The following is a 111,516-nucleotide window of genomic DNA, read 5'->3' as shown; positions in this document are numbered from 1 at the left end:
TCGGCGTGGTGACCAGCCCGACCGGGGCCGTCATCCGCGACATCCTGCACCGTCTGGCCGACCGCTTCCCGCGCCATGTCCTGCTCTGGCCCGTGGCGGTCCAGGGCGACGGCGCGGCACAACAGGTGGCCCGTGCCATTCAGGGTTTCAACAGTCTGGCGCCCGGCGGCCGTGTGCCGCGCCCCGACCTGATCATTGTGGCGCGCGGCGGCGGCAGCCTGGAAGATCTGATGGCCTTTAACGAGGAGATCGTGGTCCGCGCCGCCGCCGAAAGCCGCATCCCGCTCATCTCCGCCGTGGGGCATGAAACGGATACGACCCTGATCGATTTCGCGTCTGACCGCCGCGCGCCCACGCCCACGGCAGCGGCGGAGATGGCGGTGCCGGTGCGGGCGGATCTGCTGGGCCAGGTGCTGGATGATGAGCGCCGGCTGCACCGTGCCATGACCCGCACCCTGGATCAGCGCCGCACCTATGTGCAGGGGCTGGCGCGCGGCCTGGGCGATCCGCATAGCCTGCTGGAAGGGCTGACGCAGCGGCTGGATGACCGGGCAGAGCGCCTGATCCTGTCCATGCGCGGCGGGATCGAACGGCGGCGGACGGCGGTGCGGCAGCTGGACCTGAAGCTGCACCACCCGCGTGAGGTGTTGCGGCTGGCTGCCACCCGGCTGGACGGGGCGGGCCGGGCCCTGCGCACCGGCCTGGACAGCGCCATCCGCCTGTCTGAGGGACGCTATCACCGTATCGCCGACCGTCTGTCCGACCGGACCATCCGCCGTGCCTTCACCGATGGGGCCGCCCGCCTGTCCGACCTGCCCACCCGCATGGAACGCGCGCATTTGGCTGACCTGTCGGCCAAGGACGACCGGCTGGCCCAATTGGGCCGGCTGCTGGAAAGCGTGTCCTATCGCGGTGTGCTGTCGCGCGGCTTCGCCCTGGTTACCGATGGTGATGGGCAGCCCGTGACGCATGCCGCCGGTTTGACAGAGGGACAAAGGGTGACCATCGCCTTTCAGGATGGCAATGCCGGTGCGACCATCAGTCAGGGCGAGGGGACGCCGCCGGCCACACCCCCACGCCCGGCGCGACCAACCCGCAAAGCGGGCGATGCCGGGCCACAGGGCCGTCTGTTTTAATGGTTGACCGACCAGATCAATCCTATCCGCTTGGATAAGTGCCCGGTAATTTACCAATTCCCATACCGGTATATGCTGCCGGTATGAGCGATCTGTTCACATCGTCGAAACCTGCGGCTGCCCTGGCCGGTGCGCGCGCCTTGACGCGCAGCACGGGCTGGCTTGGCTTCGTCCTCGGTATGGTGATGGCCGCAGCACTCGCCGTGATCATCTCGGTGCAACTCTATCAGGACCGCGCCGCTGCGCGCGATCATGCCCAGGAAGCGGCGGTGAACCTGACCGGTGCCATCGCGCGCGACATATCCCGGCATATCGACCTGTTCCGCTTCGTCCTGTCATCCCTGCGCGACACGGTGACATCGCCGGATTTCCAGCAGGTGCCCGAACATCTGCGGGACATGGTCCTGTTCTCACACACCGCCGCACCAAAGGCGCTGGGCGTGCTGTTCGTGACGGATGCAAACGGGATCATTGAGGCAGAATCGGGCGGCAATGACGTCAGGGGGCAAAGCCGGGCCTGGCGACCCTATTTCGCCTATCACCGGGACCATGACGATCCCGCCATGCTGATCACCGGCCCGCTGATTTCGGCCACGACCAAGGACCCGGTGATCGTGCTGTCCATGCGGCTGAACCGCCCAGATGGATCGTTCCGGGGAGTGGTCGTCGCCTCCATGCTGCTGACCTATTTCGACGGGTTGCTGACCGACCTGCAACTGGATGAAGGATCGGCCCTGACCCTGTTTCTCGACCAGGGCATCATCCTGGCCCGGCAGCCGGCGGACCCGCTGGCCATTGGCCGCGACCTCCGCCAGGACCCCCACCTGCAGGCTATCGTCGGGGAACCACTGGCCGTCTATGAGGAACCAGGCGCGTTGGACGACACACGGCTCGTTGTCTCCACCGCCGTTGCCGGCTCCACCATGCGGGTCAGTCTGGCACAGTCTCTGGACCTTGTTTACGGACATTGGCGGCGCAAGGCCTGGACCATCGGGCTGACATCCGCCCTGTTGATCAGCGGTATCATCACCCTGATCAGCCTGCTGCACCGGGAAAGCCGGCAGCGGTTGCGTGTACAACTGGCGCTGGGCGATGCCAATGCCAGGCTGGAGCGGATGGCGACCACCGACCCCCTGACCGGTATTGCCAACCGCCGCATGTTCGATGACATGCTGCGGCGGGAGCAGGCGCGCGTCACCCGCATGCCGCATGATGCTGCGATCCTGATGATCGATATCGACCTGTTCAAAAGCTTCAACGACACCTATGGCCACGGCGCGGGCGACGCGACGCTGCGGTCGGTGGCGCTGGCCATCACCCGCGCCGTGGCCCGTGGCGGCGACCTTGCCGCCCGGATCGGGGGGGAGGAATTCGCGGTCCTTCTGACCCAGACCGATCTGACCGGCGCGCGCGCCGTGGCCGACCGTATCCGGGAAACGGTGGCCGCCCTGGGCATCCGCCACAGCGGCAGCCCGCATGGCCATGTCACGGTATCAATCGGTCTGGCCAGCACGGGCGTCGGGCCGGTACCCGCCAGTTTCGAGGTGATCCTGGACAGCGCGGATGAGGCGCTCTACACGGCCAAGAAAAATGGCCGTGACCGGGTGGAGATCGCCTCGCCCTCCATGGTCGCCGCCTGAATCAGCCCCGGTAGCGCAGGAAATGGATGCGCGCCTGACTATAGTCGCGCACATCCAGCGCATCGAACCCCGGCGGCAGCGCAAAGGCATCCTCTGCCCCGACCTCCACACAGACCAGGGCACCCGGCGCGATCCAGCCGGCACGTGACAGGCCCGTCAGGGCCGGCGGCGACAGGTCCTGACCATAGGGCGGGTCCAGAAATACCAGCCGCGCCGCAAAGGGAGCCGGCGGCGGCTTGGCCGCGTCGCCAAGGATGAAGCGGCACTGCGCCCCCTCCCCCAGCATCTCCGCATTGCGGCGCGCAATGTCCAGCGAGGAGCGCGCCTTGTCCAGCAGGGCCGCGCGTGAGGCACCATGCGACAGCGCCTCCAGCGCCAGGGCGCCGGTGCCGCAGAACGCGTCCAGCACATCAGCGCCGTCCAGCACGTCGCTGCCATCCTCCATCCAGTCACCATGCGACAGGATGTTGAACAGCGACTGGCGGGTGCGGTCGCTGGTCGGACGGACGTCACGGCCCGCCGGCGTTTCCAGCCGGCGGCCCCGATGCTTACCGGCGACGATCCGCACGCGGCGCTCCACCCTTCTGGGCCGGCTTTCCACCGCCGGCATTGCCGGGGGCAGGACCCTTGGCCGGGGGCTTGGCAGGCGCCGCGGCGGCGGCACGCTTGGGCGCCGGCTTCGGCCCGCGGCGGGCGGGGGCGTCGTCATCGGGGATGTCAGCACCGGCAAGCGCGCGGTCCAGCTTGGCGACGGCGCGGCGCGCGCTGTCACTCAACTGATCCCCGGCCCCACGGCGCGCAGCCTTGGGCACTTCGGCTTCCACGCGTGACGGCGGGGCCGTGCGCTTGGGCGCGGAGGATGAGGCCTTGCGCCCCCCGCCCATCAGGCGCTCCACACTGTCGCGGGCCTTGGCCGCCGACGGCTTGGCCCGGCCCTTGGTGGCGCTGGCCGGGGCGGCAGCTTCCATGGATTTGGGCAGCCGGTCATAGCGCATGCGCGGGGCAGCACCCGGCGCCGGCTTGGCCGCACCATCGGCAGGCGCCGGTTCTTCCTCCGCCGGGAAGAAGTCGGGCATCTGGTCGCGCAGGACGCGGCGCGGCACCTCTTCCACGGCGCCGGGGTCCAGCTTGCCCAGCTGGAATGGGCCATAGGCGATGCGGATCAGACGGCTGACCGGTAGGCCCAGCCATTCGAACACGCGGCGAACCTCCCGGTTCTTGCCCTCACGCAGGCCCACGGTCAGCCACGAATTATAGCCGACGGTGCGGTCGATCACCGTTTCGATGGGGCCATAGGCCAGCCCCTCGATAACCACACCCTCTTCCAGCTTGCGCATGGTTTCCGGTGTCGGCACGCCATGCACGCGGATACGGTAGCGGCGCAGCCAGCCGGTGGAGGGCAGCTCCAGATGCCGAGCCAGCGCCCCGTCATTGGTCAGCAGCAGCAACCCTTCCGACGCAAGATCCAGCCGCCCGACGGAGATGACGCGCGGCATGGTGTGCGGCAGATGGTCGAAGACGGTGGCCCGGCCCTTCTCGTCACGCGCCGTCGTCACCAGCCCTTCGGGCTTGTGATAGCGCCAGAGGCGGGTGGGTTCCGGCTCGCCCACGGTCTGACCATCGACCTGGATACGATCGCCATCGCGGACCAGGAAAGCCGGGCTTTCCAAGGTCACGCTGTTCACGCGGACGCGGCCTTCGGCGATCCAGCGTTCGGCATCGCGGCGGGAGCAGACGCCGGCACGGGCCAGGCGCTTGGCAATGCGTTCACCCCCGGCAAGCTCGGGCGCGGCATCAAGGTCGGTTTCGTCGGCGACGGCATCAACCGGCACCTGACGCAAGGGGTCATAGCTGTTCTGGGACATGGGCGCGGAGATTACGCGCGAAACAAGATTGCCGCAAGCCGCGCCCCGCCTTGACGGGCGCGACCGTCCCATGCAGCCTTGCGCGCATCATGACCGACCTTCCCAATGCCCCTACCCCCATGGACCTTGCCTTTGCCGAAGCCGAACAGGCGGCGGCGCGTGGGGAGGTGCCGGTGGGTGCCGTCGTGGTGGACCCGGCCACGGGCCGCGTGCTGGGTTCCGCCGGCAACCGGACAGAGGAACTGTCCGACCCCACGGCCCATGCCGAGGTGCTGGCCATCCGTCAGGCCGCATCCGCCCTGAACAGCCCGCGCCTGCCCGGCCTGGACCTGTATGTGACGCTGGAGCCGTGCGCCATGTGCGCCGGGGCCATCAGTTTCGCACGGCTGCGGCGCGTCTATTTCGCGGCCTATGATCCCAAGGGCGGGGCCGTCGATCATGGCCCCCGCTATTTCCAGCAGCCGACCTGTCACCACGCGCCCGACGCCTATGGCGGGTTCGGGGAGGCGCGGGCGGCCAACCTGCTGCGCGATTTCTTCAAGGACAGGCGATAGGAGTTTGATGATGACAAGCCAGTTCCCCGCCGTCACGGTGCTGAGTGATCCCGGCCCGGAGGCTGAGACCTACCGCCCCGCCGCCGACCGCATCCTGACCGGTAACCCGGTGCAGTCCGTCAGCAACCGGTTCAGCAGCGCCGATGGCCGCTTCAATTGCGGCATCTGGACCGGCGCCGTCGGTTCCTGGCGCGTGGTCTTCACAGAGAATGAGTTCTGCCAGTTGTTGGAAGGTGTGGTCGTGGTGCGGGGTGATGACGGCTCCGAACGGCGTTTTCAGGCGGGCGACGCCTTTGTCATGCCGGCGGGCTTCACCGGTGTGTGGGACATTCTGGAGCCTGCGAAGAAATATTACGCGGTCTATGAGTGAGGGTCACTCCGGCCAGCGCCGATGCTGCCACATCCATTGGCCGGGATCGTCGCGCACCCAGTCTTCCAGCAGCGCATTGACCTGTTTCATCGCCGACAGCGTGTCGGCCTTCACATCCCCGGTCCGGGCAAAATCCAGCGGCGGCAGGATGGTGACGCGGAACCGCGCAGCACCCGTCCGCACCACGCGGATGGGCACGGCGGGCGCGTCATAGCGCAGGGCGAGATCGGCCAGGACCGTTCCCGTCCGCGCCTCCCGCCCCAGGAACGGCACCAGCGGCCCCTCATTCAGTTTCTGATCGACCAGCAGGCCGACATGCCCGCCGGCCCGGATGGCCGCCATCAGGCCGCGCGCCGCCTCCCGCCCCTTGGGCACCATGGTGCCACCCAGGGGGGCGCGGGCGCGGGCCAGCATCTCGGCCACGAACGGATTGTTCGGCTTGCGGAACACATAGGTCAGGTGCAGACCCACCCGCGCCGACACCATGGCGCAGAGTTCCCAATTGGCGAAATGGCCGGTGAAGACGATACCGGGCCGGTCATCGCCCGCCAGCGCCTGCAGGTGCTCCAGCCCCGTCACCTGCACATGCCGGTCGAAATCCGCCGCGATACGGTCCAGATGCACATATTCGGCAAAGGTGCGGCCCAGATTGTCCCAGGCCTGGGTGATAATGGCATCGATGCACGCCGGTTCCAGCCCCGGCAGCGCGCGGGCGATATCGCGCCGCATGCGCCGCGACCGCGACAGGCGCGGGCCGATCCGGCGCAGCAGGCTGCCGGCCAGGTCCGATGCCTGTTCGGGCGACAGCAACCGCATGGTCGCTATGAACAGCCAGACGAAAGCGGCTTGCAGACGGTAGCCGACAACCCGGTCGAACCGGCGGCGCAGGCGGCTGTGGTCAGCCATGGCGCGTCTCCATCAACCGATCCAGCAGCCGCTCCACCGCAACGGGATCATCCCAGGAGAGGCGGACAGGCAGCACCGCCACACGGGGCCGCCAGATGGGCGATAGACGCGTCGCATCCTTCTCCGTCGTCACCAGCGTGGCGCCCAGCGCCTGTGCCTGTGCCAGCAGGGCGGACAGGTCCGCCGCACGGAACGGGTGATGGTCGGGAAACGCCCTTTCCGCCACCACCGACAGGCCGGCATCGCGCAGGGTCGCGAAGAATTTCGCAGGCCGCCCGATCCCGGCAAAGGCCAGCAGGGGCCGGCCCCGCAATGGCTCCAGCGCCGCCGGATCGGGCAGCAGCCGGGCCGTCAGCACGGGCAGCGGCCCCGCCATTGCCTTGGCCGCCGCCAGACCCGGCCCGTCGCCGATGACCACCAGCGCATCCGCCCGTTTCAGCCCGCCGGTCACACTCTCCCGCAGCGGTCCCGCCGGCATGACGTGGCCATTGCCGAACCCGGCCCCGGCATCAACGACGATCAGCGACAAATCCTTGTGCAGGGCGCGGTTCTGAAACCCATCATCCAGGATAATGGCGCCCAAACCCGTCTCGGCCATGGCCTTGGCCGCTGCCACCCGGTCCCGCCCGATCCAGGCGGCACCCGTGGCGGCCAGCAGCAGCGGCTCATCCCCCACATCCATTGCATGGTGAAGGGCCGGGTCAACGGCAAGCGGCCCCCGCATGCGCCCGCCATGCCCGCGCGACAGCGACGCCGCCGCCACGCCCCGCGCCCGCAGCCGCGCCGTCAGGTCCCGCACCACGGGCGTCTTGCCGGCCCCGCCAGCCACCAGATTGCCGACGCACAGTACCGGCACCGTCGCCTTCACCGGTACCCGCAACCGCAGCACGGCACCCGCCCGCCACAGCCATGACAGCGGCGTCAGCAGCGCCGACAGCAGGCCCGGCGGGGCGTACCAGAAGGCAGGCGCGCGCATTAGCCCACCCCCGCCCGGTGCAGTAGCGGTGCCAGCGCCGTCATCACGCGGTCAATGGCCGTGGCATTGCGCAGGGCCACCTCTCGTGCCGCCTCTGCCTGCGCCTGTCGCCGCTCAGGCTCGGACAGCAGGCCCGCAACGGCATCGGCGATCTGTTGCGGGCCGACCAGGGGCAGAAGCCCGCCCGCCGCCTGCATCGCCGCCGCAACTTCCGCGAAATTGAACATGTGCGGGCCATGGATGACGGCGCTGTGCAGCAGGGCGGGTTCAATGGGATTATGCCCGCCCACGGGCATGAAGGACCCGCCCATCACCGTGACAGGAGCCAGGCGAAAGACCAGCCCCATCTCCCCCAGCGTATCCATCAGGAAGACCGCATCCCCCGCCGCCGGCAGCCCACCTTCGCTTCGGCGGGAAAAAGACAGGCCGGCGGCGGACAGCATCCCCGCCACCTCCCCCCCCCGATCGGGATGGCGCGGCACCAGCAGGAGCAGCGCGTCGGGCAGGTGCCGGCGCAATTCCACCTGCGCCGCGATGGCCATCGCCTCCTCCCCCGCATGGCTGCTGGCAAAGGTCCAGACGGGGCGGGGCCCGATGGCAGCCGACAGGGTGTCCAGCACCGCCGGATCGGCGGGCAAGGGCGGGGCCGAATATTTCAGGTTGCCCACAGCCCGCACATCGGCAATGCCGAGCGCCGACAGCCGTTCCGCCTCCACCCCCGTCTGGGCCAGGGCCAATTGGAACACGGACAGAAGCCGCCGCGCGCTGCGCGGAAACCGCCGCCAATTGCCAAAACTTTTGGCCGACAGCCGCGCATTGACCAGGGCAGCGGGAATGGCGGCCTGCCGGATGGCGGACAGGAGATTGGGCCAGAATTCCGATTCCACCCATAGCACCAGATCGGGCCGCCAATGGGCCAGGAAGCCATCGACGGCACCGGGCAGGTCCACCGGCACATATTGGTGAAAGGCACGCGGCCCCGGCAACCGCCTTGCCATCAACGCGGCGGACGTCACCGTTCCCGTCGTCACCATCACCTGCACCTGCGGCCCCAGTGGCAACAGCCTTTCCACCAGCGGCAGAACCGCCAGCGCCTCCCCCACCGAGGCGGCATGGACCCAGACCAGCCGCCCCGCCGGACGGGGCAGCAGCGGACAGCCCAGCCGTTCATGCCGGCGGGCCGGATCTTCCTTGCCACGCGCGGCACGCCGGTCCAGCAGCCGGCCAATGGCCGGGCCGGCCAGATGCGTCAGGCCGCGATAAAGGCTGTACAACATGGGGGGATCGGGGTCTCTGGCATTGTCCCGGCAAGCTAGCACGGTGAAAACCCTGCCCGCCACCATGGCCGTTCCCCGGCAGCCATGCCGCCTATCGCCATAATTCAGCCTTGATCATTGTTCAATTTGGCATGGAGCCTTCTGCGGCAAAGGGGATTTCTGGGCAAGAAAGCGCTTAGCCCCCTTGACGTGGACGCCACGACGCATGACCTTAGAGACATGATGCGGGCGTCCGTGGGGCGGCCCGGTTCCCCCGATTGTGGCGCTGCCCCGGTCTTCAGGACAGGCACCGCCCCGGCAGTGGAGAGAATTGCGATGCGTAACGCTGTCACCCGTCACACCCGCGCCGCCGGTATTGCCGCCTTGCTGGTGGCCGTTCCGATGTCGGCACCGGTTCTGGCGGACGAGGCGGGCAAGCCCGTGAATACCTTCAAGCCGATCAGCCGCGACGTGACGCCCGGCGAACGCGCCGCTGCCCAATCCTATGCCCGCCCCGGTGCCGATGCCGCCGCTGCGGCCGCCCTGGCCCTGTCGGGGGAAAACAGCTCCCGCCTGCCGGACGGTTTCAGCCTGTCGGTCAGCGGCAACATGCCGTCTTTCAGCAGCGGATATGGCGCCCGCCGGTCGAACCAGCTGCTAGGCGACGGGCAGATCGGTTATGACGCCGAGCCGTTTTATTCCAACAATCGCGGCTACTACACACCCTATGGCTATTCCTATGGCACGCCGCGCCTGAACTATAATGAAAGCTTCCTGCGCCATAAGTATGGCGGCAATATCCTGGGCGCCCCGTCCGTGTCGGCGCCGCTGGAATTCTGGGACGGGCGCCGGTGACATCATGAAAGCGGGCGGCTTAGCGATCACGATCCTTAGCCTGCTGAGTTTTCAGCCCGCTTTCGCCGCCGATACCCCTGCCAACAGTTTCAAGCCCCTGCCCAGCACCGATCCGCTTCCAGGCGAGATCGTATCCCTGGATAATGCCGACCTGCGTGTGAGGGAGGCATTGCCGCCGCCCTGCACGGGACGCAGCCAGAAGGGTGCCCAGGCTGGGACCTGGATCGGGGCTGCTGTCGGTCTGATGGCCGGGATGGCACTGGGCGATGACAATGACAGCAGCGTGACCACCGCCGCCAAGGGACTGGCGGGGGCCGGCGTCGGGTCCACCATCGGCTATCTGGCGGGCCGTGCCTATGACGGGCCGCGGGATTGCCCCGGCATGAAGGCCGAACTGCCGCGCAGCCCGATTTCCCCCATCGTGGACGAGGTCAGCTGGGAAGAACGCCGCCGTGCCCTGGCCGGCGGACCATAACCCATACGCTTTCGTGTACGTGACGGATTCACCTTGGCGAATCGGTGTGCTAGATTCCGCGCCAGGTGTCTGGACCGGCCTTTCCTGCCGGCCTTTGTAGCGTTGGAGTGGCCGCCATGGCGATGCGCGTTCGTGAGGATTATCGTGGCCTGACCGGGCCTGAAAAGGCCTCCATCCTGATGCTTGCGCTGGGCGAGGAAATCGCATCGAAGCTGTTCGCCCTGATGGGCGATGACGAGATCAAGGAACTGTCCCAGACCATGGCCAACCTTGGCTCGGTCAGTTCCAATCTGGTGGAGCGTCTGTTCGTCGAGTTTGCGGAGCAGATCAGCTCCACCGGTTCGCTGGTCGGTTCGTTCGACAGTACTGAACGCCTGCTGACCAAGGTCCTGCCCAAGGACAAGGTCGACCAGATCATGGAGGAAATCCGTGGTCCTGCCGGTCGTACCATGTGGGACAAGCTGACCAACGTGAACGAGCAGGTGCTGGCCAATTACCTGAAGAACGAATATCCGCAGACCGTCGCCGTGATCATGTCCAAGATCAAGGGCGACCATGCGGGCCGCGTGCTCCAGCTGCTGCCCGAAAGCTTCGCGATGGAAGTCATCATGCGTATGCTGCGCATGGAGGCGGTGCAGAAGGAAGTTATCGACGATATCGAGCGCACGCTGCGTACCGAATTCATGTCGAACCTGGCCCGCACCAACCGCCGCGACGCGCACGAGATGATGGCGGAAATCTTCAACAGCTTTGACCGCAACACCGAAAGCCGCTTCATCGCGGCATTGGAAGAGCGCAACCGCGACAGCGCTGAACGTATCCGCGCCCTGATGTTCACGTTTGAGGATCTGTCGAAGCTGGACCCCAGCGGCATCCAGACCCTGCTGCGCAGCGTCGACAAGCAGAAGCTGGCCACCGCCCTGAAGGGTGCGTCGGACACGCTGAAGGACCTGTTCTTCACCAACATGTCCGAACGCGCCGCCAAGATCATGCGCGAGGATATGGGCGCCATGGGCCCCATCCGCCTGCGCGACGTGGACGAGGCGCAGATGTACATGGTGCAGTTGACGAAGGATATGGCCGCGCGCGGCGAAATCGTCATTGCCAGCGGCAAGGGCGAGGACGAGCTGGTTTATTGATCAAAGAGTTGTCGTAGGTCGCATAAGCGTAAGCGCATGCGACGTGACACAAGTTGTCGCATGCGCTTACGCTTATGCGACCTACGACTGGACATGGTGAATGCTAGACCATGGCCAATCATAGGCATCTTTGCACGGTCCCTGCTTAACCGGATTGCCGTGGATATAGGCAACGTGATGTTCCCAGTCGGCATCATCACGCAGCCTGTGTTCCCAAAATCTGTTTTGCCAGATCCCCAAACCGCCGCGTTCTCGTTGTGAGGCGGATGCGTGCAACGGTGGTAGACCACAACGCCTGCCGAACCTCGCCTTGATGCGCTGCCATCGCCGGGAATAATCGGCGTCTCCCTCTGGCAAACTCCAGATCATATGAAGATGGTCTGGCAGAATGACCGCCGCCCCGATCTCAAAAGGGCGATCCCGCCTTTCTTCTACAATGATGGCTCGCAGAAGAGACACCATCACAGGATCAGAGAAAATCGGTCGACGCCAAGCGGTAGCGACCGTGAAAAAGTACCTATGCCCGGGAATGAACTGGCGTCGATACTTCATGACGAAAATATCGCGACAAATTCTCCTATATGCAAGATCGTAGGTCGCATAAGCGTCAGCGCATGCGACCTACGACAAAAAAGGCCGGCGTTTCCGCCGGCCTTTTTTGTGTCTGGATCACGTATCCAGGAAGCTACGCAGCTTGCGCGACCGCGACGGGTGCTTCAGCTTGCGAAGCGCCTTGGCCTCGATCTGACGGATACGTTCGCGCGTCACGCTGAACTGCTGACCCACCTCTTCCAGGGTGTGGTCGGTGTTCATGCCGATGCCGAAACGCATGCGCAGCACACGCTCCTCGCGGGCCGTCAGCGTAGCGAGTATACGGGTCGTGGTCTCGCGCAGGTTAGCCTGGATGGCGGCATCGAGGGGCAGAACGGCGTTCTTGTCCTCGATGAAGTCGCCCAGATGCGAATCTTCCTCGTCGCCGATCGGCGTTTCCAGCGAGATCGGCTCCTTGGCGATCTTCAGGACCTTGCGGACCTTTTCCAGCGGCATCATCAGCCGCTCGGCCAGTTCTTCCGGCGTCGGCTCGCGTCCGATCTCGTGCAGCATCTGGCGGCTGGTGCGGACCAGCTTGTTGATCGTTTCGATCATGTGCACGGGGATACGGATGGTGCGGGCCTGGTCGGCGATCGAACGGGTGATCGCCTGCCGAATCCACCAAGTGGCATAGGTGGAGAACTTGTAACCGCGCCGATACTCGAACTTATCCACGGCCTTCATCAGGCCGATATTGCCTTCCTGGATCAGATCCAGGAACTGCAGGCCGCGGTTCGTGTACTTCTTGGCGATGGAGATCACGAGGCGCAGGTTGGCCTCCACCATCTCCTTCTTGGCGCGGCTCGCCTCCTTCTCGCCCTTCTGGACGGTGGAGACGATGCGGCGGAACTCACCGATGGGCAGACGCGCCTGGCTGGACACTTCCGCGATGCTCTCACGGACGCGGCCCACCTCATAGGACGAACGCTCGGCGAACTTGGCCCAGGCCTTGGAGATGCTCTTGCAGCGGTCCAGCCATTTCGGGTCCAGTTCCGACCCGTAATAGTGCTGCAGGAAGTCTTCGCGCTTCACCCGGCAATCGGTCGCCAGCCGCAGCAGACGGCCTTCAAAGCCCAGCAGCTTGCGGTTAAGCGCATAGAGCTGTTCGACCAGCTGTTCGATACGGCCATTGTTCAGGCGCACGGAATTGACCAGCTCGGTCAGTTCGGCCTTCACCTTGTCGTACTTCTTGTCGGAACCCTTGGGCAACTCCTGGCCGCTTTGCAGCAGGCCCAGGCGCTCTTCCTGCATCTTGTGCAGGCGCTCATAGGTTTCCTCGATCTTGCCGAACGTCTCCAGGACCTTGGGCTTCAGCTCGGCTTCCATGGCGGAGAGGGAGACATTGCCTTCCTCTTCCCCATCACCGGCGGGCGCACCTTCGCCCTCGCCCTCCGGACGCTCGCCTTCTTCCTCTTCACGCTCGGCGGCGGGGCCGTCCAGCGCTTCGGGCGGCAGTTCACCGGCTTCCGGGTCCACGCCATAGGACGCGTCCAGATCGATGATGTCGCGCAGCAGCATCTTGCCGTCCTGCAACGACTGATGCCACTCGATGATGGCCTGAATGGTCAGCGGCGATTCACAGATCGCGCCGATCATCATCTCACGACCGGCCTCGATGCGCTTGGCGATGGCAATTTCGCCCTCGCGGCTCAGCAGCTCCACCGACCCCATTTCGCGCAGATACATGCGCACAGGATCGTCGGTGCGGCCGATATCGTCATCGTCCAGGTTACCGGACTGACGGCCTTCGCCTTCACCTTCGTTGCCGCTGCTCTCATCGGCTTCTTCGGCCTCGACGACATTGATGCCCATTTCGGACAGCAAGGCCATCGTGTCTTCGATCTGTTCGGACGAGGAGCTGTCCGGCGGCAAAGCCGCGTTGAGTTCGTCATAAGTGACGTACCCACGCTCCTTGCCGCGCGCGATCATCTTCTTGACGGCAATGGCCATGCCGTCCATCAGAGGGCCATTGGCTTCCTCTTCCCGCTGCTCCGACACTTCTGCCGTCTGCGCCGCTTTCGTCGCCATTCGTTCGCTGCCCCCGCACTCTTAAGGCTGCCACCGGTAAACGCAAATGGACGACTCGGGCAAGGGCCCGGTCATCCGACGAAACTCTTCCTGGCTATAACTTTGGCAAGAGGCTGGAAACTGTGTTCGCCAAGACACAGTTTTGCAGGACAAATGCGTCGCACGACGCCCGATTGCTCGGCCGCCCGCCCATTATCCGTCCCTTTCCGTCAGGTCATCGGCATGGCCCCGGAGAATCAGCAGCTCCCGTTGCAGCGCGCGTAATCGTGCCAGATCATCCTCACTGAATGTCTCGGCAAACCGTCTCTCGGCATCGCGCAGCTCGCGTTGAAGCAAACCATCCTCGGAACTCAGCCAAACCTCCTGCCAGCCACTCTTCGCGGTTTCGAACGACGCTCCTGGTTGCGCGAATTTCGGCATGTCTGCACTCAGCAGACTATCCAGCGTCTCGGAAAAACCACGACCAGACAGGTGGCGTCTCAAAGCCTCGGCGTCAAGTGCTGATTCGGTGGTTAGGCATGCGACAAGCGCTTGGCGCAGCGCCTCCATCTCGCCATCCGCGAATTCCGCCCCGGCCAACGTCTCCCCCACATCCTGAAAAAGTTCGGGATGATGCACGATGGTCAGCACCAGATAGCGTTCGCGACGGCGCGGTTCGGTGCGCAAGGTGCCGGACCGGAAACGGCTGTCCCAAAGGCGGCTGACAGGCACATCGCCGGGCTGAAGCCGGCGCGGGCGCCCCCCGCCCCGATCTCCCCCTGCCCCACCGAACCCACCGCCAAACCCGCCCCCACTGGCCCGGATGGCGGCGCGCAGCTTCTCGCGCAGGACGGAGCGGTAACTGTACTGCACCGACTTGTCGGTGACCTTCTCCATCATCTGGTTGATGCCGGTCTCGATCCGCAGGCGGCCATCCGCCGTCTTCGGGTCCTCGCCCTGGCGCACCATCTCCCAGATGAAATCCTCCAGCGACAGAGCGCGGTCCAGGATGGCGGTGAACGCATCCGGCCCGCCCGACCGTATCAGGCTGTCAGGGTCTTCCTTGTCGGGCATGAAGGCGATGCGGACGGTGGCGTCGGGCACCAGGATGGGCAGCACCCGTTCCACGGCCCGCTGTGCCGCCCGCCGTCCGGCATTGTCGCCGTCAAAGCACAGGATGGGGTTGCGCTGCCCCTCCGGTGCCAGTTTCCACAGCACCTGGATCTGCGTCTCCGTCATGGCGGTGCCGAGGGGGGCCACCGCCCCCTCGAACCCTGCCTGCACGCAGGAGATGACGTCCATATAGCCTTCGGTGACGATCAGCCGCTGACCGTCCGCCGCCGCCTGCCGGGCGCGCGACATGCCGTAGAGAAGATTACCCTTATGGAACAAAGGATTCTCAGCGGAATTGATATATTTCGGCCCGTCACCTTCCAGGATGCGCCCGCCGAACGCCACCACCTGCCCCCGCCGGTCGGTGACGGGGAACATGACGCGGTTCCAGAAGAAATTGCGGATGGGCCGCCCAGCCTCCGCCCGCTTGAACAGGCCGACCTCCACCATGTCGGCCTCGCTGTACCCGGCCTCCAGCAGCAAGGCGCGCAGCGGCCCGCCCTCCTGCGGGGCATAGCCCAGACGGAAGCGGGCAATCCCCTCCTCATCCAGGCCGCGCCGGCGCAGATAATCAAGCGCATTACGCCCGCTGGGACTGAACAGCTCGCGCTCATAATATTTGGTGGCGCGTTCGACGAGATCGTAGAGCGACTTCTGCCGCTCATATTGCTGGCGTTCCTGCGGGCTGGCCTGCGGCACCTGAAGTCCGGCCTCGCCCGCCAGATGCTCCACAGCTTCCATGAAGGACAGGTTGTCATGGCGCATGACGAACCCGATCTGGTCGCCATGGGCGCCGCAGCCAAAGCAATGAAAGAAGTTCTTTTGGTCGTTAACGTAGAAACTGGGCGTCTTTTCATTGTGGAAGGGGCACGGGGCTTTGAACTCCCGACCGGCGCGCTGCAGGCGCATGCGTTTCATCACCACTTCCGACACGGAAAGGCGGGAACGCAACTCTTCCAGGAACTGCGGCGGCAAGGCCATCGGGGCTGATATCTCAAAGGCTTCGAATGCGGATCAGCCGGGGAGCATATCCCAGGCGGTGGCACGAACGCCACGCGCACCGGCACCCATCCCCAGATGGCCCCATGATTCACAGCCTGTGGATAAATCCAGTTTGGTTCGAAATTCGTCGGTACGGAGATTGCTTGCCCTTGGAAACAAAGTTTCCCGTATGAAGGGCATGCGCCATGAATATCAGCTCCATGTTCTCTTCCTCCGCGATCCTGTCGCGGCTGCAGGTGAAGTCACCAGCCAGTACGCAGACCCAGGCCCCCACCGCCAAGACGGGCACAGCACCGCCCGACCCGGCGGCCCAGCAGAAGGAGGAAATGGCGGCGCTGAAGAAGGAGCGCGAGGCCTATGACGCCGCGCGGAACAATGAAATCCGCCGCCGTCAGCAGGAATTTGAGATGACCCATGGCCGAAAATACGGCCAGGATGGCGACCCCCCGCTGGCCTTTCAGATGGCCCTGCCCGCCAATGAGCGCGGCTATCTGCCCTTCGTCCCCGCCGACACACAGAAGGCCATCGACGCCATAACCGACAAATACCGTAACGAGGAAAATCTTGCCCCCATGTGGGCAGAATTGACCGCCATGGGCCTCAACCCGGATCAGTTGACCAAGTCGGCAAAATATTTCATCTCGCTGGATGGCCGCATGGTCACGCGGGAGGACGCATCCAAGGGCGTAGACATCAAGGTGTGAGGGCGGCGTCGATCAACGGGTCATTGGCCGGATTGAATGGATTGACGAAGCGAACCCCATCCAGCACCCGCCCATCCTGAAAATCCTCGCTGAGCAGCATGCCGGCCCCAGCCCGGCGGGAAACGGACCAGATCATGGGATCCCAGATGGAGAGGCCATGGTCGCGATGGGCCTTGGTTGCAATGACCACATCTTCGAAAGAGGGAACGACCACAGTGAAAAGCTGCCCCCATAACTCGATCTGATCGATCAACTCCTGCGCAGTGCCGCGCCTCTTGCGAGTCACGACGGCGTGAAACTCGACAAGTGCCTGACTGGACAGAAAGCCGATACCAGCCTTGGACGCCCGATCCAGCAGAGCCTGCGCCTTTTCACGCCGTTCGATGGATGCCAGTTGGTCGACCGCGTAGACGAGAATGTTTGTGTCGAAGGCGAGAATACTCATCGCCGGTGCAGCGCCTCACGGTCAAGGGGCCCCTGGCAATCGATGGGAATGCCCTTCCGCATCATTTCCATCATCTTCTGACGAAGCATGTCGCGATTATTAGCCGCATCAGCCTCAACCGGCGTAACCATGGCCACGGGGCGGCCATCGCGGGTGATGGTCAGGGATTGTCCCGCCTCCACCTGCGCCAGCAGCCTGTCGAAATTCCGACCGGCCTCATCCGCACTGATCACGCCATCATCCATGGCCCTGCCTCGCCTGATCGGGACGGGCAATTATGGGCCGGAATGCCGCCCCGGGCAAAGGGAAAGGCCCTATCCCAGCAGGACGATCCCGTAATCACCGATGATACGAAAACCCAGCGACAGATAGGCCCGGCGCGCCGGCTCATTCTGCTTGCCGGTGAACAGGATCGCCGTTTCGGCCCCGTCATCCCGCGCCGCCAGCAGGGCACCTGTCACGGCGGCCCGTGCCAGCCCGCGCCCACGCAGAGCCACAGGCGTCCAGACCCCGCCGATCTGCACCGTATCCGGGACGCGGGCATTGTGGGTGGCCATGGATAGCGGCACCCCGTCGGCCCCCGTCACCACAAACGCTTCATCCGCCGCGACCCAAGCGGCAACATCGGCGGCGGCGCGGGCGTGCAGGTCCGCGCTGTCGGCCTCACCCAGGGTTTCCAGGCAATAACCCACACGCCAGACCGACAGCAGCGGGATATCGCCGGCGTCGGCCCGTCGCCAGGACAGCGTACCATCGGTCAGCGCTGCCGGTACCTTCAGATCGGACAAAGGCAGGTCGAACAGATCATCCGCCCCATCCTTCAACAAGGGCCGGTTGGGGAACAGGGTCTGAACCGCGCGCACCGCCGGCAGCGGCCCGATAATCCCGGCCACGGCCCGGTCGCCCGCCGCCAGATGAAAGCCCGCAAGCCCGATGGCGTCGTCCGGTTCCGCCTGGATCAGCAGATTGCCGTTCCAGGCATGGGACACCACGCCGTGGACGGCACCATCGCCATCCATCAGCGCCGCATAGCGGGCATGGTAGCGTTCGGCCCGATCTGCCAGCCCGACACGCCGGACATTGGAACGCAGGAACATGGATGTCGCCGGATGACGGGCCAGATAGGCATCCAGCCGGCCCTCATCACCCGGCAGCAGCAGCCGGATTGGCATCACAGGGTCAGTTGGCCAGCTTTTCGCGCACCAGGGCGCTGGCTTTGGTGAAGTCCATCTGGCCCGCGAAACGACCGCGCAGCTCGGCCATCACCTTGCCCATATCCTTGACGCCGGTGGCGCCCAACTCGGCGATCAGGGCGGCGATGGCTTCGCGGGTATCATCCTCGTTCAACTGGCGAGGCAGGAAGGCTTCGATCACGTCGATCTCTTCCCGCTCCTGCTGGGCCAGCTCAATGCGGCCACCCTGTTCATACATGATGATGCTTTCGCGGCGCTGCTTCACCATGGTCTGCAGCATCGACAGGACGGTGGCATCATCAATGCCATCCTGGTTGCCGCTGCTGCGCGCCGCGATATCGCGGTCCTTCAATGCCGCCAGGATCAGCCGGATGGTGGCGACGCCGCGGCTGTTCTTGGCGCGCATCGCATCCTTCAAGGCTTCGTTCAGCGTCTGGCGCAACATCGGACAACTCCAGGGGACAGGTGAAACAGCCGGCAACATTATCCAAACCGGCCATCGGATGCCAGCGAATAGGAATGGCTCGCGTCGCCGCCTGGAAACTCCCCTTTCAGGACCCGTCATGCGACACCCAATGATGGCGCGTGGCAGGGGCGCGCCCACGTTGGTTGACCACGCGCGCCCGAATGGCTAATTCACCTTCAGAACCGTACCGGCCCTGGCCGGCGCGCGGCATCGGCGCGGCCCTTCGCCCGGCGGGATTACCCGGCGGACGATCGGACCCGCGACGCGACTGCGGGCAGGCCGCCCCGCCTTTCGGGCGGGAAGGCACGGCCTTTTCACCGGCGCTCCGGCGCCGATCTCGCAGATAAAGGTGCCCGCCATGTCCGACACCCCGCCGATGGGTTCCCCCACCCGCGCGCCCGCTCCCAAGGGAGCCACGGGCGTTCTCGTCCTGGCCGATGGTTCGGTCTTCTGGGGACGCGGTGTGGGCGCCGTGAGCCACAGCGTGGGTGAGGTGTGCTTCAACACCTCCCTGACGGGCTATCAGGAAATCCTGACCGATCCGTCCTATGCCGGTCAGATCATCACCTTCACCTTCCCCCATATCGGGAATGTCGGGACCAACCCGGAAGATATCGAGACGGTGACGCCGGTGGCGCGCGGTCTGATCATCAAGGCCGACATCACCGAACCCGCCAACTGGCGCGCCACCCAGCATCTGGATGCCTGGCTGAAAAGCCATAATCTGGTCGGCCTGTCGGGCATCGACACGCGCCGCCTGACCCGCCGCATCCGCGACAATGGCGCCCCCAACGGCGTGATCGCCCATTCGCCCGATGGCGTGTTCGATATCGACGCCCTGGTGAAGATGGCCCAGGAATGGCCCGGCCTGGAAGGCATGGATCTGGCCAAGGACGTGACGACCCGCCAGACCTATAGCTGGGACGAATCGATCTGGTCGCTGAAGGACGGCTATGGCAAGCAGACCGATCCCAAGTATCATGTGGTCGCCATGGATTTCGGCGCCAAGCGCAACATCCTGCGCTGCCTCGCCGCGTCCGGCTGCAAGGTGACGGTGGTCCCGGCCACCACGACGGCAGAGGAAATCCTGGCGCTGAACCCCGACGGTATCTTCCTGTCCAACGGCCCCGGCGATCCGGCGGCAACGGGTGAATATGCCGTGCCGACCATTGCGCGGCTGGTGGATAGCGGCAAGGCCGTGTTCGGCATCTGCCTGGGTCACCAGATGCTGGCCCTGGCACTGGGCGGTCGTACCGTAAAGATGGAAAAGGGCCATCGCGGCGCCAACCATCCGGTGAAGGATATCGCGTCCGGCGTGGTGGAGATCACCAGCCAGAATCACGGCTTTGTGGTTCTGCGCGAAAGTCTGCCGGAAGAGGTGGAGGTCACCCACGTCTCCCTGTTTGACGGCACCAACGAAGGCATCCGCCTGTCGGGCCGTCCCGTCTTCTCGGTGCAGTACCATCCCGAAGCAAGCCCCGGCCCGGAGGACAGCCATTACCTGTTCGACCGGTTCGTGGCCGCCATCGAAGGGCGCTACTAAGGTGACAGTGGATTTGGGCCTTATCCGTCTTGGTGAATGGGACCGCCCCTCCGGCATGCCGGAGGGGTTGGCAGGGCTGGTTGCAAGCTGGCCGGTTATCAACCGCTCCCCCGGTGGGGAGGCGTTCCTGGATGGCAGCGGCCTGATCCGCGTCAGTGATGTCTGGAACCTGCCCAACGGCGCCTTCCCGACCGACCGGCCGCTTGATATCCATGCCGGCTGGGCCGTGGCCCGGCTGGTCGATACGGTGTGGAAGCTGATAGAGGTGGCGCCCGCGCACCCGCGCGATGTGGGCCGTGCGCTCTTGCGCGACCGCGCCGAACGGCTGCTCCATGGTCGCCGCTGGACCGGTGGCGATTTGGAAGCGCTGGACAGCCTGCTGAAAGCGGCACCCGTTTCGCAGGCCACGTTCCTGGCCGCCGATGCGGGCCGCGAACGCGCCCTGAAATCCTTGATCAAGCTGCGGCTGGCCTTTGTGGCCGAGGGGTTCCACCCTGCCCTGCCCGCCCCGGTGGCGGCGCTTCTGGCCGATGGTCCCATCTTGTGGCTGGATGCCGACGCACAGGAAGTCGCCGAGCAGGTGATGGCGCATAGCCGCCGCCGCATGGAGGTTTCGGCAAAGCGCGTGGCGCGCGATGACAAGCAGCGCGGCGCGGACCTGAAAGACAGCATCGCTGAGGCCGTGAGGGCCGTGTTCCCCGGCATGCCCGAGGATGTGTCCCTGTCCGTGGCGGCCCGCCTGGCGCCTGCCTCCATCAAGCTGGGCCGGCGTCCGGGCACCCAGGCCATTGTCGATTGCACCGCCGAAATCCGGCTGGATCGCTGGCGTCAGGTGATCATCGGTGATCCGCGCGTGTCGGCCCGTCTGGCCGCCATGCAGGCCAAGGGCGACAATAACCGCGCCCGCAAACGCTACCGCGACCAACGCGCCCTGGAACAGGTCGCAGAAGAAATCGCCCGGTGGCGCGGTGATCTGGAGCCGGTGACCTCGCGCTGGTTGGGCGACGCGGTGTGATCCTGTCGCATGCGCTACGCTTATGCGACCTACGGTGAATTCGTAGGTCGCATAAGCGTAGCGCATGCGACAACACACCACCTCAACGCCCCGTCACCTGCTTGCCTGTCACCGGATCATCGGTGATCAACCCATCCACGCCCCATTCGATCAGCCGCTTCATATCGGCGGGATCATTGACGGTCCAGGGGATGACCTTCAGACCCAGCCCCTGCGCTTCCCTCACCAGTTCCGGTGTCAGGTTCAGGTGATAGGGTGACCAGACCGTACCACCCGCCGCCTTGATCGCCACCGGCAGGCTGCCGCCATGACGGATGGGGTCAAAGCCGGCGGTCCAGAGACTTTCGCCCGTCAGGGACACGTTGCTTTCTTCGGGATCAATGATGGTCAGATAGGCGGTGGCGATCTCCGGCGCGATGCGTCGCACCACCTGCAAGGTTCGCCAGTCAAAGCTCTGGATCGTTACCCGGTCCGCCAAGCGTGCGTCGCGAACTTGGCGTACCAGCAGCGTGGCAAACGTTTCGGGATCGATACTATCACCGGGATTGGTCGGATCGATCTTCGTTTCGATATTAAAACGAACCTTGCCGTCACCACGCTTCTTCACCAGATCGAACAGGGCGGCCAAGGTAGGCACGCCCGTGCCGTCCAACGGCATCTGCCGGGCGAAGCGCTTGGCATAGGGGGTGTCGGGCCGGATGCGCCCGACATCAATGGCCTGCACCTCGGCCAGGGTCAGGCTGTGCCATGTGGGCTGCGGCCCTTCCACCCACTGGCCCTTGCGGCGGGCCAGGTTGGCATCGACATGCCGGTCATGGGCGATAATCAGGACGCCATCCTTGGTGACGCCCGTGTCCAGTTCCAGCGTATCGACACCCAGATCCAACGCCCGCTCAAAGGCCGGCAGGGTGTTTTCCGGCCACAAGGCACGGCCCCCGCGATGGGCCTGAAGATCAAGGGCGGCGGCCGGAATCGCGGCCAGAATCAAGGGGATCAGCAGGGCAAAAAGGCGCATATCGGCATCCGTTCTTTCGGTCTGCTACGGACCATAGGGCGGATGCGTTACGGTTTCATGGCAAAGAGTTCATGGCAGGGTGATCGACATTCCATGCCGTTCGCGCGCCATCAGGCAGGCCTCATCCCCGGCAACACAATCGTGACAGACGATGGGCCGGTCGGCATAGATGGTACAGGCCACATGCTCCCCCACCGTGCCAGACAGCGCCGCGCAACGCTCCCCGGTCCAGCGCATGCCCGACCCGTCGGGCGCCACCATCGCTTCCGGGATGCGGGCAATGTCGGCATCCTCCTCCAGCGAGAATCGCGGCCAGTCGGCGGCATAGGCGCAGCAGGCCCCGCATTCCTGGCAGGCAAAGGGGGGTGGCTCGGTTTGCTGTTCCAAGGGTGCCGCCATGAAAGGGGTGTCCCGGTTTGTGACCGACGCCGGCCCGCTTGGCAAGGGAACATGCTCTGCTATACAGGGCAGCAGCCCCAAGGAACATGCCCATGCTGGAAATCTATATCGATGCCGATGCCTGCCCCGTGAAGGAGGAGACGTTCCGCGTCGCCGAGCGCTATGGCATGCCGGTGCATCTGGTCGCCAATGGCCCGCTGCGCGTGCCGCCGGGCGGGCTGGTGCGGATGGTCGTCGTCTCCGACGGGTTCGATGCCGCCGACAACTGGATCGCCGAGAAGTGCGGGACCGGCGACATCGTGGTCACCGCCGATATCCAGCTGGCCAAACGCTGCCTGGATGCGGGCGCCAAGGTGCTGGGCAATAATGGACGGCCCTTCACGGTCGCCAATATCGGCTCCGCCCTGGCATCCCGCGCCTTGATGCAGGACCTGCGCGACATGGGCGTGGTCCAGGGCGGCAACGCCCCCATGACCAAGGCCGACAAGAGCAAGTTCCTTCAGGAACTGGACAAGATGGCCAATGAGGTCAAGCGGGGGCGGTGAGCCCGTCCATGTCGCATGCGCTTATGCTTATGCGACCTACGAAACCACCCGTAGGTCGCATAAGGGCGTCAGCCCGCATGCGACAAAGCCCGTCAAAGATACCGCGCCCGCAAATGCGCCTTGAAGATGCCGGCCTCCAGGGGCTTGCCGGTGGCGCGGATAAGGATGTCGCGGGCCGACAGGTACCGGCCCCAGCGATGGACATTATCGCCCAGCCACGCCACCAGATCGCGGAAATCCCCGCGCCCGATCTGATCGGCCAAGTCGGGGATGGCGGCTGATGCTGCCTGGAACAGCTGTGCCGCCATCATGGCGCCCAGCGTATATGTGGGGAAATAGCCCCAGGCCCCGCTGGGCCAATGGATATCCTGCAAACACCCGTGCGCCAGATCGGGCGGCGTGATGCCCAGCAGATCGCGCATCCCCTGGTTCCAGGCGTCGGGCAGGTCCACCAGTTCCATCCGCCCCTCGATCAGCGCCTGTTCCAGACGCCAGCGCAGGATGACATGGGCGGGATAAGTGATCTCGTCCGCATCAACCCGGATGAAGGTGCGGTCCACCCGGCGGAAGCGGCGGCGCAGGTTTTCCGCCGACCATGCATCCCCCTCCCGCCCGAAGGCCTCGGCCAGTTGCGGGGCCAGCCATTCCAGGAAGCGCGGATGGCGACCCACCTGCATGTCGAAAGTCAGGCTCTGGCTTTCATGCACGCCCAGACCGCGCGCCTGTCCCACGGGCTGCGCTGTCCAGGCCGCCGGGCGGCCCATCTCATAGAGCGCGTGCCCCGCCTCATGCAGGCCGGATTTCAGCGATTTGAAGAAATTATCTGGGTCCAGGCGGGTGGTGATACGCACATCGCCCGTGGCCCCGCCGCAGAAGGCGTGCAGCGACTGATCCACACGGCCCTGAAAGCCCAGGATGCCTGCCAGATGCTGCACCAATGCCCGCTGCGCCTCCACCGGGAACGGCCCTTCGAACGTCTCCGCCTTTGGCTCACCAGCCTGTACCGCCTCTACCTCGGCCAGGAAACCCGGCAGAAAGGCGGCGTAATCGTCGAAGACGGGGCCAAAGTCCGCCACGCGGCTGCCCGGCTCATAAAGCTCGTGCAGCGCGTCATAGAGGCCGCAATCCAGCACGGCGGCGTTGGCCGCCGCGATCTCCCGCTGATGGGTCAGCACCTTTTGCAGATGCGGCAGCAGCAGGGCGAAATCGTTCTCCGCCTTGGCCGTGCGCCAGACCATTTCGCACCGGGCCGCATCGCGGGCGTTGGCTTCCACCAGATCGGCGGGCACAGCGGTGGCCAGCAGATGTTCGCGCCGCATCTCCGCCAGATTGGCGCGCTGCCAGTCATCCAGATGGGCGGCGTCAGATTCGGCACGGTCCAGCCAGTCGGCGACGGCGGGGTCCATCAACGCGCCATGGATAGCCCCCTCCAATGCCGCCACCTGATCGGCGCGGGCCGGAGAGGCCGCCGCCGGCATCATGGTCCGGCTGTCCCAGTTCAAGATGCCCAGGGCCCCCTGCAACCCGGCACGGCGGGCAAAATGCTTTTCCAGGGCGGCATAGGCGGACAGGGTCATGGTTCTTCCCGGCGGCGGAAACTGGCGGCGATGAACACGCCGATCAGGGTCAGGGCAAGCCCGTACCAGGTCAGCGCGTAGGAGAGATGGTCATTCTTCAGGGCGACAATGGTACGCCCGCCGATGGGCAGACCGCCAGGATTGGCGGTGGCATCGGCCTGCAGGACCAGGGGTGCCAGCCGCTCCACCCCGGCGATGCCGGCCAGCGCCTGCATATCCAGCCAGAAGAAGGTGCGGGTGGCGGGGTCATTGTCGGGCTGCATGAAGGCCCGGTGCTGTGGCACGCGGGCGATGGCACTGACGGTGACGCTGCCCTCCACCTGGCCCGGCGTGCGGGTGGCGGGATCACGCTTGTCCAGCGGCACCCAGCCCCGGTCGATCAGGACGGTACCCGCCCCATCATCGCGGACCAGGGGGGTGAGGACATGCGCGCCCTGTTCCTGCCTTCCATCAGGCCGGGGATAAAGGCGGGGGCCGATATAGACCTCTTTGTCATGCAGGAAGCGCCCCGTGACCCGGACGCGGACATAGTCCCAATCAGCAGGCTTTTCGATGCTGGCCGGCAGATCAACCGGGTCGGCGGCCAACCCCGCCTCCACACGGCTGATCAGATCGGTTTTCCAGCCCAGCCGCTCCACCTGCCAGGTGCCCAGACCCAGCAGGATGGCGAGCGCGATGAAGGCGGCGATGGAGGGGATCAGGCGTGGCCGGAACTGACGGCGGGCGGCGGCGGACATGGGTTTCAGCCCTCCCCGCCCTCATCCTGATCCTCGCCGAACTGATCCCGGCGATACCGATACTGGGCGGCAATGGTCAGCGCCTTGGCCGGACGCATGAGGCCCAGCGTGGCGCCAATGATGATCGGCCCCCAGATCAGCAGCAGGACCCAAAGCGGCCAATCGACCTTCAAGGCGAAGATCAAGGCGGCGGGGACCAGCGTAAAGCCCAGGATGAAGATCAGAAAAACAGCCGGGCCGTCCCCGCTGTCGGCGGCGGCCACATCAAGGCCACATACCGGACAGCGATCGACGACCCGCATGAAGCCCTTGAACAGGGCACCCTGGCCGCAGCGTGGGCAGCGGCACCGCAAACCCACGCTGAGCAGGGAGGATGGCGTCTCCGTCACGGGGAAGCCCCGCCCCGGATCAGTGGGCGACCCAGGCCCCGCCGGCACCCCACCAGTAGATGGAGATGAACAGGAACAGCCAGACCACGTCCACGAAGTGCCAGTACCAGGCGGCGGCTTCAAAACCGAAATGGCTTTCGGCGGTGAAGTGGCCCTTCTTGGTGCGGAAGTAGCAGACGGCCAGGAAGATCGTGCCGATCAGCACGTGGAAACCGTGGAAGCCGGTCGCCATGAAGAAGGCCGAGGAGTAAACGTTAGCGCCAAAGCCGAAAGCGGCATGGCTGTACTCATAGACCTGAAAGCCGGAGAAGATCACGCCCAGCAGGACGGTGATGCCCAGGGCCTTGGCAGCCTCCTGCATCTTGCCTTCCACCATCGCATGGTGCGCCCAGGTCACGGTGGTACCGGACAGCAGCAGGATGACGGTCATCAGGAACGGCAGGTCGAACGGGTTGAAGGGAACGGTGCCCTTCGGCGGCCACACGCCGCCATTCGCCTCGACGCGGGCGAACTGGATGGCCTCGTTATGGAAGATCGAGGCATCGAAGAAGGCCCAGAAAAAGGCGGAGAAAAACATCACTTCCGAAGCGATGAACAGCGACATGCCATAGCGCAGGCCGATCTTCACGACGGGGGAATGGGCCTTCTCAACCACCGATTCCTTCACGATATCGCGCCACCAGCCATACATGCAGGCCAGCACGGCCAGCAGACCAGCAGCCAGCAGGTACCAGCCATGGCCGTGGAACTTCATCACCAGACCCGTTGCCAGCAGACCGGCAGAGAACGAGCTCAGCAGGGGCCACGGGCTCGGATTGACCAGGTGGTAGGGCTGCGGAATGCCATCCCCGGTATTGCCGCCACCGATATGGGCGTTGACGTCAGCCATCTCTCTTTTCCCTCAAACCAAGGAACTTTGGATCATAAGTGACTTATGGGCGCAGGCCTTACAACCTGCTCCCTGGGGCAGCACCGGGGGTCGGTTTGTCCACCGAACCTTGGGCATTCCCTTGGTAATCCTTCCCATCCGCGCCGTCCAGTGGTCCGGCTGCCGCACCCTTCCCCGGTGTCGGCAACGCAGCGCTCTGATCGGCGGCGCGGAAGAAGGTGTAGGACAGCGTGATGGTCTTCACATCGGCCATTTCCGGATCGTCGGCCATGGCCGGATCGACATAGAAATTGACCGGCATGTCGATCGACTGTCCGGGCTCCAGCTTCTGCTCGGTAAAGCAGAAGCACTGAATCTTGTTGAAATACTGCCCCGCCTTTTCCGGCGTGACATTGTAGGTCGCAGTGCCGATGACGGCGCGATCTTCCAGGTTCTTTGCCCGATAGGCGATGGTCATCGCCTCACCCACACGCACATCGACCGCATGGGTATCGGGCTTGAACTCCCAGTTGATGGAATTGTTCACGTCGGCATTGAACCGCACCGTGACCACCCGCTCCAGCGCCTTGTCCGGTGCCTTCTGAGCCACCATCGTCGTGCCGCCAAAGCCCGTGACCCGACAGAACAGGTCATAAAGCGGGACAGAGGCAAAGGACAGGCCGACCATACCGGCGACGACAACGCCGAGTTTCAGCGCCATGCGTGTATTGCGGCGGCCAAGCTCTGCCTGGTTGTTGGGCTCAGGCGTCATGGAAACGTCCCTCCGCTCATCCTCACCATGGCCACCACATAGATGATGGCAACAAAGGCAAACAGGGCCGCCAGAACGGCGAGGTTCTTGCCGCGCTGCCGGCGATGCAGCTCGGTATCTCCGCCATGCTTGCGGGCCGGGCCCGGGTTCTGTTGATCGGTCATTATCCTGCCTCTCCGCTTAAACCGCCAGATGTTCGCCGATCAGGATCGCGAACAGCAGGAACAGATAGAGGATGGAAAAGGCGAACATGCGCTTGGCCGGCTTGTGATCCTCGCTGCGCAGCACCTGGACCGCATAAGCGACGAAGGCCAGACCCAGAATGGTGGAGCCAGCCAGATAGGTCAGGCCACCGATACCCAGGAAATAGGGGCTGATCGCCAGCGGCAGCAGGATCAGCGTGTAGATCAGCATCTGCTTCTTCGTCTCGCGCTCACCGGCGACGACGGGCAGCATCGGCACACCGGCATGCTGGTAATCCAGCTTGCGGAAGATGGCCAGCGCCCAGAAATGCGGCGGGGTCCAGAAGAAGATCAGGGCGAACAGTACGATGGAGGCAAGCGACACATCACCGGTTACCGCGGCCCAACCGATCATCGGGGGGAAAGCCCCGGCGGCACCGCCGATGACGATGTTCTGCGGCGTCCGCCGCTTCAGCCACATCGTGTAGATGAAGATATAAAATCCGGATGCCAGGGCCAACAGGCCGGCGGCCACCCAGTTAAGCGCCAGCCCCATCAGGGTGATGGAGGCGATGGTCAGGATGATGCCGAAAGCAAGCGCCTCATCGGCGGGGACCAACCCTTGCGGGATCGGCCGCTTGGCCGTGCGATCCATCATCGCGTCGATATCGCGGTCATACCACATGTTGATGGCACCGGCAGCGCCGGAGGCCAGCGCGATGCAGAGCACAGCAACCAGCGCCAGCACGGGGTGCAGGTGACCCGGGGCCACCACCATGCCGGCGACGCCGGAAAAAACGACCAGCGACATGACGCGCGGTTTCAGCAGCGCAACATAGTCGCGCACCGTGCCGCTCGACACCGGACTGTCCATGATCTCGGGGGCGATCACGCTGTCGGTCATGATGATGGTCTCTTCACACGCTCAAAAGGAACTGAACTTGGGGGGTACTTGGCAAAACCGCGCGGCGGTCGCCCGCCGCGCGGTGTCTGCGAGGGATCAAGGCCGGTGAAGGCCCCGGTCCTGCTTACTTGATCTTCGGCAGGGTTTCGAACTGGTGGAACGGCGGCGGGGAGGACAGGGTCCATTCCAGCGTCGTGCCACCGGTATGCCAATAGTCACCTTCGGCCTTGCGACCAAACAACTGCGTGTAGATGGCCATCACGCAGAAGAAGATGGTCGAACCGAAGGAGATATAGGCGCCGTAGGACGAGATCATGTTCCAAAAGTGCAGCGCATCCGGATAGTCGGGCATACGACGAGCCATGCCAGCCAGGCCCAGGAAGTGCTGCGGGAAGAAGATCATGTTGACGCCGATGAAGGTCGTCCAGAAGTGCAGGTGACCCGCCCATTCCGGATGCAGGCGGCCGGACATCTTGCCAACCCAGTAATAGTAGCCGGCGAAGATCGCGAACACGGCACCCAGCGACAGCACATAGTGGAAGTGCGCAACCACATAGTAGGTGTCGTGCATGGCGATATCCATGCCGCCATTGGCCAGCACCACACCCGTGACGCCACCGATGGTGAACAGGAAGATGAAGCCGATCGCCCAGACCATCGGCACCTTGAACTCGATGGAGCCGCCCCACATGGTGGCGATCCAGGAGAAGATCTTCACGCCCGTCGGGACAGCGATGATCATGGTGGCGGCGGTGAAGTAGGCGCGGGTATCGACCGACAGGCCGACCGTGAACATGTGGTGAGCCCACACGATGAAGCCGACGACGCCGATGGCGACCATGGCATAGGCCATGCCCAGGTAACCGAACACCGGCTTCTTGGAGAAGGTCGAGATGATGTGGGAGATGATGCCAAAAGCCGGCAGGATCATGATGTACACTTCGGGGTGACCGAAGAACCAGAACAGGTGCTGGAACAGGATCGGGTCACCACCGCCGGCCGGATTGAAGAAATCCGTGCCGAAGTTACGGTCGGTCAGCAGCATGGTGATGGCGCCGCCCAGAACGGGCACAGCCAGCAGCAGCAGGAACGCGGTCACCAGCATGGCCCAGACGAACAGCGGCATCTTGTGCAGCGTCATGCCCGGAGCGCGCATGTTGAAGATCGTGGTGATGAAGTTCACCGCACCCAGGATCGACGACGCACCGGCCAGATGCAGGGCGAAGATCGCCATGTCGACCGACGGGCCGCTATGGCCGTACTCCGAAGAGGAGAGCGGCGGATACACGGTCCAGCCCGTACCGGCACCGGGACCGACAAAGGCGGAACCCAGCAGCAGCAGGAAGGCCGGAACCACCAGCCAGAAGCTGATATTGTTCAGGCGCGGGAAGGCCATGTCCGGCGCGCCGACCATCAGCGGCACGAACCAGTTGCCAAAGCCGCCGATCAGGGCGGGCATGACCACGAAGAACACCATGATAAGGCCGTGGGCCGTGATGAACACGTTCCACTGCTGACCGGTGTCGGCGCCAAACGCCATCATGTACTGGATGCCCGGATCTTGCAGCTCAAGGCGCATGATCACGGAGAACAGGCCGCCGATAAGGCCCGCCAGCACCGAGAAATACAGATAAAGCGTGCCGATATCCTTGTGGTTCGTCGAGAACAACCAGCGCTTCACAAAGCCAGGCTTGTGATCGTGGTGATCGTGGGCGTGCGCCCCGGTGACAGCACCCATGGTATTACCCTCTCTTCCGAACCGTTACTGCGCGGTCGCTTCAGCGACCTGACGCGGCGCGGAGCCATTGCTGTTGAAGGCCTGCTTCTGCTGGCCCAGCCATTCCTGGAAGCGCTCCTTGGACACGGCCTCGACGGCGATCGGCATATAGCCATGGCCGGTGCCGCAGATTTCGGAGCACTGTCCGTAATACACACCCTCGCGGGTGACGTTGAACCAGGTCTCGTTCAGGCGGCCCGGCATCGCGTCCTTCTTCACGCCCAGAGCGGGAATGGCGAAGGAGTGGATGACGTCGGCGCCCGTGACCAGGACCCGCACATCAACGCCGACCGGCACGATGATACGGTTGTCAACTTCCAGCAGGCGCAGCTGGCCCGGCTGGATTTCATTTTCGGGGATCATCCGCGACTCGAAGGCCAGGCCTTCATGGTCGGGATATTCGAAGCTCCAGTACCACTGATGGCCCGTGATCTTGACCGTCAGCTCCGGATTCGGTGCCTTGTCCATATAGTACAGGACGCGGAAGGACGGGATGGCGATCAGCAGCAGGATCAGAACGGGGATACCCGTCCAGGCCACTTCCAGCCAGGTGTGGTGCGTCGTGGTCGACGGCACCGGATTCGCCTTCTTGTTGAAGCGGATCATCACATAGAGCAGCAGCAGGGTGACGAACACGGCGATAGCGATGATCGTCCACAGCAGGATGTTGTGGAAATCATGCAGCCGCTCCATCACGGGCGAAGCCGCTTCCTGAAAGCCCAATTGCTTAGGCTGCGGCGCACCGACGGCCTTGGCCGCCTCCTGCGCCAAGGCCGAGCCCCCGACCATCGCGCTGAAATACAGGGCCGTCACAGCGGCGCCGATCTTGCTTACAGACATCCCTTACCACTCTCGTCGTTGCCGGAGGTTGTCCCCCGCTTGAGCCAGCCGGACCGCCCGCCCATCCCCTCCACCACCCGCCAATGGCGGTGGGCGGGAAAGTCGCGGCGTGACGCAGACCCGGAACGGATCAAACCGTTTCGGCGGGACACTACACGCGCGTGGGGCTCACGAACAACATATGCGCCACCAGGATGGGGCGCACATATCGTCGCAGACCATACAGGCAAGCACCCATAAACGGCAAGATCGTCCGCCATCCCCGCCCTGCAAGGCCGATGGGCATTGCGTCGCAGGGGGCAGGGCAATTGATCTGGCGCATGGCAGTGCCCGGCAGCCTTGCCAGCGGCGCAGCGCATCGCCATTCTCACAGAAGACCTTATATCCGTTGCCAAGGAAGGCCGCGCGCCATGTCGCTTCTGTCCCAGACCGATGAGATCTTCTTCAATCAGGCCGGCCTCGACCTGGGCCGCACGGGCGGGCTGGTCACCAACGCGCTGCGCGGCGCGGATGATGGCGAACTGTTCCTGGAATATGCGCAGAGCGAAAGCTTCGCCTGGGACGATGGCAAGCTGAAGAGTGCGTCCTTCGATACCAGCCAGGGATTCGGCCTGCGCGCCGTCGCGGATGAGGCCACCGGCTACGCGCATGCGTCGGTTCTGACCGAGGATGCCATCCGCCGCGCCGGCGACACCGTGCGCGCCGTCCATACTGGTCATAGCGGCATGATGGCCGAGGCGCCGATCGGCACCAATCGCCTGCTCTATGCCAGCGATAACCCGCTGGTCCTTGTGCCGTTTGAGGCCAAGGTGAAGCTGCTGGAACAGATCGACGCCTATGCCCGCGCCAAGGACGCCCGCGTGCGGCAGGTCTCCGCCTCCCTGTCGGGTGAATGGCAGGCCGTGCAGATCATCCGCGCCGATGGCAGCCGCGTCGCCGACATCCGTCCCCTGGTCCGCCTGAACGTCTCGGTCGTCGTGGCTGACGGTGATCGCATGGAATCGGGCAGCCACGGGGCCGGCGGGCGCCGCACCTATCAGCAGTTCCTGGAGCCAGAGGTGTGGCAGGGCTATGTCGATGAGGCGCTGCGTGGCGCCCTGATCAATCTCGGCTCCATCGAGGCTCCGGCTGGTGAGATGCCGGTCGTGCTGGGCCCCGGCTGGTGCGGTATCCTGCTGCACGAGGCGATCGGCCATGGGCTGGAGGGGGACTTCAATCGCAAGCAGACTTCCGCCTTCTCCGGCCTGCTGGGTCAGCGGGTGGCCGCCCCCGGTGTCACCGTCGTCGATGATGGTGCCATCGAGGGGCGCCGCGGGTCCATCACCGTGGATGATGAAGGCACGCCCAGCCAATGCACCGTCCTGATCGAGGATGGCATCCTGAAGGGCTACATGCAGGACCGGCTGAACGCCCGGCTGATGGGTGTGAAGCCCACGGGCAATGGCCGTCGCCAGGGCTATGCCCACATGCCCATGCCGCGCATGACCAACACCGTGATGCGCGGCGGCGACAAATCGCCCGACGAGATCATCGCCTCGGTCAAGCGCGGCATCTTTGCTGCCAATTTCTCTGGCGGTCAGGTCGATATCGTCTCTGGCAAGTTCGTGTTTTCCGCCAGCGAGGCCTATCTGATCGAAGATGGCAAGCTGGGTCCGGCGGTCAAGGGTGCCACCCTGATCGGCAATGGCCCCGACTCGCTGACCAAGGTCACGATGATCGGCAATGACAGTTCTATGGACCCCGGCATCGGCGTCTGCGGCAAGGCCGGCCAGGGCGTACCCGTCGGCGTCGGTCAGCCCACCCTGCGGATCGACGGCCTGACGGTCGGCGGCACGAAGGCGGCTTGAGGGTTAGTTTGGCAGAACGTCGCGATGACTGAAGGCAGAGCCCGTAGGTCAGGTCGAGCGCGGCGCGGGAGCCCTGACAGCCTTGGATTGAACGCTTTTTCTGTCAGGGCGGGGCCTTCGCCCCGACCTGACCTACGCCGACACGCCAAAACTAAAAAGCCCGCCGTGTGGCGGGCTTTCTCGTAACTTGGAACCGTTCAGCAGCTTAGTGCAGCTTGGCCGGCAGTTCGCTGATGGCGGCGTCGACCAGCACGCTGTTGCGGGCTTCATCGACATTCTGCACCAGCAGCTTTTCGGTCGCCTGAACGGCAATTTCGACGGCCAGATCGCGGACCTGCTGGAGGGCCAGCGCCTCGGCCTGGGCGATCTTGTCGACGGCCTGCTGCTCACGGCGCTTAAGGCCGGCCTCCAGATCGGATGCTGCCTGGGCGCGGATGCGGGACGCTTCCTCGCGGGCCTGGGCCACGATGGCCTCGGCTTCCTTCAGGGCGTCGCGCTGCTTGCGCTGGAACTGTGCCAAAGCCGCCTGCGCGTCTTCGCGCAGCTTCTGGGCCTGTTCCAGCTCATCGGCGATGCGCTTGCTGCGGGCATCCAAACTACCGAGGATGCCCTTGCCGGCAAGGCGGGCAACACCGACGATGAAGATGACGAACGCAACGGCGTACCAGAAAGTGCTGCTTGCAAACATCACGCACGCTCCTTCAGCACGGATTCAACCGCAGCGTTGGCGGCGTCAGCCGACAGGACGGCACCCGACAGACGTTCCGTCGCGGCCAGGGCGGCCTCGGCGGCGACGCTGCTGAGATTGGACAGCGCTTCCTGCTTGGCGGTCTGGATGCGGGCTTCGGCATCACGGGTCTTGGCAGACAGGCTGGTGCCCAGTTCCGTGTTGCGGCGCGCGGCATCGGCATCGGAAGCGGCCACCGAAGCGGCAATTTCCTTCTGCGCGTTGGCGCGGGCTTCCGACAGAGCCTTTTCATAGGCCTGCATCACACCCTCGGCTTCGGCCTTCAGCGCCGACGCCTTCTCCAGATCGTTGGAGATCTTTTCCTGGCGGGCTTCCAGCACCTCGGCGACGCGCGGCAGCGCCACCTTGGACATCAGCCAGAACAGCAGGCCGAACGTCAGCACCCACCAGAAGACCTGAGAGGCGAAGCTATCCGGGTTGAGCTGCGGCAGGCCCTTCTTGGCATGCTCGGCATGCTCGCCCTCGGCAGCGGCCAGGACAGGCGCCGCGAAGACGATGGCCGTGGCAAGCGCCGCCGAGGCGCCGGCATACAGCCGCGAAAAGCGTTGGACAGGCATAGAAGCACCCATTCACTGCTGACCGGTCCATGAAGGCCGATCACGCCAAATTCCCGTCAGCGCCTTTAAGGAAAAGCTCAAATAAAGGACCATAGGGCCCATAGAGCGACCGCCGCTGTCGGACCTGATACCCGGCAGCGGCGGCGATCCCGGCGCTGAAGCCCCGGCGCCCGAGGGCGCCGGTTCTAAGAAACTGTCCGCCGATTAAGCGAACAGGATCAGGAAGGCGATAACCAGCGCGAACAGACCGGTCGCTTCGGTCAGCGCGAAGCCGATGAAGACGAAGGTCTTGTAGGAGTTCAGAGCGGCCGGGTTACGCGAAGCAGCCTGGTACAGGCCGGAGAACAGGTTGCCCAGGCCGATACCGACGCCCAGCAGGGCGAACATGGCGAGACCGGCACCGATGAACTTTGCGGCTTCAGCTTCCATTTTGAAGTTCCTCTAGGTTGGAAGTGTCTCTTGGAAAAGACGGGTTGGACGTTGGAGATGCTTAGTGCATCTCCAGCGCGTCACGCAGATACACGCAGCTCAGCAGCGCGAAGATGTAGGCCTGAATGCCGGCGACCAGGAATTCCAGGGCGAACAGCGCGACGTTCAGGAGAACCGGGAGCATACCGACCGCAGCCATGCCACCACCAGCGGCGACCATCGACACCGTGAAGCCCGCGAAGACCTTCATCATGGTGTGGCCGGCCAGCATGTTGGCGAACAGACGGATGGACAGGCTGATGGGGCGCACGAAGTAGGAGATCAGTTCGATGGGAACGATCAGCGGCGCCAGCCACAGCGGCGTACCATGCGGCAGGAAGAAGTGGAAGAAGTGCAGGCCGTGCTTCACGAAAGCAACGACGGTGACCACCACGAACACGAACAGCGCCATCGCGAAGGTCACGATGATATGGCTGGTGAAGGTGAAGGAACCGGGGATCAGACCCAGGACGTTGCCGAACAGCACGAAGATGAACAGCGAGAAGATGAAGGGGAAGAACTTGCGGGCCTGCGGGCCGGCATTGTCCCGCACCATCTCTGCCACGAACTCATACAAAAGCTCGGCGATGGACTGCACGCGGCCCGGAACCAGGGCGCGACCGCGCATGCCATAGACCAGCAGGAAGGTCGAGGCCACAACGGCAATCACCATCCACAACGAGGAATTGGTGAAGGACAGATCAAGATTGCCAACCGGCAGGTTGACCAGGCGCTTGATCTCGAATTGCTCCAAAGGACCAGCCACGATGCCCTACTCCCCACCGTCCCGCTTTTGGGACTTGTCGAACCCCGCCGCATACCCCTGACCGGAGGTCAGGCGGTACACATTCATAAATCCGGCGATCGCGCCCAGGAAGATCATGATGATCATCCCCCAGGGTTTACTACCCAGCCACCAATCAATGCCGTAACCGAGCGCAAGCCCGAACAGCACACCAGCAACCAGTTCCACCCCGACACGCAGGCCCAGCGCCATATCACCGTTCGACACGTTCTTGCCACTGGCCCCCGGTTCGGGGTCGGGCAGGTCCATGCCGGCGTTGCGGCGGGCCTCACGCAGGCGTGTATCCAGTTCCTCCAGCGACGGGGGCGGACGCTCATCAGACATGAAGCGGGCTCCCTTCCGCCAGAAGTTGGATACCGTGCGAAAGCGGCGGCACCATACGGTTAGCCCCGGATACTGTCAAGGGTAAGGCACCCCACATTAAGTATTTGAAAATCCTTGATTTCCACCCCGCGCATAGGTCCGATGCCGCAGCGCATCATACCTTTTGCCCGTCAAACCCGCGATTTCGCCCCCGAATTGCCGGTAACGGCCCGCGTTTCGTTACACGAAAGCGCTGTTCATCGCCCCCGCGACCGGTAAGCGTTGATGGCGTCAACCATCTGTTCGGGCGTGCTGCCCTTGGCGAAAACGGTGACGAAGGACCCGTCCGGCGCCAGCAGATAGGCGAAGGTGGAATGGTCCATCAGATACTGTGTGGGGTCCGGTTCGCCTTGCGAACGGGCGTAATAGACGCGGTAAGCCTTGGCCACGGCGGCAATCTGCTCCGCCGTTCCGGTCAGGCCGATGATGGAGGGATGGAACAGCTTCACATAGTCGGCCAGCACGGGTGCGGTATCGCGCTCGGGATCGATGGTGATGAACAGCGGCTGCACGTCGGCGCCGGAGTCGCCCATCAGGTCCATGGCCTGGGCGATGGTCTGCAACTCCGTCGGGCAGATATCGGGGCAGAAAGTGTAGCCGAAGAAGACCAGCTTGAACTTGCCCGCGAAATCCTGATCCGTCACGACGCGGCCATCATGGGTGGTCAGGGTGAACGGCCCGCCGATGCTGGCCGGTGCCACATTGGTGGCCACGCCCCCCGCCTGCCGCTGATCATGGCGGATGGTCATCCAGGCGATGACAGCAGCCATGATCAATCCGACCAGGCACGCCAGCGCCATCCGCACCAACCGATCCCGATTCATCAGCCCTCTCCCGCAAACCATCGGCAATGATATGGTCACCCATAGACGATGCTTCCACAACTTCATAGGGGCGGATAATGGCGGTGCAGTTGGTCCGGTTGGTGATGTTGGTCTTCAGCCTAGCGGCATGCGGTGCCGCCGGGGCGGCGGAAAAGCCGTCCTGCGAGGATGAAAGCTTCGGGTGGAGCCAGACGAACCCGTCGGTGAACCTCCGCCATGTCCTATGCGGGGAAGTGAAAAAGAACGGCGATGTGGTCGGCATGCATAGCCGCGCCATCATCGACACGGCACCGGTGAAGGAAGTGCAGGCCCAGCCGCCGCAGGCCGATGGCGTCTACAGCACCAAGGTGTTTTTTGAGAATGGCAAATCCAAGAACTCCACCTTCTACCCCGACAATTGCGGCGTGGAGCAGGTGACGAACTCCATCCTCTATGCCGTCAAGCATAGCCACGCGCCGGGTAAGCCCTGGGGCAAGCTGGGCTGTTCAGCACCCGCCAAGCCGGACCCGAAATATTGCACCGGGCCGGGCGGGGAACGTTTCGTCATCCGTTTCGCGGAATTTGACGATGGCCGCATCAATACCGCCTTCCCGCAGATGGGCGAAAGCTGCCCGCAATGATCCATGATCCTGCCGAATGGCTGGCCGACTGGCTGCAAACCGACATGGGCGGCGATGCGGACGGCATCGCCGCCTTCATCACCGGCCTGACCGGGGGCGAGCGACCGGAGCGGCGCGTCGGCAACCTCTATGCCGCCAGCGTCAGCGATGACGGATTGCTGCTGGAAAACATCATGCAGGATGATTGGCCGCCGGTTCTGGTCCCGACCGCCATATCCCTGGCGGGGTTGCGAGACCTCAAATAATGGGCTTTGTCGCATGCGCTACGCTTATGCGACCTACGGCGCCATCGTAGGTCGCATAAGGGCCATTGGCCCGCATGCGACGGCCCTACTTCGCCTCTTTGGGCATGTCCTCTCCCGCGGGCTGCGGCAGGAAGAACAGGTTGCGCAGGAAGCCCGGGGCCAGAACGGCCAGCGGGTTGACCCCGACATCCAGCTTGTCGGTCGGCCCCTTCACGCTATAGGTCGCCGCGAACAGCCCCTGCCCTTCCCCGCCCACCAGCAGATCACCCAGCAGCGGGATCACCCCCAGCAGCTTGTTCACGGTAGTGAAGGGCACGATGGTGCCCTGCAGGGCCACATCGTCCCGCTTGATATCGATATTGCCTTCCAGGGTCAGGCCCACCTGCGATCCCGATGTCCGCATCTCGCGCAGGGTGATCCCGTCCTTGTGCCACAGCCAATCCCCCGACAGGCGAGTGAAAGCAATGGGCTGGCCCGACATAAAATTGGCGAATCCACGCGGCGAGGTGGCGGACAGCAGCCGCGCCAGCACAGGCGCGTCCTGCACCTGATAATCGGTCAGGCTGGCCTTGCCGATCAGTGACTGCCCCGGATCATCGGCCTGTGACCGGCCCGACAGGGTCAGATTGCCGCCCTTGATCTGGCTGATGACATCCAGCCCGCGCAAGGTGGCTCCGGCATCATCGGTTTCGGCGACCAGCGTCAGGATGCGGCCATCGGCGGGATCGGGCGCATAGCGCACCCGCAGGAACCCCTTCTCCCCTACCTGGGCATCCAGGTCGGTGCGGTACCAGATATTGGTATCCCGCTCCATCCGGCCCTTGGCCTGACGGATTTCCTTGCCATCATCGCCCATGATGGCCCGGCCCAGGTCAAAGCTGATCGACAGCGGCGTCTTGGGGGCTGCCTCTTCCACGGGATCGGGCGGAATGACCTTGCCGTCTGGCCCCTTGTTCTTGCCCCGGAACGGGCGGACATCAAAACTGTCGCCCTTTACATCGATGGCCAGCCCGCCCTTGCCGTCCGTATCGCGCAGATCGATGCGGGCGTCGCTTTCCCCCAGCTTGAACTGGGTCAACAGCAGGTGCGACAGGCCATAATCCGCCTCGCGCAGTTCCATGGAACCGATGGCGGCCAATTCCTCTGTCGTCACGACAAAGGCGGGGATCAGGATGGGCTTGCCATCCTTGAACTTCACCGTCACCCGGCCCTGGCCCGGCTTGTCCGCTTCCTTCCTCCACTTCATCACATCGATGCGAAGGACCGATGGCGTGATGTCGATATCGGCCTGGATGGTCTGCTGCCGGCCTTCGGGCGTGCGTTCGCTGGTATAGACCATGTCCACGCCCGCCGGCCCGTTCAGCCAATCGGGGAAATCCAGGCGGAAACGGCGTCGCTGCTCATCATCCAGGCGGCCCCGCACCCGCACCTGTGTGCCGATGGGGGCGTCGGCGGGGAAATTCTCCAGCCATTCCACCTGTGCCGGCACGCCGTTCAGCAAGGCCGTGCCCGTCATGTTCAGATCATGCCCCGTAACGGCCAGTTCCAGCACGCCCTCGGTCGCGTCGATATCGGCCACGATGTCGGGCACGGCGACGCCGGTCAGGCTGGCCTTACCGTCCAGCTGCACCATATCCATGGTCAGGGCGGCCACCAGGGGGAAGGCGAAATGCAGCTCGGCCTTGGCCTGTCCCGATGCCTTTCCCGGCACCAGATTGACCTTGGCGGCATAGCCCAGCGGCGGATGGTCCAGTACAGTCAGCGCCGATGACAGCGGCCCTTCCAGAGCCACACGGATATCGATGCGGTGATCATTCTCGGTATCCAGGCCCAGGATGCGGATCATCCCCGGCCCCGCCTTCATGTCCAGCAGGGCGCCATCCTTGACGGCGATATCAAAGCTTTTGCCGTCGAACGTCGCCGTCGCCGACACGTTAGTGACAGGCGGCAGGGGCCGGCGGTAATGGACCGTGAAGCCCGACAGCGCGAACTCCCCCTGCATGGAGGCGACATGGAAGGCCCCGGGATCATCCACCGGCCCCGACCCTTCCAGCTTGAACAAAGTGCGATCAAAGGTGCCGTCGGCCAGATTGCCGACCATCCAGTCGCGCGTATTGTCCTTCACACCCTTGGGCCAGTAGCGATGCAGGTCCGCCATGGGCAGGCCCGTAATCTCGGTCGTCAGGGCCAGTTCGATAGTCTTGTCCCGCTGGCGGGCATTGCCGCTGATGGTCAGGTCGGCGGGACCGGCCATGTCCAGATTGAAACGCGTCAGTTCCAGATGCCGGCCCGCATCATCCAGCGTGCCATGCAGTTCCACCCGGTCAAAGGCCAGCGGTTCCGGCAGTTGATCGGGCAGCGACAGGGTGCCCTTGCCGCCGGTCAGGCCCAGCACGAGGTTCACGGGCGTCAGGTCGGACTTCAGTTCCAGCATGATCGTGCCGGCCAATGTCACGTCCAGCGCGCGTAGCGGATGCAAAACAGGCGCGATCTCCGCAAACTCGGCCGGTACAATGTCCGCCATCCCACTGCGCAGGGTGATGGCGCCATCCTCGGCCCGCCAGGTGACCTCTGCCGCGATCTGGTTGATCTTGGCGCCCATGTCGATATCGGCGGATGCGGTGCCTCGCACCCCACGCACATCGCGGCGCAGGCGCATATCCAGGCGCGGCACCTGCCATGTCGTTTCGGTCGCAAGGTTGGCGACCACCAGCTTGCCCCGCGTGATACGCAGGTCGCGCAGCGCACCCATGGTGGCTTCCGGATCGGGGGGCCGGCGCATCTGGTCGATAAGATCGGCCAGAATCCGGGCGCCCGCTTCGGGGTCTGAACTATCACTGCCGATATCCAGGCGGAAGCCACCATCGGCAGTGCGTTCGGCATAAAGGCTGGGTTCGACCAGATCGATGCGCGTGGGCGCCACCCGCCCGCGCAGCAGGGCCGGCACCGACAGGCCCAGGCGCATTTCCGGCACGGCGGCCAGCAGGGCGCCGCTGACCCCATGCGCCTCCACCCCCTTCACCCGGATATCGATGGGGGTGCCGAACCCGACCCAGGCCAGTTCCGTCCGGTCGATCTCCAGCGTGACCGGCCCTTCCCGCGATAATTCCTGTGTCAGATAGGGGGTGAGGAAATCCACCCCGATAGGCCCCTGCTGCGTCAACCGGAAGGCCAGATACCCGCCCGCCAACAGGACCACCAGCAACAGGCCGGTGACCAGTTCAAGCAGGATAAGGGCAGTGCGACGCAGCATCGATCTCGGTTCTCCGGCGGGGTGCGCCGGGCGTTACGGGCAGCTTGACCTGAACAAGGGTCGGTGGGCAGTCTGGCCCCCCGCCCATGCGGTCCGCTTGGGATAGCCCGGTAGACACCCGATGTTCAATCAAGAATCCCTTCCCCGCCTTGGCGATCCGCAACGTGCCGCCGTCGGACTGGAACATTGGCATGAAGCGGCGGGTCCGGGATGTGATCCCGATCTCGCCGCCTTCGCCCGTTCCTATGCCGCCGATCCCCATGGAAAGCGCGTGCTGGAAGCAGTGTTCGCCAACAGCCCGTTCCTGGGACACGCCCTGGTACGGGAGATGGGTTTCTTCCGGCAATTGCTGGAAATCGGCTTCGATGCGGCCTTTGACGAGCTTGTCCAGTCACTGTGGCGCGATCATGGCGCACAGACCAGCGCGGACAAGCTGATGAAGGCCCTGCGCATCGCCAAGCGCCGCGCCGCCCTGCTGATCGGGCTGGCCGACATGGCCGGCGACTGGCCATTGGAAAAGGTCACGGGCGCCCTGTCCGACTTTGCGCAGGCTACCTTGCAGCTGGCGGTACGCGTGGCGCTGCGGCAGCTGGTTTCCATGGGCCGCCTGATCGTTCCGGACGCCGAGCAGCCCGAAAAGGGCAGCGGTTACATCGTCCTGGCCATGGGCAAGTTCGGGGCGCGCGAACTGAACTACTCCTCCGACATCGACCTGATCGTGCTGTATGACGATGGCATCGTGCAGGTGCCGGACGGGGAGATGACCAAGCATTTCGTGCGGGCGACGCGCGAAATGGTGCGGATCATGGATGAACGCACCGCCGATGGGTATGTGTTCCGCACCGACCTGCGCCTGCGCCCCGACCCTGGTGCCACGCCCGTCGCTGTCAGCGTTTCGGCGGCAGAGGCCTATTACAGCAGCCTGGGCCAGAACTGGGAACGCGCGGCCATGATCAAGGCAAGGCCCGTGGCCGGCGATCTGGATGCCGGCAAAGGCTTCATGGATATCATTCGGCACTTCATCTGGCGCCGGAACCTGGATTTCGCGGCCATCCAGGACATCCATTCCATCAAGCGGCAGATCGGCGCGCACAAGGGCCACCGGGAAAAGACCGTCAACGGCCACAATATCAAGATCGGGCGCGGCGGCATCCGCGAGATCGAATTCTTCGCCCAGACGCAGCAGTTGATCTTCGGCGGCCGCGACCGTTCCTTGCGCACCTGCGGGACCGTGGAGACGCTCTACGCCCTGGTTGCCGCCGACCGCGTGGAACGCCAAGTGGCCGATGACATGTCAGCGGCTTACCGGTTCCTGCGCACCGTCGAACACCGGGTGCAGATGGTGGATGATCAGCAGACCCACCAATTGCCCAAGACCGATGACGGGGTGGACCGTATCGCCGCCTTCCTGGGTTTCCCCGACACCCAATCCTTCCGCGACCGGTTGATGGCGACCCTGACGGTGGTGGAGGATCATTATGACCACCTGTTCTCCGAAAGCCCTGCCCTGTCTGGCTCCGGCAGCCTGGTCTTCACAGGCACGGAAGATGATCCCGACACGATGGAGACGCTGCGCGGCATGGGCTATGCCAACCCGTCCGCCGTGGCGGGGCAGATCCGGGCCTGGCACCATGGCCGCTACCGCGCCACACGCAGCCAGCGGGCGCGGGAACTGCTGACCGAACTGGTCCCCACCCTGCTGGCGGCCTTCGGCAAGACGGCCCAGCCCGATCAGGCCTTCCTGAAATTCGATGAATTCCTGTCCCGCCTGCCGGCGGGGGTGCAGCTGTTCAGCCTGTTCTATGCCAACCCCAACCTGCTGGATCTGGTGGCCGAAGTGATGGGCACCGCCCCGCGTCTGGCCGAACAGCTGGCGCGGCAGCCGCAGGCGCTGGATGCCGTCCTGCTGCCGGGCTTTTTCGGCTCCCTGCCGGGACGCGAGGAACTGGAGGCCGGATTCGACGCCCTGGTCGGTGGCGCGCATTATTTTGAGGAGGTTCTGGACCTCACCCGCCGCTGGACCAACGAGCACCGGTTCCGCGCCGGCGTCCATATCCTGCGCCATGTCAGTGATGCCGACCGTCTGGGCGCCTTCCTGACCGACGTGGCCGAGGTCGGGTTGTCCGGCCTTCAGCGCGCGGTGGAGGAGGAGTTTGCCAAGCGCCATGGCCGCCTGCCCGGTGCGGGCATGGCCATCCTGGGCTTAGGGCGCCTGGGCGCCCGCTCCCTATCGCTGCGTTCCGACCTGGACCTGATCACGGTCTATGAGGTGCCCGACGATGTGATGCAGTCGGATGGGGTCAAGCCCCTGTCCCCCAACGATTATTTCATCAAGCTGACGCAGCGTCTGGTCAATGCCATCACCGCCCACACGGCGGAGGGGCAGTTATACGAGGTCGATATGCGCCTGCGACCGTCCGGCAATGCCGGGCCGCTGGCCGTCAGCTTCGATGGATTCGCGAAGTATCAGCGCGACAGCGCCTGGACCTGGGAACATATGGCCCTGACCCGCGCCCGGTCCGTGACCGGGCCGGACAGTCTGCGCCGGCATCTGACGGCAGAGATCGTGTCGGTCCTGACCCGGCCCCGCGATCCCGGCAAGCTGCGTGAGGACGTGGCCTCCATGCGTGGCCGCATCGATCAGCAGCACCATACGGACGATATCTGGACCGTGAAATATGTGCGCGGCGGCATGATCGATATCCAGTTCATCGCCCAGTACCTGACCCTGCTGCACGCCCCGGAACGCCCGGAAATCATCGACCCCAATACCACCGGCGCGCTGGCCTGGCTGGGCGACAGCGGCTTTATCGATGTGGAGACGGCCAACCTGCTGATCGACGCGCACAAGACCTGGCGCCGCGTGCAGGGCTTCCTGCGCCTGACGGTCGAAGGCGGGTTCGATGCTGCCAAGGCCCCGCCCGGCCTGAAAGCCGGCCTCGCCCGCGCCGCCCTTCCCGATCTGCCCGAAGGCACCCCGTTTGAGGTGGTAGAGAAGGCATTGCGCACCAAGGCCGCCGCCGTGAAGGCCGCGTTCGACCGGATTGTGGGGGCGCCGGCGGGGTGATCCGCTTGTCGCATGCGCTTGCGCTTATGCGACAAAACCCGTCACCCCATGTGGGCCAATTCCCGTTCGCGGTGATTCTCGCGCAGGAAGCGCAGCCATTCGGCCTGGCCCTGGGCGCGGCGTTGATAGACCTCTCGGACACCGTCCAGCAGTTCCAGCCGCCGGCCCAGGATGTCGCCGCCGATTTCCAGCATGCGCAGGTTGGGCCAGGTCTGGGGGCGGATGCGCACCACCTCTGCCAGGGCTTCCACCGCGGGGCGGTCGGGGCGGGCCTGGGCCAGGATCAGGGCCATGGCTGCCGTGGAGCGGGAAATGCCCATATGGCAATGGACCAGCAGATGATCGCCCGCGCCCGCCTCTACCGTCAGACGCTGCCCGAAGGCAAGCACCCGTTCCAGATGCCGGTCCACCGGCGCCATCCGTTCCGGCAGTTCGATGACGATATCGTCGAATCGCAGGTCGATGCGGTGATGCGGCCCGTAATCGTCAAACGCCGTCAGCGGTTCCCGGTCCGGGTCCAGGATGGAGACAAGGTGGGTCACCCCGGCCAATGCATGGCCGGGCAGTTCCTGGATGCCGCAGACGGTTGTGCGGAACGGGACGAAGGCGGGCGATAGCAAATCATTTCTCCGGTGGTACAGACGCAGCAGCCTTGGGCGGCGGATCGGCCAAGCGGGTGATCGACAGGATGGGAATGCGCTGCCCCTCCACCCCGACATGGCCCCAGCCGGCACAGAGCGAGCCGTCGCTGCGCGGAATGAAGGCCAGATCCGGTTGGCTGTCCACATTGAAGACACTGGCCGATGGGCTCAATTCCACGCGGTAGCGCTGTTTGGCGCCCAGCGTGACGATGATCGAGCGGTCGTTTTCCGAGGTCCAGCCATTAATACGGCGCGAGTCGATGCAGGTTTCGCGGGCCTTGTCCGGCGTCGCGGCATCCTCAGAAGCCATGGCGGGGCCGGCACAAAGCAGGGCCAGCAGCGGCAGTAACAGTTGGTGACGCATGATCCCGCGTCCTCCTTCCCTTGCAAATTCCCATACCCCCTGACGGGCATGGTGACGTGGGATCGGGGCGGGATCAAGGCGATGCGCATACAGGCTACCCCTTGCAGGGGCACCAAAACTATCTTTGCGGCGATATCTTTGATATGGGAGGAAGGTTGGTGGGCGCACAAGGACTCGAACCTTGGACCCGCTGATTAAGAGTCAGCTGCTCTACCAACTGAGCTATGCGCCCAACCTTCAACGCGGCGATAAGGGGTGGATTGGTGGGCGCACAAGGACTCGAACCTTGGACCCGCTGATTAAGAGTCAGCTGCTCTACCAACTGAGCTATGCGCCCAATCCACATCCGCTTTCGCGGCCCCGCCAGGGCGTTCACCGTGGCGAGGCGCGCTGTGTAGCAAAGGGATTTCCCCTTGTCGATAGTTTTCGATGCAGGGAATGGTGCTTTTTTCAGCGACCGAGATTTGCACTGACGGCATGCCCCATGACGCTTGGCCTCTGAGCGACCTCAGGCGCCGGGCGCCGCCATCCGGCGGCTTGGCTTGCGCGCCACGGGGCGCGGGCCAGCAGTCGCTGGCCTTCAAGGGTCATGTCCCATGACCCTTGCTGTCACAGATCGCCCAGGCCCCGGCGTGACATACGCACATCCCGGTGGACATGCACCGACATCAGCAGGCCAAATCCCACCATCACGGCCAGCGTCGCCGTCCCGCCATAGGAAATCAGCGGCAGCGGCACACCCACAACCGGGATCAGGCCCATGATCATGGCGACATTGATGAAGAGATAGAGGAACAGGTTGACCGTCAGCCCCAGCGCCAGCAGCCGCCCATACTGATGTCTACATCGCCCCGCGATGACGAAACCGAACAGCAGCAGCAGGCAATACAGCACCAGGAAGCTGACCGACCCGACCAGCCCGAATTCCTCCGCCAGCATGGTGAAGATAAAGTCGGTCTGCTTTTCCGGCAGGAAGTTCAGATGGCTCTGCGTGCCCTGCAGGAACCCCTTCCCCGTCAGCCCGCCCGACCCGAAGGCGATCTTCGACTGCGTGATGTGATAGCCGGTGCCCAGCGGATCGCTGTCGGGGTCCAGGAAGGTCTCAACCCGGTCGCGCTGATAGTCGTGCAGCAGGAACTGCCAGCTGAGCGGGATGGCGATCAGGATGGCGCCGATCACCAGTGCGAATTTCCACCAACGCACGCCCGACAGGAAGAACATGGCCCCCGACGCCATGATCAGCATCAGCGAGGTCCCCAGATTCGGCTGCGCCAACACCAGGGCGACCGGCGCCCCCACGATCAGCAGCGGCACGATCAGATAGGGGATGCGGCCCGTATCCTCCAGCGAGGCGCCATGGAAATAGCGGGCCAGCGCCATGACCAGGGTGACCTTCATGATCTCCGACGGCTGCAACTGCACAAAGCCCAGGTCGATCCAGCGCTGCGCGCCCTTGCCCACCGATCCGAACAGATCGACGCCGACCAGCAGCACCATGACCAGCCCATAGAGCGGGTAGGTCATCTTCATCCAGACGCGGATATCGATCATGCCGATGAACAGCATCAGCGCCAGACCGACGCCGAAACGCAGCATCTGCCGTGACGCCCAGGGATCAATCTGTCCGTTGGCCGCCGAATAGAGCATGGCGAAGCCGACACAGGCCACGATGGTAACCAGGAACACGAAGGACCAGGGAATCTGGGCCAGCTTCTCGGTAAAGGAAAGGGCGGCGCTATCGCTGGAAACGTCCAGGGTCATGGCGTTTCTCCCGCGGGGTTGGGGGCCGGCGGCGTGGTGTCGGTGGAAGGTGGCGGCTGCTGCGCGACGGTGGCGCGCGCCGCCTCCAGCATCTGGCATTCCAGAAGGATGTCGCGCGCAATGGGGGCCGCCACGGCACCGCCGCCGCCGCCATGTTCCACGATCACCGCACAGGCATATTTCGGCGCCTGGACAGGTGCAAAGGCCACGAACAGGGCGTGATCGCGCTCCCGCCAGGGCCGGTTCTCATTCTTGATGACGCCGGAATTACGCTCCGCCATGGAAATGCGGCGCACCTGGGCGCTGCCCGATTTGCCCGCCATCTCCATGCCCGGCACATTGATGCGCGCGCGATAGCCGGTACCGCCCGGTACATTAGTGACGGCGTTCATACCTTTCAGAACGGTGGCCAGATTTTCCGGCTTCACGTCAATGGCGGGCCATTGCGTGGTCTCGGCGAACTGCCCTTCGATGGATTTCAGCAGATGCGGCTGCACCGCCCGCCCGCTGGCCAGCCGCGCCGTCATCACGGCCAGTTGCAAGGGCGTGGTCAGGACATAACCCTGGCCCATGGAGGCGATCAGGGTTTCACCCTGGTGCCACGGCTGCTTCAAGGCTTGCCGCTTCCATTTCGGGTCCGGAATGAGGCCTGGGCGCTCTCCCGGCAGTTCCAGCCCGACCTTGCCGCCCAGGCCGAAACGGCGGGCCATCTCGGCAATGCGGTCCATGCCGATCCGGCCGGCAATGTCATAGAAATAGACGTCGCAGCTGTTCATCAGCGCGCCAACCATGTCCAGCGTGCCATGGCCATTGCGGCTCCAGCAATGGAACCGGTGGCTGCCCAGCTCGATATGGCCGGAACAGAAGACGCGGTGATCGGCATTGACGATGCCCGATTCCAGGGCCGCCAGCGCCGTCAGCATCTTGAAGGTCGAACCCGGCGGATACTGACCCGCGATCACCTTGTTGATCAGCGGCGTGCGTTCATCCTTCAGCAGCGCCTGATAGGCCTCGTACCCGATGCCCATGGCGAACTGGTTGGGATCGAAACTGGGGCTGGAACAGAGCGCATGGATGCCGCCGGTATTCACATCCATGACAATGGCCGCCGCACTTTCCTCCGCCGACAGGCGCTGATGCATATAATGCTGAAGCTTGGCATCGATGGTCAGCGCCACTTCGCGCCCCGACTGACCGGGGTCGCGCGACAGTTCGCGGATCACGCGGCCAACGGCGTTCACTTCCAGTTGGCGGTTGCCGGCGGCGCCGCGCAGGGCCTGATCATACTGTTTCTCGATCCCGCCCTTGCCCACCTTGAAACCGGGCAGGGTCAGCAGCGGGTCGCTGGACCCTTCCACATCCTTCTCAGCCGCCGCCCCGACATAGCCCAGCACATGGCTCAACGCTTCGCCGAACGGGTAGGAGCGGACCTGACCGACATCGATGGACACACCCGGCAGGTCGGGCAGATTGACCTCAATCGCGGCCACCTGATCCCAGGTCAGGTTTTCCTTGATGGTAATGGGCGCGAAGGAGCGGGAGCGCTGGATATCACGCTGGATACGCCTTTCATCCGCCTCGGTCAGGGGGATCAGCTTTCCGACCTCATCCAGGATCTGCTGCACGTCGCCGGCGCGTTCGGAAACGATGATGGTGCTGAAATTCTGCTCATTCACGGCCAGCGGCACACCGAACCGGTCGGTGATCAGGCCGCGGGGCGGCGCCACCAGCCGAAGCGAGATGCGGTTATCCTCCGCCAGAACCGTATAGCGGTCGCTCTCCACGATCTGGAGATAGTAGAGCCGGCCCATCAGCGTGGCCACGGCAGCCCCCTGCAGCCCGCCCAGCACCAGGGTGCGGCGGGACAGCATGCGCTGGCGTTCGGCGTCCCGGTCAAAGGCCGACATGGGTTACCCTCAGCTCAAATAGGCGCGGTGCAGCCTTTGCAGCAGCCAGGCCATCAACGGGAACAATGCCACGCCCATAAGGGCCTGCACCAGCACGGGCCGCGCATCCAGAAGGCTGGCCGTCATCAGGGCGAACACCGACCATTGTACCGCCGCCGCCCCTGTGGCCACCAATGCAAAACCGATCCACAGCATCACGAAGGATCGGCCCAGGAAGAAGCGGCGCTGGGTGATCAGCAGCCAGTAGGCCATGATCAGCACCATGGAGGTCGATCCGATGGGCGTGCCGCCGATCAGGTCCTGCAACAGGCCGATGGCGAACACCACCAGCGGGCGCAGCAGGTCGGGCCGGTGGATGACCCAGTAGAACAGGCACATCAGCATGAAGGGCACCGTCACCATGGCATAGCCGGGCAACGGTAAGGGCACCATCCCGACCAGCATGGCCAGGACAGTGACGGTGAATGGCACAAGGTTGCGTGCCGTCTGATCGAGCTGGTTAAACAATCCGCCGGCCAAGGCCGTGCCCCTTACTTCATCGCGCCGGGCTGCGTCGCTTCGGCGGCCACGCCGCCAACGGTGCCGAAATCGACCACCTGCACATGCTCCAGACGCGACAGGTCGGCCATGGGCACGACCCGGGGCTTGCCACCGACCCCGATTTCAACAATACCGACAGGCAGGCCCGGCGGGAACAGGCCGCCATGGCCCGAGGTAAACACCCGCTCACCCGGCGTAACCTCGCTGTTGGGCGGCAGGTACGTCAACAGCGGATGGTCGGAATTGTCACCGGCCAGCATGGCACGCTGCCGGCTGCTTTCCAGAACGACGGGGATACGGGCGTTAAGATCGGTGATCAGCAGTACGCGCGATGACCAGTCGCCGACCTGCACGATACGGCCAACCAGCCCCTGCCCAGACATCACGGCCTGACCGCGCGCCACGCCATCGCGTTCACCGATGGTGACAACGACCGTCCGAACAAAGGCGCCGCCGGGATCACCAACGACACGGCCCGTGACCACACGCGCCGCCGGGTCCGGCTTGAAGGACAGGAGCGAGCGCAGGGAGCGGTTTTCAGCATCCAGACGCAGGGCCGCCTGTTCCCACTGCCGCAAGCGGGAATTCTCTTCGCGCAGGCGGGCATTCTCGTCATGCAGATCAACCAGCTGACGGAAATATTCCAGCCCGTCGGCCACGCTGGCGGCCGGACGCGACATGACGTTCAGAACCGGGGAAACGGCATCGGTTACGCGGGTACGCGCCTGTTCCACAGCACCGCCATTTACATGCCCTATCATCATCAGGGCGGCGGCACCCAGGATCAGCAGCGGAAAATAGAATCGCTGCACCATCCCCCAAAGAGGGGCCGCGATGCGCACGACGGATCCGCTATTGCGTGTCTTCACCGGGGGGTGGTGTCCCGTGATCGGGTAAGCCACCGAAATCGGTGGCTTACAGTGCCTTGTGAAAGTAACGCTTCAACGCGACGGTGTAAATATCGGATCGCTATAGCGAACCGATCAATACATGCGAATCAGCACGTTGCGCAGGCTTTCCTCTTCCAGCGCGCGACCGGAGCCCAGTGCCACGCAGGACAGCGGATCATCGGCAATGGAAACCGGCAGACCGGTGGCATGGCGCAGGACATAATCCAGGTTGGCCAGCAGCGCGCCGCCGCCCGTCAGGACGATACCCTTATCCACGATATCGGCGGCCAGTTCGGGGGCCGTATGTTCCAGGGCGACCTTCACGGCTTCAATGATCTGGCTGACCGGTTCGGCCAAGCTTTCGGCAATCTGCCGCTCGCTCATCACCAGTTCCTTGGGCACGCCGTTCATCAGGTCGCGGCCCTTGATCTCCATGACCCGGCCTTCACCATCTTCCGGCGGGCAGGCGGAACCGATTTCCTTCTTGATACGCTCGGCAGAGCCCTCACCCACCAGCAGGTTATGGTGACGGCGGATATAGCCGATGATGGCCTCATCCATCTTGTCACCGCCCACGCGGGCGGAACGGGCATGGACGGTACCGTTCAGCGACAGGACGGCCACTTCCGTCGTACCGCCGCCGATATCGACAACCATGCTGCCCGTCGGCTCCGTCACCGGCAGGCCGGCGCCGATGGCGGCAGCCATCGGTTCCTCAATCAAGGAAACCCGGCGCGCACCCGCGGCCTCGGCACTTTCCTGGATCGCGCGGCGTTCGACGGCGGTGGAACCCGACGGAACGCAGATCACGATTTCCGGGCTGGCAAAGCTGCGGCGGTTATGAACCTTGCGGATGAAATGCTTGATCATCTCCTCCGCCACTTCGAAGTCGGCGATGACGCCGTCGCGAAGCGGGCGGATGGCCTGGATGTTGCCGGGCGTACGGCCCAGCATCAGCTTGGCCTCGTCACCCACGGCCAAGACCTGCTTCTTGCCGCGCAGGTCGCGGATGGCGACCACCGACGGTTCATTGAGGACGATGCCGCGACCCTTCACGTAGACGAGCGTGTTCGCCGTACCAAGGTCGATCGCCATGTCGGCGGAGAACATACCGAGCAGGTTTGAAAACATGGGTGAAGCGTATCTCTGATGTCCGGATTCTGCCGCCTTGGTGCGACCGGGCCCCGGATATGCCGGGTCGCGCTTGTTGCATAGACCATTTGGGGCGGCGCCCTCAAGCCTTGAAAGCCCTGGAAACGGAATTTCCACGCCCCGGTCCCTTCGCAGTGCCACATGGAGGGTACGCAGGCACCCCATCACCCCCTTTCGGACTGCCGACCCTCAAACTTCATGGCGAAAACAAGGCAAAAACCCCCGCCGGAAGGGCCTCCGGCGGGGGTTTGACTCAAGTCGCGGAATCGGAGTCGCGTGAACGACTTTACTGTCGCTTATGCAGACATTGCCACCGGTGCGGTCTTCAGCCGCTTGGTGATCAGCTTGTTCAGCGCATGCACATAGGCGCGCGCACTGGCGACCAGCGTATCGGCATCCGCACCCTGACCATTCACGGTCTTGCCTTCCTCTTCCAGTCGCACCGTCACCTCGGCCTGGGCGTCGGTACCCTGGGTCACGGCATGCACCTGATAGAGCTGGAGCTTCGCTTCATGCGGGAAGGCCAGCTTGAGAGCATTGAAGACGGCATCGACGGGACCATTGCCGAAGGCGACCACGGGCGGGATGGACTTGCCGTCAATCTCCAGTTCCAGCACCGCATGCTGCGGCCCGCGCGAACCGGCCACGACATGCAGGGCATGGAAACGCACGCGATCATGCTGACGACCGACCTCATCATCCATGATGGCGATGATGTCTTCGTCGTAGATATCCTTCTTGCGGTCGGCCAGATCCTTGAACCGACCGAACGCGTCATTCACCGCATTCTCACCCAGATCGTCATAGCCCAATTCCTTCAGCTTGGCGCGGAAGGCGGCACGGCCCGAATGCTTGCCCATGACCAGCGACGACCGGTTCAGACCCACCGATTCCGGGGTCATGATCTCATAGGTCTCGGCGTGCTTCAGCATGCCGTCCTGATGGATGCCGCTTTCATGGGCAAACGCATTGGCGCCCACGATGGCCTTGTTGGGCTGCACCTGGAAACCGGTGATGGTGGAAACCAGACGGGAAATGCGGGTGATATGCTCGGTCTTGATGCCCGTGGTGCAACCGATCAGGTCATGGCGCGTCCGCAGCGCCATCACGATCTCTTCCAGCGACGCATTACCCGCGCGCTCGCCCAGGCCATTGATGGTGCATTCCACCTGACGCACGCCGGCACCGATGCCGGCCAGGGAGTTGGCGACAGCCAGGCCCAGATCATTATGACAATGGACAGAGAAGATGGCCTTGTCGGAATTGGGGACGCGGGTCATCACGTCCTTGAACATGGCGGCATATTCTTCGGGCAGGGCATAGCCGACCGTGTCGGGGATATTGATGGTGGTGGCACCGGCCTTGATGGCCGCCTCCACCGTGCGGCACAAGAAATCGCGGTCAGAGCGGGAGCCATCCTGTGCCGACCATTCCACATCGTCGGTCAGGTTGCGGGCATAGCCGACATAATCGATGGTGCGCTGCAACACCTCCTCTTCCGTCATCTTCAACATGTAGTTCATGTGGACGGGGCTGGTGGAGATGAAGGTGTGGATGCGCTTGCGCTGCGCCAGCTGCAACGCCTCTGCGGCGCGGTCGATATCGGCGCGGGCCGTGCGGGCCAGCGCTGCGATGGTGGCATTCTTGACGGTGCGGGCCACTTCGCGCACGGCCTCAAAGTCACCGTTCGACGCGATGGGGAAACCGGCCTCGATCACGTCGACGCCCATTTCCTCCAACACCGTGGCGATGCGCAGCTTTTCATCCAGGTTCATGGAACAGCCGGGCGCCTGCTCGCCATCGCGCAGGGTGGTGTCGAAAATGATGACGCGGTTGCTGTCGCGGGTGATGCTCATGTCCTGGTCCCTTGCGGCACGTCGGGTACGGTCCTGTCAGGGGCACCGCACCGAAATCGATAAAAGGAATATGTGGTTTCGGCAGCACCGATCCGGCGCCTCTTCCCCTGATCGCGGGCCGCGCCGCAGCGAGGGCGGCACGACATCGGGCGCTCAGGGGGTGATTAGTCGTAGGGTGGCGGCCAGGACAAGGCGGCCGCGACGAATGGAAGATGCAGACAGGCCAACGGCGCGGGCGGTGAGGCCCGTGCTGTTTTGCTGTTCCGTCATCTGGTCTGCCGCCATCACGGGGGGACCGTCCATCCGTAAAAGGTTTCAAGCGACGGCGAACCCACTGGGAACACCGACAGCTCTTTTCATGTTTCGGTTTTAAGGCGAAATCACCGACGCGGCAAGAACCTTCATAGGGAAAGAAATGCAAAGGCTCCATGCGGGACTGGCTTGGGTGCGGCGCAATATGGCATGTGCCCTCCTCCCCTCGACATTGACAGAACACACCCCATTGTCTAGCGATGGGACGGGTTCCGCTCCCAAGCAGAAGGCCAGGTAGATGAATTTCCTCAGCGCGATCGGTCGTGCCACCTTGACCTTTCTGGAGGCGACGGGGCGGCTGGCCCTGTTCACCCTCACGGCCCTGGCCCATTGCCTGCGCCCGCCCTTCTATTTCCGGCATATTGGCCGGCAGATGGTGGAGATCGGCTATTACAGCCTGCCCGTCGTCGGCCTGACCGCCGTGTTCACGGGCATGGTGCTGGCGCTGCAAAGCTATTCCGGCTTCTCCCGCTTCTCCGCCGAAAGCGCCATCGCCACCGTCGTGGTCTTGTCGATCACGCGCGAACTGGGGCCGGTTCTGGCCGGGCTGATGGTGGCGGGGCGCATCGGGGCCGCCATGGCCGCGGAACTGGGCACCATGCGGGTGACGGAACAGGTGGACGCGCTGACCACGCTCTCCACCAATCCTTATAAATATCTGGTGGTGCCGCGCCTGATCGCCGGCACCACCATGCTGCCCATCCTGGTGATGGTGGCCGATATCATCGGCGTGTTCGGCGGCTATCTGGTGGCCGTCTACCGGCTGGGTTTCAATGCTTCCAGCTATATCAACAATACCTGGCAGTATCTGGAATTCATGGATGTGGTATCCGGCCTGGTGAAGGCTGCGGCGTTCGGCTTCGTCATCTCGCTGATGGGCTGTTACCACGGCTATAATTCGCGCGGCGGCGCGCAGGGCGTGGGGGCCGCCACCACCAATGCCGTGGTGTCCGCCTCCATCCTTATCCTGGTCATGAACTACCTGCTGACGGGGATCTTCTTCTCATGACGATGGCACCCTTGGAACTGACTCAGGATATGGATGTGCCGAAGATCTCGCTAAAAGGCGTGAAAAAGGCGTTCGGGCCCAAGGTGGTGCTGGACGGCGTCGACCTGGATATCCAGCGCGGCGAAAGCGTGGTGATCATCGGCGGCTCGGGCACCGGCAAGTCCGTGCTGCTGAAAAGCATCCTGGGCATCCTGCAGCCCGATGCCGGCAGCATCCGTATCGATGGGGAGGATACGACCCATATCACGGGCCGCGACCGTGAACGCGCCATGGCCAAGTTCGGCATGCTGTTCCAGGGGGCCGCCCTGTTCGACAGCTTACCTGTCTGGGAAAACGTGGCGTTCGGCCTGATGCAGGGGCAGCGCGTGGGCCGGAAAGAGGCACGGGAGCGTGCCGTCGCCACCCTGGGTGCCGTCGGCCTGGGCCCTGATGTCGCCAACCTGTCACCCTCGGAACTGTCGGGCGGCATGCAGAAGCGCGTGGGCCTGGCCCGCGCCATCTGCACCAACCCGGAGATCATCTTCTTTGACGAGCCGACCACGGGCCTGGACCCGATCATGGCCGATGTCATCAATGACCTGATCGTGAAATGCGTGAAGGATCTGGGCGCCACCGCACTTTCCATCACCCATGACATGGCCAGCGCCCGCAAGATCGCCGACCGTATCGCCATGCTCTACAAGGGCAAGCTGATCTGGGTGGGCCCGGTGTCGGAGATCGACAATAGCGGCAACGCTTACGTCGATCAGTTCATCCATGGCCGCGCCGAAGGCCCGATCCAGATGCAGATTCGGGCGTTTTAAGCGTTCCCTCAGGCGTCGGGCGCCCGCATTTGCGGGCTTGGGCTTACGCCACGTGGCGCGGGCCGGCCGGCGCCGGCCTCCAAAGGCATGAGTGGAACCTCGTGCCTTTGGTAAAATGTTTTGCCTCACTTCTTCGGAACGTTGCCCCGCAGCGGGATGAACGGCATGCCAGCCACATCCATGGCGGCATCCACCATGTCATCGTCCTTACGATCGAACAGTTGGAGCAGCAGGTTATCCATGGCCCGCTCTTCCGACTGCCCACATTCCGCATAAATGCGGCCCAGGGCTTCGGTCTGGAACGCGTCGCGCCCCTCCGCACCCCCGCGATAGCCGAGCGTCTTGGCCACCCGCATGGCAACCTGGAAGGGCGCGAACAGGTGCTTGGGCACATGGGCATGGTCGAGCAGGGCCTTCATGCCATCCCATTTGCCGTCCAGCAGCAGTGCCATGGCATTGGCCTTGCGCACGCGCGACTTCGTGGAAATCCCTGCCGCGAAGAAATCGAAATCCCCGGCGCAGAGCGTGCGCAACAGCAGGGGGACGCTAAGGCGGCCCTGCTCATGCAGATGCACGGCCAGCGCATCGCCATCCATGCCGGGCTTGGAAACAGGCCGCAGCAGGGCCAGGGTCGCTGAATCCCTTCCATGCGCCGCCAGTTCGGCGGCAATCACGGGCGACAGACGGTACCGTTCCACCAGATGGGCCCGCACCTTGTCCGACACATGCGCCACCAGCCGCTCCACCACACTGGCCGGCAGCGTCGCGCGCCCGGCCAGCGGTTCGGCCACCAGTGGCACATGGGCATAGCGGTCGGCCAGGGAAAGCAGCGAGGCATCGGACAACGCCGCCCCCTCATTCCCGGCCAAGGTCGCAACCACGGCCAGATTACCAACCGCCGCCAGGGCACCCGACACCGCCTCTGACAAGGTCTGACGGGCGGCGATGGCCATCTGCTTATCGGCCCGCCCCTGCCCGATCACTTCCAGCAGCAACGCATCGCCCACCGCCTCCCCATGCCGCAGCAGGGGAAAGGCAACGGAGGTAACGTCCAATGCCAGGTCGCGGGCCAAACCGTCGGACAGGAATGGGCTGTTATAGATCTGCCAGGCCACCGCCTCGCGCACCTGCTGTACCGCGTCATGGGCCAGACGGTGCAGGAGATCCTGCACCAGCGCCTGACCGGACTCGGCCAGAACCGCCTGCTCCGCCGTGCGCAGCAGTTTGGACAGCATCTGGATACGGGCCTCGGGGGAACGGTCCTGCGCCAGTTGATCGACATCAGCAGGGGTCAGGGCCGTCGGCTTGTCGTGTTTCATCCTAGACCTCCCCACCGGCCAGCACCGGCCCGGCATCGATCGCATCAGCACGGATGACATCCGCCCAGGATTGCTCCAGCCGATTAAGAAGGCGGTAGGCAGCCAGCAGGTCGGCCTCCCCCTCACCATCGCGGGCCAGGGCCAGGACATGGCCCATCTCGACCCGCCGCAATTCACGGCACAGCGCCATACCGGCTTCGGTCAGGCACAGCCGCGCCGATCTGCGGTCATCCTGCGGCCCCGGCCCCTGCACCAGACCGGCCTGCACCAGCGCGCGCAGATTGCCGGCCGCAGCCGCGCCCAGATAATGGCCCCGTTCGATCAGCTCCTGCACAGTTGGGCTGCTATCGCCGATGGTCAGCAGCATCAGCCCCTGCACAGGCGTGACATGGGCGCTCTGAAGCCGCTCCAGCTCAATCCGGACCACGTCCAGAAACCGGCGGTGCAGCCGTTCCAGCAGGCGGGGAAGATCATGGATACCCGCAAACGAGGCCGGCGTCAGGCGGCCCGTCCGTTCCACATCCACACCATCGCCCAATCGCCCCTCCCCGTCCATGAAGCCGGCATCGGCGGCCAGAGTAGCATCCAGGCTTCGGGGGCCGCAAAAACAAAGGCCGGTCCCCGCGAGAGGCGGAGCCGGCCTTACCCATGTCCAATCGCAGCAGCGATGGATCAGCGCGGGGCGTTCTCACCCGGCTTGTTCTCGGTCAGCTTGGGATCGGCCGCTGCCTCTTCCTCGCCTTCCTTCAGGCCCTTCTTGAAGGCCTTCACGCCCTTTGCCATGTCACCCATGACGTTCGGAAGCTTGCCCGCGCCGAAAACCAGCAGCACGACGACAAGAACGATGATCCAGTGCCAGAGGCTCATGGCGCCCATGGAAATTCTCCAGTTTGACGGCCCGCTTCAACGCGACGCCTTACAGATAGGAAATCCGCAGCCGGTTTGAAAGATATATCCGCGACAGATTGTGGATCAGGCCTGTCCACGCATCTCAAAACGAACTTCCAGCCTCTGGCGCTCACGCTCACGGCGCATGGCTTCGGCAGGATGCGGGGGGCGGCCTTCATCGGGATGATAGCGCAGACCAGCGGCATAACGCAGCGCCGACTGTTCGAACAGGCCCGGCGGCACGGCCTCCACGACCCGCACATCCTGTGGCGCGCCATCATTGCCGATCCGAAACTCGACAATGACACGGCCTTCGCGCCGAAGACGCAGGGCGCGTTCGGGATATTGCAGCCGGGGGCGGAAAGTGGGTTCCATATCCGACATGGTGCGTCCAGGGATTCCCGGCGGCAATGTCACCGGGGGACGTGGAAAACGGCGTGTCTTCCGCGCGGATGACAGGGAGACATGCGAAAAGGGCGGTCGGTAGCCGACCGCCCCCTCGGGCTTACTTCGCCTTGGCGGCGTTCAGCAGGTACAGACGGGCCATATCGGCCGGACCGTCCGTGGCCTTGATGGCCTTGGCGGTGGCTTCGGCCTTGGCCTTCTGGCCGGCGTCAAGATAGTAGGTCACCAAACGCAAACGGGCATCGTCGGGGTTCTTCAGATTGCCCTTGGCGATGGCGGCTTCAGCCAGGGTGATGGCCTTGTCGAACTGACCATAGCCGGCATAGGCCTCGGCAACGCGCAGGATCGGACCGGCATTGGCACCGGCCAGGGCTTCAGTCTCGGTCTGGGCCAGGGCCTTCTTGTCGTCGGCGACCTGCTTGGCTGCCACGTCCTTCAAACGCTTCTGGCGTTCTGCTTCCGGACCCGTACCCAGCAGACCGGCGGCATAGCCCTTGTCGATGATGGCCTGGGCTTCACCGGGGTTGCCAGCCTGCAAAGACAGCTGCGCCATTTCCATGACATCGCCGGCAGTGTCCAGCAGACCGATCTTGTTCATCAGGCGATAGCTGTCCAGCGCCAGACGGTCACGGGCGAAGCCCGGCTTGCGCTGCGTACGCAGCAGCAGGTCCAGCCAGTAGTCGCGCTTGGGATAATAGCGCACCAGCTTTTCCAGCGCGCCCATGTAGCCGGCTTCGTTCTTGCTCTCATTGTTGGCGGCGGCCAGCAGCTGCAGGTCCTTCTCATCCGGCGTAGCACCGGACTTCTCAACCGCCGAAATCTTGGCGCTGACTTCCTTGATGGCGTTCGGATAATCCTTGCCAAGATAGTAGGACTGCAAAAGCAGGGTGCGCATGTTGGCGTCGTTGCCGCCACCCGTGAAATACTTCTGGGTCCAGGTGATCGCCTTGGTGTAGTTGCGCTGCTGATAATAAGCCTGCGCCAGCGCCTGCGTGAAGGTCAGCTGCTGGGCGGCGGGGAAGCGGCCCGTGGCGAACACGGCTTCGAACGACTTCTCGGCAACGTCCAGTTCGCCGGCCTGATAGGCGGCGATGGCGCGCATCTGCTCGACCATGAAGTCTTCGAACGGGGTCTTGTCGGCGACCGCGTCGGCTTCTTTGATCTTGGCCAGGGCGTCCTTGAACTTCTTGCCCTTCATCAGCTCCTGAGCGGCCGTCAGCGGCTCGCCCACTTCCTTGCGGACCGTATCACCGGCCGGGGCCTTCTCCTTCTTCTCACCGCCAGCCTTCTGCGCAAAGGCCTCGGACGGTGCCATCACGGCGGCGAAGGAGCCAAAGGCCAGGGCCGAACCCAGCAGGGCGGCGGTAAAAAGACGAGTGCGGATCATTGTCTCTATCTCGGTATCGGTCGCACAGGATCGCGTGTCTCTTCGCGATGGGTCCCGTCCGACGGGTTGTCTTACGGCCAGCCATCTGGCCGCATGTCCATGCAATCAGGTCAAGTAGGCAGGTTTAAGGCGGACCTGTGAAGGTCCGCCTTTCCCCTATCATCTGGTACCGATCAGTCCATGAACTGTTCGTTACCGACCATGCCGATCTTGTTCAGGCCAAGCCGCTGAGCGGACGCCAGAACAGCCGCCACGTACTTGTACTTCACCAGCTTGTTCGGACGCAGATGCACTTCCGGCTGCGGCTGCTGCGCGGCCTTGAGCGTCATCTGCTGCTCCATTTCCTCACGGCTGTTCAGAACGGTGCCGTTCCAGATCACGGTACCATCGAAGTCGACTTCGATGGTGATGACCTCAGGTTCGACCACATTCGTCTGCGGCGGGGGCGGACCCGCCGGCATATCCAGCTTCACCGCGTGGGTCTGCACCGGAATGGTGATGATGAGCATCACCAGCAACACCAGCATCACGTCGATCAACGGCGTGGTGTTCATTTCCGGAGAGACGGACCCGTCCTCGGCGCCTGGTCCAACACTCATGCCCATGGGGGCCTCCTATCCTTCATTCCCGACGGGGGGAAGGCTGAGCGTCAACGCTTGACGTTCAGCGCCCCGGCAGGAGGCTCGGTGATAAAGCCGATCTTGAGGATGCCAGCCCGCTGGCAGGTCACGACGACCTTGCCAACGAACTCGTACCGCCCTTCCTTGTCACCACGAATGTGGATCTCAGGCTGCGGAACCAGCACCGCCACTTCCTTCATCCGCTCGAACAGCGCGTTGTAATCCGGCAACTGGGCGGCATTCCAATAAATGTTGCCGTCCGGATCGACACCGATCGTCACGTTTTCCGGCTTCGTCACAGTCACCACGTTCGACTCCTCGGGGAGCTTCACGGGGATGGTCTGGATGGCAGCAGGAATGGTCAGCAGGAAGATGATCAGCAGAACGAGCATCACGTCCACCAGCGGCGTCGTATTGATTTCCGACACCACTGAGTCTTCGCCACTATTGGCGGGGCCGACGCTCATCCCCATGGTTAGGCGCTCCGGCCGGTCTTGGCCTTCTGGCCGGCGATCAGCAGAGCGTGCAGATCGGCGGAGAAGTTACGCAGACGGTCCATGACCAGCTTGTTACGACGGGTCAGCCAGTTGTAGGCCAGCACGGCGGGCACGGCGACGGCCAGACCGATGGCGGTCATGATCAGTGCTTCACCGACGGGGCCGGCGACCTTGTCGATCGACGCCTGACCGGACAGACCAATGGCCACCAGGGCGTTCAGAATACCCCACACCGTACCGAACAGACCGATAAACGGAGAGGTCGAGCCGACCGAAGCCAGGAAGGACAGACCACCCTGCAGGCGGGCGTTCACCGCGTCGACCGAACGCTGCAGGGACATCGTCACCCACTCGTGCAGGTCGATATGGTCGGTCAGCGCGCCGTCATGATGCTCGGTCGCACGCAGGCCGTCTTCGACGACGCCGCGGAAAGCCGAATTTTCCTTCAGGCGGGAAGCGCCTTCGGTGACCGAAGAGGCCGTCCAGAAGTTCTTCTCGGCAAAAGTGGCCTGCGACATCAGCTTGGACTGTTCGATCAGCTTGGTAACGAAGATGTACCAGGTGCCGGCCGACATGATCAGCATCAGGACCAGGGTGCTCTTCGCGACCAGATCACCGTGATCGATGATGGCCTTCAGACCGTACGGGTTCGTGGTCGCCTCCGGGGCGGCTTCGGCGGCCGGGGCAGCAGCTTCGGCAGCCGGAGGAGCAGCGGTGTCGGCGGCCGGAGCGGCCGGAGCCTCGGTGGTGGCGGCCGGAGCCGGCTCAGCCGGGGTCGTGGACTGGGCGAAGACCGGGGCCGACAGCGTGGCGGCAACGGCGGCGGCGGCGGCGAGGCGGCTGATGCCCGCCAGGGTGAACAGCTTGTTCATCGTAGCTCTGCTTTCAGACTTACGTGTTTCGATTATCGGTCGATGCGAGAGGATCAACGCGCATCTTCAAGGCGGAAGGTGAGCGGGACCATGCTCGGAATCCAGGCGCCCTGGGGCTGGCCATTGACGGTCGGCGGATCGCACTTCCACCGGCCACGTTTGGCTTCCTTCATCCAGGCGTTATCCAGACGTTCGTAGCCGCTCGACTTTTCGATCGTGGCGTCGGAGATACGGCCATCCGCGTTGCAGAAAAGACGCATCACGGTCGTGCCGGCTTCCTCCAGACGGATCGACTGAGCGGGATACTCAGGCCGGTTCTTCGCGAGGCTCTTCACATCGATCTTGCCACCCGTCGGCGGAGCCGGCGGAGCAGCCGGGGCAGGACGGCCCGGCGGCTGAACCACCGGCGGACGTTCTGCCGTCGTCGTCTGGATCGCGTTTGCCGCGGGCGGCGGCTGGGCGATCTGAATCTCCGGCGGCGGAATGAACGGCGGCGGGGGCGTATCGAACTTAGGCGGCGGGGGCGGCGGAGGCGTTTCCTCCGGCGGCGGTGCGATTTCCTCGATGATCTCTGTCTTGATCGGATCGGCGATCACATGGACCACCTTCTGAGCCAAGCCAGTAGCCAGCGCGTAAATCACCCCGACATGCAGGAGAATAACCACCGCGATGCCAACCAACCGCCCTGAACTCTGCGGCTGTTGCCGCCGATAAGACGATTGCGACAGGTAGGACATCGGTCGGTCACTCGATCCACAGGGGGATGGGGCTTCCGCCATAGCACACATTGGAGGTCAAGACATCCGCCGGACTTAGTTAAAAACCCGGTTTTTTTATCTTGACCCTCAGTACGGGCCATGGGCCGCATCACCGCCAGACCACAACCCGCCCGGTCGAGGGAAGGTATGGCGGCCAGCCGGCGGTACAGCATCGGAGGCGAGGGACTTTGGCCATTTTTCCCGTTACCAGGAAGGCAGGCCGAAGCCAGTTCGGGTTGGGTATCCGGACGGATCAGGCACGACCAAGCGCGATGCCCACCCGTCTTCTCTTTATCCGGCGAAAGCCGGCGGGCCGGTCGGGCAGCGCCCGGCCTCCCGATGGCGCCCTTCCGGCGTCAAGCCGATGCGAAGGGCGCGCGCCACGTCGCTGCCACGCAGGGGCAGCGCGTAGAACAGGGCAATGGCAACAACGAGAAGGGTGGGCAGCGGGACAGGGTCACCACCACCGGCAGCACGTTCACGCTTGCCATGGCCGACAGGACGGGAGAATGCAGCCGCCACCTCAACGCCACGATCGTGCGTCGGGCTGGCCGGGAGCGCCTGTCCGGTCAGGAAATTTGCGGTAGTCGGGAGGGGTAGATTGGCGGAAAACGGGTTTACGTTCCGGGGCAGGATACCGCCCAGGACCACCATGACCAGGAACAGAAGAGCGAGGAGCCCGTGGGCCCAGCCGCGCATCATGTCGTGTGTCGCCTCCACCAATCGGCACCATGGCCGAACCGGAAGCGACACTCTCACAGCGTTGCGGTCAACACAATGCCCTAAAGCGCCCGAAGGGCACTATTCTGCCCGCGATTGTGTGTAACGGTCGATAATTCCCGCATAAGCAGACAGATCGTATCCCGCATCCGCGGCAGCGCGCAATATTGCTTCGCCGTTGCGGCTTCCGGCTTTCGCTTCTGCGAGCGCCCACAGAATCGTGCAGCGCGTGCCCGACCGGCAATGGGCGAGAATGGGACCGGGCGCCGTGGCCAGCGCACTCCCGAAATCAGGGGCCACAAGCTCCAGCGTGGGGCCGGTGGCAGGCTGATAGATATAGGTGAGGCCCAGTTCACGGGCCAAGGCACCCGCCTGGGCGGAGGAGAGCTGCCCTGGCTCCTCCCCGTCCGGGCGGTTGTTGATGATGGTGCGGAAACCAGCGGCGTGCGCGTCGCGGATATCCTGCTCCGTCACCTGCGGCGAGACCGACAGACCATCGACCAGAGGACGTACATCCAAAGCCATGACGACCCCGCGCAAAGGAGTGAAAGCGAGCTACTTATGACCGACCGAAAAGGGCGAATTTGAGGCGGCGGTGTCAGGTCCTTGGTGGAGGCTGCTGTGATTCCGCCGCTTTTGTTCGCACTTGCGATGTATAAATAGGCAGGTTCTGCTGCGTCGCAACATGCACTGATGCAACCCAGCCCGGCCCCGACAGTCGGACATGGCTCCTATCTGGGGATCACCCGGCAATGCGCAAGGGGGTGGCGCCCTGGTCGGCGATGCCACGTGCCCGGCGGCGGACGGTGACCAGCAAGTCCAGCATGCGCTGGCGCTGATCCGGCGTCAGGTCGCGCAGCAGCATGTCGTTGATGCCCTGACGCTTGGGCTGCAGACGGCGCAGCATCTCCAGCCCTTCCGGCGTGACGCGCAGCAGCTTGCGGCGGCGGTCCTGCGGGTCGTCCTGCTGGCTGATCAGGCCCTTGCGAATCAGCTCCGTGACGGTGGCGGAGATGTGCGGGCGGGAAAGGCCGCGGGCCGACGCGATCTCGGAGGAGAAGATACCCTCATGGGTGCGGGCCCCGTCCTGGAAATTGGCATCGCCGGCCACATTCATCAGCACCGTCCATTGCGGTGCCGTCAGGCCGGCTTCGGCCAGCATCTCCTCGCACTGATGCGCGATGATATTGGCGAGGTCCATCAGGTTGAGGGCGATGGCGTCTTCGGCGCGGAAACGGAAAGTGCTGTTCGGCATGGCTGGCCCCTGGTGACTGGTCATTGGATGCTGTCATCCTGACCGCAACAGGGGAGCGCCGCATTGACACGGATCAATTAAATGTTCCGTCGTCCAACCATATCCGGGGCATTAAGAGCGGTTTTCGGTTGACCGGAAGCCGCTCCGGCGGCGACTGCCGCCGCGCGGCTCGTGCCGCGTGAAGCCAAGCTGCGGATGCAGCGTCGGCGACTGAGGAACTGAAACCTGGTGAGGATCAGCCGACCCCGCGTTCGATCCAGCCAGCTGTCAGGGCGCGGTTGCTGTCGACATCGGCGGGGAAGTCCATCTCGCCCCATTCCAGACCCTGGATAGAGACGGTGCCGACGCTGCCATCGGCCTTGGCGATGGTGTCGATGACCGACAGGTACCAGCGGCGCAGACCTTCCGGCGTGCGCAGGGTCTTCTCCACTTCCGCCGCGAAACGCTTGCCACCCTCCGCACTGAAGCACAGGAAACCGATGCTTTCGCCGTTCACGATGTCGAGCGGCAGGGTCTTGCCGATCTGCATCAGGTTGCCATCGGCGTCGGTACGCACCTTCATATCGTCAGCGTCATAGCAGTCCTTGGCGTCGATGGTCACCGTGATCGGCTTTTTCGCATCCGACAGCAGACGCTTGGCGATTTCCGGCTCGAACAGAGTGTCGCCATTCAGGATCAGGAACGGCCCGTCCATCTCTGCCCGCGCGACCCAGCAGCTGGCCGTATTGTCGGCCAGCGCATAGAAGGGGTTATAGAGCGTGCGGGTGGTGATGCCTGGCACATCCATGCCGGCCAGTGCCTCTTCCACCCGGTCGGCGCGAAAGCCGGTGACAACCACCGCCTCTGTCACACCAGCGGCGGCCAGACCCCGGATCTGCCATTCCAGCAGGGTACGGCCCGACAGGTCGATCAGGCATTTCGGCCGGTCTTCCGTCAGGGGCATCAGACGCTTGCCCTGGCCGGCGCTCAGGATGATGGCTTTCACTTTGACCCAGGCTCCACAAAGGACGACCGGTCACGCCGGCCGCTTCCCGAAAAATGCCGCGGACATTGCCGCGAAAGGACGGGGATGACAAGCGGCTTCGTGGCCAATGCCCCTGCCCGCCCTCAATCCTCCGCCCATTTGCGGATCAGATTGGACAGGCATTTGGAGAGGAGGTCGAATTCCGCCGTTTTTCCGTCGCGTTTGAATATCCCCTGCCGCGCCGTGTCGAGGTCGAACAGCAGCTCCCGCTCCGCCGCGTCGCGCACAAAGGACCGTATCCACCCTGCGGCCACCAGCCGCTGTCCCGCAGTGACCGGCGTCACCCGGTGAAGCGTGGTGGATGGGTAGAACAGCCCCGCCCCCGCCGGCAGCTTGAACGCCACATCACCCGCCGCCGTCTCCATCACCAGTTCACCGCCCTCGTAACTGTCGGGATCGGCCAGGAACAGGGTGAAAGAGACATCGGTGCGCACACCGCCCATCAGGGCATCATCGACATGGCTGCCATAATGCTGCCCGCCCGAGGCACGCGCGAACAGGATGGGGCCGAACCGCTGCGGCCGGGTCGCCATGGCGGCCACGGGGTGCCGGCGCACCGCCGCCTCCACCATGGCGCGCAGGTCGCCATGGGCCGGGTCGTCGCCCCGCAGCTGCTCATTATCCTTGACCAGCTTGGCATGCCATCCCGCCGTCGCCGCACCCGGCTGGAACCGTCCCGCCCCCAGTCGCTCCGCCATCAACGCCACCTCATCAGGTGTCAGGACATTAGCGATGGGCAGGATCATGATGCGACACTCCGCGCAGGGAAAGGCGAACGATTAAGATTGCGAATGACTTGCAATTGAGTGGGCATCATGGCACGGTCCCGCCCCACCTCACCCTTATATTCTATGCATGGGAGCCTTGGGTCCATGATCAAGCTTCAACCCCGTCTCTGGGTCGGCGTCGGCCTGTCGGTTCTGGCCGGTGGCGCCGCCCTGGCCGATACGGCGACCCCTTGGCACCAGGATGGCGCCATCGCGCTGCAGGTCGCCCAGGGTGGCGAGGGCGGCGAAGGGGGTGAAGGGGGTGAAGGCGGAGAGGGTGGTGTGTCCGCCGAGGATGCCGCCAAGGACCCGGTGGCCTTCATCTCCGCCCTGGATGTGACCGCCGCGCATTATCATGCCGGCCTTGCCGCCTATAAGGCGGACCGGCATCAGGCGGCGGGCGAGATGTTCGCGCACCCGATCTCGGAGATTTATGTCGATCTGGAACCGGTCTTCACGGCCCAGGGTGCCAAGCCCTTTCAGGACGAGATGAGCAAGGCATCGGAACTGGCGCTGGGCAACGCACCCGTGGCGCAGGTGGAAAAGGCCGTGAAGACGGTGTTGGCCGCCCTGGACGCCACCGCCGCCAAGGCCCCGAAAAGCAGCGACAGCGCCAAGGCAGTACAGGCCAAGCTGCTGGCCGGCATGATCGAGCGTGCCGCACGCCAATACCGTTCGGCCAGCGCCAATACCGAGTTCGAACCCTATCTGGACGGCTACGGCTTCGCCATTACCGCCAAGGTGCGGTCCGAAGCCCTGGTGAAGGCCGGCGTGCCCCTGCCGGCGGATGTGACGGCGGCCATCGACCTGCTGCTGAAGGCCTACCCGACCGCCTTGCGCCCGGCCACCCTGCCAGTCGCGCTGGATGCCTTGTCGGTCCAGACCTCCAAGGCGCAGTTGGCCCTGTCGCGCGTGCGGTGACCCCCAATGTCGCATGCGCTTTGCTTATGCGACGCACACCCTCACCCCTTACGCGGCGCCCGGGCGAGGATCATATCCACCAGCCCGGGCGGCAGCACGCCCAGCAGCCACGATACGGCATATGTCGGGAACGGAAAGGCCACCCGCCCCTTCCCCAACGCCAGCCCGCGCCGGATGATGCGCGCTGCCCGGTCGGCATCCATCAGGAACGGCATGGGAAAACGGTTGACCGCCGTCATGCGGCTGACCACGAATCCGGGACAGATGACGCTGACCCCGACGCCATGCCGGGCCAGATCGCCGCGCAGCGCCTCTCCATAAACGCGCACCGCCGCCTTTGACCCGCAATAGGCGGCCGCCCCCGCCATGCCGCGAAAGCTGGCCAGCGAGGACATCAGCGCGATCTGTCCCCGCCCCCGCGCCACCATGGCGGGGATCAGGGGGTGGATGGAGTTCAACACCCCGTCCAGATTGGTGGCAAAGATGGCCCGGGCCTGTGCCTCCGTCTCCACACCGCCGCCCGTGCCCGCCGATATGCCGGCATTGGCGATGATCAGATCGACCGGAACCTCCCCATCCCGCGCGATGATCCAGTCGGCCAGCGCCACGCGGTCGGTGACGTCGATAATGGTGGTCACCACATCGGCCCCCTGGTCCCGGCAACGCCCCGCCACCTGCGCCAGCCGCCCCGCATCGCGGCCCGTCAGCAGCAGGCGGATGCCCTTGGCTGCATAGGACAGGGCCAGCGCCTCCCCGATGCCGGACGACGCACCCGTGATGAATATGACGCGCGGATCACGCATGAGGGGCCTCGACCGGTGGAAACCTTGTTGCTGGGGCGGCGGAGCGATATAAACCGCCTTTCAGCTGCCCCAAAGATCGAGCCTGATGTGACGCAAAATCCCGCCGCCCGCAAGACCGGCCCCGCCAACGGCAAGGGCGCTGTCATTTCCATGACCGGCTTCGCCCGGGCCGACGGCTCCAACGAGCGCGCGCAATGGGTGGTGGAGGCGCGCAGCGTCAATGGCAAGGGCCGCGACCTGCGCTGCCGCCTGCCCGCCGGTTTGGACGGGGTTGAACCCGCCATCCGCACGGCGGTGGAAGCACGCCTGACGCGCGGCAACGTCAATGTCGCGGTCAACCTGACGCGGCTGGAAAATGCAGGCGCGCTGCGCATCAACCGCGAATTGCTGGCCCAGGTGCTGGAACTGGCGCGGGAGATCGGGGGGCCGGACGCGCCGCCACCCGCCATCGACACGCTGCTGTCGGTACGCGGCGTCATCGACAGCGCCGAGCCGCGCGAGACGGAGGAAGACCGTCTGGCCCTGGAACAGGCCATCGCCGCCACCGTCGCCACCGCCATCGACCGGCTGGTGGAGGCCCGCACGGGTGAGGGCGCGCATCTGGCCGCCGTCCTGCTGGACCATCTGGCGGAGATCGAGCGCCTGACCGACGCCGCCGCCGCAACCTCCTCGCTTCAGCCCGAGGCCCTGCGCGCCAAGCTGCGCGGCCAGATCCAGGCCCTGCTGGACGCTGTGCCGCCCGTGGCGGAGGATCGGCTGGCCCAGGAAGCAGCATTGCTGATCAGCAAGGCCGACGTGCGGGAGGAGCTTGACCGGCTGCGCGCCCACATCGCCCAGGCCCGCACCATGCTGCGTGATGGCGGGGCCGTGGGCCGGCGGCTGGATTTCCTGTGCCAGGAATTCAACCGCGAGGCCAATACGCTGTGCAGCAAATCCGCCGATGTCGAACTGACCCGTATCGGCATGGAACTGAAAGCCGTGATCGAACAGTTCCGCGAGCAAGTACAGAATATTGAGTAAACGGGCCGCCACCGGCCTCCCCCTTTAACATCCGAACCCCTTTGGCAGTCCCCGAAATGTCCCTGATCCATCGCCGTGGCCTGATGCTGGTCCTCTCCTCCCCGTCCGGTGCCGGCAAGTCCACGATCTCCCGCGAATTGCTGACACGTGACGACAACCTGTCCATGTCCGTGTCCCTGACCACCCGGCCCATGCGGCCGGGGGAACAGGAAGGCGTGCATTATTATTTCGTGGACCATGCGGAGTTTGAGGCGCGGGTGGCGCGCAAGGAACTGCTGGAGCACGCGCATGTCTTCGGCAACCGCTATGGCACGCCGCGCGGGCCGGTGGAGGATGCGATGCGCGCCGGGCGCGACGTGCTGTTCGACATTGACTGGCAGGGCACGCAGCAGCTCTCCGACAGTGCCGGCACCGATCTGGTCCGCGTCTTCATCCTGCCGCCCAGCGCCGCCGAACTGGAACGCCGCCTGACCAACCGCGCCCAGGACAGTGCGGAGGTCATCGCCCACCGCATGTCCAAGGCCAATGACGAGATGAGCCATTGGTCCGAATATGACTATGTCATCGTGAACAAGGACGTTCAGGAATCGGTGGCCGCCGTGGAGGCCATCTTGAAGGCCGAACGCCTGAAGCGCCGCCGTCAGGTGGGGCTGTCGGATTTTGTGCGCTCGCTTCAGGTCGGCAAGGGCAACTGAGATGGCCCCCAACAATCCCGCTCTCATCTCCCTGGCCGGTGCTTCGGTCCATCTCGGCTCCACCACCCTGTTCGAAGGCATCGACGTGTCGGTGGCGCGGGGCGAGAAGATCGCCCTGGTCGGTCGCAACGGGTCGGGCAAATCCACCCTGCTGAAATGTCTGGCCGGCGAGATCGACATCGACACGGGCGAACGGTTCCTGCAACCCGGTGCGCGGGTTGCCTATCTGGCGCAGGAGCCTGATTTCTCGAAATACCCCACCGTGGCCGATTTCGTGGCCGGCGGTCAGGCGGAACCGATGCAGTACCGCGTCGATGCGGTTCTGGAAGCGCTCGACCTGCCCGGTGACCGCGCCTGCGCCACCCTGTCGGGCGGGGAATCGCGCCGCGCCGCGCTGGCCCGTGCCCTGGTTGACGAACCGGATGTGCTGCTGCTGGACGAGCCGACGAACCATCTGGACATCCCCACCATCCTGTGGCTGGAAAAGGAGTTGCAGCAGTTCCGGGGGGCCTTGCTGCTGATCTCCCACGACCGCGCCTTCTTGCAGAACCTGTCCAAGCGCATCCTGTGGCTGGACCGTGGCGTGCTGCGCACCACGGAACGGCCTTTCAGTGAGTTTGAGACCTGGCGCGACGAGGTATTCAAGGAAGAGGAAGCCAATTTCCACAAGCTGGACCGTAAGATCGCAGCCGAGCTGAAATGGATGTGGGAGGGCGGCATCTCCGGTCGCCGCACCCGCAACATGGGCCGCGTCCGCCGGCTTCAGGACATGCGCCAGGAACGGACCGACCGCATCAAGTCTCGACAGGTAAATTTCGCGGTGGCGGAGGGGGACAGTTCCGGCAAGCTGGTGGCCGAAGCCGAAAACATCTCCAAAAGCTTTATGGGCGATGCCGGGGAACGGGTGATCTGCCGCGACTTCTCCACCCGCATCCTCAGAGGCGACAAGGTCGGCCTGATCGGTCCCAATGGCGCCGGCAAATCGACCATCCTGAAGATGCTGATGGGGGAGATCGCGCCCGACAGCGGCACGATCCGCCTGGGCACCAACCTGCAGACCATCGTCTTTGATCAGCGTCGGGCACAGTTGGACCCCAACGACACGCTGAAACAGGTGCTGCTGCCCGAAGGGGGCGACAATATCTGGGTGGGCGGCAAGCCGCGCCATATTTCCAGCTATCTGAAGGATTTCCTGTTCGATCCCTCCATGATGGAACAGCCGGTGCGCGCGCTCTCGGGCGGTGAACGCAACCGTCTGCTGCTGGCCAAACTGTTCGCGCAGCCCAGCAACCTGATGGTCCTGGACGAGCCGACCAACGACCTGGACATGGACACGCTGGACCTCCTGGAAGAAGTGCTGGCCGATTATGACGGCACCTTGCTGCTGGTCAGCCACGACCGCGACTTCCTGGACCGGCTGGTCACCAGCACCATCGCGGTCGAAGGCGATGGCGACGTGTCGGAATATCCCGGCGGCTACACCGACTACCTGATCCAGCGCAAGGCCGACGAACCGGCGGAAGCGGCCAAGGCTGCCGCCAAGCCGGTCACCGCCGCACCGGCAGCGCCGAAGGCCAAAAAGAAGCTGTCCTTCAAGGAAAACCGGGAGCTGGAAGAACTGCCGGGCAAGATGGCGGCGCTGGAAAAGAAGATCGCCCAACTGAACGCCAAGATGGCGGACCCAGCCTTCTACAGCAAAGACCCCAAGGGCTTTGCCAAGGCCAGCGAGGATTTGTCGGCGGCGCAGGCCGACCTGTCAGCAGCCGAAGAACGCTGGCTGGAGTTGGAGGCGTTGAAGGAGGAGTTGGAGGGGTAACAGCACCGTCGCTGTGTCGCATGCGCTTCGCTTATGCGACCTACGAGGGCATGCATGTTTCGTAGGTCGCATAAGGGCGGAGCCCGCATGCGACATAACCCCACCGCCCCTCACCCCACCCCCACCACCTCGGCCAGCGCCACCACGCGCCGGGCCGTCTCCACATGCAGCGCCTCGATCAGCTTGCCATCGACGAGCGTGATACCCTTGCCAGCATCCACCGCCTCGGCATGCGCAGCAATGATCCGCCGGGCACGGGCAACCTCATCCACGGACGGCGCAAACGCCTCATTGGCAGCGGCCAGCTGCTTGGGATGGATCAGGGTCTTGCCGTCGAAGCCCAGTTCGCGGCCCTGCCGGCACGACGCGGCCAGCCCTTCCTCATCCTCCAGATCGACATGCACCCCGTCCAACGCCGTCAGGCCATAGGCACGGGCGGCCAGCATGCACAGGCCCAGGCTGGTCACCATGGGCAGCCGGTCGCGGGTGGCCAGCGCGTTCAAATCCTTGGTCAGGTCCGACGTGCCCATCACCAGACAGTCGATGCGCGCACACGCCCCGGCAATGTCACCCGCCGCCAGCATGGCGCGCGGCGTCTCCATCATGACCCACAGGCGCAGACTTTCCGGCGCACCGGCGGCGCGCAGCACCCGGTCGGCCTGCCGCACGCCTTCCGCACTGTCCACCTTGCAGATCAGGACGGCATCGGCGCCTGAGGTCGCGGCGGCCACCAGATCGGCATGGCCCCAGGCCGTGTCCAGGCCGTTGACGCGGATCACCAGTTCCCGGCTGCCATAGCCGCCTTCATGCACCGCCGCCATCACCTGGGCCCGCGCCTGTTCCTTGGCGTCCGGGGCCACGGCGTCTTCCAGGTCCAGGATCAACACATCGGCGGGCAGCGAGCGGGCCTTGTCCAGGGCGCGGGCGTTGGCACCGGGCATGTAAAGGGCGGAGCGGCGGGGGCGGATATGCATGATGCCTGATCCCAAATGAAGAACGGGGCCAGCCTACCCGAGGAAGGCTGGCCCCGGCAACGGGACGGGGTGTCACGCCATGCCGGCATCATTGATGCCGGTATTCGGCGGCGACTGCCGCCGCGCCGCCCATGCGGCGTAGCCAAGGGCGCGGATGCGCCCGCCCGGCAATTGAGGGCGGAAACTAAGCCGCACGCACCGACGCCAAGAACCGGTCCACCTGCGCCTTCAAGGCACCGGCATGGTCGGTCAGTTCGGCGGACGCGGTCAGCAACGCCTTCGATTCCGCCCCCGTCTGCGCCGTGCCTTCGCGGACATCGGCCACCGCCATGGTCACTGTTTCCACGCCGTTGGAGGCATGGCGGGCGCTGCGGGCGATTTCGGTGGTGGCGGCGTTCTGTTCCTCCACGGCGGACGCGATGGAGGTGGAAATCTGGTTCACCTGTTCCACGGTGGCCCCGATTTCCTTAATGGCCTTCACCGCCTCGCCCGTGGCGGCCTGGATCTCCGCGATACGCTGGGCGATATCGTCGGTGGCGCGCGCCGTCTGGCTGGCCAGGTTCTTCACCTCCGACGCGACAACGGCAAAGCCCTTGCCAGCCTCTCCCGCGCGTGCCGCCTCGATGGTGGCGTTGAGCGCCAGAAGGTTGGTCTGGCTGGCAATATCGCTGATCAGGCCCAAAACCTCCCCGATGCGGTCGGCCTTCACCGACAGACCATCGACAAGGCTGTTGGTATGGCTGGCCTGTTCGGCGGCGCGGCGGGTGCGGTCGGCGCTATCCTCGATCTGGCGGGCGATCTCCTGGATCGACGTGGCAAGCTGCCCTGCCGCCGTCGCCACGGCCTGCACATTCTCCGTCGCCTGACCCGACGATGCCTCCACCGTATCCACGCGTTCCTCCGCCGCACCGGCGGTGGTCAGCAGCAGTTCGGCGGATTGCTTGATATGATCGGATGAGGTGCCGACGGCAGCCACGACCGCACTCACCTCATCCTCGAACCGCTGGGCCAGGGCCTGCATCTCCGCCTTGCGGGCCTGTTCGGCACGTTCCTCAGCAGCGGCCTGCTCGCGGCGCAGACGGTCAGCCTCGATGGCGTTGGTCTTGAACACCTGCACCGCGCCGGTAATGTCGCCCACCTCGTTGGCGGCCTCATTATCGGGGATGTCGGTGGCAAGGTTGCCATCGGCCAGACGCAGCATGGCATCCGTCAGGCGACGCAGCGGGGCCAGCGAGCCCACCACCCACCAGGCCATGCCGCCACCCAGCACCAGACAGATGCCGCAGACCCACAGCATCAGCTCTGAAAAGCCACGCGCCTGCGCCCGCGTGGCATCGCCGATCAGGCCATTATCCTTTTCCTGCTTGTCGATGAAGCGGTTGATCCGCAGCAGCCATTCCGATAGGTCCAGCCGGACGGTGGACAGCAGCAATTCCTGCGCGTCCGCATCCTTCCCGGCCCGGCGCAGCTCAATCACCTTGTTGATGCCGGGCAGCGTCTTGGCCTCAATCTCCTTGATCGACGCCAGGATCTGTCGTTCCTCCGGCAGGATGTCTTTACGCGCCGCGAACATCGCGTCCATCGCCTTGGCAGAGGTGGCGTAGGCGGCTTCCAGCGTGCGAATATCCGTGACAACCTGATCGATCCTGGCCGGATCGACCAGCACGACATCGCGCAGCGCAATGGCCCGGTCATGCACAGAGCCACGGAAATTGATGGCATAGCGCTGCTTGACGCTGTTCACCTCGTTAATCTGGGTCAGGCTGGTATTGATCAGGCTGACCTTCTGCACGCCGATGCCGGTCAGCACGACCAGAAGCACCAGAAGCACCCCGAAACCGATCAGCACGCGGGTCTTGATCTTGGCATCACGCAACATGCGCATGGGACGCTCTCTTTTCATTTTTTGGAGTAGCCCGAATGGGGCACGGTGGGAACGCTAACTGACGCCATGTCGAGATAGGCGGGCAGTGACGCACCGCACAGTGTCCTCCACACGCTTTTGTCATTGAAGGCCTGTCGTCGCCCGGCGTAGCAAGAAGACACGGCAGCAGAAGGGTGAAACAGTGCGGACCATCCTGACCATCCAGTCCCATGTCGCCTTTGGCCATGTCGGCAACCGGGCCGCTGTTTTCCCCTTGGAACGGCTGGGCTTTGATGCCATTGCCGTCAATACCGTGCAATTCTCCAACCATACCGGCTATGGCGCCTGGACGGGCATGGTACTGCCGCCCGACCATATTGCCGATGTGCTGCGGGGGGTGGAGGCACGCGGGGCCATGGACGGCGTGCATGCCGTGCTTACCGGCTATATGGGCGACGCAGCCCTGGGCGATGTCGTCCTGTCCGCCGTGGCGCGGGTCCGGCAGGGCAAGGCGGATGCGCTTTATTGCTGCGACCCCGTGATGGGCGATGTCGGGCGCGGCTTCTTCGTGCGGCCGGGTATCCCGGAATTCTTCCGCGACCGCGCCGTGCCCCAGGCCGACATCATCACACCCAACCAGTTTGAGCTGGAGTTTCTGACCGGCCACACCGTCACCGACCTGTCATCGGCCCTGTCGGCCACAAAGGCAGCCCGGAAACTGGGCCCGCGCTGGGTGATGGTCACCAGCCTGACGCGCAGCGACGCGCCGGACGACAATATCGAAATGCTGTTGGACGGACCGGATGGGGCCTTCCTGGTCGCCACCCCGCGCCTGGACCTGTCGCCCCTGCCCAACGGCGCGGGTGATTGTGTGGCGGCCCTGTTCCTGGCCAAGTTCCTGGAAACCGGCGACGGGCAGTTGGCCCTGTCGCACGCGGCATCATCCATCTATGCGGTGTTCAAGGCCACCCGTGATGCCGGGCAGCGGGAATTACAGATCATCGCGGCACAGGACCAGCTTGTTCACCCTTCCCGCTTTTTCAGCGCCAGCCGCGTCGACTGACGCGCGTGCATGGTGCGGGCTTGCAGCACCCCTGCTGCTTGTCTATTTGAACTGATGACCCTGCCGCCTTAGGAGCGCCGAACGGATGTCCCGCCTGACCCTTGCCAGCCTTGCCCTGCTCACAGGCCTGCTGTCCGTGCCATCCATTCAGGCCCAGCCCGCGGTACAGCGAGGCCCGCAGGGCGAATTCGGGTGCGAAGTTCAAAAGGGTAATCCCTGCCAGGGACGTGTCGATTTCAACGCCGGTAAGAGCTTTGAGTTCAAGATCCCCGGCCCTGGCGACGTGACGTTCGAGAATAAGGGCAATAAGCGCTGCGTGCTGGAATATTCCATCACCGAAAGCACGCTGGCCGCCACGGGCCGGCAACTGTCGCTGGGACCCGGCCAAAATCAGGTGCTGGCCGTGCGCGATGCCGGCGGCATGGTCATCCGCTTCTTCAACCGTGGCATCGGCTCCACCACCTGCGACCTGACGGTCGGCCTCAGCTGACGATCACCCGGTCACCAGCCCGTTACACACCGTAACTGTCAGGCAAAACCACTTCTGCTATCCGCTCCATGCTTAACCATAAAAGAATGGAGTGTGTGATGATGAAACGCGGTTTCGCCCTGGCCCTGCTGGCCTGCGGTCTGTCCTGCCTGCCGGCCCTGGCCGGCGCGCGGCAGGAGGCCACGGTGATCATGCCCGATGATGAACGGGTGAAGGCCCTGTTCACCGACTGGGGCTTCGCAGACGCGGTGGTGACGGGCGACACTGTCTATCTGTCGGGCGTGGTGGCGGCCCTGCGCCCCGGTGAAACCGACCTGAAGCTGGCCTATACCCGCGCCATGGACCGGCTGGGCATCATCCTGGGCCGGGCGGGTGTCACCTGGGACGATGTGGTGGAGATCACCAGCTACCACACCGACATTCCGGGCCAGATGCCGGCCTTCAAGGAAGTGAAGCACCTTTACGTCAAGGCGCCTTTTCCCGCCTGGACCGCCATCGGCATCACCCGTCTGGTGCCCGACAACGGCATTACTGAGATTAAGCTGGTGGCGAAACTGCCAAAGAAAAAGGACGGATCAGGAACGCCCTGATCCGTCCTTCTGCGTGTTTGCCGCAGGTCAGAACCCGGAGCGCAGCGACAGGCGGAAGTCACGCCCCGGCTGCGGCAGCACATCCTTCAGGAAGGAGGTGGCCAGCCGCACCTCCTCATTCGTCAGGTTGCGCAGTTCCAGCAGCAGGGTGACATCGCGGTCGGCAATGGGGTGCCAGTCCAGCGAGGCGTTGAACACCATCGCGTCGTCGGTCGGCAGCTCATAATCCGCGATACGCTTCTGCTTGTCGGTCCACACGCCCTCAAACCGTGCGGCCACCGTCGCCAGTTCAAAGCCGACACCGGCGCGGGCCGACAAAGCCGGGATGCGCGGCAGGGGCGTGTCATTGTCGCGGTCGGTAGCGCGGACATAATCCACCCCGCCATCCAGCGTCACCGTCACCTGATCATTGCGCAGGACGGTGGTTTCGGCTTCCACCTCAAAGCCCCAGAAACGGGCATCGGTGGCGGAGAACTGGGCCAGCGGCAGGCCATCCTGCTCCGCACCCGTCAGGCGCTCATAGATGTACTTGTCATAATCGGTCAGGAACAGGTTGACCGACCCGGTCACCGGCCCGCCCGACTTTTTCAACGTCGCTTCCACGCCCAGGCCGGTTTCCTTGCCAAGGGTAGCGTCGCCCCGCTCATAAGTGCTGGTGGCCAGATGCGCGCCATCGGACAGCAGTTCCTCGGCATTGGGGGCGCGCTGGGTACGCGACAGGGTGACGCCTGTCATCCAGCCATCACCCAGTTGCCGGGACGCCCCGGCGGACAGCGAGACGGTCGTGAAATCGCGGTCGAAATCGACGCTGCCCGCCGTCACATTCTGACGCTCAACCCGCACCCCGCCTTCCAGCGCGAAGGGCGACAGGTCCAGGCGCTGCAAGGTGAAAACACCCATCTGGTCGGTGTCGCTGGGCGGCAGGAAAGCCTCGTCACCGATGGCCTTGAAATTGCGGCTGCTGGCCTGCACGCCGACGGCCCCCGACAGGTCGCCCATGGCGCGCTGCACCATCTCGATGCGGCCTTCCCAGCCCTTGTTCAGAAAACGGGTCCCCGTCTCCCCGCCTTCCAGCTCCTTATGCTCGTAATCGGCCCAGCCAAAGCGCACGCGCGTCGTCTCGAAGATGCCGTAAGGCTGGTTGACCTCGCCCATCAGGTCCAGGCGCGTCTGGCCCAGATCGATGCGCACGGGACCTTCCTCTTCCCCGCCTTCCTCGCCCTCATGGCTGTGACCGGCGGGAACGCCGTAATTGCTGTCGAACCGGCTGGCCGACACGCCCAGGAAGCCCCAGTCACCCAGATAGGACAGGCCGGCCGTAGCACCCTTCTGCGTCAGATCGCTATTGTCGACCCGGCCCTTGGCCTCTTCCTCCTCCCCTTCATGCTCATGGTCCTCCTCTTCGCGCAGGACCTTGGATTCCAGGAAGCCCGGCACCTTGTAATCGTCGGCCTGACGGTAGAACCCGTCCAGATGCAGCACGAACGGCCCGTTCAGCCTTGCATCAATGCCCGACGCCAGGGAACGTTCATCGGCATTGCTGCCCACCCCGATCCGGGCAAAGCCATCAACGCCGTCCTTCGGCTCGGCAATCGGGATGCGGCCATCCAGGACGTTGATCACGCCACCCACGGCGTTATTGCCATACAGCAGGGTGGCCGGCCCGCGCACCACCTCCACCCGCTTGGCCGTGGCCAGGTCAAGGGCCGGGGCATGGTCGGGGCTGGTGCTGCTGGCATCGATGCTGCCGATACCGCCCGACAGGATGCGGATACGATCGCCACCCTGACCCCGGATGATGGGCCGCGACGCGCCAGACCCAAAGGCCGTCTGGGACAGGCCCGGCAGCTTGTCCAGCGCCTCGCCCAGCGTCGTCGACAGGGCGCGGTCCAGTGCCTCACCCGACAGGCTGGACGTGCCCTGCAGGATATCGAACCGCTTGGCCCCGATGGGCGAGGCGGTGACGATGATCTCCTCCACCCTGTCATGGGCCGAACTGTCGGCTGCCGGTTCCTGCTGCGCCATCGCGGGTGCTGCCGCCACCGCACTGCCCATCACCGCCGCCACCAGCCAAACAAGCGCCTTGTCCGTCCGCATCGCTGAACCCTCAATCAAATTACGTTATAACGTAACGCTTGATAGTCAGGTTGATGGCGACGGGTCAAGTCTTGATACGCCCCACTCGTCATCCCGGCTTCCGCCGGGATGACGAGTGGGGCGTAGGTGTGCGGAGCCAGTCGGATAGGCTGGTTCCGGTTGCTTTTCAGCGGGCGAGTTCCTTCAGAACCCATTCATGCTCCGCTATGACCCGATCGACAGCTTCAAGGACTTCGTATGTTTCGGCATACTGGTCCATGATTTCCAGGCCAAGTCGTACTTGGCGTTTCTGCGTGTCGTGGGTCACCTCAGACACTTTTGCCTTCGCTACAGTGCCCGACCCGAGTGCTTTTTGATCTGTCATTCGGGCACTCATCCGTGTCGATTAAACTGGCTGGCACCAAAGTTGGCGTGACCAGATACTTTATCTGTTCGAAGATCGATCCGTAAGCGCTTTCTCCCCTAACCCGTTCCCCCTGGAACAGACCTTGGTCCATTGGGTGCCATATGGTAGGACGCTGGCCAGCATCGATAACGCCCCGGTATCGGGGCCATGCATAAGGGAATGTGGGAGATGACGAAGCTTGTCCTGATCCGCCATGGTCAGAGCCTGTGGAACCAGCTGGATCTGTTCACGGGCTGGACCGATGTGGACCTGTCGCCGCAGGGCGTGGAGGAGGCACGGGAGGCCGGCGTCAAGCTGAAGGCGGCTGGCCTGGATTTCGACATCTGCCACACGTCGGTCCTGAAGCGCGCCATCAAGACCAGCAACCTGGCGCTGGAAGCCATGGACCGCATCTGGGTGCCGCAGTTCAAGAGCTGGCAGCTGAACGAGCGCCATTATGGCGGCCTGCAGGGCCTGAACAAGACCGAGACGGCGGCCAAGCATGGTGCCGATCAGGTCAAGATCTGGCGCCGCTCCTATGACATCGCCCCGCCCGTCCTGGCCGAAGATGATGAGCGTCTGCCCGATGCCGACCCGCGCTATGCCGACCTGTCCAAGGAACAGCTGCCGCGCACCGAAAGCCTGAAGGATTGCGTGGCCCGCGTCGTGCCCTACTGGACCAACGTGATCGCCCCGCAGGTGAAGGCGGGCAAGCGCGTGCTGGTCGCCGCCCATGGCAACAGCCTGCGCGGTCTGGTCAAGTATCTGTCTGGCATGGGCGATGATGAAATCGTCCAGTTTGAAATCCCGACCGGCAAGCCCATCGTCTATGAGCTGGACGCCGATCTGAAGGCGCTGGACCGGTATTTCCTGGATTGAGGTGGGTTTGGCGTCGCATGCGCTTCGCTTATGCGACCTACGAAACGCCGTAGGTCGCATAAGGGCGGTACGCCCGCATGCGACACGCTACGCCTTCACCCCCGCAAAGGGTGCCGCCTTGGCATTCGGGTCGAGCGGCCAGCGCGGGCGCGGCGCGAAGTCCAGGCCATCGGTCAGGCCCAGGCGCAGCCGTTCCAGCCCGGCCCAGGCGATCATGGCGCCATTGTCGGTACACAGCCCCAGCGGCGGGGCCACGAACTCAAACTTGTGCCGCCGGCACAGGTCGGTCAGGCGGGCACGCAGCACCTGATTGGCGGCGACCCCGCCGGCCACCACCAGGGTCCGGCCCTCTGGAAACGCTTCTTTGAAAACTTTCAGGGCCTTGGTGCAGCGGTCGATCAGACTGTCGCCCACGGCCTGATGGAAGGACGCGGCCAGATCGGCGCGGTCGGCATCCGACAGGGTGCCACCCAGATTTTCCACATGCCGGCGCACGGCGGTCTTCAGCCCGGAAAAGCTGAAATCACAATCGGGCCGGCCCTTCATGGGCACGGGCAGGTCGAAGCGACCCGGATTGGTCGCGCCTGAAGCTGCCTTTTCCATCAGCGGGCCGCCGGGATAGCCCAGGCCCATGATCTTGGCGGATTTGTCAAACGCCTCGCCCACCGCGTCATCGATGGTGGTGCCCAGGCGGCGGTAGCGTCCCACGCCTTCCACCGCCAGCAACTGACAATGCCCGCCCGAGACCAGCAGCAGCAGGAAGGGGAATTTCACCCCGTGCGTCAGACGCGCCGTCAGGGCGTGGCCTTCCAGATGGTTGACGGCCATGAAGGGCAGGCCCGTCACGGCGGCCATGGCCTTGGCCGTCATCACCCCCACCATCACCCCGCCAATCAGGCCCGGCCCGGCGGTGGCGGCAATGCCGTCCAGATCGGACAGGCCGACCCCGGCACGCTCCAGCGCCTCGCGTACCAGCCGGTCCAGATGCTGGAGATGCGCACGCGCCGCAATCTCCGGCACCACGCCGCCATAGGGGCGGTGATCGTCCAACTGGCTCAACACCACATTGGACAGGACGCGGCCCGGCCCCTCTCCATCATCTTCGACGATGGCGGCGGCGGTTTCATCACAGCTGGTTTCGATGCCAAGGACTTTCATGGGGGCAGAACCTAAGCGTCCGCAGACGCGGCGGCAAGGGCGGCGGCACATTGCAGCCATGGCGGTGGCGAATATGGCCGCTGCTGCCCCCGTCCTGATTGACAAGCCGCACGCCCGTGCTATTCCCGCTGAATAGTTTCCACGGAAGGGCACCGCCATGATCCGCGTTCACCACCTGAATATCTCCCGGTCGCTGCGCGTCATCTGGCTGCTGGAGGAACTGGGGGTGCCGTATGAGATCGTGCGCCATCGCCGCAACAAGAAGACCATGCGTGCGCCCGTGGCGCTGCGTGACCTGCACCCGCTGGGCAAACTGCCCATGGTGGAGGTGGACGGCAAGGTGCTGGTGGAAACCGGCCTGATCATCGAATATCTGCTGGCCCATCATGGCCCGCACTTGGCGCCCACCGCCGACAATCCCGACGCCCACTGGCGCTATCGCTACTGGATGCATTATGCCGAAGGCTCGCTGATGCCGCAGCTTCTGCTGAAGCTGATCTCCGACAAGATGGGCCTGCTGGCCCTGCCCATCCGGGGCATGGTCAAGGAGCAGGTAAACCTGCATCTGGATTATGTGGAGAAGGAGGCTGGTCGCTCCCCCTGGCTGGCTGGCGATGAATTCAGCGCCGCCGACATCATGATGAGCTTCCCGCTGGAAGTGGCCGTGATGCGCGCCGGGGTAACGGCGGCCACCCATCCCAATATCACCCGCATCCTGTCGGCCATCCAGGCCCGCCCGGCCTATCAGCGGGCGGTGGCGCAGGCGGCGGATAAAGGTTAACGAACTTTTCATCGGGCCGCTTCCCCCGAAGCCCCGAAAGCGGTATTGAGAAAGGTATGACAGCCCTTCTCCGCATCGGCACGCGCGGCAGCCCCTTGGCGTTGGCGCAGGCCCACGAAACCCGCGACCGTCTGGCCGCCGCCTTCCCGGAACTGGCGGAGGCGGGGGCGGTCGAGATCGTCACCTTCAAGACCGAAGGCGACCGCATCCTGGACCGCACCTTGAGTGCGGCGGGAGGCAAGGGGCTGTTCACCAAGGAGATCGAGCAGGCCCTGCTGGATGGCTCTGTCGATCTGGCGGTGCATTCCATGAAGGATGTGCCCACGGCCCTGCCGGACGGGCTGGATATCATCTGCTACCTGCCGCGTGAGGATCATCGCGACGCCTGGTTCAGCCCCAAGGCGGCCAGTCTGGATGAGCTGCCGGAGGGCGCGCTGGTCGGTACCGCCAGCCTGCGCCGGCAGGCCATCGTCCTGATGCGCCGGCCCGACCTGCGCATCGCCGCCCTGCGCGGCAATGTGCAGACGCGTCTGCGCAAGCTGGAAGAAGGGCTTGTCGATGCCACCCTGCTGGCCATGGCGGGGTTGAACCGTCTGGGTCTGGTGGACAAGGCCACGGGTGTGCTGTCGGAAGAACAGATGCTGCCGGCAGTGGCGCAGGGTGCCATTGGGATCGAGACGCGCATCGGTGATGATCGCACCAATGCCTATGTCCGTGCCTTGAACTGTGCCGAAACTGAATTGCGGGTGACGGCGGAACGCGGTGTGCTGGCCACCCTGGATGGTTCCTGCCGCACGCCCATCGCGGCGCTGGCCCTGATCAATGGTGATGCCATGTCGCTGAAGGCGCTGGTCATCAGGCCTGATGGGCAGCAATGGTTCATGACGGGCCGTGCTGGCAACAAGGCCGACGCCCTGGCCATGGGTATCGATGCGGGGCAGGAGCTTAAATCCAAGCTGCCTGCCGCCTTCTTTGCCGAGATCAACCCTGACGGGCCGGTGGTGTGACGGGCGTCCTGGTCACAAGGCCGGAACCGGGAGCGGCGGAGACGGAAGCGGCATTGAAGACGCTGGGTTACCGGCCCGTGATGGCCCCGCTTCTGACCATCCAGCCCGTGCCGGGACCGCCCCTTGACCTGACGGCCTTTGACGCTGTTGCCGTCACCTCTGCCAATGGCCTGCGCGAACTGGCCGCGCGCAGTGCGGAGCGTGCCTTGCCGCTCTATGCCGTTGGGGAACGCACGGCGGCGCTGGCAAGGGAACTGGGCTTCCGGGAGGTTTATGCCGCCGGTGGGGATGTCATCTCCCTGTCGCGGCTGCTGTCGGGCCGGGGGCCAAGGGTCCTGCACCTGTCGGGTGAGGATGTGGCTGGGGAACTTTCACCCGCTGACGTTGTTGTCACAAGGATTACCGTCTATCGCGCCGTGCCGGTGGATGATCTGCCCGATGCGGCGGTGACGGCCCTGCGTGACGGACAGGTGGCCTATGTGGCGCTTTTTTCGCCGCGTACGGCCAGCGTGTTTGTTAGGTTGGCACAAAAGGCCGGGTTGTCGGCGCCCACGGGCGGTCTGACGGCCCTGTGCATTTCGGCTGCGGTTGCGCGCGCCGCCCAGGGGTTCGGCTTCGGCGAGACCCGTGTGGCGGTGCAGCCCGATGCAGCCAGCCTGCTGGCCCTGCTGCCGGCGGTGAAGGGGAGTTGAGGAATGAGCGACAGTGACAAGACGGGCAAGGGCCCCAGCCTGGCCGATCTGGAACGCGAAATCGCGTCCAATGCCCAGAAGCATGAGGCAAAGCCCGCTGCGCCGAAACTGAACCCGGCGCCGGTGGCGGCCCGGCGCAGCGGCGGCGGTGGTCTGCTGGGCGGGACGGCCTTGCTGCTGGCGCTGGGTGCGGCGGGTCTGTCGGGTTATGGCTTCTGGCGCGACTGGACCGCGCCGCCGCCGGCCACTGCCGACCTGTCGCCGCTGGCCCAGCGTCTGAATGAAGTGGAGACGGCGCAGCAGGCGCTGCGCACGTCGCTGGAAACCCTGTCGAAGCGTCAGGATGCGCTGGAACGCCGCCTTTCGGGTGACACAACCATTGTTGCCCGCGAAACCGTGCAGGTGCCGGCCGAACAGGGGCCGCAGGGCGGGGTCGATATCTCTGCCACCGAGGCGCTGGCCGACCGGATCGCCGCCCTGGAAGACCGCAAGATCGAGACTGTGGACCTCGGCCCCCTTACCCACCGCGTGCAGACGTTGGAGGAAGTGTCGGCGGAGGTGATCCCGCGCCTGACCATGCTGGAAACCCGCCGGCAGATGGGCGCCGTGGGCGAGGCGTTGATCATCGCCGTGGGGCAGTTGCAGGCAGCGTTGAGCGGCGGACGCCCCTATGCGCGGGAATTGCGGTCGGCGCAGGCGCTGGCCGCCAATGATACCGGGCTTCTGGACCTGCTGGCGCCGCTGTCGGCATCGGCGGAAACCGGACTTGCGGGGGATATCGAGCTGCGGGAGAAGTTCCGCCTGCTGGCGCCTGCCGTCCTGCGCGCCGACCGCGACCGGGAGGGGGCGGATTGGACCGACCGTGTCCTGGGCCGCCTGACCAGCATCATCACCTTCCGCCGCGCCTCGGGCGAGGTGGCGGGCGATAATGCCGATGCGGTTCTGGCGCGGGCGGAGGCGGCGATGCTGGCCAATGACCTGCCGCGCGCGGTGGAGGAGATGGAGAAGCTGCCGGCCCATGCCGCGGGTCCCGCCGCTGAATGGCTGAAACTGGCCGAGGCGCGGATGGCGGCGGAAGCCGCCGCCGCCACCCTGGCCGACATGTCGCTGGCCCGCATGGCGGGGCCGGGCAAGGCGGATGCCGGGAGCGGGGCCAATAACGGGGCCAGGGACGGGGAGGCCCGCTGATGCGTAAATCCCTGATATTCTTCCTGAAGATCGGCATTCTGGTGGCCGCTGCCGTCTGGCTGGCGCAGCGTCCGGGCCGGGTGACCATTGAATGGCTGGAGCATGTGATCGAGATGCCGGTGGGCATCGGCGCCATCCTGGTGCTGCTGGCCGCCTGGATGGCCGCCACCATCGGGCGGCTGTGGCGCATCCTGCGCAATGGTCCCGGCGCCTTTGGCCGCAGCCGTAATGCGCGCCGGCGAGAGGGTGGGTTCCGTGCCCTGGCCCAGGGCTGGGTCGCGGCATCAGCGGGTGATGCCGACATCGCCACCAAATCAGCCAAGGCGGCGGAAAAGCTGCTGCGTGAACCGTCGCTGACCCTGCCGCTATCGGCCCGTGCGGCGGAACTGCGCGGGGATGCAGTGGCGGCCTCCACCGCCTATAAGGCCATGCTGGGCAAGCCGGCGACGGAGCTGGCGGCGCGGCGTGCCTTGCTGACCCAGGCCATGGAGCGGGGCGACCGTCCGGCTGCCCTTGACCATGCCCGCCGTGCCCTGGAGCTGCGGCCCAAGGCCGACTGGCCGGCCAAGGCGCTGGCGGAACTGGAGGCGGGCGGCGGCAACTGGCTGGAGGCCGATGCCGCCCTGGTCAAGGCGCAGAAGGTCAAGGCCCTGCCCAAGGATGATGCCGGCCACCGCCGCGCCGCCCTTCTGATTGAGGAGGCGCGCAAGGCCATGGCGACGGGCCGCCCCGATCAGGCCCTGCAATCGGCCCAGGCGGCGTTCGACCTGGACCCGGCCCGCGTGCCGGCAGCGGCCCTGTTGGCCCGGCTGCTGGCCAAGGCGGGAAAACATTCCAAGGCCGTGAAGGTGCTGGAACAGGCCTGGCGACAATCACCGCACCCCGATCTGGCCAAGGTTTGGGGTGAGGCGTCGGCGGATCAGAACCCGCTGACCCTGGTCAAGCGCTATGAGGCGCTGGTGGCGCTAAAGCCCGGTCAGGCCGACGCGCATTTCGCGCTGGCCGAGGCGGCGATCAATGCCAAGCTGTGGGGCGTGGCCCGCTCGCATCTGGACAAGGTCCGCGAACTGGCCCCCACCACCCGCGCCTATCGCCGGCTGGCCGATGTGGCGCGGGCGGAGAAGGGGGACGGGCCGGAGGTCCAGGCCTATCTGAACCAGGCCATGTCGGCCCCCGCCGATCCCCGCTGGCGCTGCACCAGCTGCGGTACCAGCCATAGCGACTGGCATGCCGTCTGTGATGAATGCGGGGCGGTGGACACGATTACCTGGCCGAAGGTGGGTAAGGCTTAGGGCTTTACCCGGCTTTTGCACATGCATTTCCGCCTTCCCGGCGAAAGCCGGGACCCAGGGGCCAAACGATCTGACCTTTCCGCCGCTTTGATGTCGCCCGTAGGGAGGTTGTGTTCACGCCCCCCCTTGGCCCCAGGCCTTCGCCGGGGAGGCAGTAAAGGCGGCTGATAGGGCCATTTTCCGCTTCCGCGGCGCAGGGCCACCGGTTAACCATGGCCCACCTTTGTCCCGCGTGGATGTGCCCCCATGCTGCTGCCCTATTCCGGTGGGGTTGATACCCTGCTGCTGCTGGTTATTGCTCTGATCGTCGATGCCTGTATCGGTGACAGCCCTTTGTTGCGCCGGTTTCTGCCGGGGCCGGCTGATCTGGTGGCCCGCGCTGTGGTGCAGTTCGACCGGCGGCTGAACCGTATTGACCGGACGGATGGGGTGCGTGGCGCGCGCGGCAGTCTGGTCACCCTGCTGCTGCTGGCGTTGGGCCTGCTGGTCGGGTTCTGCCTGTCGGTGCTGGTGCGGCATGTGACGGCGGGCGGTTTTCTGGAACTGATCATCCTGGTGCGCTGTCTGACCCTGCGCCTGCCCTGGGGCGCCATGGCACGCACCGTGACGGCGCTGGAAGCAGGCGAGACGGAGGCGGCGCGCCAGGCCGTGGGGCCGCTTACCGACCGGCAGCTATGGAGCCTGGATGATCACGGGATCGTGCGGGCCGGAGCGGAGGGGGCGGCGCGGGCCCTGACGCATGGGGTGGTGGCGCCGGCTTTGTTCTATGCCCTGTTCGGGCTGGCGGGCCTGCTGGCCTGGGCCGCACTGGACGGGACGGCGCGCATCATTGGCCATGATACGCCGCGCCATGCGCGGTTCGGCGCGCTGGCACGGCGGCTGACCTCTTGGGTCGGGTTTCCGGCGGCGTTGATCGCGGCCCTGGTCCTGCTGCTGGCGGCGTCGTTCGTGCCGCGTGCGCGTGCGGCGTCGGGCCTGCGCGATCTGCGCGGGGCCAAGGGCCATCCGATGGGGGCCGACGCCCTGCCCATCGCCACCTTTGCCGGCGTTCTTGACCTGTCAGTGGCGGGCCCAAGGCGGGAGGGCGACCGGGTGGTCAAGGAACCCTGGCTGGGCAATGGCCGCGCCCGCGCCACCCCGCGTGACCTGCGCGCCGGCATGGCGCTGTACGCCATCAGCGCCCTGATCGCGGCGGGGCTGGTGGTGGGGCTGGGGCTGGTTGTGGCGGGGTGACGGGCGTTAGGCTTATGTAGAATCGCCCTCTTTCGTCATCCCGGCGGAAGCCGGGACCCAGAGCCGCAGGATCAACGTTTTACACCGCTTTGGCCGAATATACCGACAGGTTGAGCGCTTGGCCCCTGGATCCCGGCTTCCGCCGGGATGACGAGTGGGAATGCTTTTATCCGAACGGCCAATCAATCCGCCGGGCCGATATGCCCGTCGCGGATCATCACTTCGGCGATCTGCACCGCGTTGAGCGCTGCGCCCTTGCGCAGGTTGTCGGCCACGATCCACAGGTTCAGGCCGTTCTCGACGGTGCTGTCCTCGCGGATGCGGCTGATGAAGACATTGTCCTCGCCGGCGATTTCAACCGGGGTGACATAGCCCTCGTCCTGGCGGTGATCGACGACGGAGATGCCGGAGAAGGCGCGCAGGGCCTTGCGGGCCTCGTCCGCCGTGATCGGGTTCTCGAACTCGATATTCACCGATTCCGAGTGGCCGATGAAGACCGGCACGCGCACGGCGGTGGCCGTCACTTTGATGGACGGGTCAAGGATCTTCTTGGTCTCCACCACCATCTTCCACTCTTCCTTCGTCATGCCATCGTCCATGAAGCTGTCGATATGCGGGATGACGTTGAAGGCGATCTGCTTGGTGAACTTCTTCTTTTCCACCGGATCATTGACATAGATGGCGCGGGTCTGGGTGAACAGTTCATCCATCGCCTCCTTGCCGCCGCCCGACACCGACTGGTAGGTGGAAACGACGACGCGGCGGATTTTCGCCAGATCATGCAGCGGCTTCAGCGCCACCACCATCTGGATGGTGGAGCAGTTGGGATTGGCGATGATGCCCTTCTTGCGCCAGCCGGCCAGATGGTGCGGATTGACCTCCGGCACGACCAGCGGCACATCGGGGTCCATGCGGAAATGGCTGGTATTGTCGATGACGCAGGCGCCGGCGGCGGCGGCACGCGGCGCGAACTGGGCCGACACCTTGGCACCGGGAGAGGACAGCACGAAATCGGTGCCGGAGAAGTCGAACTTGGCCAGATCCTGGACCTTCAGGACCTGATCCTCACCGAACGACACCTGCTGACCGACCGAGCGCTCCGACGCCAGGGCCACAATTTCGCCCACCGGGAAGTTCCGGTCGGCCAGCGTCTGCAGCATCTCCCGGCCGACATTGCCCGTGGCGCCAACGACAGCGACCTTGTAACCCATTTTCCCGGCCCTCAAATCAGTAGGATGAAACAGCGGGGCGAAGGCGCAACATCCGGCACCTTGACAAGCCCCGACGAACGCTTTGACTTATGCGTTGGGCAGCAAGATGGCAAGAAAATGACCTAAGCGCCCATGTGGCGGGAGGATTGCACCCATGGCACAGCGTGAGTACCAGACGTTCGAGGCCTTCTGGCCCTTCTATCTGCGCGAACATTCCAAGAAGGTGACGCGCGGTTTTCACTATGTGGGCAGCGCCATTGCGCTGGGTTGCCTGGCGATGTTCGGTGCCACGCTGGAGCCGCTCTGGCTGATCGGCATGCCCCTGTCGGGCTATTTCTTTGCCTGGATGTCCCACGCCCTGGTGGAGCATAACAAGCCCGCCACCTTCACCTATCCGCTCTGGTCGCTGATCGCCGATTACCGGATGTTCTTCCTGTTTGTGGCGGGCCGGCTGGGGCCGGAATTGCGCCGGGCCGGGATTGATGGTTAATTCCCCCTGACCTTTTCCGACCCCAGCCCCTAAGGAACGCGCGCGTGCCGTCCATTCAGGAGATCATCGCCCAGTCCATCAAGGACGCCGACAAGTCCTTCTTCAATGAGGATTACATGAAGCAGGCGAAATCGGTGGTCGATGCCCTGCGCAAATCGGGGCTGGAAGTGGTGCCGGTGAAACCGCCGGAGGAGCTGGTCACCTACGCGTCGGAGAACATCCCACTGGGCCGTCTGCGGCCCACGGATTTCATCCGCACCATGTACTCCACCATGGTGGCCAACGCCCGGAAGTTTGTCAGTTAAAGCCAAGGGTCATCATTTATGACCCTTGGTCCGGCGGCGACTGAGGGCGCAAAATTGACAACGCTGTTTTGCGACTGCGAAGCAAAACGAAAAGCTGTGGATATGATCCTTTGGCATTCTTACTTTGGTGTGCAAGCCTTTAAAGCTCTGGCATAGTGCCGATAGGGGTTTCTAAACCCCATCCCGTACCAGCGATAGGGAAGGTAGCGCAGGCTTGACGGCGGAAGCGGCACAACCGGCGGAACCGACCTGGCGACGCCCCTCGACCGAGGAGCTGCTGGAAGCTTTGCGCCGTCACGTCAAGCTGATGGAGGGCCGCATCGGCGGTCAGCGCGCCATTTTCGTGCTGTGCGACCTGCGCGGCGTCAACCTCTCCAACATGGACCTGCGCAGCGCTGAACTGACCGGGTCGCGCTTCGATCAGGCGCAGATGGTGAAGACACGGCTGATCGGGGCCAATCTGTTCGCTGCCGACCTGCGTCTGGCCAATTTGCAGCAGGCGGACCTGTCCAAGGCCGACATGCGCGGCATCACCATGCGCGGCGCCGACCTGACCAAGGCCAAGCTGCGCGACACCGATGTGCGCGAGGCGGTGCTGGCCGTCTATCGCGGCGGCAAGCCCCTGCCCCAGGCCTTTGATGGGCGCATCCCCAATCTGGCCGCTGTCATCGCCAACAATGCCGATTTCTCCGGCTCCAAGATGAACGGGGCCATCACGCTGAAGGCGGATTTCACCGATGCCAATCTGCGCCATGTCGATCTGCGCGGCGCCGATCTGCGCGGAGCCAACTTCAAGGGCGCCATGCTGGACGGCGCCAATCTTCAGGGCGCGCAGTTGCAGGAGGCGGATTTCGCGGGCGCCGTCCTGACCGACGCCATCCTGCGCGATGCCTTGGCCGAGGGGGCGAATTTCCGGGGCGCTATCCTGGACCCGCACGCCATGAACGATCTGAAGCGCACTGGCGCCCTGCTACCCGGCACCATGGACGGGGCCGAACCGGTGGAGGTGCTGCTGGCTGCCCATGCCGATTGGGTGGTGACCGCGGGGCGTAGTGGCAAGCGTGCCGATTTCAGCGGACGCGACCTTATGGGCCTGGACATGCGCGGGCGAAATGTCACGGCGGCAAAAATGCCTTACGCGCTGGCCCGTCGTTCCCTATGGACCAACGCCTGCATGGTCATGGCCGACCTGGAATGCACCGACATGCGCGACACCCAGATGGGCAGCGCCGATCTGCGCGGCGCCAACCTGGAACGCGCCCATCTGGGCGGGGCCTTCCTTCAGGGTGCCAACCTGACACCGCTGGTCAGCGCCGATATGCCCGACCGCCGCTGGCCCACCCGCCTGTCCGGTGCGCGATTCCAAGGGGCCGACCTGCGCAATGCCGACCTGCGCGGGGCCATCGCGCGGGGCACGGACTTTACCGGCGCCGATCTGCGCGGGGCCAAACTGGACGGGGCCGACCTTGAAGGGGCGACCTTTGCCCAGGCACGGCATGATTAAGGGGGACCTGTCCCCCCGCCCTCCTTGGAAGGACAGGGTGACAGGCCTCTTCATGCTGCTCAGTTCCCGGCCCATTGCGTCGGGTCGGTCGGATTGACCAGCGGCACCCACCACAAGGCGGCCGATGGCTGTGCGAACGAGTAGTCGAACGTCACATTGTACGACCACCCCTTCGGTACCGGCAGGACAGCGCTGTTGCACCCCAGCCAGGTATCGGCACCGGGATAGAAATTGACCGATGTCGCCGACATGGCAGCATCCGGACCCAGTGCCGTTCCGGTCGGCCCCATCTCGATCGTGCCGTATCCGATGGTCTGGTCGCAGTTCCGTCCGTCAATCACGAAGACCAGGAACCCATCGGTCGGCACGTTGGAAACCGTCAGGGGCAGAGCGCCGGGCTGCGGCGGGCCATAGGCCAGCGCCTGCTGCGCCGGCTGGAAGCATAAAGCGCCGGACAGGGGCGTCCACTGCGCCGCATAGGTGACGTCACCAAAGGTGGTGTCGCAGGTCAGCGTGTAGGTTTCACCATTGCAGATGGGCACCAGCACGCTTTCCTGCGGATAATGCACATCATCACCCGGATAGTAATGGATGGAGGCCGCCCCCCGCAGCAGACCATCGACCGTGACGGTGGCAGAACCACGGGCACCACTGCCGCCATATTTCAGCGACACCAGCAGAAAGCCGTCGCTGGTCGCTGCCAGGGTCAATGGCTCAGCCGTGGAGACAGACAGGCTGCTGGACGCCCCCAGAACGGATGCTTTGCCATCGGCCCGACCCAGGGCGAAGCTTTGGAACACGGGTAGCAGCGGGGTGCCAAAGGTCGTGGTCTGCGCCAGTTCCGCGCGCAGTCCCTGCTGCACCGGCAGCGCCAGGCTGGCCATCCAGGCATAGCGCTGATCCTGGCCATAAAGATGGCCAGAGGCATAGGCACAGGGCACCGCCACCGCATCCGCCGGGCCGACAGAACCGGTGGTATAGCCGCGCGCGCCATCCACGGCATAGTTGGTATAGGCCGTGAGGATCGTATCCACATTGTACTGGTTCAATGTCGATGCCCGGACAGGGTCGGGCGTGCTGATATGCGGGGTGTTCAGATAGACCCGCGCGGCGGCATCCATTGTCGCGACCCTGGTAGCCGCATCCGCGCCGGTGATCAGCGCCGACAAGGGCAATATATCCGGCGACAGTCCCGCCGTGCCCAGACCCAGCAACAGCACGGGATTGCTGTAGCAGGAGGCAAAGAACGAGGCGGGCTGGTCCGGCGCATAGGTGCCGCCAACCGCGCTGATGGTCGATGACATGTCGTCCTGATACTGATCCAAGTACTGGCTATCGCTGTAGCTGGCGCTGGCGCTGCCCGTAACCTTGCCAATCTCCGTCTGGAACGAGCCGGAGATAGCGGTCTGAAGTTTCGCGTGATCGGCGGCCTTCACCACGCTTTTGGAGATGGTGGTCGCCTTCGCCATGAACCCGCCAAACACACCAGAAACCAGGAAATAGGTCCCGTATTTCTGGAAAAAGGTGGCGTAGGCCTGATAGTCGTTGCTGGAGGTTATCGTGGCAGGCAGTGCTGCCAAATCGGCACTGAAGCCAGATGTCAGCGACGCCTGCGCCGCACCGCAATCACGCAGGATACTATAACATTGCTGCGACGCGAATGTCAGGAAATACTCCTTCGTCACATCACTGAAGAAGCTGGCACCATAGGTCAGCTTGCTGGAAAAATTGCCTGAATATTTTTGGCCATGCAGGCCAGCAGAAACAGCGACCGAGAATGAATATTTGAAATCAGAGACGGTCCGCATGAAATGTTCGGAATTACTATACCCGAACTCCGTACGCTCCATAAAGACCACCCCATCGGGGATGGAGCAGGGAACGCTGTTGAACTGGCTCTGGGTGCCATTCGCATAGGTCAATTGAAAGATCGGCTGCGTCAGGAAGGATGATTGCAGCGGATCAAAGCCGTTTGTCAGATACGGCATACAGTTCGGCGGGGGCAAAGGATTAGGCAAAGCGGTAGCAGCCGCGGAAGCGGCTTGGGCAGCGATAGACATGGTTGTTCCTTTCCAACGGCAAAGACCAGAGGCGGCTTTGCTGCTTGAGTGCCGTGCGGATAAAGAAAGGCGGCTCACATCTACGTTCTGTAGATGCGCCAAATGACCGCCTTGTCGTGAGACAGGCAGAAACTAACATTAACCATACACACTTGCAATCAATTTAACATTAAATGCATATGACTTTTATTTACCGGCACCAGAAAGGCCGACAGGTCATTGGCTGTCCACCAGCATCACCCAAGTTTCGCATACGCATAATCATAAAGATGCCGGAACCCCAGTTTTGCATAGAGGGCCAGGGCAGGCGCGTTGGCAGTGCCGACCTGGAGATAGGCACCCACCGCCCCTTCCCCCACAACGCGCGAGAGCATATCGGCCATCAACCGACGCGGCAGCCCCTGCCCCCGCCGGTCGGGCCGGCAGGCGACCTTGTAAAATCCGGCCCATCCGCGATCCAGGACGCAAAGGCAGGCCGCCACCGGCTCCCCATCCTGCCACAGCATCGCAAAGCGTGGGCGGGCGGCAATGCCGTTCAGGATGGACAGCAGGGCCGGCATCTCCGGCTCGGGCACAGGGACCATGCGGCGATAGGCATCCATCCAGGCCTGATCCAGCCTTTCCTGCACCCGCACCGCCGCATCCGGTGCCGCCGCCGTGATCCCATCCAGCGGACGGAACAGCACCAAGCTCTGGCTGGCGATGCCGTAACCCCGGTCCGCCAGCCGCAGCCCCAGGTCGGGCGGTGACAGGGGCGTCAGGCGGAATTGCGGCGGCAGTCCCTGACGGCGATATTCCGCCTCCACCATGTCGATGGTGGCATCGTCAATGGCGTTCATCGCCACCATGGCATTGGCCGAATTGGCCCGCCCCGTATGGCCGCCTGCGAAATACAGCGCCCAGCCCTTGTGAATAATGCGGCGCGGTGCCGGCCACGCCGTCATCGACAGGTCTTCCAACAGGGCAATATCGTCGATGCGATCGGGCGACAGCATAAATCGGCATCCTCTGGCGGCAAAACAGCAGGCGAACATGCTGCCATGCTGAAAAACAGGCAGGCCATGCCAAGGTCGGGGGGCGGACACCACGAATACCGCAGTGCCGAAGCGTTGACGAGACGGGGGGTTAGGCGTAAGTCACTTCGGCGATTTCTTTGTCTCATAAACCGCCGGTGGTCCCGCCACCGGACGTCAGCTCCCTTGGCGGGGGGAGGGCGTGGGCAAACCCCGGCCAGCACCAAGGACGAAAGAGAAATGACCGACACGCCTGCGGCCAAGCGGCAACGGCCCTTGTCCCCTCACCTGCAGGTCTACCGGCTGCCCTTGCCGGCCCTGACCTCCATCGCCCACCGCATCACCGGCGTGGGGCTGACCGTTGGCACGCTGCTGCTGGTCTGGTGGCTGGTCGCCGCCGCCGCAGGGCCGGATGCCTATGCGACGGCCAGCGGCTTCATCGCCTCGCCCATCGGCCTGTTGCTGATGTTCGGCTGGACGGCGGCGCTCTGGTACCACCTGCTGAACGGCCTGCGCCACCTGATCTGGGATGGTGCGAAGATGCTGACCCTGGAACAATCCTATTCCAGCGCCAAGTTGGTCATCGGCGGCGCCGTCGTGGCGACCGTGGTGACCTGGGTCGTGGCTTTCGCGGTCTGACGGGGGACATGATGGCTAACGATACCAACAGCTTCCGCACGCCCATCGGCCGCGCCCGCGGTCTGGGTTCCGCCAAGACGGGCGCACAGGCCTGGCTGGGCTACCGCATCGCGTCCGCCGCCCTGGCGGTGCTGACGATCCTGTTCATCATCCTGGTGATCAGCCTGATCGGCGCACCGTATGAGGAGGTGGTCGCCACCTTCAAGCATCCGTGCCCGGTCATCCTGACCGTTCTGTTCCTGGGCTTCCTGTTTCATCATGCCGCATACGGTATGCAAGAAGTCTACGAGGACTATATCCACGGGAAGCTGGCGAAGGTCTTCGCCATCGGCGCCACCAAGCTGGTGGCCCTGGCCCTTTTCCTCGCCGGCGCTTTTGCCGTCCTGAAGATCGCTTTCGGAGCCTGACATCATGGCGACCGCTTACAAGATCATCGACCACGAATATGACGTGGTTGTCGTCGGCGCCGGTGGCGCCGGCCTGCGCGCCACCTTCGGCATGGCCGAAAAGGGGCTGAAGACCGCCTGCATCACCAAGGTGTTCCCCACCCGCAGCCACACCGTGGCGGCCCAGGGCGGCATCTCGGCGGCCCTTGGCAACATGGGTGATGACGACTGGCGCTACCACATGTACGACACCGTCAAGGGGTCGGACTGGCTGGGCGACCAGGACGCCATCGAATACATGGTGCGCGAGGCCATCCCCGCCATCATCGAGCTGGAACACCAGGGCGTGCCGTTCAGCCGTACCGCTGAAGGCAAGATCTATCAGCGCGCGTTCGGCGGCATGACCACCGAATACGGCAAGGGTCAGGCTTACCGCACCTGTGCGGCCGCCGACCGTACCGGCCACGCCATGCTGCATACGCTGTATCAGCAGAGCCTGCGTCACCATGCCGAATTCTTTATCGAGTATTTCGCCCTCGACCTGCTGATGGACGAGGAAGGCGTGTGCCGGGGCGTGCTGGCCTGGAACCTGGACGATGGCACCATCCATCGCTTCCGTGGTCACCAGACCGTTCTGGCCACCGGCGGCTATGGCCGTGCCTATTTCTCCGCCACCTCGGCCCATACCTGCACTGGCGACGGCGGCGGCATGGTGCTGCGCGCCGGCCTGCCCTTGCAGGACATGGAATTCGTGCAGTTCCACCCGACGGGCATCTACGGCTCCGGCTGTCTGATCACCGAGGGTGCGCGCGGCGAAGGCGGGTACCTGACCAACAGCGCCGGTGAGCGTTTCATGGAGCGTTACGCCCCGTCCGCCAAGGACCTGGCCAGCCGCGACGTGGTCAGCCGTTCGATGACCATCGAAATCCGTGAAGGTCGCGGTGTCGGTCCCAACAAGGACCATATCCACCTGCACCTGGAGCATCTGGCGCCCGACGTCATCCATGCCCGCCTGCCCGGCATCGCCGAAAGCGCGCGCGTATTTGCCGGCGTGGACGTGACGAAGGAGCCGATCCCGGTTCTGCCGACCGTTCACTACAACATGGGCGGCATCCCCACGAATTATCGTGGCGAGGTCATCCGTCCCACCGCCGAAAACCCCGATCAGGTCGTCCCCGGCCTGATGGCTATCGGCGAGGCGGCTTGCGTGTCGGTGCATGGTGCCAACCGCCTGGGTTCCAACTCCCTGCTCGACCTCGTGGTGTTTGGCCGCTCCGCCGCCATCCGCGCGGCGGAGATCGTGCAGAAGGGCGCCCCGCACAAGACCATTTCCAACGACAGCACCGATAAGGCGCTGGCCCGTCTGGACAAGGCCCGCTTTGCCAAGGGCGGCACCCGCGTCGCCCATCTGCGTCTTGAGATGCAGAAGATCATGCAGAATAACTGCGCGGTCTTCCGCACCGGTGAGGTGCTGGACGAAGGCGTGGAGCTGATGAAGAACGTCTGGGCCAAGCGCCCGGATGTGCAGGTCAGCGACACCTCCATGATCTGGAACAGCGATCTGGTGGAAGCGCTGGAACTGGACAATCTGATGTACCAGGCCGTCGCCACCATCAATTCCGGTGCCAACCGCAAGGAATCCCGTGGCGCCCATGCGCGTGAGGATTATAGCGAGCGTGACGACGAGAATTGGATGAAGCACACCACCGTCTGGGTGGATGAGACGGGTAAGTCGACCATCGATTACCGCCCCGTCCATCTCTACACCCTGACGAACGAGGTGGAAGTGTTCCCGCCGAAGAAGCGCGTCTACTAAGTCACGATCTGAGAGGGCTTCATCCATGGCTGAATTCTCCCTGCCCGCCAACTCGAAGGTCGTGCCCGGCAAGACCGTCAAGTCGGCTTCTGCGGATGCCAAGCGCACCCGCACCTTCCGCATCTACCGCTACGATCCGGACTCGGGCGAAAACCCGCGTGAAGACAAGTACGAGATCGACCTGGACAAGTGCGGTCCGATGGTTCTGGACGCGCTGATCCACATCAAGAACGATGTGGACAGCACGCTGACCTTCCGCCGTTCCTGCCGTGAGGGCATCTGCGGCTCCTGCGCGATGAATATCGACGGGCGCAACACGCTGGCCTGCCTGAAGCCGATCGACGAGGTGAAGGGCGACGTCAAGATCTACCCGCTGCCGCATCAGCCGGTGGTGAAGGATCTTGTCCCCGACCTGAACCAGAACTACGCGCAGTTGGCTTCCATCAAGCCCTGGCTGCAGACGCAGAGCACCGCCCCCTCGCGCGAACGGCTGCAAAGCCCAGAAGAGCGTGAGAAGCTGGATGGTCTCTACGAATGCATCCTGTGCTTCTGCTGCACGACGTCGTGCCCCAGCTACTGGTGGAATGGCGACCGGTATCTGGGTCCGGCGGTTCTGTTGCAGGCCTATCGCTTCATCGCCGACAGCCGCGATGAAATGACGGGCGAGCGTCTGGACGCGCTGGAGGACCCGTTCCGCCTCTATCGCTGCCACACCATCATGAACTGCACCCAGACCTGCCCCAAGGGTTTGAACCCCGCCAAGGCCATCGCCGAAATCAAGAAGCTGATGGCCGCCCGCGCCGCATAACGCGTCACGGATGGTTGGAAATGAAAAGGCCGGCGGGATCACTCCCGGCGGCCTTTTTCATGACCGGCATCAATGCCGTTCAGTTGGGTACAGCCTGCGTCAGCACCCCGTCCGTGATGGTGCAGCGCAGGGTCCGGCGCTGCGGCGCTTCGAACGCGTCCTTGCGGCTGGCCATGGTGAAAGGCTGCTGTACCGTCTGGACATTGCCGTTGGTCGACAGTTCCGGCAGGTCGAAGGCGATGCGATACCGGTCACCGAACGACCGGTCCACCTCCCGCCGGCAGATATCGGTGGCGGTACGGGGCGCACGGTAATTCCCGTTCTCATACTCCCCGTCATTGACATTGATGGAACAGGCCCCCAGCAGCCCGCCGGCGGACAGGGCCAGAAAGGCGAACGCAGATGCACGGACCAGACGCGACATGAAAAATCCCCCCGTTGGATCGAAACCGGGGGGATCATGGAAGCCGCGCCGGGGCCACCGCAAGCAGCGTTACCCCGGCGTTACCAACTGAATTCATTGCGAAATGGAAAGCATGCGGCGCCGCGTTATTGTAACTGGATGGTGCCAGTTACCCCGCCTTGGCCCGCACCTTGAACGTCATGCCAAGCACGGCCGACATCTGGTGCAGATACTTCACATCCGCCTCGGTCCAGTCCTTGATCACGCCGCAATGCTCACAGCACAGAACCGCGATGGGGCTGGCCCCTTCCAGGATCACGAAATCCAGAAGCGAGCGGATATCCAGCGGCGTGAAGTAGATTTCGTCAAAGCAGGAGGTGGCGGGATGATGTTCGGCATCCGGAGCCACGATCTTCAGGTCGCGCTTGATGGCGTCGAAATATTGCGGAAAATCGTCTTCCGACAGGGTGACGCCGCTGCTGAAAGTGCCGTCACGGCTGTCGAACAGGCACTGGCTGGTGATGGCATCCTTCACGCCATTGAACAGCCAGATGGAGGCGCGGCTGGACCCGACATGCTCCACAATATCCTGACAGATGGCGCGATAGAGATCGTCCAGCGTATCGGGGTTGGCACGAAAAGCGGTCAGGGCGGCGCGGGCGCGGTCCATGGTCTGTTTCCTTGATTGCTGCGGTGCATCAAGGTTAACAAGCGGCCCGACAAAACGCAGCCTATGCGGGCGTATAGGTCGTCAGGTCTGTGCCGCCACCAGCCCCACAATGTCGATCGACAGCACCACCTCGCCCGCCTGGTTCCACATCTCCCGGCGGAACTTCACGATCCCCCGCCCGCCCTTGCGCGACGGGGTCAGTTCCAGGATCGTGTCGGTCAGGGTCAACTCATCCCCTGCCCTGACCGGCTTCTGGAACTTCAGCATCCAGTCGAACCCGCCCAGGAAGGCCCAGGGCTTGCCATCCTTGGCCATGGTCTCATGACCCAGGATATAGGAAAGCGAGATCGTGTAGCCGCCGCTGGCGATCAAACCGCCGAAATGCGTCTGTGCCGCCGCGTCCTCATCCACATGGAAATCCCAGGGATCATAGCGGCGGGCGTAGTCCAGCATTGCCTCGCGGTCCACGGTCAGGGTGCTGGAGCGCTGCACCTCGCCCACGGCCAGATCATCGAACCAGGTGCGGTTATCCGTCACGATGCAGCCGCATCCCCGCCATCCTCGGCGCGTTGATGCTTCATGATCACCGGGATCTGGGCCATGGAGAAGACGAGCGACAGCGGCATGATGCCGAAGACCTTGAAATTCACCCACATCTCCGTACCGAAATTCCGCCAGACCACTTCGTTCAGCACGGCCAGAACCAAGAAGAACCAGGCCCAGCGGACCGTCAGGATGCGCCAGCCTTCGTCCGTCAGGTCCAGGGCCGCGCCCAGCACCACCTTCAACAGGTTACGCTTCATGGCCATGCCGACGAACAGGCTGGCGGACAGCAGCAGATTGACGACCGTCGGCTTGATCTTGATGAACAGCTCATCATTCAGCCACAGCGTTAGGCCGCCAAACACCAGCACGAAGAAACAGCCCACCAGCGGCATCACCGGCAGGCGGCGTTCCAGCAGCCAGTTGACGGTCAGCGCCACCACGGTGGCAACCATGAACACGCCCGTACCGACCATCAGGCCGTAACGGGTGTTGATGACGAAGAACAGGGCCAGCGGCCCCGCTTCGAGGGCGAGTTTCAGCAGCGGATTCATGAGGGAAAGCATGTACCCGGAACCGCGCCGACACGCCAGCCCCGGTTTCTATCGTACTGCGGCGAAACATCGCTTTCCCCGCGGCGCCGGAACGGGTAAAGGCGAGGTGTCAGCAAGCACATGACGCGGGGGAGAAGGCCGATGATACGCGCCTACCGCATGATCGAGGGTCGAAACGAACCGCTGGACGGCGTGCCGTCGGTGGAGGCTTTGCGACAGGCCTGCTGGATCGACCTGAATGCACCCAGCACCGCCGACCGGCAACTGGTGGAACAGACCTTCGGGATCGAGCTTCCGACCCGCGAAGAGATGCGGGAGATCGAGCTGTCGAGCCGCGTCTATCGCGAGGCGGGCGGCGCCTTCATGACGGCCACGGTCCTGTGCCGCGCGGATGCGCCCGTGCCGGAAACGATGGACATCACCTTCGTCCTGACGGGCGATACCCTGATCACCCTGCGCTTTGATGATCCCAAGCCCTTCTACGGCTTCCACAATCAGGTGACGAAGCAGGGTGTGCGGCTGGACAATGGTATCTCCAGCTTCCTGGCATTGCTGGATGCCATCCTGGACCGCATCGCCGACGTGTTGGAAGGGGCGGGCCGCGACGTGACGGCGGTGGCCCGCGAACTGCTGATCGAGGGGCATACGGGTCATCTGAATTCCGATCAGCAGCATCTGCTGCTAAAGCGGATCGCGCGCGCCCATGATCTGACGGCCAAGGCGCGGGAAAGCCTGGTTACCCTGACCCGCATCATCGCCTTCACGGGCACGGTGCGCGAACTGGCCAATGAAAAGACCCTGCGGGCGCGCCTGAAGACGCTGAGCCAGGATGCGCAGTCGCTGGCCGATTACACCGCCTTCCTGTCCTCCAACATCGCGTTTCAGCTGGATGCGCTGCTGGGCGTGGTGGGGATTGAGCAGAATAATATCGTGAAGATTTTCTCGGTCGCGGCGGTGGTGTTCCTGCCGCCGACCCTGGTGGCCAGCATCTATGGCATGAACTTCCATTTCATGCCGGAACTGGACTGGCCCTTTGGCTATCCACTGGCCATCGCCCTGATGATCATCTCGGTCATCGTGCCGTTCTTATATTTCAAGCGGCGGGGCTGGCTGTAATGACACCTGTCGCATGCGCTTGCGCTTATGCGACCTGCGGTAAATCGCCGGCTTCGTAGGTCGCATAAGGGCGAAGCCCGCATGCGACACAGCCCCTACGCCGCCGCCTGCTTGCCCAAAAACGCCTCATGCGTCGGCATGCTGTCTGCTGCCTGCCGGATACGTGCCCGCATGGTCGCCATCCGGTCGCGCACCGCCGGCAACGGGTGCAGATCGACCAGCGGGTCATAGGTTTCGGGCATGATCCCCTGCCCGATCATCACCGCGATCCAGCTGGTGTCGGTGAACAGGGCGCGGGCCCGCGTCGATACCCGGCCCCGTCGGCGGAACAGGTCGATCCGGCTTTTTAAACTGTCGGGAATATCCATGGTCCGGCAATGATTCCAGAAGCTGCTGTCCGACCGTTCCGTCACGTGATAGTGCAGGATCAGGAAGTCGCGCACGGCCTCAAACTCCCCCTGCGCCAGGGCGTTATATTCACGCACCTCCGCCCCGTCGATCTGACGACCGGGGAAGAAATCCAGCAGTTTGGTGATGCCCGTCTGGATCAGGTGGATCGACGTGCTTTCCAGCGGCTCCAGGAAGCCTGACGCCAGACCCAGCGACAGGCAGTTCTTGACCCAGGCCTGTTTGCGCCGCCCCGTGACGAAGCGCAGCAACTTCGGTTCGGCCAGCGCCTGCCCGTCAATATTGGCCAGCAGCACCTCGCGCGCCCGTTCCTCGCTGACATGGGCGCTGCTGAAGACATGGCCATTGCCGACCCGGTGGCGCAGGGGGATGCGCCATTGCCACCCGGCCTCCCGCGCGGTGGAGCGGGTGAAGGGCGTGATACGGCCATCGCCCGATGACGGCACGGCCCAGGCCCGATCGCACGGCAGCCAGTGCGTCCAATCCTCATACCCGGCCTTCAGGGCTTTTTCGATCAGCAGGCCGGTAAAGCCAGTGCAGTCGATGAAGAAATCCGCCGCCAGCCGCTCCCCACCATCACAGATCACGGCCTCGACAAACCCGTCTTCCCCGCGCAGGGCCACATCCACCACCTTACGGTCCAGGCGAATAACGCCCAGGCGTTCGGCATAGCGGCGCAGATAGTCGGCATAGAGGCTGGCATCGAAATGATAGGCGGAACCGACCACCGACATGATGTTGCGCGGGTCGGTGACTGGCGCCATATAGCGCCCCTGCTCCGCCATGATGGTGCAGAGCGAATAATCCTCCAGCCGCCCGCCCTCGCCCATGGCGTTCAGGCGCAGCCAGTATTGGTGGGTGTAATTGGCATCCAGGCTGGCGCCATGCACCCCGAACGGGTGGAAATAGGAGTGGTTCAGCCGGGTCCAGTCGCGGAATTCAATGCCCAGCTTATAGGTGCCCTGGGTATGGCGCAGGAAATCCGCCTCATCCAGGCCCAGCATATGGTTGAAGCCCCGGATGGCGGGGATCGTCGCCTCCCCCACGCCCACGGTGCCGATGGCACTGCTTTCCACCAGTTGGATGCGCGTATGGCGCCCGACGGCACGGGCCAGTGCGGCGGCGGCCATCCACCCGGCCGTACCACCCCCGACAATCAGGATGCTGCCCGGAAGATTGCCCGCCATGCCCGGTTTCCTTCCCCAGATGGCACCTGTTATCGGCGCCTTGTTCTTTGATAAATTTCCAAACGCCCCTCGCCCGTCTGATGGGCGAGGGGCAATAATCACTCTACTCTACCTCACTCCGCTCCCAGCTTGAACCGGACGCCCGCCATGATGCGCTGCGAACCGGAGCTGTAGGTGAAGGGCAGGTTACCGAACTGCAGGTACTGGCTCTGGTCTTCCTTGGTCAGGTTGACCGCTTCCAGGGTCAGGCCGATCTGCTCGGTGACCTGATAGCCGATCTGCGCATCCAGCTGGCCGTAGGAACGGTTCCAGATACCCAGCGTACGGGTGGTAGCACCGTCCGAGAAGCCGAAATTGCCCGCGAACGACTTGTTACGCCAGGTGTAGGAGACGCGCGCCTCCAGACCCTCATACTCGTAATAGACCTGACCATTGAAGGCGTGCTTGGCCACGCCGGGGATGGGCAGACCCTTGTCGAAATCGTTGAGGATCGGCGACTTGCTGTCGGAGAACGTATAGTTCACGTTGAAACCGGCGCCGAAATCAAAGGCATACTGGGCAGCCAGTTCAAAGCCCTTGATGCGGCCACCCTCGCCATTGACTGGGCGGGCGATGGGGGTGTTGCGCCCACCGGCCTGATCCATGACGAATTCGGGCTTGGTTTCGCTGCCGATGAAGCTGTCCACTTCCTTCCAGAAGCCGACGGCGGACACCAGACCCTGGCTGCCGAAATAATATTCGTAGCCCAGGTCAAACTGCGAGGCGCGGAACGGGTCCAGATCGGGGTTGCCGGCGGAACCGTTGGTGGCTTCGAACAGGTTGGTGGTCGGGTTGCGGGTGAAGTCGACGCGGAAACCACGGCCCAGATCGAACAGGTTCTGGCGGGCAACGACGCGCGAGGCGGCGAAGCGCACCTTCTGGCCCTCATCCAGGTCGAAGACCATGTTCAGGCTGGGCAGGATGTCCGTGTAGGACCGCTCATTGGCGATGGTCTCGCTGTCACGCAGAACGCCGTTCCAGCTGTCGGTACCCAGATAAACCGGGTCCGGATCGGTGGCGCGGTTCTGATAGACGGTGAGGTTGGTGTGGATCAGGCGGGCGCCGACATTGATGTGATAACCCTCGCCCGGATCGCCGATATCGGCCATCAGGTAACCGGAATGGGTGCTCTCCTTCACGCGGAAGCTTTCCAGCGGCTCCTCGTAGAAGGCGAACGGCAGGGTCGGATACAGCGACTGGATCCATTCCGCCCCATTCTTCATCTGGCTGCGATCCTGGACCTGGATCTTGCCGCCGACCATGTCGCCGGAGGAGAAGAAGTTGTTGATCGTCTCCACGCGGCCCGACGAACCCGTGAAGGTCTGGAACGGGGTCAGGACCGGGGCGGAATTGCCGAAGCGGTTGTTACAGCGGTTGGGAATACCCGGCGTGCCGGCGGGCAGTTCGCACGACTTGAAGCCGATGGCGCCATCCATGAAGTAGCCATAGGGCGTCCACTTCTGACCGAACTTGGTGCCATCCAGTTCGCCACGGCCGGACAGGTTGGCCAGATAACGGCCACGCGTATAGTCGACATCGCGCGAGGCATAGCGATAGCCGCCCGTCAGGGTGACATTGCCGGCGGGGATGAATTCCGGATCATATTCGCCGTCGGCGCGGACCGAATAATTCTCCAGATCGGCACGATCACCGAACACCCAGTGCGACTTGAAATAGCCATAGGCCGGGTTGGTGTACAGGTCCGGCGTGGTGGCCAGCGTCATCGACGGCAGCGTGCCGTTGCCATTGCTGTAGTTGAAGCGGTAATTGGCCGGGGCCGCCGGATTGGCCGGCTTGTGGCTGAAACCGGTCGGGCTGGTCGGGTCGGCCGTCGGCACGCTGTACTGCGTGTAACGGACGTCGTTGTTAGCGCTGTCAGAGAACAGATCGGCCTTGGCATAGGCACCGCGCAGAGAGCCGCGGAAATTGCCGCCGCCATCATATTTCAGCTTCAGGCCGAAATTGTCGCTGTCGATCTGGGAATTCTGGACATAGGAGATGGCTTCCGCTGAATTGGCGATCAGGGTGCCGTTGATCAGCACGCCGTTCTCGTCAATCGTGTACGGCTTGGTGGTGTCCAGGCCGGGGCTTTCAATAGCGAACGGGAACTTCACCGACGCTTCGGACGTCAGGATGTCCAGTTCGGAATGGAACCACTCACCCGACACTTCTACGCTGTCGGACAGCTGCACGGCACCGGCCAGCGAACCGCCAATACGCTTGCGGCTCTGCTCGCGGTCGGTCGCATAGCGATATTCCGGCGCGTAATAGTTCTTGGTAACGGTGGCCTTGTCACCACGGTCGGCAAAGCGCCAGTTGCCGCGGTTCTGACCACCCAGAACGTCCGTCTGGCTGTTCTGCTTGTCATAGGACAGGGTGGCGATGAAGGCCGCCTTGTCGTCCCAGTTGTAACCCAGCGCCAGCGCGCCCAGCGGCTTCCAGCCGCCATCGGCACCCGACGACTTGGCCCCGCGCACGTTACCGGCGATGGTGTAGCCCTGGTCGAGATCCAGCGGGTTGCGGGTCTTCAGGTTGACCGTACCGCCCAGGCCGCCTTCCAGCAGGCGGGCGTTCGGCGACTTGTAGACATCCACGCCACCCAGCAGTTCGGACGGCACACCCTCAAGGCTGTCATTGTTACGGGTCTGGCCTTCACCCAGGGTGAAAATCTCCAGGCCGGTCAGGAAAATCTCGTCGTTCAGCAGCGTGACATTCTGGTCCAGACCACGGATGCGGACCTTGGTGCCCTGGCCATTGTCACGGTCGATCTGCACACCCGACAGGCGCTGCAGGCTTTCCGCGATGTTCTGGTCCGGGAACTTGCCCATATCCTCGGCGGTGATGGACTCGATGATCTCGTTGGAATTGCGCTTGGTCTGCAGCGCATTGGCCAGCGAGGCGCGGAAACCGGTAACGATGATCTCTTCCAACGTGCCTTCGGCGGCCGGGGCCGACGGGGCTGGCGCCTGCTGCGCCAGGGCCGGCATGGCGGTCGCCAGCGCGATGGCAGCAACAGAACCCAGATAGAATCCGGGCTTAGACTTGACTGACATTTTTTACCTCCCGTAAGGATTTAGCCCAAATAAGGCATTTTGCTTTATTTAATGAGAACCCATGACCTGCGCCGCGATCGGGCCCATGTCAGTTTCCTCCCCCTCGGCATCGGGCGGACAAGCCTTCTTGGTGTGGTTCATCGCCCGGACCACACCTTGGACAATATTGACAGCGCAGTCAATAGGCTTTGATAACGCTGTCATGAAATTGGCAAGGATACAGACTCCCCTAAAATCTACAAAAAATTGGCGGAAAATATGGGTTTCTTTCGCAGGTGCAGCGAAACAATATCCTGAAAAATCCGCCAATAGGTGAATTGACATCGCTGCCAATTGCCGATACAAAAATTTCCCTGCCAGCCACCCCCGGACCGCGTAAAGCTTTGCGGGGGATGGCAGAATTATGGTAGCGGTAACCATGCGGCCCACCGAAACGGGAGGCTGGATGACTTACGGACATCAAATCTGACAGCGTTGACAGAGACACCGGCAAGCCGCCCCCATCCCTCACAAGGTTTTTGGCCGGAGGGTTCGGCGAAATTGTGAGACTTGGGCGTTGACAGCCCGTCATGTTGGTGTCATTCCATCTGACAACGATGTCAGGACAAGGCTCGTCGGCGGGACCAAAAACCCCTGACGACAATGAACGAAAGCAGATTGGGAGGATGCAAGTGACGTCGAAGCGAACCACGCGGCTGGCCCGCGCCCTTGGTCTTGTCAGCGCACTGGCCCTGGTGGCCGGCCTGGGCGGGGTACTGTCGGCCAATGTGGCCTTTTCCGCCGATGGCACGGCGTCCCCCGCACAGACCCTGCATCCCGAAAAATGGCCCGCCGCGAAGGCGCAGCGCCTGATCGACCCCGCGATCGAAAAGAAGATCGATGCGCTGATGGCGCAGATGAGCCTGGAAGAGAAGGTTGGTCAGACCATCCAGGGCGACATTTCCACGATTAAGCCCGCTGACCTGCGCAAATATCCGCTGGGTTCGATCCTGGCGGGTGGTAATTCCGGTCCCGGCGGCGATGACCGCGCCCCGGCGCAGGCCTGGTTGGATCTGGCGGATGAATTCTACCGGGTTTCCATGGAAAAGAAGCCCGGTCGCGTCCAGATTCCCGTGATTTTCGGCGTTGATGCGGTTCACGGCCATGGCAATATCGGTGCGGCCACCATCTTCCCGCACAACATCGCCCTGGGCGCCACGCGCGACCGCGACCTGCTGCGCCGCACGGGTGAGGTGACGGCCCGCGAAATGGCCGCCACGGGCATCGACTGGACCTTCGCCCCTGCCCTCTCCGTCGTCCGCGATGACCGCTGGGGCCGTTCCTATGAGGGCTTCTCTGAAGATCCGGAGATTGTGGCCGCCTATGCCGGCGCCGTGGTGGAAGGCATCCAGGGCGTCATCGGCTCCAAGGATTTCATGAAGCCGGGCCGCACGGTGGCCACGGCCAAGCATTTCCTGGCCGATGGCGGCACCGATGGCGGCCGTGACCAGGGCGATGCCAAGATCACCGAGGAAGAACTGGTCCGCCTGCACAATGCCGGCTATCCGCCTGCTATTGATGCCGGCGTGCTGACCATCATGACCTCGTTCAGCTCCTGGCAGAACATCAAGCATCACGGCAACAAGCAGCTGATGACCGATGTCCTGAAGGGCCGGATGGGCTTCAACGGCTTCATCGTGGGCGACTGGAACGCCCATGATCAGGTGCCGGGCTGCACCAAGTATAATTGCCCGACTTCGCTGATCGCGGGTCTGGACATGTATATGGCGTCCGACAGCTGGGAACAGCTCTACAAGAACACGCTGGCGCAGGTGAAGGACGGGACCATCCCCATGGCCCGCCTGGATGATGCGGTCCGCCGCATCCTGCGCGTGAAGTTCCATGCTGGCCTGTTCGACAAGCCGGCGCCGAAGGACCGCAAGGACGTTCCCGCCATCGCCAGCCTGGGCAGCCCGGAAAACCGCGCCGTCGGCCGCGAGGCTGTGCGCAAATCCCTGGTGCTGCTGAAGAATCAGGGTGGTGTCCTGCCGCTGTCGCCCAAGGCCAAGGTTCTGGTTGCCGGTGACGGGGCCGACAATATCGGCAAGCAGGCGGGCGGCTGGACCATTTCCTGGCAGGGCACGGGCAACCGCAACGACGAATTCCCCGGCGCCACCAGCATCCTGGACGGCATCAAGGAAACGGTCGCCGCCGCCGGTGGCTCCGTGGCCTATGACAAGGCCGGCGCCTTCAAGGATAAGCCCGACGTCGCCATCGTGGTGTTCGGCGAGGAACCCTATGCCGAATTCCAGGGCGATGTGGAGACGCTGGAATTCCAGCCGGGCGACAAGGCCGATCTGGCCCTGCTGAAGAAGCTGAAGGCCCAGGGCATTCCCACCGTCGCCGTCTTCCTGTCGGGCCGCCCCATGTGGGTGAACCCGGAGATCAATGCATCCGACGCGTTCGTGGCCGCCTGGCTGCCGGGGACCGAGGGCAATGGCGTTGCCGACGTGCTGTTCAAGGGTGCGGACGGCAAGGTGAAATATGACTTCACCGGCAAGCTGTCCTTCTCCTGGCCCAAGAATGCGGTACAGACGCCGCTGAACCGGGGCGATGCCAATTACGACCCGCAATTTGCCTATGGTTATGGCCTGACCTACAAGGACAAGGGCGATCTGGCGCCGCTGTCGGAGAATAGCGGTGTGCCCGCCGGTTCCGGCTCCTCCACCGGCGTGTTCTTCCGCCGGGGTGGTGCACCCGCCCCCTGGTCGCTGGCCATCGCCGATCAGGTGGGCGACCTGCGTGTCACCACCACCACCGGCACCAGTCCGGCCAAGGTCGTGGATCTGAAATCGGTGGACGTGGCCGCCCAGGAAGATGCCAAGCAGCTGACCTGGAACGGCACGGGCCGTGGCGCCTTTATCATCTCCGGCCGTGCCGTCGATCTGTCGCGGCAGTCGAACGGCGATGTCACCCTGTCGCTGCGCTACCGCGTCGATCAGGCCCCGACGGGCAAGGCTCTCGTTTCCATGATGTGCGGCCCCGACTGCCGCGCCGATCTGGACCTGACCAAGATCCTGACCGATGCCAAGCCGGGCACCTTCCAGACCACCAAGATTTCCCTGAAATGTTTTGCCGCCGCCGGGGCGCGGATGGCGGCCATCGAAGCACCCGTGGTGATCAGCACCGAGGGTCGGCTGGGCCTGACGGTCACCGACCTGAAGCTGGACGCCGATCCGGGCAACGCCGTCTGCCCGGCCAAGTGAGGCCGGCAGACCCGTTTCGTCCCCGCCGGCACGGGTGGGGACGGCGACGGTTCTCTCTCTTCTTGTCACCCCACTTCGGGCCGCCCCTCAACCGGGCGGCCCATTTTTCTTTCACCGGCGCTCCATCGCCTCAATCACCTGCATCGCTGCGCCTAGCCCATCCTCGGCCCGCACCTGGGCGCCGATCGCTGCCGCACGCGCCCGCATGCCCTGATCCTCCAGGCAGCGGCGGATGGCATTGGCCAGTTGATCGGCATCCAGGTCGCGGTGGCGCAGCATGCCGCCGCACACGCCCAGTTCCTCCAACCGCCAGGCCCAGAAGAATTGATCCGCCAGGAACGGCACGATCACCGCCGGCACACCGGCGCGCACCCCCGCCGCCGTCGTGCCCGCCCCGCCATGATGCACAATGGCGGCCATATGCGGCAGCAGCCGGTCATGCGGTGCGGCCTCCAGAGGGAAGATGTCGGGCGTCGGCCCCTCCGGCTTCAATCCGCCCCAACCGCCTGCCAGGACGGCGCGGCAACCCACCTGGCGCACCGCCTCCACAATGATGCGCGTGGTCCTCACCGGATCGCCCGGCATCATGCTGCCGAACCCGATATAGACGGGCGCGGGGCCGGCGGCCAGAAAGGCCGACAGATCGTCCGGCATCACCCATTCCGGGTGGTCCAGGAACCAGGCCCCCACCACCTGCGCCGCCGGGTGCCAGTCATCGGGCCGGGGCACCAGCGCCGGGCTGTATCCCATCAGCATAGGAACGCCTTCCCGCTGCCATCGCCAATAGGGGCCGTAGAACGGGTAGGGCTTCAGACCCAGCAGTTCGGACCGGACCCGGTTCACCATCTTGGCGAAAATCAGCCAGAAAACGATGGATATCATCCAGCTTTGCGCCCAGTTCCCAATCCCCGGACGCTTGCCCTGTGGCGGCACCATGGCGCTGGGGAAGGCGCGGGTCGGCAATGTCGGCTGCGGATAGGCATGGACATAGGGAATGCCCAGCGCCTCTGCCACCGACGCGCCGACAAACACACTGGCCCCCGCCGGGATCAGCAGGTCCGCCGTCCGCGCCTCGTCCAGAAGACAGCGGGCCCAGCTTTCGCCATTTCTCTCGGCAAAGGCGCGCATGGCCGCCATCACGCGGCCCGGCTTGGCCCCTTCTGCAAACATCGCCGTGGCTTCCGGTCCCTTCAGGTCGGCCTGGATATCGCCCTCCAGCGGCACCAGGGTCACACCCCTGCCCGCCACCAGATCGGCAAAGCTGCCATAGGTCAGCAGCCGCACCGCATGCCCCCGCGCCGCCAGCGCCACACCCAGAGCCGCAAAGGGCTGCACATCCCCGCGCGAGCCCAGCGCCATCATCACGATCCGCACGTCAAAACCCCCAAAGTTCCCCCTGCCCCAACCCCTGCCCCAACAATGTCACAGCCTTGCCGCCGGTCGGGCACCGGCCCGTTAAGAAGCCGGCAAAGATTGATTGGCATAGTTGATGCACAGCCTGGGAGTACCAGGAGGTCACGGAGGCAAAAATGTCCAGCGTCACAGCCAGCAGCCCAAAAACTGGCGCCAATGGCAAGAAAATGGCCGATCGCGTCATGGTCGTGGCTCTGTGGACGGGCCTTCTGGCCGCCGCCTGGTCCCTACCCGTGATCGACCGCATCGCCGCCAATGCGGAGCGGGAGAAGATGCAATCCGGCTATTACTACACGCCCCAACGCCCCGCCGAGGCCTATGCCAGCGTCGATGCGGAACAGTAAGCGCTACGCCGCCACTTCCTTAACCCCGCCCGCAAACCCTTCGGGCGGCAGCCGCAGGGTGCGGCAGAACAGGGCGATGGTCCGGTAATATCCGGCCAGCGCGATCAGTTCCACGATCTGCGCCGCCGAAAACCCCGCCGACAGGGCGGCCCATTGCCCATCCGTCAGATCGCCCTGGGCATAAAGCGCATCCGCCGTATCCATGATCAGCAGATCCTCATCCGACCAGTCCGGCCCCAGCGGATTATCCCGCCGCGTCGCCGCCACCTGATCGGCACTCAAGCCCGCCACGCCCGCAAACAGCGCCGCATGCACCCCCCATTCATAATCGGCCCCCGCCTGCCCACAGGTGCGCAAGATCATCAGCTCCCGCTGCCGCACCGTGACCGACCCCGCATCCAGCAGCCCGCCCGCAAACAGCCGCGACAGCATGCGCGGATTATGCGCCAAGGTCGTGAACAGGCTCAGCGGCGGGGCGCCCGGCGGTCGCAGCCGCTCAATCTGCGCGGCGATCAGCGGGTCATAGGGGGCGGCAACAGGTGAAAGACGCGCCGGCATGATCATTCCTCCACGGCCATCGTTCGTGCTACAGAATTCGTAGCGCAATCGCATGCCGTTCGCTACGAAAATCGTAGCACACCAAGGACCCAGCAAAGCCATGCCCACCAAGGCCCCCCGCTCCACCCGCCCCATCATGCGCCTGCTGGACCTGATGGGCCGCCGCTGGACCTTGCGCATCCTCTGGGAACTGCATCAACAACCGGGCCAGACCTTCCGCAGCTTGCGCGAACGCTGCGCCGACATCTCCCCCTCGGTCCTCAACACCCGCCTCACCGACCTGCGCGAGGCCCGCCTGATCGCGGCGGAGGACGGCTACACCCTGACACCCGAAGGCCGCGAGCTGGGCTGCCTGATGATGCCGCTCTACCATTGGGCGGAGGAGCATTTCGCAAACGAAGCCCCGTCAAAAGAGGGCTAACCTGCCCCCTTCACCGCCTCCCCGGCGAAGGCCGGGGCCCAGGGGCCAAGCGCCCGACATGGCCACTCCCCAGCCGCCGAAGGCACCCCACCCCAACCACCCGACAGTTGCCCAACCCCACCGCACCGCATATCCTTGAGGGGTAACCCCGCCAAGGCGCTGCGATGGACATCATCACCCTCGGGCTTCTGGTCAAAATCGCCTTCGCCCTGTCCGTGGCGGATGATCTGGCCGATGTAAAAAAGAAGCTGTGGGAGACCACGGGGGAGATTGCGGGCGCTTGGCTGGACAGGGTGTTGAACCGCCTTCCCAGCACCACACGTCAGGCGATGAAGGCGGCGGAAAGCCAGATCAAAGCCCACCAAACCATGCTGCGCCTGGACGAAAGTCGTCAGGAAGTGGCCCTCACCATGGCGGGCCGCCTGCTGCGCGATCATGCGCCCAGCGCTGCCGATATCGTTAAGGCTGCATACGACGCCCCCACGCTGACGGCGCAAATCCTGGGCAATGGTAAGGCGATCCTGGCAGAGATCGATGGCATGGAGGGCGAAAATGACGCCGTTCAGGCCGTCCTGACCATCC

General features: G+C 64.3%; 113 protein-coding genes and 2 tRNA genes (2 of these 115 running past the window's edge). 43 read left to right on the top strand and 72 right to left on the bottom strand.

The window, feature by feature from the left end; genetic code table 11:
* Positions 1-1,136, top strand: partial view of an exodeoxyribonuclease VII large subunit gene (xseA, locus tag ACT6Q8_RS02725; RefSeq protein WP_444732553.1) — the 3' portion only. It extends 454 nt beyond the left edge of the window; 1,136 of the gene's 1,590 nt are visible here — the last part of the coding sequence; its start codon lies off the left edge, out of view; it ends in the stop codon at positions 1,134-1,136.
* Positions 1,137-1,219: 83 nt separating this feature from the next.
* A complete protein-coding gene (locus ACT6Q8_RS02720) occupies positions 1,220-2,776 on the top strand; it encodes a sensor domain-containing diguanylate cyclase (RefSeq protein ID WP_444732552.1) in 1,557 nt (518 codons plus the stop codon).
* Between the two features lies 1 nt (position 2,777).
* On the opposite strand, the gene ACT6Q8_RS02715 is transcribed toward ACT6Q8_RS02720, so the two are convergent.
* Both ACT6Q8_RS02715 and ACT6Q8_RS02710 read right to left on the bottom strand, forming a co-directional pair.
* The gene (locus ACT6Q8_RS02715) at positions 2,778-3,344 is read right to left on the bottom strand and encodes an RsmD family RNA methyltransferase (protein WP_444732551.1); all 567 of its coding nucleotides are present in this window, start codon (positions 3,342-3,344) and stop codon (positions 2,778-2,780) included.
* Positions 3,325-4,641, bottom strand: a complete 1,317-nt coding sequence (locus ACT6Q8_RS02710; protein ID WP_054167093.1) for a pseudouridine synthase — start codon at positions 4,639-4,641, stop codon at positions 3,325-3,327. Before ACT6Q8_RS02710 ends, ACT6Q8_RS02715 begins: the two co-directional genes overlap by 20 nt.
* 89 nt (positions 4,642-4,730) lie before the next feature.
* Between ACT6Q8_RS02710 and ACT6Q8_RS02705 the strand changes: the two genes are divergently transcribed.
* Together ACT6Q8_RS02705 and ACT6Q8_RS02700 are read left to right on the top strand one after the other, a co-directional pair.
* Complete coding sequence (locus ACT6Q8_RS02705) at positions 4,731-5,195, top strand: nucleoside deaminase (protein ID WP_444732550.1); 465 nt, start codon at positions 4,731-4,733, stop codon at positions 5,193-5,195.
* 7 nt (positions 5,196-5,202) lie between these two features.
* Positions 5,203-5,565: a cupin domain-containing protein gene (locus ACT6Q8_RS02700; protein WP_444732549.1), complete on the top strand. Its 363-nt coding sequence runs from the start codon at positions 5,203-5,205 to the stop codon at positions 5,563-5,565.
* A 3-nt stretch (positions 5,566-5,568) separates the two neighbouring features.
* Here the strand turns inward: ACT6Q8_RS02700 and ACT6Q8_RS02695 are convergent, their stop codons facing one another.
* From ACT6Q8_RS02695 to ACT6Q8_RS02685, 3 genes are read right to left on the bottom strand one after another with little or no spacing between them, the layout of a single operon-like run.
* Positions 5,569-6,471 (bottom strand): lipid A biosynthesis lauroyl acyltransferase, encoded by a 903-nt coding sequence (locus ACT6Q8_RS02695; RefSeq protein WP_444732548.1) that lies wholly within the window; start codon positions 6,469-6,471, stop codon positions 5,569-5,571.
* Positions 6,464-7,447, bottom strand: coding sequence for a tetraacyldisaccharide 4'-kinase (lpxK, locus tag ACT6Q8_RS02690; protein WP_444732547.1), 984 nt, complete (start codon positions 7,445-7,447; stop codon positions 6,464-6,466). Before lpxK ends, ACT6Q8_RS02695 begins: the two co-directional genes overlap by 8 nt.
* Complete coding sequence (locus ACT6Q8_RS02685; protein ID WP_444732546.1) at positions 7,447-8,724, bottom strand: 3-deoxy-D-manno-octulosonic acid transferase; 1,278 nt, start codon at positions 8,722-8,724, stop codon at positions 7,447-7,449. The genes lpxK and ACT6Q8_RS02685 overlap by 1 nt, the downstream gene beginning before the upstream one ends.
* A 315-nt stretch (positions 8,725-9,039) precedes the next feature.
* Here ACT6Q8_RS02685 and ACT6Q8_RS02680 point away from each other — a divergent pair, with 315 nt between their 5' ends.
* The 3 genes from ACT6Q8_RS02680 (at position 9,040) to fliG (ending at position 11,172) form a co-directional block, all read left to right on the top strand.
* Positions 9,040-9,558 (top strand): hypothetical protein, encoded by a 519-nt coding sequence (locus tag ACT6Q8_RS02680; RefSeq protein ID WP_054167089.1) that lies wholly within the window; start codon positions 9,040-9,042, stop codon positions 9,556-9,558.
* A gap of 4 nt (positions 9,559-9,562) precedes the next feature.
* Positions 9,563-10,033, top strand: a complete 471-nt coding sequence (locus ACT6Q8_RS02675) for a hypothetical protein (protein WP_054167088.1) — start codon at positions 9,563-9,565, stop codon at positions 10,031-10,033.
* Between the two features lie 116 nt (positions 10,034-10,149).
* Positions 10,150-11,172, top strand: coding sequence for a flagellar motor switch protein FliG (gene fliG, locus ACT6Q8_RS02670; protein ID WP_054167087.1), 1,023 nt, complete (start codon positions 10,150-10,152; stop codon positions 11,170-11,172).
* An 81-nt stretch (positions 11,173-11,253) separates the two neighbouring features.
* On the opposite strand, the gene ACT6Q8_RS02665 is transcribed toward fliG, so the two are convergent.
* From ACT6Q8_RS02665 to dnaG, 3 genes are all read right to left on the bottom strand, one after another.
* The gene (locus tag ACT6Q8_RS02665; RefSeq protein ID WP_444732545.1) at positions 11,254-11,724 is read right to left on the bottom strand and encodes an REP-associated tyrosine transposase; all 471 of its coding nucleotides are present in this window, start codon (positions 11,722-11,724) and stop codon (positions 11,254-11,256) included.
* 117 nt (positions 11,725-11,841) lie between these two features.
* On the bottom strand, positions 11,842-13,791 hold the full coding sequence (gene rpoD / locus ACT6Q8_RS02660) for an RNA polymerase sigma factor RpoD (RefSeq protein WP_054167086.1): 1,950 nt from the start codon (positions 13,789-13,791) through the stop codon (positions 11,842-11,844).
* Positions 13,792-13,983: 192 nt separating this feature from the next.
* Complete coding sequence (dnaG, locus tag ACT6Q8_RS02655; RefSeq protein ID WP_444732544.1) at positions 13,984-15,864, bottom strand: DNA primase; 1,881 nt, start codon at positions 15,862-15,864, stop codon at positions 13,984-13,986.
* 206 nt (positions 15,865-16,070) lie between these two features.
* On the opposite strand from dnaG, the gene ACT6Q8_RS02650 reads away from it, so the two are divergent.
* Positions 16,071-16,589: a hypothetical protein gene (locus tag ACT6Q8_RS02650; RefSeq protein WP_054167084.1), complete on the top strand. Its 519-nt coding sequence runs from the start codon at positions 16,071-16,073 to the stop codon at positions 16,587-16,589.
* On the opposite strand, the gene ACT6Q8_RS02645 is transcribed toward ACT6Q8_RS02650, so the two are convergent.
* The 4 genes from ACT6Q8_RS02645 to ACT6Q8_RS02630 all read right to left on the bottom strand — a co-directional run bounded on the left by ACT6Q8_RS02645 (position 16,579) and on the right by ACT6Q8_RS02630 (position 18,672).
* A complete protein-coding gene (locus ACT6Q8_RS02645) occupies positions 16,579-17,034 on the bottom strand; it encodes a PIN domain-containing protein (RefSeq protein ID WP_054167083.1) in 456 nt (151 codons plus the stop codon). The genes ACT6Q8_RS02650 and ACT6Q8_RS02645 overlap by 11 nt on opposite strands.
* Positions 17,031-17,279: a type II toxin-antitoxin system Phd/YefM family antitoxin gene (locus ACT6Q8_RS02640; RefSeq protein WP_444732543.1), complete on the bottom strand. Its 249-nt coding sequence runs from the start codon at positions 17,277-17,279 to the stop codon at positions 17,031-17,033. The genes ACT6Q8_RS02645 and ACT6Q8_RS02640 overlap by 4 nt, the downstream gene beginning before the upstream one ends.
* A gap of 69 nt (positions 17,280-17,348) precedes the next feature.
* Positions 17,349-18,206: a GNAT family N-acetyltransferase gene (locus ACT6Q8_RS02635; RefSeq protein ID WP_444732542.1), complete on the bottom strand. Its 858-nt coding sequence runs from the start codon at positions 18,204-18,206 to the stop codon at positions 17,349-17,351.
* 7 nt (positions 18,207-18,213) lie between these two features.
* On the bottom strand, positions 18,214-18,672 hold the full coding sequence (locus ACT6Q8_RS02630) for a GatB/YqeY domain-containing protein (RefSeq protein ID WP_444732541.1): 459 nt from the start codon (positions 18,670-18,672) through the stop codon (positions 18,214-18,216).
* A gap of 379 nt (positions 18,673-19,051) precedes the next feature.
* Here ACT6Q8_RS02630 and carA point away from each other — a divergent pair, with 379 nt between their 5' ends.
* Positions 19,052-20,236 carry a glutamine-hydrolyzing carbamoyl-phosphate synthase small subunit gene (gene carA, locus ACT6Q8_RS02625; protein WP_444732540.1) on the top strand — a complete coding sequence of 395 codons (1,185 nt, stop codon included), beginning with the start codon at positions 19,052-19,054 and terminating at the stop codon, positions 20,234-20,236.
* Between the two features lies 1 nt (position 20,237).
* A complete protein-coding gene (locus ACT6Q8_RS02620; RefSeq protein WP_444732539.1) occupies positions 20,238-21,251 on the top strand; it encodes a hypothetical protein in 1,014 nt (337 codons plus the stop codon).
* Between the two features lie 82 nt (positions 21,252-21,333).
* Here the strand turns inward: ACT6Q8_RS02620 and ACT6Q8_RS02615 are convergent, their stop codons facing one another.
* Positions 21,334-22,266 (bottom strand): glycerophosphodiester phosphodiesterase, encoded by a 933-nt coding sequence (locus tag ACT6Q8_RS02615; protein WP_444732538.1) that lies wholly within the window; start codon positions 22,264-22,266, stop codon positions 21,334-21,336.
* A 69-nt stretch (positions 22,267-22,335) separates the two neighbouring features.
* Positions 22,336-22,665 (bottom strand): YkgJ family cysteine cluster protein, encoded by a 330-nt coding sequence (locus tag ACT6Q8_RS02610; RefSeq protein ID WP_444732537.1) that lies wholly within the window; start codon positions 22,663-22,665, stop codon positions 22,336-22,338.
* Between the two features lie 95 nt (positions 22,666-22,760).
* Here ACT6Q8_RS02610 and ACT6Q8_RS02605 point away from each other — a divergent pair, with 95 nt between their 5' ends.
* A complete protein-coding gene (locus ACT6Q8_RS02605; RefSeq protein ID WP_444732678.1) occupies positions 22,761-23,210 on the top strand; it encodes a YaiI/YqxD family protein in 450 nt (149 codons plus the stop codon).
* 92 nt (positions 23,211-23,302) lie between these two features.
* On the opposite strand, the gene ACT6Q8_RS02600 is transcribed toward ACT6Q8_RS02605, so the two are convergent.
* From ACT6Q8_RS02600 to coxB, 9 genes are all read right to left on the bottom strand, one after another.
* Positions 23,303-24,787 (bottom strand): carboxypeptidase M32, encoded by a 1,485-nt coding sequence (locus tag ACT6Q8_RS02600; RefSeq protein ID WP_444732536.1) that lies wholly within the window; start codon positions 24,785-24,787, stop codon positions 23,303-23,305.
* Positions 24,784-25,524 carry an SURF1 family protein gene (locus ACT6Q8_RS02595; protein ID WP_444732535.1) on the bottom strand — a complete coding sequence of 247 codons (741 nt, stop codon included), beginning with the start codon at positions 25,522-25,524 and terminating at the stop codon, positions 24,784-24,786. Before ACT6Q8_RS02595 ends, ACT6Q8_RS02600 begins: the two co-directional genes overlap by 4 nt.
* Before the next feature lie 5 nt (positions 25,525-25,529).
* Complete coding sequence (locus ACT6Q8_RS02590) at positions 25,530-25,913, bottom strand: DUF983 domain-containing protein (protein WP_054167514.1); 384 nt, start codon at positions 25,911-25,913, stop codon at positions 25,530-25,532.
* Positions 25,914-25,932: 19 nt separating this feature from the next.
* Positions 25,933-26,802 (bottom strand): cytochrome c oxidase subunit 3, encoded by an 870-nt coding sequence (locus ACT6Q8_RS02585; protein ID WP_054167076.1) that lies wholly within the window; start codon positions 26,800-26,802, stop codon positions 25,933-25,935.
* 58 nt (positions 26,803-26,860) lie between these two features.
* Entirely contained in the window at positions 26,861-27,553 is a 693-nt protein-coding gene (locus ACT6Q8_RS02580; RefSeq protein ID WP_444732534.1) for a cytochrome c oxidase assembly protein, read from the bottom strand.
* The gene (locus ACT6Q8_RS02575) at positions 27,550-27,717 is read right to left on the bottom strand and encodes a hypothetical protein (protein ID WP_156344497.1); all 168 of its coding nucleotides are present in this window, start codon (positions 27,715-27,717) and stop codon (positions 27,550-27,552) included. The genes ACT6Q8_RS02580 and ACT6Q8_RS02575 overlap by 4 nt, the downstream gene beginning before the upstream one ends.
* A 16-nt stretch (positions 27,718-27,733) precedes the next feature.
* Entirely contained in the window at positions 27,734-28,639 is a 906-nt protein-coding gene (cyoE, locus tag ACT6Q8_RS02570; RefSeq protein WP_444732533.1) for a heme o synthase, read from the bottom strand.
* A gap of 124 nt (positions 28,640-28,763) precedes the next feature.
* Positions 28,764-30,377 (bottom strand): cytochrome c oxidase subunit I, encoded by a 1,614-nt coding sequence (gene ctaD, locus ACT6Q8_RS02565; protein WP_054167074.1) that lies wholly within the window; start codon positions 30,375-30,377, stop codon positions 28,764-28,766.
* Positions 30,378-30,401: 24 nt separating this feature from the next.
* The gene (gene coxB / locus ACT6Q8_RS02560) at positions 30,402-31,256 is read right to left on the bottom strand and encodes a cytochrome c oxidase subunit II (RefSeq protein ID WP_054167073.1); all 855 of its coding nucleotides are present in this window, start codon (positions 31,254-31,256) and stop codon (positions 30,402-30,404) included.
* Between the two features lie 410 nt (positions 31,257-31,666).
* Here coxB and tldD point away from each other — a divergent pair, with 410 nt between their 5' ends.
* The gene (gene tldD / locus ACT6Q8_RS02555) at positions 31,667-33,103 is read left to right on the top strand and encodes a metalloprotease TldD (RefSeq protein ID WP_444732532.1); all 1,437 of its coding nucleotides are present in this window, start codon (positions 31,667-31,669) and stop codon (positions 33,101-33,103) included.
* 205 nt (positions 33,104-33,308) lie between these two features.
* Here the strand turns inward: tldD and ACT6Q8_RS02550 are convergent, their stop codons facing one another.
* The 6 genes from ACT6Q8_RS02550 to ACT6Q8_RS02525 form a co-directional block, all read right to left on the bottom strand.
* Positions 33,309-33,791, bottom strand: coding sequence for a F0F1 ATP synthase subunit B family protein (locus ACT6Q8_RS02550; protein ID WP_054167071.1), 483 nt, complete (start codon positions 33,789-33,791; stop codon positions 33,309-33,311).
* Complete coding sequence (locus ACT6Q8_RS02545; protein WP_054167070.1) at positions 33,791-34,408, bottom strand: F0F1 ATP synthase subunit B family protein; 618 nt, start codon at positions 34,406-34,408, stop codon at positions 33,791-33,793. The genes ACT6Q8_RS02550 and ACT6Q8_RS02545 overlap by 1 nt, the downstream gene beginning before the upstream one ends.
* Positions 34,409-34,612: 204 nt before the next feature.
* Positions 34,613-34,837, bottom strand: coding sequence for a F0F1 ATP synthase subunit C (locus tag ACT6Q8_RS02540; RefSeq protein ID WP_054167069.1), 225 nt, complete (start codon positions 34,835-34,837; stop codon positions 34,613-34,615).
* Between the two features lie 61 nt (positions 34,838-34,898).
* Positions 34,899-35,642 (bottom strand): F0F1 ATP synthase subunit A, encoded by a 744-nt coding sequence (locus ACT6Q8_RS02535; protein WP_054167068.1) that lies wholly within the window; start codon positions 35,640-35,642, stop codon positions 34,899-34,901.
* A gap of 6 nt (positions 35,643-35,648) precedes the next feature.
* Complete coding sequence (locus ACT6Q8_RS02530; RefSeq protein ID WP_054167067.1) at positions 35,649-36,005, bottom strand: AtpZ/AtpI family protein; 357 nt, start codon at positions 36,003-36,005, stop codon at positions 35,649-35,651.
* 236 nt (positions 36,006-36,241) lie between these two features.
* A complete protein-coding gene (locus tag ACT6Q8_RS02525) occupies positions 36,242-36,868 on the bottom strand; it encodes an SCO family protein (RefSeq protein WP_444732531.1) in 627 nt (208 codons plus the stop codon).
* A 77-nt stretch (positions 36,869-36,945) separates the two neighbouring features.
* On the opposite strand from ACT6Q8_RS02525, the gene ACT6Q8_RS02520 reads away from it, so the two are divergent.
* Positions 36,946-37,488: an EndoU domain-containing protein gene (locus ACT6Q8_RS02520; protein WP_444732530.1), complete on the top strand. Its 543-nt coding sequence runs from the start codon at positions 36,946-36,948 to the stop codon at positions 37,486-37,488.
* Complete coding sequence (locus tag ACT6Q8_RS02515) at positions 37,485-37,733, top strand: hypothetical protein (protein ID WP_054167064.1); 249 nt, start codon at positions 37,485-37,487, stop codon at positions 37,731-37,733. The genes ACT6Q8_RS02520 and ACT6Q8_RS02515 overlap by 4 nt, the downstream gene beginning before the upstream one ends.
* 85 nt (positions 37,734-37,818) lie before the next feature.
* On the opposite strand, the gene ACT6Q8_RS02510 is transcribed toward ACT6Q8_RS02515, so the two are convergent.
* Positions 37,819-40,986, bottom strand: a complete 3,168-nt coding sequence (locus ACT6Q8_RS02510) for a YhdP family protein (protein WP_444732529.1) — start codon at positions 40,984-40,986, stop codon at positions 37,819-37,821.
* Between the two features lie 121 nt (positions 40,987-41,107).
* On the opposite strand from ACT6Q8_RS02510, the gene ACT6Q8_RS02505 reads away from it, so the two are divergent.
* On the top strand, positions 41,108-44,053 hold the full coding sequence (locus ACT6Q8_RS02505; protein WP_444732528.1) for a bifunctional [glutamine synthetase] adenylyltransferase/[glutamine synthetase]-adenylyl-L-tyrosine phosphorylase: 2,946 nt from the start codon (positions 41,108-41,110) through the stop codon (positions 44,051-44,053).
* A 41-nt stretch (positions 44,054-44,094) separates the two neighbouring features.
* On the opposite strand, the gene ACT6Q8_RS02500 is transcribed toward ACT6Q8_RS02505, so the two are convergent.
* The 10 genes from ACT6Q8_RS02500 to ACT6Q8_RS02455 all read right to left on the bottom strand — a co-directional run bounded on the left by ACT6Q8_RS02500 (position 44,095) and on the right by ACT6Q8_RS02455 (position 53,164).
* Positions 44,095-44,673 carry a tyrosine phosphatase family protein gene (locus ACT6Q8_RS02500; protein ID WP_444732527.1) on the bottom strand — a complete coding sequence of 193 codons (579 nt, stop codon included), beginning with the start codon at positions 44,671-44,673 and terminating at the stop codon, positions 44,095-44,097.
* 1 nt (position 44,674) lies between these two features.
* Entirely contained in the window at positions 44,675-45,058 is a 384-nt protein-coding gene (locus ACT6Q8_RS02495) for a DUF6491 family protein (RefSeq protein ID WP_054167060.1), read from the bottom strand.
* A gap of 156 nt (positions 45,059-45,214) precedes the next feature.
* Positions 45,215-45,290: transfer RNA gene (locus ACT6Q8_RS02490), tRNA-Lys, on the bottom strand.
* 29 nt (positions 45,291-45,319) lie between these two features.
* Positions 45,320-45,395: transfer RNA gene (locus tag ACT6Q8_RS02485), tRNA-Lys, on the bottom strand.
* Between the two features lie 272 nt (positions 45,396-45,667).
* Positions 45,668-46,819, bottom strand: a complete 1,152-nt coding sequence (gene rodA / locus ACT6Q8_RS02480; RefSeq protein WP_054167059.1) for a rod shape-determining protein RodA — start codon at positions 46,817-46,819, stop codon at positions 45,668-45,670.
* Positions 46,816-48,726 (bottom strand): penicillin-binding protein 2, encoded by a 1,911-nt coding sequence (gene mrdA, locus ACT6Q8_RS02475; protein ID WP_054167058.1) that lies wholly within the window; start codon positions 48,724-48,726, stop codon positions 46,816-46,818. Before mrdA ends, rodA begins: the two co-directional genes overlap by 4 nt.
* A 9-nt stretch (positions 48,727-48,735) precedes the next feature.
* Positions 48,736-49,245, bottom strand: a complete 510-nt coding sequence (mreD, locus tag ACT6Q8_RS02470; RefSeq protein WP_054167057.1) for a rod shape-determining protein MreD — start codon at positions 49,243-49,245, stop codon at positions 48,736-48,738.
* A gap of 11 nt (positions 49,246-49,256) precedes the next feature.
* Positions 49,257-50,135, bottom strand: coding sequence for a rod shape-determining protein MreC (gene mreC / locus ACT6Q8_RS02465; RefSeq protein WP_054167056.1), 879 nt, complete (start codon positions 50,133-50,135; stop codon positions 49,257-49,259).
* Positions 50,136-50,249: 114 nt separating this feature from the next.
* The gene (locus ACT6Q8_RS02460; protein ID WP_054167055.1) at positions 50,250-51,287 is read right to left on the bottom strand and encodes a rod shape-determining protein; all 1,038 of its coding nucleotides are present in this window, start codon (positions 51,285-51,287) and stop codon (positions 50,250-50,252) included.
* A 317-nt stretch (positions 51,288-51,604) separates the two neighbouring features.
* A complete protein-coding gene (locus ACT6Q8_RS02455; protein WP_054167054.1) occupies positions 51,605-53,164 on the bottom strand; it encodes a 2-isopropylmalate synthase in 1,560 nt (519 codons plus the stop codon).
* Between the two features lie 550 nt (positions 53,165-53,714).
* On the opposite strand from ACT6Q8_RS02455, the gene ACT6Q8_RS02450 reads away from it, so the two are divergent.
* Together ACT6Q8_RS02450 and ACT6Q8_RS02445 are read left to right on the top strand one after the other, a co-directional pair.
* Positions 53,715-54,485, top strand: a complete 771-nt coding sequence (locus ACT6Q8_RS02450; protein WP_054167053.1) for an MlaE family ABC transporter permease — start codon at positions 53,715-53,717, stop codon at positions 54,483-54,485.
* Positions 54,482-55,288: an ABC transporter ATP-binding protein gene (locus ACT6Q8_RS02445; RefSeq protein WP_444732526.1), complete on the top strand. Its 807-nt coding sequence runs from the start codon at positions 54,482-54,484 to the stop codon at positions 55,286-55,288. The genes ACT6Q8_RS02450 and ACT6Q8_RS02445 overlap by 4 nt, the downstream gene beginning before the upstream one ends.
* Positions 55,289-55,413: 125 nt before the next feature.
* On the opposite strand, the gene ACT6Q8_RS02440 is transcribed toward ACT6Q8_RS02445, so the two are convergent.
* The 14 genes from ACT6Q8_RS02440 to ACT6Q8_RS02375 all read right to left on the bottom strand — a co-directional run bounded on the left by ACT6Q8_RS02440 (position 55,414) and on the right by ACT6Q8_RS02375 (position 65,779).
* The gene (locus ACT6Q8_RS02440) at positions 55,414-56,607 is read right to left on the bottom strand and encodes a DUF2336 domain-containing protein (protein ID WP_444732525.1); all 1,194 of its coding nucleotides are present in this window, start codon (positions 56,605-56,607) and stop codon (positions 55,414-55,416) included.
* A gap of 1 nt (position 56,608) precedes the next feature.
* The gene (locus ACT6Q8_RS02435; protein WP_444732524.1) at positions 56,609-57,145 is read right to left on the bottom strand and encodes a MarR family winged helix-turn-helix transcriptional regulator; all 537 of its coding nucleotides are present in this window, start codon (positions 57,143-57,145) and stop codon (positions 56,609-56,611) included.
* Positions 57,146-57,279: 134 nt separating this feature from the next.
* Entirely contained in the window at positions 57,280-57,483 is a 204-nt protein-coding gene (locus tag ACT6Q8_RS02430; protein WP_054167050.1) for a twin-arginine translocase TatA/TatE family subunit, read from the bottom strand.
* Between the two features lie 96 nt (positions 57,484-57,579).
* Positions 57,580-57,879, bottom strand: a complete 300-nt coding sequence (locus tag ACT6Q8_RS02425) for an energy transducer TonB (protein WP_054167049.1) — start codon at positions 57,877-57,879, stop codon at positions 57,580-57,582.
* 121 nt (positions 57,880-58,000) lie between these two features.
* Positions 58,001-59,287: a tetratricopeptide repeat protein gene (locus ACT6Q8_RS02420; protein WP_054167048.1), complete on the bottom strand. Its 1,287-nt coding sequence runs from the start codon at positions 59,285-59,287 to the stop codon at positions 58,001-58,003.
* Positions 59,288-59,460: 173 nt separating this feature from the next.
* A complete protein-coding gene (locus ACT6Q8_RS02415; RefSeq protein WP_082372128.1) occupies positions 59,461-59,892 on the bottom strand; it encodes an ExbD/TolR family protein in 432 nt (143 codons plus the stop codon).
* Between the two features lie 44 nt (positions 59,893-59,936).
* Positions 59,937-60,380 (bottom strand): ExbD/TolR family protein, encoded by a 444-nt coding sequence (locus ACT6Q8_RS02410; protein WP_054167047.1) that lies wholly within the window; start codon positions 60,378-60,380, stop codon positions 59,937-59,939.
* Between the two features lie 2 nt (positions 60,381-60,382).
* Complete coding sequence (locus ACT6Q8_RS02405) at positions 60,383-61,276, bottom strand: MotA/TolQ/ExbB proton channel family protein (protein WP_054167046.1); 894 nt, start codon at positions 61,274-61,276, stop codon at positions 60,383-60,385.
* A 53-nt stretch (positions 61,277-61,329) separates the two neighbouring features.
* Positions 61,330-62,013, bottom strand: coding sequence for an energy transducer TonB (locus tag ACT6Q8_RS02400; protein WP_102111691.1), 684 nt, complete (start codon positions 62,011-62,013; stop codon positions 61,330-61,332).
* Between the two features lie 312 nt (positions 62,014-62,325).
* A complete protein-coding gene (locus ACT6Q8_RS02395) occupies positions 62,326-62,736 on the bottom strand; it encodes a hypothetical protein (protein ID WP_444739334.1) in 411 nt (136 codons plus the stop codon).
* A gap of 99 nt (positions 62,737-62,835) precedes the next feature.
* On the bottom strand, positions 62,836-63,279 hold the full coding sequence (locus tag ACT6Q8_RS02390) for a TIGR01244 family sulfur transferase (RefSeq protein ID WP_444732522.1): 444 nt from the start codon (positions 63,277-63,279) through the stop codon (positions 62,836-62,838).
* Positions 63,280-63,496: 217 nt separating this feature from the next.
* A complete protein-coding gene (locus tag ACT6Q8_RS02385) occupies positions 63,497-64,009 on the bottom strand; it encodes a MarR family winged helix-turn-helix transcriptional regulator (RefSeq protein ID WP_054167043.1) in 513 nt (170 codons plus the stop codon).
* A gap of 235 nt (positions 64,010-64,244) precedes the next feature.
* The gene (locus ACT6Q8_RS02380) at positions 64,245-64,994 is read right to left on the bottom strand and encodes a phosphocholine cytidylyltransferase family protein (protein WP_444732521.1); all 750 of its coding nucleotides are present in this window, start codon (positions 64,992-64,994) and stop codon (positions 64,245-64,247) included.
* Between the two features lie 122 nt (positions 64,995-65,116).
* Positions 65,117-65,779 carry a Fe2+-dependent dioxygenase gene (locus ACT6Q8_RS02375; protein WP_054167042.1) on the bottom strand — a complete coding sequence of 221 codons (663 nt, stop codon included), beginning with the start codon at positions 65,777-65,779 and terminating at the stop codon, positions 65,117-65,119.
* 126 nt (positions 65,780-65,905) lie between these two features.
* Here ACT6Q8_RS02375 and ACT6Q8_RS02370 point away from each other — a divergent pair, with 126 nt between their 5' ends.
* The gene (locus ACT6Q8_RS02370; RefSeq protein ID WP_444732520.1) at positions 65,906-66,721 is read left to right on the top strand and encodes a hypothetical protein; all 816 of its coding nucleotides are present in this window, start codon (positions 65,906-65,908) and stop codon (positions 66,719-66,721) included.
* A gap of 41 nt (positions 66,722-66,762) precedes the next feature.
* On the opposite strand, the gene ACT6Q8_RS02365 is transcribed toward ACT6Q8_RS02370, so the two are convergent.
* Positions 66,763-67,524 carry an SDR family NAD(P)-dependent oxidoreductase gene (locus tag ACT6Q8_RS02365; RefSeq protein WP_054167040.1) on the bottom strand — a complete coding sequence of 254 codons (762 nt, stop codon included), beginning with the start codon at positions 67,522-67,524 and terminating at the stop codon, positions 66,763-66,765.
* An 87-nt stretch (positions 67,525-67,611) separates the two neighbouring features.
* Between ACT6Q8_RS02365 and ACT6Q8_RS02360 the strand changes: the two genes are divergently transcribed.
* From ACT6Q8_RS02360 to ACT6Q8_RS02350, 3 genes are read left to right on the top strand one after another with little or no spacing between them, the layout of a single operon-like run.
* The gene (locus tag ACT6Q8_RS02360) at positions 67,612-68,544 is read left to right on the top strand and encodes a YicC/YloC family endoribonuclease (protein WP_444732519.1); all 933 of its coding nucleotides are present in this window, start codon (positions 67,612-67,614) and stop codon (positions 68,542-68,544) included.
* 56 nt (positions 68,545-68,600) lie between these two features.
* Entirely contained in the window at positions 68,601-69,239 is a 639-nt protein-coding gene (gene gmk, locus ACT6Q8_RS02355; RefSeq protein WP_444732518.1) for a guanylate kinase, read from the top strand.
* Between the two features lies 1 nt (position 69,240).
* Positions 69,241-71,055 (top strand): ABC-F family ATP-binding cassette domain-containing protein, encoded by a 1,815-nt coding sequence (locus tag ACT6Q8_RS02350; protein ID WP_444732517.1) that lies wholly within the window; start codon positions 69,241-69,243, stop codon positions 71,053-71,055.
* 110 nt (positions 71,056-71,165) lie between these two features.
* Here the strand turns inward: ACT6Q8_RS02350 and ACT6Q8_RS02345 are convergent, their stop codons facing one another.
* The gene (locus ACT6Q8_RS02345) at positions 71,166-72,029 is read right to left on the bottom strand and encodes an HpcH/HpaI aldolase/citrate lyase family protein (protein ID WP_444732516.1); all 864 of its coding nucleotides are present in this window, start codon (positions 72,027-72,029) and stop codon (positions 71,166-71,168) included.
* Positions 72,030-72,213: 184 nt separating this feature from the next.
* Positions 72,214-73,914 carry a methyl-accepting chemotaxis protein gene (locus ACT6Q8_RS02340; RefSeq protein WP_444732515.1) on the bottom strand — a complete coding sequence of 567 codons (1,701 nt, stop codon included), beginning with the start codon at positions 73,912-73,914 and terminating at the stop codon, positions 72,214-72,216.
* Between the two features lie 181 nt (positions 73,915-74,095).
* Between ACT6Q8_RS02340 and pdxY the strand changes: the two genes are divergently transcribed.
* From pdxY to ACT6Q8_RS02325, 3 genes are all read left to right on the top strand, one after another.
* Complete coding sequence (gene pdxY / locus ACT6Q8_RS02335) at positions 74,096-74,956, top strand: pyridoxal kinase PdxY (protein WP_444732514.1); 861 nt, start codon at positions 74,096-74,098, stop codon at positions 74,954-74,956.
* Between the two features lie 85 nt (positions 74,957-75,041).
* On the top strand, positions 75,042-75,446 hold the full coding sequence (locus ACT6Q8_RS02330) for a hypothetical protein (protein WP_102111703.1): 405 nt from the start codon (positions 75,042-75,044) through the stop codon (positions 75,444-75,446).
* 98 nt (positions 75,447-75,544) lie between these two features.
* Positions 75,545-76,036 (top strand): Rid family hydrolase, encoded by a 492-nt coding sequence (locus tag ACT6Q8_RS02325; RefSeq protein WP_444732513.1) that lies wholly within the window; start codon positions 75,545-75,547, stop codon positions 76,034-76,036.
* Positions 76,037-76,063: 27 nt separating this feature from the next.
* On the opposite strand, the gene ACT6Q8_RS02320 is transcribed toward ACT6Q8_RS02325, so the two are convergent.
* Together ACT6Q8_RS02320 and ACT6Q8_RS02315 are read right to left on the bottom strand one after the other, a co-directional pair.
* Positions 76,064-78,133: a TonB-dependent receptor gene (locus ACT6Q8_RS02320; protein WP_444732512.1), complete on the bottom strand. Its 2,070-nt coding sequence runs from the start codon at positions 78,131-78,133 to the stop codon at positions 76,064-76,066.
* Between the two features lie 166 nt (positions 78,134-78,299).
* Positions 78,300-78,497, bottom strand: a complete 198-nt coding sequence (locus ACT6Q8_RS02315; protein ID WP_054167031.1) for a hypothetical protein — start codon at positions 78,495-78,497, stop codon at positions 78,300-78,302.
* Positions 78,498-78,707: 210 nt separating this feature from the next.
* Here ACT6Q8_RS02315 and gpmA point away from each other — a divergent pair, with 210 nt between their 5' ends.
* Positions 78,708-79,397: a 2,3-diphosphoglycerate-dependent phosphoglycerate mutase gene (gene gpmA / locus ACT6Q8_RS02310; protein ID WP_444732511.1), complete on the top strand. Its 690-nt coding sequence runs from the start codon at positions 78,708-78,710 to the stop codon at positions 79,395-79,397.
* A gap of 87 nt (positions 79,398-79,484) precedes the next feature.
* Here gpmA and tsaD read toward each other — a convergent pair whose 3' ends face one another.
* Entirely contained in the window at positions 79,485-80,555 is a 1,071-nt protein-coding gene (tsaD, locus tag ACT6Q8_RS02305) for a tRNA (adenosine(37)-N6)-threonylcarbamoyltransferase complex transferase subunit TsaD (RefSeq protein WP_444732510.1), read from the bottom strand.
* Between the two features lie 157 nt (positions 80,556-80,712).
* On the opposite strand from tsaD, the gene ACT6Q8_RS02300 reads away from it, so the two are divergent.
* From ACT6Q8_RS02300 to ACT6Q8_RS02275, 6 genes are all read left to right on the top strand, one after another.
* Positions 80,713-81,336 carry a glutathione S-transferase family protein gene (locus ACT6Q8_RS02300; RefSeq protein ID WP_444732509.1) on the top strand — a complete coding sequence of 208 codons (624 nt, stop codon included), beginning with the start codon at positions 80,713-80,715 and terminating at the stop codon, positions 81,334-81,336.
* Positions 81,337-81,392: 56 nt separating this feature from the next.
* Positions 81,393-82,343, top strand: coding sequence for a hydroxymethylbilane synthase (hemC, locus tag ACT6Q8_RS02295; protein WP_444732508.1), 951 nt, complete (start codon positions 81,393-81,395; stop codon positions 82,341-82,343).
* Positions 82,340-83,035: a uroporphyrinogen-III synthase gene (locus ACT6Q8_RS02290; RefSeq protein ID WP_444732507.1), complete on the top strand. Its 696-nt coding sequence runs from the start codon at positions 82,340-82,342 to the stop codon at positions 83,033-83,035. Before hemC ends, ACT6Q8_RS02290 begins: the two co-directional genes overlap by 4 nt.
* Before the next feature lie 3 nt (positions 83,036-83,038).
* Entirely contained in the window at positions 83,039-84,223 is a 1,185-nt protein-coding gene (locus tag ACT6Q8_RS02285) for a COG4223 family protein (RefSeq protein WP_444732506.1), read from the top strand.
* Positions 84,223-85,515 carry a heme biosynthesis protein HemY gene (locus ACT6Q8_RS02280; protein WP_444732505.1) on the top strand — a complete coding sequence of 431 codons (1,293 nt, stop codon included), beginning with the start codon at positions 84,223-84,225 and terminating at the stop codon, positions 85,513-85,515. The genes ACT6Q8_RS02285 and ACT6Q8_RS02280 overlap by 1 nt, the downstream gene beginning before the upstream one ends.
* Before the next feature lie 246 nt (positions 85,516-85,761).
* Positions 85,762-86,748, top strand: coding sequence for a cobalamin biosynthesis protein (locus ACT6Q8_RS02275; protein WP_444732504.1), 987 nt, complete (start codon positions 85,762-85,764; stop codon positions 86,746-86,748).
* 182 nt (positions 86,749-86,930) lie between these two features.
* On the opposite strand, the gene ACT6Q8_RS02270 is transcribed toward ACT6Q8_RS02275, so the two are convergent.
* Positions 86,931-87,959 (bottom strand): aspartate-semialdehyde dehydrogenase, encoded by a 1,029-nt coding sequence (locus tag ACT6Q8_RS02270; RefSeq protein WP_444732503.1) that lies wholly within the window; start codon positions 87,957-87,959, stop codon positions 86,931-86,933.
* 154 nt (positions 87,960-88,113) lie between these two features.
* On the opposite strand from ACT6Q8_RS02270, the gene ACT6Q8_RS02265 reads away from it, so the two are divergent.
* The 3 genes from ACT6Q8_RS02265 (at position 88,114) to ACT6Q8_RS02255 (ending at position 90,258) form a co-directional block, all read left to right on the top strand.
* A complete protein-coding gene (locus ACT6Q8_RS02265; RefSeq protein ID WP_054167022.1) occupies positions 88,114-88,449 on the top strand; it encodes a DUF962 domain-containing protein in 336 nt (111 codons plus the stop codon).
* A gap of 44 nt (positions 88,450-88,493) precedes the next feature.
* A complete protein-coding gene (locus ACT6Q8_RS02260) occupies positions 88,494-88,754 on the top strand; it encodes a hypothetical protein (RefSeq protein WP_054167021.1) in 261 nt (86 codons plus the stop codon).
* Positions 88,755-88,968: 214 nt separating this feature from the next.
* Positions 88,969-90,258: a pentapeptide repeat-containing protein gene (locus ACT6Q8_RS02255; protein WP_054167020.1), complete on the top strand. Its 1,290-nt coding sequence runs from the start codon at positions 88,969-88,971 to the stop codon at positions 90,256-90,258.
* Positions 90,259-90,317: 59 nt separating this feature from the next.
* Here ACT6Q8_RS02255 and ACT6Q8_RS02250 read toward each other — a convergent pair whose 3' ends face one another.
* Together ACT6Q8_RS02250 and ACT6Q8_RS02245 are read right to left on the bottom strand one after the other, a co-directional pair.
* Positions 90,318-92,246 (bottom strand): MAC/perforin domain-containing protein, encoded by a 1,929-nt coding sequence (locus tag ACT6Q8_RS02250; RefSeq protein WP_444732502.1) that lies wholly within the window; start codon positions 92,244-92,246, stop codon positions 90,318-90,320.
* 308 nt (positions 92,247-92,554) lie between these two features.
* The gene (locus ACT6Q8_RS02245; protein ID WP_444732501.1) at positions 92,555-93,313 is read right to left on the bottom strand and encodes a GNAT family N-acetyltransferase; all 759 of its coding nucleotides are present in this window, start codon (positions 93,311-93,313) and stop codon (positions 92,555-92,557) included.
* 258 nt (positions 93,314-93,571) lie between these two features.
* On the opposite strand from ACT6Q8_RS02245, the gene sdhC reads away from it, so the two are divergent.
* The 4 genes from sdhC to ACT6Q8_RS02225 are packed head-to-tail and all read left to right on the top strand — an operon-like array spanning position 93,572 to position 96,980.
* Positions 93,572-93,970 (top strand): succinate dehydrogenase, cytochrome b556 subunit, encoded by a 399-nt coding sequence (gene sdhC, locus ACT6Q8_RS02240; protein WP_054167017.1) that lies wholly within the window; start codon positions 93,572-93,574, stop codon positions 93,968-93,970.
* An 8-nt stretch (positions 93,971-93,978) separates the two neighbouring features.
* Positions 93,979-94,377: a succinate dehydrogenase, hydrophobic membrane anchor protein gene (gene sdhD / locus ACT6Q8_RS02235; protein WP_444732500.1), complete on the top strand. Its 399-nt coding sequence runs from the start codon at positions 93,979-93,981 to the stop codon at positions 94,375-94,377.
* Between the two features lie 4 nt (positions 94,378-94,381).
* Entirely contained in the window at positions 94,382-96,172 is a 1,791-nt protein-coding gene (gene sdhA, locus ACT6Q8_RS02230; RefSeq protein ID WP_444732499.1) for a succinate dehydrogenase flavoprotein subunit, read from the top strand.
* A gap of 25 nt (positions 96,173-96,197) precedes the next feature.
* On the top strand, positions 96,198-96,980 hold the full coding sequence (locus tag ACT6Q8_RS02225; RefSeq protein WP_054167015.1) for a succinate dehydrogenase iron-sulfur subunit: 783 nt from the start codon (positions 96,198-96,200) through the stop codon (positions 96,978-96,980).
* A gap of 79 nt (positions 96,981-97,059) precedes the next feature.
* Here the strand turns inward: ACT6Q8_RS02225 and ACT6Q8_RS02220 are convergent, their stop codons facing one another.
* The 4 genes from ACT6Q8_RS02220 to ACT6Q8_RS02205 form a co-directional block, all read right to left on the bottom strand.
* The gene (locus ACT6Q8_RS02220; RefSeq protein WP_444732498.1) at positions 97,060-97,404 is read right to left on the bottom strand and encodes a hypothetical protein; all 345 of its coding nucleotides are present in this window, start codon (positions 97,402-97,404) and stop codon (positions 97,060-97,062) included.
* Between the two features lie 148 nt (positions 97,405-97,552).
* Entirely contained in the window at positions 97,553-98,053 is a 501-nt protein-coding gene (locus ACT6Q8_RS02215) for a GAF domain-containing protein (RefSeq protein WP_444732497.1), read from the bottom strand.
* A gap of 81 nt (positions 98,054-98,134) precedes the next feature.
* Positions 98,135-98,590, bottom strand: coding sequence for a MaoC/PaaZ C-terminal domain-containing protein (locus ACT6Q8_RS02210; RefSeq protein ID WP_444732496.1), 456 nt, complete (start codon positions 98,588-98,590; stop codon positions 98,135-98,137).
* A complete protein-coding gene (locus ACT6Q8_RS02205) occupies positions 98,587-99,162 on the bottom strand; it encodes a septation protein A (protein ID WP_444732495.1) in 576 nt (191 codons plus the stop codon). The genes ACT6Q8_RS02210 and ACT6Q8_RS02205 overlap by 4 nt, the downstream gene beginning before the upstream one ends.
* 129 nt (positions 99,163-99,291) lie before the next feature.
* Here ACT6Q8_RS02205 and ACT6Q8_RS02200 point away from each other — a divergent pair, with 129 nt between their 5' ends.
* Positions 99,292-100,266 carry a magnesium transporter CorA family protein gene (locus ACT6Q8_RS02200; protein ID WP_054167010.1) on the top strand — a complete coding sequence of 325 codons (975 nt, stop codon included), beginning with the start codon at positions 99,292-99,294 and terminating at the stop codon, positions 100,264-100,266.
* A 95-nt stretch (positions 100,267-100,361) separates the two neighbouring features.
* On the opposite strand, the gene ACT6Q8_RS02195 is transcribed toward ACT6Q8_RS02200, so the two are convergent.
* From ACT6Q8_RS02195 to ACT6Q8_RS02185, 3 genes are all read right to left on the bottom strand, one after another.
* Positions 100,362-101,861, bottom strand: a complete 1,500-nt coding sequence (locus tag ACT6Q8_RS02195) for a tryptophan halogenase family protein (protein WP_444732494.1) — start codon at positions 101,859-101,861, stop codon at positions 100,362-100,364.
* Positions 101,862-101,974: 113 nt separating this feature from the next.
* On the bottom strand, positions 101,975-104,953 hold the full coding sequence (locus tag ACT6Q8_RS02190; RefSeq protein WP_444732493.1) for a TonB-dependent receptor: 2,979 nt from the start codon (positions 104,951-104,953) through the stop codon (positions 101,975-101,977).
* A gap of 48 nt (positions 104,954-105,001) precedes the next feature.
* Complete coding sequence (locus ACT6Q8_RS02185; RefSeq protein WP_444732492.1) at positions 105,002-105,373, bottom strand: hypothetical protein; 372 nt, start codon at positions 105,371-105,373, stop codon at positions 105,002-105,004.
* Between the two features lie 251 nt (positions 105,374-105,624).
* Between ACT6Q8_RS02185 and ACT6Q8_RS02180 the strand changes: the two genes are divergently transcribed.
* Positions 105,625-108,198, top strand: coding sequence for a glycoside hydrolase family 3 protein (locus tag ACT6Q8_RS02180; RefSeq protein ID WP_444732491.1), 2,574 nt, complete (start codon positions 105,625-105,627; stop codon positions 108,196-108,198).
* Between the two features lie 111 nt (positions 108,199-108,309).
* On the opposite strand, the gene ACT6Q8_RS02175 is transcribed toward ACT6Q8_RS02180, so the two are convergent.
* Positions 108,310-109,572, bottom strand: a complete 1,263-nt coding sequence (locus ACT6Q8_RS02175; RefSeq protein WP_444732490.1) for a glycosyltransferase — start codon at positions 109,570-109,572, stop codon at positions 108,310-108,312.
* 155 nt (positions 109,573-109,727) lie between these two features.
* On the opposite strand from ACT6Q8_RS02175, the gene ACT6Q8_RS02170 reads away from it, so the two are divergent.
* Positions 109,728-109,955, top strand: a complete 228-nt coding sequence (locus ACT6Q8_RS02170; protein ID WP_054167005.1) for a hypothetical protein — start codon at positions 109,728-109,730, stop codon at positions 109,953-109,955.
* A 3-nt stretch (positions 109,956-109,958) separates the two neighbouring features.
* Here ACT6Q8_RS02170 and ACT6Q8_RS02165 read toward each other — a convergent pair whose 3' ends face one another.
* Complete coding sequence (locus ACT6Q8_RS02165; protein WP_444732489.1) at positions 109,959-110,513, bottom strand: carboxymuconolactone decarboxylase family protein; 555 nt, start codon at positions 110,511-110,513, stop codon at positions 109,959-109,961.
* A gap of 100 nt (positions 110,514-110,613) precedes the next feature.
* On the opposite strand from ACT6Q8_RS02165, the gene ACT6Q8_RS02160 reads away from it, so the two are divergent.
* Together ACT6Q8_RS02160 and ACT6Q8_RS02155 are read left to right on the top strand one after the other, a co-directional pair.
* Positions 110,614-110,934 carry a winged helix-turn-helix transcriptional regulator gene (locus ACT6Q8_RS02160; protein WP_444732488.1) on the top strand — a complete coding sequence of 107 codons (321 nt, stop codon included), beginning with the start codon at positions 110,614-110,616 and terminating at the stop codon, positions 110,932-110,934.
* 164 nt (positions 110,935-111,098) lie between these two features.
* Positions 111,099-111,516, top strand: partial view of a tetratricopeptide repeat protein gene (locus ACT6Q8_RS02155; RefSeq protein WP_444732487.1) — the 5' portion only. Its footprint extends 2,678 nt past the window's final position; 418 of the gene's 3,096 nt are visible here — the first part of the coding sequence; the start codon lies at positions 111,099-111,101; the stop codon falls past the right edge of the window.

The organism is Niveispirillum sp., assembly GCF_052437035.1.
Classification (GTDB): domain Bacteria; phylum Pseudomonadota; class Alphaproteobacteria; order Azospirillales; family Azospirillaceae; genus Niveispirillum.
Note: the sequence above shows the minus strand (reverse complement) of the source record. Positions and strands in the feature narration are given on the sequence as shown.

Coding starts and splice junctions, on each gene's coding strand:
- sdhA (WP_444732499.1), top strand. CDS start 94,382: ATGGCGACCGCTTACAAGATCATCGACCACGAATATGACGTGGTTGTC.
- ACT6Q8_RS02345 (WP_444732516.1), bottom strand. CDS start 72,029: ATGCATATCCGCCCCCGCCGCTCCGCCCTTTACATGCCCGGTGCCAAC.
- cyoE (WP_444732533.1), bottom strand. CDS start 28,639: ATGACCGACAGCGTGATCGCCCCCGAGATCATGGACAGTCCGGTGTCG.
- ACT6Q8_RS02450 (WP_054167053.1), top strand. CDS start 53,715: ATGAATTTCCTCAGCGCGATCGGTCGTGCCACCTTGACCTTTCTGGAG.
- ACT6Q8_RS02530 (WP_054167067.1), bottom strand. CDS start 36,005: ATGTCTGATGAGCGTCCGCCCCCGTCGCTGGAGGAACTGGATACACGC.
- ACT6Q8_RS02405 (WP_054167046.1), bottom strand. CDS start 61,276: ATGAACAAGCTGTTCACCCTGGCGGGCATCAGCCGCCTCGCCGCCGCC.
- ACT6Q8_RS02510 (WP_444732529.1), bottom strand. CDS start 40,986: ATGCTGCGTCGCACTGCCCTTATCCTGCTTGAACTGGTCACCGGCCTG.
- ACT6Q8_RS02165 (WP_444732489.1), bottom strand. CDS start 110,513: ATGCCGGCGCGTCTTTCACCTGTTGCCGCCCCCTATGACCCGCTGATC.
- ACT6Q8_RS02425 (WP_054167049.1), bottom strand. CDS start 57,879: ATGTCGGATATGGAACCCACTTTCCGCCCCCGGCTGCAATATCCCGAA.
- ACT6Q8_RS02700 (WP_444732549.1), top strand. CDS start 5,203: ATGATGACAAGCCAGTTCCCCGCCGTCACGGTGCTGAGTGATCCCGGC.
- ACT6Q8_RS02440 (WP_444732525.1), bottom strand. CDS start 56,607: ATGAAACACGACAAGCCGACGGCCCTGACCCCTGCTGATGTCGATCAA.
- ACT6Q8_RS02340 (WP_444732515.1), bottom strand. CDS start 73,914: ATGCGCATGTTGCGTGATGCCAAGATCAAGACCCGCGTGCTGATCGGT.
- ACT6Q8_RS02205 (WP_444732495.1), bottom strand. CDS start 99,162: ATGCTTTCCCTCATGAATCCGCTGCTGAAACTCGCCCTCGAAGCGGGG.
- ACT6Q8_RS02720 (WP_444732552.1), top strand. CDS start 1,220: ATGAGCGATCTGTTCACATCGTCGAAACCTGCGGCTGCCCTGGCCGGT.
- ACT6Q8_RS02330 (WP_102111703.1), top strand. CDS start 75,042: ATGTCCCGCCTGACCCTTGCCAGCCTTGCCCTGCTCACAGGCCTGCTG.
- ACT6Q8_RS02550 (WP_054167071.1), bottom strand. CDS start 33,791: ATGTTTGCAAGCAGCACTTTCTGGTACGCCGTTGCGTTCGTCATCTTC.
- ACT6Q8_RS02410 (WP_054167047.1), bottom strand. CDS start 60,380: ATGGGGATGAGCGTCGGCCCCGCCAATAGTGGCGAAGACTCAGTGGTG.
- ACT6Q8_RS02710 (WP_054167093.1), bottom strand. CDS start 4,641: ATGTCCCAGAACAGCTATGACCCCTTGCGTCAGGTGCCGGTTGATGCC.
- ACT6Q8_RS02365 (WP_054167040.1), bottom strand. CDS start 67,524: ATGCGTGATCCGCGCGTCATATTCATCACGGGTGCGTCGTCCGGCATC.
- ACT6Q8_RS02350 (WP_444732517.1), top strand. CDS start 69,241: ATGGCCCCCAACAATCCCGCTCTCATCTCCCTGGCCGGTGCTTCGGTC.
- carA (WP_444732540.1), top strand. CDS start 19,052: ATGTCCGACACCCCGCCGATGGGTTCCCCCACCCGCGCGCCCGCTCCC.
- ACT6Q8_RS02665 (WP_444732545.1), bottom strand. CDS start 11,724: ATGAAGTATCGACGCCAGTTCATTCCCGGGCATAGGTACTTTTTCACG.
- ACT6Q8_RS02520 (WP_444732530.1), top strand. CDS start 36,946: ATGGCGGTGCAGTTGGTCCGGTTGGTGATGTTGGTCTTCAGCCTAGCG.
- gpmA (WP_444732511.1), top strand. CDS start 78,708: ATGACGAAGCTTGTCCTGATCCGCCATGGTCAGAGCCTGTGGAACCAG.
- sdhD (WP_444732500.1), top strand. CDS start 93,979: ATGATGGCTAACGATACCAACAGCTTCCGCACGCCCATCGGCCGCGCC.
- ACT6Q8_RS02615 (WP_444732538.1), bottom strand. CDS start 22,266: ATGCGCCTTTTTGCCCTGCTGATCCCCTTGATTCTGGCCGCGATTCCG.
- ACT6Q8_RS02415 (WP_082372128.1), bottom strand. CDS start 59,892: ATGGGCATGAGTGTTGGACCAGGCGCCGAGGACGGGTCCGTCTCTCCG.
- ACT6Q8_RS02220 (WP_444732498.1), bottom strand. CDS start 97,404: ATGTCGCGTCTGGTCCGTGCATCTGCGTTCGCCTTTCTGGCCCTGTCC.
- ACT6Q8_RS02390 (WP_444732522.1), bottom strand. CDS start 63,279: ATGGCTTTGGATGTACGTCCTCTGGTCGATGGTCTGTCGGTCTCGCCG.
- ACT6Q8_RS02375 (WP_054167042.1), bottom strand. CDS start 65,779: ATGATCCTGCCCATCGCTAATGTCCTGACACCTGATGAGGTGGCGTTG.
- ACT6Q8_RS02225 (WP_054167015.1), top strand. CDS start 96,198: ATGGCTGAATTCTCCCTGCCCGCCAACTCGAAGGTCGTGCCCGGCAAG.
- ACT6Q8_RS02600 (WP_444732536.1), bottom strand. CDS start 24,787: ATGACCCTGTCCGCCTATGCCGCCCTGGAAAAGCATTTTGCCCGCCGT.
- ACT6Q8_RS02195 (WP_444732494.1), bottom strand. CDS start 101,861: ATGGCGGGCAATCTTCCGGGCAGCATCCTGATTGTCGGGGGTGGTACG.
- ACT6Q8_RS02265 (WP_054167022.1), top strand. CDS start 88,114: ATGGCACAGCGTGAGTACCAGACGTTCGAGGCCTTCTGGCCCTTCTAT.
- sdhC (WP_054167017.1), top strand. CDS start 93,572: ATGACCGACACGCCTGCGGCCAAGCGGCAACGGCCCTTGTCCCCTCAC.
- gmk (WP_444732518.1), top strand. CDS start 68,601: ATGTCCCTGATCCATCGCCGTGGCCTGATGCTGGTCCTCTCCTCCCCG.
- ACT6Q8_RS02385 (WP_054167043.1), bottom strand. CDS start 64,009: ATGCCGAACAGCACTTTCCGTTTCCGCGCCGAAGACGCCATCGCCCTC.
- ACT6Q8_RS02160 (WP_444732488.1), top strand. CDS start 110,614: ATGCCCACCAAGGCCCCCCGCTCCACCCGCCCCATCATGCGCCTGCTG.
- ACT6Q8_RS02250 (WP_444732502.1), bottom strand. CDS start 92,246: ATGCCGTATCTGACAAACGGCTTTGATCCGCTGCAATCATCCTTCCTG.
- ACT6Q8_RS02315 (WP_054167031.1), bottom strand. CDS start 78,497: ATGACAGATCAAAAAGCACTCGGGTCGGGCACTGTAGCGAAGGCAAAA.
- ACT6Q8_RS02575 (WP_156344497.1), bottom strand. CDS start 27,717: ATGACCGATCAACAGAACCCGGGCCCGGCCCGCAAGCATGGCGGAGAT.
- ACT6Q8_RS02445 (WP_444732526.1), top strand. CDS start 54,482: ATGACGATGGCACCCTTGGAACTGACTCAGGATATGGATGTGCCGAAG.
- ACT6Q8_RS02460 (WP_054167055.1), bottom strand. CDS start 51,287: ATGTTTTCAAACCTGCTCGGTATGTTCTCCGCCGACATGGCGATCGAC.
- ACT6Q8_RS02675 (WP_054167088.1), top strand. CDS start 9,563: ATGAAAGCGGGCGGCTTAGCGATCACGATCCTTAGCCTGCTGAGTTTT.
- ACT6Q8_RS02680 (WP_054167089.1), top strand. CDS start 9,040: ATGCGTAACGCTGTCACCCGTCACACCCGCGCCGCCGGTATTGCCGCC.
- ACT6Q8_RS02525 (WP_444732531.1), bottom strand. CDS start 36,868: ATGAATCGGGATCGGTTGGTGCGGATGGCGCTGGCGTGCCTGGTCGGA.
- lpxK (WP_444732547.1), bottom strand. CDS start 7,447: ATGCGCGCGCCTGCCTTCTGGTACGCCCCGCCGGGCCTGCTGTCGGCG.
- fliG (WP_054167087.1), top strand. CDS start 10,150: ATGGCGATGCGCGTTCGTGAGGATTATCGTGGCCTGACCGGGCCTGAA.
- ACT6Q8_RS02270 (WP_444732503.1), bottom strand. CDS start 87,959: ATGGGTTACAAGGTCGCTGTCGTTGGCGCCACGGGCAATGTCGGCCGG.
- ACT6Q8_RS02285 (WP_444732506.1), top strand. CDS start 83,039: ATGAGCGACAGTGACAAGACGGGCAAGGGCCCCAGCCTGGCCGATCTG.
- ACT6Q8_RS02640 (WP_444732543.1), bottom strand. CDS start 17,279: ATGGATGATGGCGTGATCAGTGCGGATGAGGCCGGTCGGAATTTCGAC.
- ACT6Q8_RS02170 (WP_054167005.1), top strand. CDS start 109,728: ATGTCCAGCGTCACAGCCAGCAGCCCAAAAACTGGCGCCAATGGCAAG.
- rodA (WP_054167059.1), bottom strand. CDS start 46,819: ATGACCCTGGACGTTTCCAGCGATAGCGCCGCCCTTTCCTTTACCGAG.
- ACT6Q8_RS02515 (WP_054167064.1), top strand. CDS start 37,485: ATGATCCATGATCCTGCCGAATGGCTGGCCGACTGGCTGCAAACCGAC.
- ACT6Q8_RS02650 (WP_054167084.1), top strand. CDS start 16,071: ATGAATATCAGCTCCATGTTCTCTTCCTCCGCGATCCTGTCGCGGCTG.
- ACT6Q8_RS02645 (WP_054167083.1), bottom strand. CDS start 17,034: ATGAGTATTCTCGCCTTCGACACAAACATTCTCGTCTACGCGGTCGAC.
- ACT6Q8_RS02585 (WP_054167076.1), bottom strand. CDS start 26,802: ATGGCTGACGTCAACGCCCATATCGGTGGCGGCAATACCGGGGATGGC.
- ACT6Q8_RS02505 (WP_444732528.1), top strand. CDS start 41,108: ATGTTCAATCAAGAATCCCTTCCCCGCCTTGGCGATCCGCAACGTGCC.
- ACT6Q8_RS02200 (WP_054167010.1), top strand. CDS start 99,292: ATGATACGCGCCTACCGCATGATCGAGGGTCGAAACGAACCGCTGGAC.
- tsaD (WP_444732510.1), bottom strand. CDS start 80,555: ATGAAAGTCCTTGGCATCGAAACCAGCTGTGATGAAACCGCCGCCGCC.
- ACT6Q8_RS02370 (WP_444732520.1), top strand. CDS start 65,906: ATGATCAAGCTTCAACCCCGTCTCTGGGTCGGCGTCGGCCTGTCGGTT.
- dnaG (WP_444732544.1), bottom strand. CDS start 15,864: ATGGCCTTGCCGCCGCAGTTCCTGGAAGAGTTGCGTTCCCGCCTTTCC.
- tldD (WP_444732532.1), top strand. CDS start 31,667: ATGTCGCTTCTGTCCCAGACCGATGAGATCTTCTTCAATCAGGCCGGC.
- ACT6Q8_RS02400 (WP_102111691.1), bottom strand. CDS start 62,013: ATGTCCTACCTGTCGCAATCGTCTTATCGGCGGCAACAGCCGCAGAGT.
- ACT6Q8_RS02215 (WP_444732497.1), bottom strand. CDS start 98,053: ATGGACCGCGCCCGCGCCGCCCTGACCGCTTTTCGTGCCAACCCCGAT.
- ACT6Q8_RS02705 (WP_444732550.1), top strand. CDS start 4,731: ATGACCGACCTTCCCAATGCCCCTACCCCCATGGACCTTGCCTTTGCC.
- ACT6Q8_RS02610 (WP_444732537.1), bottom strand. CDS start 22,665: ATGGCGGCACCCTTGGAACAGCAAACCGAGCCACCCCCCTTTGCCTGC.
- ACT6Q8_RS02190 (WP_444732493.1), bottom strand. CDS start 104,953: ATGTCAGTCAAGTCTAAGCCCGGATTCTATCTGGGTTCTGTTGCTGCC.
- ACT6Q8_RS02545 (WP_054167070.1), bottom strand. CDS start 34,408: ATGCCTGTCCAACGCTTTTCGCGGCTGTATGCCGGCGCCTCGGCGGCG.
- hemC (WP_444732508.1), top strand. CDS start 81,393: ATGACAGCCCTTCTCCGCATCGGCACGCGCGGCAGCCCCTTGGCGTTG.
- ACT6Q8_RS02580 (WP_444732534.1), bottom strand. CDS start 27,553: ATGACGCCTGAGCCCAACAACCAGGCAGAGCTTGGCCGCCGCAATACA.
- ACT6Q8_RS02695 (WP_444732548.1), bottom strand. CDS start 6,471: ATGGCTGACCACAGCCGCCTGCGCCGCCGGTTCGACCGGGTTGTCGGC.
- ACT6Q8_RS02630 (WP_444732541.1), bottom strand. CDS start 18,672: ATGTTGCGCCAGACGCTGAACGAAGCCTTGAAGGATGCGATGCGCGCC.
- ctaD (WP_054167074.1), bottom strand. CDS start 30,377: ATGGGTGCTGTCACCGGGGCGCACGCCCACGATCACCACGATCACAAG.
- ACT6Q8_RS02275 (WP_444732504.1), top strand. CDS start 85,762: ATGCTGCTGCCCTATTCCGGTGGGGTTGATACCCTGCTGCTGCTGGTT.
- ACT6Q8_RS02320 (WP_444732512.1), bottom strand. CDS start 78,133: ATGCGGACGGACAAGGCGCTTGTTTGGCTGGTGGCGGCGGTGATGGGC.
- ACT6Q8_RS02245 (WP_444732501.1), bottom strand. CDS start 93,313: ATGCTGTCGCCCGATCGCATCGACGATATTGCCCTGTTGGAAGACCTG.
- ACT6Q8_RS02685 (WP_444732546.1), bottom strand. CDS start 8,724: ATGTTGTACAGCCTTTATCGCGGCCTGACGCATCTGGCCGGCCCGGCC.
- ACT6Q8_RS02635 (WP_444732542.1), bottom strand. CDS start 18,206: ATGCCAATCCGGCTGCTGCTGCCGGGTGATGAGGGCCGGCTGGATGCC.
- ACT6Q8_RS02420 (WP_054167048.1), bottom strand. CDS start 59,287: ATGATCCGCACTCGTCTTTTTACCGCCGCCCTGCTGGGTTCGGCCCTG.
- ACT6Q8_RS02325 (WP_444732513.1), top strand. CDS start 75,545: ATGATGAAACGCGGTTTCGCCCTGGCCCTGCTGGCCTGCGGTCTGTCC.
- ACT6Q8_RS02280 (WP_444732505.1), top strand. CDS start 84,223: ATGCGTAAATCCCTGATATTCTTCCTGAAGATCGGCATTCTGGTGGCC.
- ACT6Q8_RS02540 (WP_054167069.1), bottom strand. CDS start 34,837: ATGGAAGCTGAAGCCGCAAAGTTCATCGGTGCCGGTCTCGCCATGTTC.
- ACT6Q8_RS02495 (WP_054167060.1), bottom strand. CDS start 45,058: ATGCGTCACCAACTGTTACTGCCGCTGCTGGCCCTGCTTTGTGCCGGC.
- rpoD (WP_054167086.1), bottom strand. CDS start 13,791: ATGGCGACGAAAGCGGCGCAGACGGCAGAAGTGTCGGAGCAGCGGGAA.
- ACT6Q8_RS02430 (WP_054167050.1), bottom strand. CDS start 57,483: ATGGGCGCCATGAGCCTCTGGCACTGGATCATCGTTCTTGTCGTCGTG.
- ACT6Q8_RS02595 (WP_444732535.1), bottom strand. CDS start 25,524: ATGTCCGCCGCCGCCCGCCGTCAGTTCCGGCCACGCCTGATCCCCTCC.
- mrdA (WP_054167058.1), bottom strand. CDS start 48,726: ATGTCGGCCTTTGACCGGGACGCCGAACGCCAGCGCATGCTGTCCCGC.
- ACT6Q8_RS02455 (WP_054167054.1), bottom strand. CDS start 53,164: ATGAGCATCACCCGCGACAGCAACCGCGTCATCATTTTCGACACCACC.
- ACT6Q8_RS02185 (WP_444732492.1), bottom strand. CDS start 105,373: ATGGTTACCGCTACCATAATTCTGCCATCCCCCGCAAAGCTTTACGCG.
- coxB (WP_054167073.1), bottom strand. CDS start 31,256: ATGTCTGTAAGCAAGATCGGCGCCGCTGTGACGGCCCTGTATTTCAGC.
- ACT6Q8_RS02300 (WP_444732509.1), top strand. CDS start 80,713: ATGATCCGCGTTCACCACCTGAATATCTCCCGGTCGCTGCGCGTCATC.
- ACT6Q8_RS02395 (WP_444739334.1), bottom strand. CDS start 62,736: ATGATGCGCGGCTGGGCCCACGGGCTCCTCGCTCTTCTGTTCCTGGTC.